96 protein-coding genes, 2 pseudogenes and 6 riboswitches are annotated in these 115,343 nt (G+C 72.0%); of the genes and pseudogenes, 60 read left to right on the top strand and 38 right to left on the bottom strand.

All coding sequences use genetic code 11. From position 1 onward, the window contains the following. The first annotated feature begins 3 nt into the window (after positions 1–3). The 5 genes from GGQ69_RS14230 (at position 4) to GGQ69_RS14210 (ending at position 5,238) form a co-directional block, all read left to right on the top strand. Positions 4–813 carry a response regulator transcription factor gene (locus GGQ69_RS14230; protein ID WP_298043509.1) on the top strand — a complete coding sequence of 270 codons (810 nt, stop codon included), beginning with the start codon at positions 4–6 and terminating at the stop codon, positions 811–813. A gap of 184 nt (positions 814–997) precedes the next feature. After that, positions 998–2,494: a cell wall metabolism sensor histidine kinase WalK gene (locus GGQ69_RS14225; RefSeq protein WP_183529698.1), complete on the top strand. Its 1,497-nt coding sequence runs from the start codon at positions 998–1,000 to the stop codon at positions 2,492–2,494. A 431-nt stretch (positions 2,495–2,925) separates the two neighbouring features. Next, positions 2,926–3,600, top strand: coding sequence for a hypothetical protein (locus GGQ69_RS14220; protein WP_183529696.1), 675 nt, complete (start codon positions 2,926–2,928; stop codon positions 3,598–3,600). Positions 3,601–3,683: 83 nt separating this feature from the next. Beyond that, positions 3,684–3,941: a DUF6480 family protein gene (locus GGQ69_RS14215; protein ID WP_010144004.1), complete on the top strand. Its 258-nt coding sequence runs from the start codon at positions 3,684–3,686 to the stop codon at positions 3,939–3,941. 268 nt (positions 3,942–4,209) lie between these two features. Next, on the top strand, positions 4,210–5,238 hold the full coding sequence (locus tag GGQ69_RS14210; protein ID WP_183529793.1) for an LLM class flavin-dependent oxidoreductase: 1,029 nt from the start codon (positions 4,210–4,212) through the stop codon (positions 5,236–5,238). 31 nt (positions 5,239–5,269) lie between these two features. Here GGQ69_RS14210 and GGQ69_RS14205 read toward each other — a convergent pair whose 3' ends face one another. After that, positions 5,270–6,241, bottom strand: a complete 972-nt coding sequence (locus GGQ69_RS14205) for an aspartate dehydrogenase domain-containing protein (RefSeq protein ID WP_183529694.1) — start codon at positions 6,239–6,241, stop codon at positions 5,270–5,272. Between the two features lie 60 nt (positions 6,242–6,301). Next, on the bottom strand, positions 6,302–7,195 hold the full coding sequence (locus tag GGQ69_RS14200; RefSeq protein ID WP_183529692.1) for an ArgP/LysG family DNA-binding transcriptional regulator: 894 nt from the start codon (positions 7,193–7,195) through the stop codon (positions 6,302–6,304). 70 nt (positions 7,196–7,265) lie between these two features. Between GGQ69_RS14200 and GGQ69_RS14195 the strand changes: the two genes are divergently transcribed. After that, positions 7,266–8,003 carry a LysE family transporter gene (locus tag GGQ69_RS14195; protein WP_183529690.1) on the top strand — a complete coding sequence of 246 codons (738 nt, stop codon included), beginning with the start codon at positions 7,266–7,268 and terminating at the stop codon, positions 8,001–8,003. Between the two features lie 12 nt (positions 8,004–8,015). On the opposite strand, the gene GGQ69_RS14190 is transcribed toward GGQ69_RS14195, so the two are convergent. After that, positions 8,016–8,657 carry a maleylpyruvate isomerase family mycothiol-dependent enzyme gene (locus tag GGQ69_RS14190; RefSeq protein WP_183529688.1) on the bottom strand — a complete coding sequence of 214 codons (642 nt, stop codon included), beginning with the start codon at positions 8,655–8,657 and terminating at the stop codon, positions 8,016–8,018. Positions 8,658–8,788: 131 nt separating this feature from the next. Here GGQ69_RS14190 and GGQ69_RS14185 point away from each other — a divergent pair, with 131 nt between their 5' ends. Beyond that, positions 8,789–9,241: an NUDIX domain-containing protein gene (locus GGQ69_RS14185; protein ID WP_183529686.1), complete on the top strand. Its 453-nt coding sequence runs from the start codon at positions 8,789–8,791 to the stop codon at positions 9,239–9,241. A 40-nt stretch (positions 9,242–9,281) separates the two neighbouring features. Here the strand turns inward: GGQ69_RS14185 and GGQ69_RS14180 are convergent, their stop codons facing one another. From GGQ69_RS14180 to GGQ69_RS14165, 4 genes are all read right to left on the bottom strand, one after another. Then, the gene (locus GGQ69_RS14180) at positions 9,282–10,121 is read right to left on the bottom strand and encodes a VOC family protein (RefSeq protein WP_183529684.1); all 840 of its coding nucleotides are present in this window, start codon (positions 10,119–10,121) and stop codon (positions 9,282–9,284) included. Next, positions 10,118–10,945 carry a helix-turn-helix transcriptional regulator gene (locus GGQ69_RS14175; RefSeq protein ID WP_183529682.1) on the bottom strand — a complete coding sequence of 276 codons (828 nt, stop codon included), beginning with the start codon at positions 10,943–10,945 and terminating at the stop codon, positions 10,118–10,120. Before GGQ69_RS14175 ends, GGQ69_RS14180 begins: the two co-directional genes overlap by 4 nt. A gap of 161 nt (positions 10,946–11,106) precedes the next feature. Next, positions 11,107–13,821: an FtsX-like permease family protein gene (locus tag GGQ69_RS14170; protein ID WP_183529680.1), complete on the bottom strand. Its 2,715-nt coding sequence runs from the start codon at positions 13,819–13,821 to the stop codon at positions 11,107–11,109. Positions 13,822–13,824: 3 nt separating this feature from the next. After that, positions 13,825–14,673, bottom strand: coding sequence for an ABC transporter ATP-binding protein (locus GGQ69_RS14165; protein WP_183529678.1), 849 nt, complete (start codon positions 14,671–14,673; stop codon positions 13,825–13,827). Between the two features lie 236 nt (positions 14,674–14,909). Here GGQ69_RS14165 and GGQ69_RS14160 point away from each other — a divergent pair, with 236 nt between their 5' ends. After that, positions 14,910–16,415, top strand: coding sequence for an L-lactate permease (locus GGQ69_RS14160; RefSeq protein ID WP_221243822.1), 1,506 nt, complete (start codon positions 14,910–14,912; stop codon positions 16,413–16,415). A gap of 27 nt (positions 16,416–16,442) precedes the next feature. On the opposite strand, the gene GGQ69_RS14155 is transcribed toward GGQ69_RS14160, so the two are convergent. The 9 genes from GGQ69_RS14155 to GGQ69_RS14115 all read right to left on the bottom strand — a co-directional run bounded on the left by GGQ69_RS14155 (position 16,443) and on the right by GGQ69_RS14115 (position 27,896). After that, positions 16,443–17,066, bottom strand: a complete 624-nt coding sequence (locus GGQ69_RS14155) for a hypothetical protein (protein WP_183529674.1) — start codon at positions 17,064–17,066, stop codon at positions 16,443–16,445. A 410-nt stretch (positions 17,067–17,476) separates the two neighbouring features. Further along, positions 17,477–18,196, bottom strand: coding sequence for a GAF and ANTAR domain-containing protein (locus GGQ69_RS14150; protein WP_183529672.1), 720 nt, complete (start codon positions 18,194–18,196; stop codon positions 17,477–17,479). Positions 18,197–18,301: 105 nt separating this feature from the next. After that, entirely contained in the window at positions 18,302–19,048 is a 747-nt protein-coding gene (locus tag GGQ69_RS14145; protein ID WP_183529669.1) for a response regulator transcription factor, read from the bottom strand. 92 nt (positions 19,049–19,140) lie between these two features. After that, positions 19,141–20,421, bottom strand: a complete 1,281-nt coding sequence (locus tag GGQ69_RS14140; RefSeq protein WP_370577196.1) for a sensor histidine kinase — start codon at positions 20,419–20,421, stop codon at positions 19,141–19,143. A gap of 110 nt (positions 20,422–20,531) precedes the next feature. After that, positions 20,532–21,668, bottom strand: a complete 1,137-nt coding sequence (locus GGQ69_RS14135; RefSeq protein WP_183529667.1) for a nitronate monooxygenase family protein — start codon at positions 21,666–21,668, stop codon at positions 20,532–20,534. Further along, positions 21,668–25,090: an HAD-IA family hydrolase gene (locus GGQ69_RS14130; RefSeq protein WP_183529665.1), complete on the bottom strand. Its 3,423-nt coding sequence runs from the start codon at positions 25,088–25,090 to the stop codon at positions 21,668–21,670. The genes GGQ69_RS14135 and GGQ69_RS14130 overlap by 1 nt, the downstream gene beginning before the upstream one ends. Before the next feature lie 193 nt (positions 25,091–25,283). Beyond that, on the bottom strand, positions 25,284–26,489 hold the full coding sequence (locus tag GGQ69_RS14125) for a methyltransferase domain-containing protein (protein ID WP_183529663.1): 1,206 nt from the start codon (positions 26,487–26,489) through the stop codon (positions 25,284–25,286). A 31-nt stretch (positions 26,490–26,520) separates the two neighbouring features. Next, a complete protein-coding gene (locus tag GGQ69_RS14120; RefSeq protein ID WP_183529661.1) occupies positions 26,521–26,901 on the bottom strand; it encodes a HEAT repeat domain-containing protein in 381 nt (126 codons plus the stop codon). Continuing rightward, positions 26,901–27,896 (bottom strand): acyl-CoA thioesterase, encoded by a 996-nt coding sequence (locus tag GGQ69_RS14115; protein ID WP_183529660.1) that lies wholly within the window; start codon positions 27,894–27,896, stop codon positions 26,901–26,903. The genes GGQ69_RS14120 and GGQ69_RS14115 overlap by 1 nt, the downstream gene beginning before the upstream one ends. 136 nt (positions 27,897–28,032) lie before the next feature. Here GGQ69_RS14115 and GGQ69_RS14110 point away from each other — a divergent pair, with 136 nt between their 5' ends. The 9 genes from GGQ69_RS14110 (at position 28,033) to GGQ69_RS14070 (ending at position 38,898) form a co-directional block, all read left to right on the top strand. Further along, on the top strand, positions 28,033–28,980 hold the full coding sequence (locus tag GGQ69_RS14110; RefSeq protein ID WP_183529659.1) for an acyl-CoA thioesterase: 948 nt from the start codon (positions 28,033–28,035) through the stop codon (positions 28,978–28,980). Between the two features lie 51 nt (positions 28,981–29,031). After that, on the top strand, positions 29,032–29,883 hold the full coding sequence (locus GGQ69_RS14105; protein WP_183529657.1) for a hydrolase: 852 nt from the start codon (positions 29,032–29,034) through the stop codon (positions 29,881–29,883). A 268-nt stretch (positions 29,884–30,151) separates the two neighbouring features. After that, positions 30,152–31,909, top strand: coding sequence for an ABC transporter ATP-binding protein (locus GGQ69_RS14100; RefSeq protein ID WP_183529655.1), 1,758 nt, complete (start codon positions 30,152–30,154; stop codon positions 31,907–31,909). Beyond that, complete coding sequence (locus GGQ69_RS14095) at positions 31,906–34,140, top strand: ABC transporter ATP-binding protein (RefSeq protein ID WP_183529653.1); 2,235 nt, start codon at positions 31,906–31,908, stop codon at positions 34,138–34,140. The genes GGQ69_RS14100 and GGQ69_RS14095 overlap by 4 nt, the downstream gene beginning before the upstream one ends. Beyond that, positions 34,137–35,264: a hypothetical protein gene (locus GGQ69_RS14090; protein WP_183529651.1), complete on the top strand. Its 1,128-nt coding sequence runs from the start codon at positions 34,137–34,139 to the stop codon at positions 35,262–35,264. Before GGQ69_RS14095 ends, GGQ69_RS14090 begins: the two co-directional genes overlap by 4 nt. 30 nt (positions 35,265–35,294) lie before the next feature. After that, on the top strand, positions 35,295–36,296 hold the full coding sequence (locus GGQ69_RS14085; protein ID WP_183529649.1) for a CPBP family intramembrane glutamic endopeptidase: 1,002 nt from the start codon (positions 35,295–35,297) through the stop codon (positions 36,294–36,296). Between the two features lie 26 nt (positions 36,297–36,322). After that, entirely contained in the window at positions 36,323–37,717 is a 1,395-nt protein-coding gene (locus GGQ69_RS14080) for an MATE family efflux transporter (RefSeq protein ID WP_183529647.1), read from the top strand. Between the two features lie 52 nt (positions 37,718–37,769). Beyond that, on the top strand, positions 37,770–38,360 hold the full coding sequence (locus tag GGQ69_RS14075) for a hypothetical protein (protein WP_141565995.1): 591 nt from the start codon (positions 37,770–37,772) through the stop codon (positions 38,358–38,360). A gap of 115 nt (positions 38,361–38,475) precedes the next feature. After that, positions 38,476–38,898: a hypothetical protein gene (locus tag GGQ69_RS14070; RefSeq protein WP_183529645.1), complete on the top strand. Its 423-nt coding sequence runs from the start codon at positions 38,476–38,478 to the stop codon at positions 38,896–38,898. Positions 38,899–38,985: 87 nt separating this feature from the next. Here GGQ69_RS14070 and GGQ69_RS14065 read toward each other — a convergent pair whose 3' ends face one another. Continuing rightward, on the bottom strand, positions 38,986–39,798 hold the full coding sequence (locus GGQ69_RS14065; protein ID WP_183529643.1) for a CGNR zinc finger domain-containing protein: 813 nt from the start codon (positions 39,796–39,798) through the stop codon (positions 38,986–38,988). 284 nt (positions 39,799–40,082) lie between these two features. On the opposite strand from GGQ69_RS14065, the gene GGQ69_RS14060 reads away from it, so the two are divergent. The 6 genes from GGQ69_RS14060 to adhP all read left to right on the top strand — a co-directional run bounded on the left by GGQ69_RS14060 (position 40,083) and on the right by adhP (position 47,203). Further along, entirely contained in the window at positions 40,083–41,738 is a 1,656-nt protein-coding gene (locus tag GGQ69_RS14060; protein ID WP_183529641.1) for a thiamine pyrophosphate-dependent enzyme, read from the top strand. Positions 41,739–41,841: 103 nt separating this feature from the next. Beyond that, positions 41,842–42,336, top strand: coding sequence for an SRPBCC family protein (locus GGQ69_RS14055; protein WP_183529639.1), 495 nt, complete (start codon positions 41,842–41,844; stop codon positions 42,334–42,336). A gap of 179 nt (positions 42,337–42,515) precedes the next feature. Continuing rightward, the gene (locus tag GGQ69_RS14050; protein ID WP_183529637.1) at positions 42,516–42,947 is read left to right on the top strand and encodes a DUF779 domain-containing protein; all 432 of its coding nucleotides are present in this window, start codon (positions 42,516–42,518) and stop codon (positions 42,945–42,947) included. Further along, entirely contained in the window at positions 42,944–44,455 is a 1,512-nt protein-coding gene (locus GGQ69_RS14045) for a GAF domain-containing protein (RefSeq protein WP_183529635.1), read from the top strand. The genes GGQ69_RS14050 and GGQ69_RS14045 overlap by 4 nt, the downstream gene beginning before the upstream one ends. Before the next feature lie 106 nt (positions 44,456–44,561). Beyond that, a complete protein-coding gene (locus GGQ69_RS14040) occupies positions 44,562–46,109 on the top strand; it encodes an aldehyde dehydrogenase family protein (RefSeq protein WP_183529633.1) in 1,548 nt (515 codons plus the stop codon). 65 nt (positions 46,110–46,174) lie between these two features. Continuing rightward, positions 46,175–47,203 carry an alcohol dehydrogenase AdhP gene (gene adhP / locus GGQ69_RS14035; protein WP_183529631.1) on the top strand — a complete coding sequence of 343 codons (1,029 nt, stop codon included), beginning with the start codon at positions 46,175–46,177 and terminating at the stop codon, positions 47,201–47,203. 42 nt (positions 47,204–47,245) lie between these two features. Here the strand turns inward: adhP and GGQ69_RS14030 are convergent, their stop codons facing one another. Beyond that, complete coding sequence (locus GGQ69_RS14030; RefSeq protein ID WP_183529628.1) at positions 47,246–48,190, bottom strand: alpha/beta fold hydrolase; 945 nt, start codon at positions 48,188–48,190, stop codon at positions 47,246–47,248. A gap of 11 nt (positions 48,191–48,201) precedes the next feature. After that, complete coding sequence (locus tag GGQ69_RS14025) at positions 48,202–48,738, bottom strand: SRPBCC family protein (RefSeq protein ID WP_183529626.1); 537 nt, start codon at positions 48,736–48,738, stop codon at positions 48,202–48,204. A gap of 154 nt (positions 48,739–48,892) precedes the next feature. On the opposite strand from GGQ69_RS14025, the gene GGQ69_RS14020 reads away from it, so the two are divergent. From GGQ69_RS14020 to GGQ69_RS13975, 10 genes are all read left to right on the top strand, one after another. Beyond that, on the top strand, positions 48,893–50,476 hold the full coding sequence (locus GGQ69_RS14020; protein ID WP_183529624.1) for a SulP family inorganic anion transporter: 1,584 nt from the start codon (positions 48,893–48,895) through the stop codon (positions 50,474–50,476). Between the two features lie 143 nt (positions 50,477–50,619). Further along, positions 50,620–51,216 carry a DedA family protein gene (locus GGQ69_RS14015; RefSeq protein WP_183529623.1) on the top strand — a complete coding sequence of 199 codons (597 nt, stop codon included), beginning with the start codon at positions 50,620–50,622 and terminating at the stop codon, positions 51,214–51,216. Between the two features lie 138 nt (positions 51,217–51,354). Beyond that, complete coding sequence (locus GGQ69_RS14010) at positions 51,355–52,947, top strand: fumarylacetoacetate hydrolase family protein (RefSeq protein ID WP_183529622.1); 1,593 nt, start codon at positions 51,355–51,357, stop codon at positions 52,945–52,947. Then, on the top strand, positions 52,944–53,657 hold the full coding sequence (locus GGQ69_RS14005; protein ID WP_298044544.1) for a GntR family transcriptional regulator: 714 nt from the start codon (positions 52,944–52,946) through the stop codon (positions 53,655–53,657). The genes GGQ69_RS14010 and GGQ69_RS14005 overlap by 4 nt, the downstream gene beginning before the upstream one ends. Positions 53,658–53,700: 43 nt before the next feature. After that, a complete protein-coding gene (gene hpaE / locus GGQ69_RS14000; protein WP_183529621.1) occupies positions 53,701–55,248 on the top strand; it encodes a 5-carboxymethyl-2-hydroxymuconate semialdehyde dehydrogenase in 1,548 nt (515 codons plus the stop codon). 59 nt (positions 55,249–55,307) lie between these two features. Next, on the top strand, positions 55,308–56,474 hold the full coding sequence (hpaD, locus tag GGQ69_RS13995) for a 3,4-dihydroxyphenylacetate 2,3-dioxygenase (protein WP_183529620.1): 1,167 nt from the start codon (positions 55,308–55,310) through the stop codon (positions 56,472–56,474). A gap of 155 nt (positions 56,475–56,629) precedes the next feature. Beyond that, complete coding sequence (locus GGQ69_RS13990) at positions 56,630–58,084, top strand: MFS transporter (protein WP_221243821.1); 1,455 nt, start codon at positions 56,630–56,632, stop codon at positions 58,082–58,084. A gap of 101 nt (positions 58,085–58,185) precedes the next feature. After that, a complete protein-coding gene (locus GGQ69_RS13985; RefSeq protein WP_183529619.1) occupies positions 58,186–59,037 on the top strand; it encodes a LuxR C-terminal-related transcriptional regulator in 852 nt (283 codons plus the stop codon). Positions 59,038–59,184: 147 nt separating this feature from the next. Then, complete coding sequence (locus GGQ69_RS13980) at positions 59,185–59,970, top strand: 2-keto-4-pentenoate hydratase (RefSeq protein WP_183529618.1); 786 nt, start codon at positions 59,185–59,187, stop codon at positions 59,968–59,970. Further along, positions 59,955–60,824 carry an HpcH/HpaI aldolase/citrate lyase family protein gene (locus GGQ69_RS13975; protein WP_183529617.1) on the top strand — a complete coding sequence of 290 codons (870 nt, stop codon included), beginning with the start codon at positions 59,955–59,957 and terminating at the stop codon, positions 60,822–60,824. The genes GGQ69_RS13980 and GGQ69_RS13975 overlap by 16 nt, the downstream gene beginning before the upstream one ends. 169 nt (positions 60,825–60,993) lie before the next feature. On the opposite strand, the gene GGQ69_RS13970 is transcribed toward GGQ69_RS13975, so the two are convergent. Further along, positions 60,994–61,779 (bottom strand): IclR family transcriptional regulator, encoded by a 786-nt coding sequence (locus tag GGQ69_RS13970; RefSeq protein WP_183529615.1) that lies wholly within the window; start codon positions 61,777–61,779, stop codon positions 60,994–60,996. Between the two features lie 160 nt (positions 61,780–61,939). On the opposite strand from GGQ69_RS13970, the gene GGQ69_RS13965 reads away from it, so the two are divergent. Further along, positions 61,940–63,835: an FAD-dependent monooxygenase gene (locus GGQ69_RS13965; RefSeq protein WP_183529613.1), complete on the top strand. Its 1,896-nt coding sequence runs from the start codon at positions 61,940–61,942 to the stop codon at positions 63,833–63,835. Positions 63,836–63,925: 90 nt separating this feature from the next. Here the strand turns inward: GGQ69_RS13965 and GGQ69_RS13960 are convergent, their stop codons facing one another. From GGQ69_RS13960 to GGQ69_RS13930, 7 genes are all read right to left on the bottom strand, one after another. Next, positions 63,926–66,385 (bottom strand): cation-translocating P-type ATPase, encoded by a 2,460-nt coding sequence (locus GGQ69_RS13960; RefSeq protein WP_183529611.1) that lies wholly within the window; start codon positions 66,383–66,385, stop codon positions 63,926–63,928. A 1-nt stretch (position 66,386) separates the two neighbouring features. Next, positions 66,387–66,623 carry a heavy-metal-associated domain-containing protein gene (locus GGQ69_RS13955; RefSeq protein ID WP_183529609.1) on the bottom strand — a complete coding sequence of 79 codons (237 nt, stop codon included), beginning with the start codon at positions 66,621–66,623 and terminating at the stop codon, positions 66,387–66,389. Positions 66,624–66,661: 38 nt separating this feature from the next. After that, positions 66,662–67,045, bottom strand: a complete 384-nt coding sequence (locus GGQ69_RS13950; RefSeq protein ID WP_183529607.1) for a metal-sensitive transcriptional regulator — start codon at positions 67,043–67,045, stop codon at positions 66,662–66,664. 103 nt (positions 67,046–67,148) lie between these two features. Continuing rightward, complete coding sequence (locus GGQ69_RS13945; RefSeq protein ID WP_183529605.1) at positions 67,149–68,075, bottom strand: cation diffusion facilitator family transporter; 927 nt, start codon at positions 68,073–68,075, stop codon at positions 67,149–67,151. Between the two features lie 37 nt (positions 68,076–68,112). Further along, positions 68,113–68,796 carry a three-helix bundle dimerization domain-containing protein gene (locus GGQ69_RS13940; protein WP_183529603.1) on the bottom strand — a complete coding sequence of 228 codons (684 nt, stop codon included), beginning with the start codon at positions 68,794–68,796 and terminating at the stop codon, positions 68,113–68,115. Between the two features lie 200 nt (positions 68,797–68,996). Continuing rightward, positions 68,997–69,722 carry a low molecular weight phosphatase family protein gene (locus GGQ69_RS13935; RefSeq protein WP_183529601.1) on the bottom strand — a complete coding sequence of 242 codons (726 nt, stop codon included), beginning with the start codon at positions 69,720–69,722 and terminating at the stop codon, positions 68,997–68,999. Positions 69,723–69,770: 48 nt separating this feature from the next. Beyond that, on the bottom strand, positions 69,771–70,175 hold the full coding sequence (locus GGQ69_RS13930) for a three-helix bundle dimerization domain-containing protein (RefSeq protein ID WP_183529599.1): 405 nt from the start codon (positions 70,173–70,175) through the stop codon (positions 69,771–69,773). A gap of 201 nt (positions 70,176–70,376) precedes the next feature. Between GGQ69_RS13930 and GGQ69_RS13925 the strand changes: the two genes are divergently transcribed. From GGQ69_RS13925 to rlmN, 4 genes are all read left to right on the top strand, one after another. Further along, entirely contained in the window at positions 70,377–71,675 is a 1,299-nt protein-coding gene (locus GGQ69_RS13925; RefSeq protein WP_183529597.1) for a hypothetical protein, read from the top strand. Beyond that, positions 71,672–72,490 carry an oxygenase MpaB family protein gene (locus GGQ69_RS13920; RefSeq protein ID WP_370577194.1) on the top strand — a complete coding sequence of 273 codons (819 nt, stop codon included), beginning with the start codon at positions 71,672–71,674 and terminating at the stop codon, positions 72,488–72,490. Before GGQ69_RS13925 ends, GGQ69_RS13920 begins: the two co-directional genes overlap by 4 nt. A gap of 12 nt (positions 72,491–72,502) precedes the next feature. Beyond that, entirely contained in the window at positions 72,503–73,717 is a 1,215-nt protein-coding gene (locus GGQ69_RS13915; RefSeq protein WP_370577200.1) for an MFS transporter, read from the top strand. Between the two features lie 434 nt (positions 73,718–74,151). After that, positions 74,152–75,453 carry a 23S rRNA (adenine(2503)-C(2))-methyltransferase RlmN gene (gene rlmN, locus GGQ69_RS13910; protein ID WP_255459761.1) on the top strand — a complete coding sequence of 434 codons (1,302 nt, stop codon included), beginning with the start codon at positions 74,152–74,154 and terminating at the stop codon, positions 75,451–75,453. Between the two features lie 91 nt (positions 75,454–75,544). Here rlmN and GGQ69_RS13905 read toward each other — a convergent pair whose 3' ends face one another. Continuing rightward, positions 75,545–77,068: an MDR family MFS transporter gene (locus tag GGQ69_RS13905; RefSeq protein ID WP_183529593.1), complete on the bottom strand. Its 1,524-nt coding sequence runs from the start codon at positions 77,066–77,068 to the stop codon at positions 75,545–75,547. A 220-nt stretch (positions 77,069–77,288) separates the two neighbouring features. Between GGQ69_RS13905 and GGQ69_RS13900 the strand changes: the two genes are divergently transcribed. The 7 genes from GGQ69_RS13900 to GGQ69_RS13870 all read left to right on the top strand — a co-directional run bounded on the left by GGQ69_RS13900 (position 77,289) and on the right by GGQ69_RS13870 (position 84,804). Continuing rightward, entirely contained in the window at positions 77,289–78,125 is an 837-nt protein-coding gene (locus GGQ69_RS13900) for a DUF4397 domain-containing protein (RefSeq protein WP_183529591.1), read from the top strand. After that, positions 78,118–78,870: a class F sortase gene (locus GGQ69_RS16915; RefSeq protein WP_183529589.1), complete on the top strand. Its 753-nt coding sequence runs from the start codon at positions 78,118–78,120 to the stop codon at positions 78,868–78,870. The genes GGQ69_RS13900 and GGQ69_RS16915 overlap by 8 nt, the downstream gene beginning before the upstream one ends. Positions 78,871–79,015: 145 nt before the next feature. Beyond that, complete coding sequence (locus GGQ69_RS13890) at positions 79,016–79,495, top strand: RNA polymerase sigma factor (protein WP_010143927.1); 480 nt, start codon at positions 79,016–79,018, stop codon at positions 79,493–79,495. Continuing rightward, positions 79,488–80,351 carry an anti-sigma factor domain-containing protein gene (locus GGQ69_RS13885; RefSeq protein WP_183529586.1) on the top strand — a complete coding sequence of 288 codons (864 nt, stop codon included), beginning with the start codon at positions 79,488–79,490 and terminating at the stop codon, positions 80,349–80,351. Before GGQ69_RS13890 ends, GGQ69_RS13885 begins: the two co-directional genes overlap by 8 nt. A gap of 65 nt (positions 80,352–80,416) precedes the next feature. Further along, positions 80,417–80,517, top strand: a riboswitch (SAM riboswitch). 104 nt (positions 80,518–80,621) lie between these two features. Then, positions 80,622–81,950: an acyl-CoA dehydrogenase family protein gene (locus GGQ69_RS13880; protein WP_183529584.1), complete on the top strand. Its 1,329-nt coding sequence runs from the start codon at positions 80,622–80,624 to the stop codon at positions 81,948–81,950. Further along, entirely contained in the window at positions 81,947–83,428 is a 1,482-nt protein-coding gene (locus GGQ69_RS13875; protein ID WP_255459751.1) for an MFS transporter, read from the top strand. The genes GGQ69_RS13880 and GGQ69_RS13875 overlap by 4 nt, the downstream gene beginning before the upstream one ends. Then, on the top strand, positions 83,425–84,804 hold the full coding sequence (locus GGQ69_RS13870) for an LLM class flavin-dependent oxidoreductase (protein WP_183529583.1): 1,380 nt from the start codon (positions 83,425–83,427) through the stop codon (positions 84,802–84,804). The genes GGQ69_RS13875 and GGQ69_RS13870 overlap by 4 nt, the downstream gene beginning before the upstream one ends. Positions 84,805–84,952: 148 nt before the next feature. On the opposite strand, the gene GGQ69_RS13865 is transcribed toward GGQ69_RS13870, so the two are convergent. Continuing rightward, positions 84,953–86,389: an MFS transporter gene (locus GGQ69_RS13865; RefSeq protein ID WP_183529581.1), complete on the bottom strand. Its 1,437-nt coding sequence runs from the start codon at positions 86,387–86,389 to the stop codon at positions 84,953–84,955. 256 nt (positions 86,390–86,645) lie between these two features. On the opposite strand from GGQ69_RS13865, the gene GGQ69_RS13860 reads away from it, so the two are divergent. The 3 genes from GGQ69_RS13860 (at position 86,646) to GGQ69_RS13850 (ending at position 89,314) form a co-directional block, all read left to right on the top strand. After that, positions 86,646–87,512 carry a siderophore-interacting protein gene (locus GGQ69_RS13860; protein WP_183529579.1) on the top strand — a complete coding sequence of 289 codons (867 nt, stop codon included), beginning with the start codon at positions 86,646–86,648 and terminating at the stop codon, positions 87,510–87,512. Positions 87,513–87,716: 204 nt separating this feature from the next. Next, positions 87,717–88,865: a siderophore-interacting protein gene (locus GGQ69_RS13855; protein ID WP_183529577.1), complete on the top strand. Its 1,149-nt coding sequence runs from the start codon at positions 87,717–87,719 to the stop codon at positions 88,863–88,865. Between the two features lie 224 nt (positions 88,866–89,089). After that, a complete protein-coding gene (locus tag GGQ69_RS13850; RefSeq protein ID WP_183529575.1) occupies positions 89,090–89,314 on the top strand; it encodes a hypothetical protein in 225 nt (74 codons plus the stop codon). A gap of 26 nt (positions 89,315–89,340) precedes the next feature. On the opposite strand, the gene GGQ69_RS13845 is transcribed toward GGQ69_RS13850, so the two are convergent. Then, positions 89,341–91,566, bottom strand: coding sequence for an AMP-binding protein (locus GGQ69_RS13845; protein WP_255459750.1), 2,226 nt, complete (start codon positions 91,564–91,566; stop codon positions 89,341–89,343). 12 nt (positions 91,567–91,578) lie between these two features. Next, positions 91,579–91,701, bottom strand: a riboswitch (SAM riboswitch). 113 nt (positions 91,702–91,814) lie between these two features. Here GGQ69_RS13845 and GGQ69_RS13840 point away from each other — a divergent pair. Then, positions 91,815–93,500: a sodium:proton antiporter gene (locus GGQ69_RS13840; RefSeq protein ID WP_183529573.1), complete on the top strand. Its 1,686-nt coding sequence runs from the start codon at positions 91,815–91,817 to the stop codon at positions 93,498–93,500. 390 nt (positions 93,501–93,890) lie between these two features. Here the strand turns inward: GGQ69_RS13840 and GGQ69_RS13835 are convergent. The 3 genes and pseudogenes from GGQ69_RS13835 to GGQ69_RS13825 form a co-directional block, all read right to left on the bottom strand. Next, positions 93,891–95,218, bottom strand: a pseudogene (locus tag GGQ69_RS13835) (FAD-binding oxidoreductase). A gap of 300 nt (positions 95,219–95,518) precedes the next feature. Then, positions 95,519–96,847, bottom strand: a complete 1,329-nt coding sequence (locus GGQ69_RS13830; RefSeq protein ID WP_183529571.1) for an MFS transporter — start codon at positions 96,845–96,847, stop codon at positions 95,519–95,521. Between the two features lie 26 nt (positions 96,848–96,873). Next, positions 96,874–97,926: an MBL fold metallo-hydrolase gene (locus GGQ69_RS13825; RefSeq protein WP_183529569.1), complete on the bottom strand. Its 1,053-nt coding sequence runs from the start codon at positions 97,924–97,926 to the stop codon at positions 96,874–96,876. 109 nt (positions 97,927–98,035) lie between these two features. Between GGQ69_RS13825 and GGQ69_RS13820 the strand changes: the two genes are divergently transcribed. Further along, positions 98,036–98,938, top strand: a complete 903-nt coding sequence (locus GGQ69_RS13820) for a LysR family transcriptional regulator (protein ID WP_183529567.1) — start codon at positions 98,036–98,038, stop codon at positions 98,936–98,938. Positions 98,939–98,945: 7 nt separating this feature from the next. Continuing rightward, positions 98,946–99,356, top strand: a pseudogene (locus GGQ69_RS16910) (DUF3237 family protein). Positions 99,357–99,445: 89 nt separating this feature from the next. Here GGQ69_RS16910 and GGQ69_RS13810 read toward each other — a convergent pair. The 3 genes from GGQ69_RS13810 to GGQ69_RS13800 all read right to left on the bottom strand — a co-directional run bounded on the left by GGQ69_RS13810 (position 99,446) and on the right by GGQ69_RS13800 (position 102,343). Further along, positions 99,446–100,330, bottom strand: a complete 885-nt coding sequence (locus tag GGQ69_RS13810; RefSeq protein ID WP_183529565.1) for an ABC transporter permease — start codon at positions 100,328–100,330, stop codon at positions 99,446–99,448. Next, the gene (locus tag GGQ69_RS13805) at positions 100,327–101,343 is read right to left on the bottom strand and encodes an aliphatic sulfonate ABC transporter substrate-binding protein (RefSeq protein WP_183529563.1); all 1,017 of its coding nucleotides are present in this window, start codon (positions 101,341–101,343) and stop codon (positions 100,327–100,329) included. Before GGQ69_RS13805 ends, GGQ69_RS13810 begins: the two co-directional genes overlap by 4 nt. A 145-nt stretch (positions 101,344–101,488) precedes the next feature. Beyond that, the gene (locus tag GGQ69_RS13800; RefSeq protein ID WP_221243819.1) at positions 101,489–102,343 is read right to left on the bottom strand and encodes an ABC transporter ATP-binding protein; all 855 of its coding nucleotides are present in this window, start codon (positions 102,341–102,343) and stop codon (positions 101,489–101,491) included. 9 nt (positions 102,344–102,352) lie between these two features. Then, positions 102,353–102,447: riboswitch (SAM riboswitch) on the bottom strand. Between the two features lie 227 nt (positions 102,448–102,674). After that, positions 102,675–102,767, top strand: a riboswitch (SAM riboswitch). On the opposite strand from GGQ69_RS13800, the gene GGQ69_RS13795 reads away from it, so the two are divergent. The 9 genes from GGQ69_RS13795 to GGQ69_RS13755 all read left to right on the top strand — a co-directional run bounded on the left by GGQ69_RS13795 (position 102,761) and on the right by GGQ69_RS13755 (position 113,120). Continuing rightward, entirely contained in the window at positions 102,761–103,717 is a 957-nt protein-coding gene (locus tag GGQ69_RS13795; protein WP_183529559.1) for a methionine ABC transporter ATP-binding protein, read from the top strand. It overlaps the preceding riboswitch by 7 nt. A 1-nt stretch (position 103,718) precedes the next feature. Further along, positions 103,719–104,384 carry a methionine ABC transporter permease gene (locus GGQ69_RS13790; protein ID WP_370577193.1) on the top strand — a complete coding sequence of 222 codons (666 nt, stop codon included), beginning with the start codon at positions 103,719–103,721 and terminating at the stop codon, positions 104,382–104,384. A gap of 189 nt (positions 104,385–104,573) precedes the next feature. Next, positions 104,574–105,509 (top strand): MetQ/NlpA family ABC transporter substrate-binding protein, encoded by a 936-nt coding sequence (locus tag GGQ69_RS13785; RefSeq protein ID WP_183529557.1) that lies wholly within the window; start codon positions 104,574–104,576, stop codon positions 105,507–105,509. Between the two features lie 66 nt (positions 105,510–105,575). Beyond that, a complete protein-coding gene (locus GGQ69_RS13780) occupies positions 105,576–107,033 on the top strand; it encodes an NtaA/DmoA family FMN-dependent monooxygenase (protein WP_183529555.1) in 1,458 nt (485 codons plus the stop codon). Between the two features lie 51 nt (positions 107,034–107,084). Further along, positions 107,085–107,179, top strand: a riboswitch (SAM riboswitch). Between the two features lie 5 nt (positions 107,180–107,184). Further along, complete coding sequence (locus tag GGQ69_RS13775) at positions 107,185–108,525, top strand: acyl-CoA dehydrogenase family protein (RefSeq protein ID WP_183529553.1); 1,341 nt, start codon at positions 107,185–107,187, stop codon at positions 108,523–108,525. A gap of 105 nt (positions 108,526–108,630) precedes the next feature. Beyond that, positions 108,631–109,959: a hypothetical protein gene (locus tag GGQ69_RS13770; RefSeq protein WP_183529551.1), complete on the top strand. Its 1,329-nt coding sequence runs from the start codon at positions 108,631–108,633 to the stop codon at positions 109,957–109,959. Positions 109,960–110,095: 136 nt separating this feature from the next. Then, entirely contained in the window at positions 110,096–110,701 is a 606-nt protein-coding gene (locus GGQ69_RS13765) for a sigma-70 family RNA polymerase sigma factor (RefSeq protein ID WP_183529549.1), read from the top strand. Continuing rightward, entirely contained in the window at positions 110,701–111,498 is a 798-nt protein-coding gene (locus GGQ69_RS13760; RefSeq protein WP_183529547.1) for an anti-sigma factor, read from the top strand. Before GGQ69_RS13765 ends, GGQ69_RS13760 begins: the two co-directional genes overlap by 1 nt. A gap of 58 nt (positions 111,499–111,556) precedes the next feature. Then, positions 111,557–111,658, top strand: a riboswitch (SAM riboswitch). Positions 111,659–111,668: 10 nt separating this feature from the next. Further along, on the top strand, positions 111,669–113,120 hold the full coding sequence (locus GGQ69_RS13755; RefSeq protein WP_255459749.1) for an LLM class flavin-dependent oxidoreductase: 1,452 nt from the start codon (positions 111,669–111,671) through the stop codon (positions 113,118–113,120). Between the two features lie 99 nt (positions 113,121–113,219). Here the strand turns inward: GGQ69_RS13755 and GGQ69_RS16600 are convergent, their stop codons facing one another. Together GGQ69_RS16600 and GGQ69_RS13745 are read right to left on the bottom strand one after the other, a co-directional pair. Continuing rightward, positions 113,220–113,708: a YtxH domain-containing protein gene (locus tag GGQ69_RS16600; protein WP_255459748.1), complete on the bottom strand. Its 489-nt coding sequence runs from the start codon at positions 113,706–113,708 to the stop codon at positions 113,220–113,222. Positions 113,709–113,914: 206 nt separating this feature from the next. Beyond that, a complete protein-coding gene (locus tag GGQ69_RS13745; RefSeq protein ID WP_183529545.1) occupies positions 113,915–115,303 on the bottom strand; it encodes an NAD-dependent malic enzyme in 1,389 nt (462 codons plus the stop codon). Between the last annotated feature and the right edge of the window lie 40 nt (positions 115,304–115,343).

The following is a 115,343-nucleotide window of genomic DNA, read 5'->3' as shown; positions in this document are numbered from 1 at the left end:
ACCATGAACTCGTCACTTCCTGGCCTGTCCTCCGGCTCCCCGGCCTCAGGCCCGTCAGCCGCCACCGGTTCGCCGACCTCCCTCGCGGCCCTGCACGAGATCCTGCCGAAGCTCTCCCATCCGGACGGCAGCGCCCTGCGGGCCCTCGTCGTGGACGACGAGCCGATGCTGGCGGACCTGGTGTCCATGGGCCTGACCCTGTGTGGCTGGGAGGTGCACGTCGCGCATGCCGGACACGCCGCCGTCGAGACCGCCCGCAACGCCCAGCCGGACGTGCTGGTCCTGGACTGGATGCTGCCCGAGCTGGACGGTCTGCAGGTGCTGGACCGGATCCGCTCCTTCCGTCCCGACGTGCCGGCGCTGTTCCTCACCGCCCGGGACTCGGTGGACGACCGCATCCGCGGCCTGGCCGCCGGTGGGGACGACTACGTCACCAAGCCGTTCTCGCTGGAGGAGGTGTTGATCCGCCTCCACCGGCTGGTCCAGCGCTCCGGGGTGGCCGCCCAGGACTCGGACGAGCTGGTGGTGGGGGACCTGGTGCTCAACGTCCGCACCCATGAGGTCACGCGCGGCGGGGATCCGGTGGACCTGACCGCCACCCAGTTCAACCTGCTGCGGTACCTCATGGAGAATCCCCGGGCCGTGCTGTCCAAGGCGCAGATCCTGGACCGGGTCTGGCAGTACGACTTCGGCGGGCAGGCCAACATCGTCGAGCTCTACATCTCGTACCTGCGCAAGAAGATCGACGCCGGCCGCGAACCGATGATCCACACCGTCCGGGGCGCCGGGTATGTCATTCGCCCGGCCGTCTGAGGCCGCCGCGGTGACCTCGTCGTCCGGCGGGCCTCCCGGCCCGTCCCCCGATCCGGAGCCGGCGGCGCCGCCGGCGTCCCCGGCTCCGGGCGCCTCACCCCCCTCGGCCGGCGATCGCGTCCGGAACCGTGCGGGTGCCCGGCCCCCGCGGCGGACGAGCCTGGCCGTCAGGACCGCGGCCGGCGTGGTGGCCCTGCTGGCCGTGGTCCTCAGCGCCTTCACCGTGGCCTCCCTGGCGCTGACGGGCAAGGCCGTGGACAACCAGCTGGAACAGAACCTGGCGCAGATCTGGTACCGCTCCTACACCTACATCACGCGCGGATCGAGCGACGAGACCCCGGACTTCCGCCGCGACCCGCTGGATGCCTCGGGCACGGCGGCGGGGATGGTCGCAGTGGTCACCGTCCACGGCAGGGTGGTCCAGGCCTCGGCAGAGAACGACAACTGGGACGAGGTGGAACTCTCCGCGGGTGACGTGGAGGCCCTGGCCGCACTGACCGAGGAGGCCAGGGTGGAGCAGGAGAGGCACGAGGCCAGACTGGGCGGCCAGACCGACGGGGTGCCGGACCCCCGCGTGAACCGCATCCTGGACCTGGACCGCGGCCGGTTCCTGCTGCACGCGGAGAGTGTCGGGGACGACGGTTTCGCGGTCCTCGGAGTGCCCACGGCGGCGATCGACAAGACGAAGGCGAACCTGGCGCGGGTGCAGGTGCTCGGGTCCCTGGCCGCCCTGCTGCTGGCCGGGCTGCTGTGCTGGTGGTGGATCCGCCGATCGCTGCGCCCGCTCGGCGAGGTGTCCCAGGCCGCGGCGGAGGTGGCCCACGTGCCGATGGGGTCCGGGGAGGTCTCGCTGGCGCCCTACCGCGTGCGCCGGGAGCTGGCCGAACCCGGGAACGAGGTGGGGGACGTGGGGTTCGCCCTGAACCAGTTGATCGGCTCCGTGGACGTGGCCATCGAGCAGCGCAACCGCTCCGAGCAGCGTCTGCGCACCTTCGTGGCCGACGCCTCGCACGAGCTGCGCACACCGCTGGCCGCCGTGCGCGGATACGCCGAGATGATCCGGCTGACCGAGCCCCTGACCGAGCGCGGCCAGGACGCGCTGGGACGGGTGCTGCAGCAGTCGGACCGGATGGGGTCCCTCGTCGAGGACCTGCTGCTGCTGGCCCGGCTCGACGCCGGGCGCGAGGTCCGGCGCGGCGAGGTCGACCTGGGCGAACTGGTGATGGACGCCGTCATGGACGCCTCGGCCGCCGGCCGGGACCACCACTGGACCGTGGACGTCCCCGAGGACCCCGTGACGGTGCTGGGCGACCGGCAGCAGCTCGCCCAGCTGGTGGCCAACCTGCTGGGCAACGCCCGGAAGCACACGCCGGAGGGGACCACCGTGCTGGTGCGTCTCCAGCAGGAGGCCGCGGACGGCGTCGGGACCGTGCGCCTGACCGTGCAGGACGACGGGCCCGGGATCGATCCGCACCTGATGCCCGGGCTGTTCGACCGCTTCGTGCGGGGGGATACCGCCCGCGCCGCGCGGGAGGGTTCCACGGGCCTGGGACTGTCGATCGTGCGCTCGGTGGCCCACGCGCACGGCGGGGAGGCCACCGTGGACTCCGCGCCCGGCCGGACCGTGTTCACCGTGGCGCTGCCCGCCTCGGGGTCGCCGGAGGGCCCGGAGGCCGCCTGACCTCGCCGTTTTCGGAAATCAGGGTGGTGCCCTGCCGGGGTCGCGGCATAGTCTGGGCGTGACGCAGGGATGGCGTCCACGGCACTCCCCCTGTGAGGACCGATGGTCCGCGCTCACGGGGCGCGGAGATCCGGAAACGGGGCCCCCGGACGCCGGCTCCGCAGACACAGGTTCGGCACAGGACCGGCATAGGGCGCACCGAGGGTGGGGTGGTGTCCTGTTCACAGGACCTCAGGTGACCGATCAGGAGAGAGGGAGACCCGATGACGAATCCAGGCTCCGACCACGCGCATCAGCTTCCCGGGCGGGCTCTCCCCGCCCCGTCTACCGCCCCGCGGTTCGGGGCCGGCGCGGACCGGTTGTGCGCGGGTGAGACGAGACGACCGGGCGCGGAGATGGAACGGGGCATGGAGATGGAGCGGGGTACGGACATGAGACAGGGCACGGAGATGGACACGATTCTCGAACTCACCGAGACGGTGACCCGCCACGACTGGGAGGAGGTGGATGACAGCCCGGACGGTTTCGGGACCCGGTTGTCCCTCAGCGCCAGTCTCGGCAGCAGGCTCGGCAGCACGGTCCGCGGCACGGTGTACCGGCCCACGGTGTTCCATCACCGGCTGCTCATTCGGGACTGGGAGCTGACCGGTCCACCGGAGCTTCCCGAGGCCTGGACCGATCGGGTACGGTTCGCCCTGGCCCAGTTGCGGCTGCGCGCGGCCGGTGAGCCCCACACCATCCCGGATCCCGGCGGACGCTGGGACGTCACGGTCCGGCAGCGCTGGAGCAGCGGCGGTGCCGGGGCGGTGCAGTCCGGGCTGACCCCGCAGTTGAGGTTCACCCCGACCCAGGTGTTCGTGGACGCGTCGACGGGCGGCGCCGGGCTGGTCTGCCTGTTCGGCGACGGGCCGGTGGAGACCCACTCGGCCCGGTTCGGATTCGTCGTGGGCGTCGGCGGCACCGTGGCGTTCGACCGTCTGGACCCGGCGACCCAGGTCCCGCAGTGGGCCCAGGATCCGGCGCGGGAGGCGGCCCGACTGGCCTTCGAACTGCTCCAGTCGGCCGACCGCCGGTTGAGCAACGGGATCACCACCGGTCCGGCCTGATCCCGGTCCGCGGCGGGCCGAGGGCTTGTTAGCCTGAGGGCGTGCGCGGGATGCGTACACCCCACCGTGGAAGGCAGGCCAGCATGGCAGACCTCAGCTCCGAAGACGCCCGGCACGACCGCGACGAGGCCGCCAAGGCCACGCGGGAGAGCACGGGGCACAGCATCGAGGGGGACACCCCGCCGGCCGAGGGCACCGGGGTGGGCCCCACGAACCCGGACATGGACGTCGAGAAGCCGGGCGAGGGTGCCAAGGGCAAGGCCTGGCTCGTCCTGGTCCTCGTCCTGGTGGCGGTCTTCGTGATCCTGGCGATCGTCGGACGCTTCGCCGGGTTCTTCTGATCCGCAGGTGCGCGCTGGCGCCGCGGCCGTGGGTTCCCGGCCACACCCGGACCGAGTGATTCAAAACTGAAGGAATGATCCGGTCGCCGCGCACGTTGTGCCTGACGTGACCGAGAATCCCCACCCTGAGACCGAGCCGAACCACCCCGCCCAGGCGCGCGCCGCCCGGCCCGACGACGGCCCCGCACCCGCCGCGGGTCCCATCGCCCACGCGGCCCCGCACCCGAACCCGGGCACCGAACGGGCCGGGTCCCTGCCGGAGGGCACGCTGGAGTTCGGCCTGCACACCTTCGGGGACGTGACACACTCCCTGGACGGCCGGCCGCTGGACCACCCCGAGGTGTTGCGCAACCTCGTGGCCGAGGGCGTCCTGGCGGACCAGTCCGGCGTGGACGTGCTGGGCATCGGCGAGCACCATCGTCCGGACTACTCCGTCTCCTCGCCCGAGACGGTGCTGTCCGCGATCGCGTCGAAGACCGGGCACCTCAAGCTGATCTCCGCCGTGACCGTGCTCTCCTCGGACGACCCGGTGCGCGTCTACCAGCGCTTCGCCACCCTCGACGCCGTCTCGGACGGTCGCGCCGAGGTCTCGCTGGGCCGGGGCTCCTTCATCGAGTCCTTCCCGCTGTTCGGCTACGACCTGCAGGACTACGAGCGGCTCTTCGAGGAGAAGCTGGACCTGTTCGCGCAGTTGCGCACGGAGGGTCCGGTCACGTGGCAGGGCACCACCCGGGCCGCGCTGCAGCGCCAGTCCGTGTTCCCGACGACGGCGCACGAGCACGGGCTGCCGACCTGGGTGGCGGTGGGCGGCACCCCGGCCTCGGTGGTGCGCGCGGCGAAGCACGGGATGGGCCTGGAACTGGCGATCATCGGCGGTGCACCCGAGCGCTTCGCCCCGTTCGCCCAGCTCTACCGCCGCTCGATCGACGAGTTCGGCCACGAGGCCCGCCGCGTGGCCGTCCACTCCCACGGTTTCGTGGCCGAGACGGACGAACGGGCCGCCGAGATGTACTACCCCCACTGGGAGGCCGCCATCCGCAAGCTCGGCGCCGAACGGGGCTGGCCGGCCCCCAGCCCCATCCAGTTCCGCCAGGAGATCGAGCACGGGGCCCTGCACCTGGGCTCCCCGGAGACCGTGGCGCGGAAGATCGCGCGCAGCGTGACGGCGCTCGGAGCGAGCCGCTTCGGCATGAAGTACGGCAACGGTTCGCTGCCGCACGAGTACATGATGGGCTCGATCGAGCTCTACGGCTCGAGGGTCAAGCCCCTCGTGCTGGACATGCTCGCCGGCTCCTGACCGCTCTCTCCGGCCTGCCTGCCCTTTCTGGTCACCGGAGGCGGCGCTCGAGGACCTCGCGGATCGTCCGGGCGACGGAGAGCGCGGTCAGACCGGAGGTCTTCGGGTTCTCCGGACTGGGTGCGGACTCGAAGGAGAGCTCGAAGCGGCCGGCCGGTCCCTCGGCCAGGATCTCGTGCCGGCTGCGCTCGACGGCGGGATCGGCGACCAGCTCCACCCGCACCCGGTCCAGGGAGCGCCGCAGCAACGCCGCGTCCTCCGCGCCCCGCACCGTCCCACCTGTCACGCTCCCACCCGTCTCGGCCCCACCCGTCTCGGTCCCGCCCGTCTCGGTCCCGCCGGCGGCCGGCCGGCCCCGCGTGGCCCAGGCCAGGCCGACCGCGACGTTGACGTTGGCCGGGAACCGATCGATGGCCTGCGCCGGGCCGCCGGAGAACACGGTCACCGGTTCGTCACCGGGGCGCAGGGCGGACAACGCGTCCCGGGCGGCCGGGGACATCCAGGGGCGCAGCAGGGAGGTGGGGAGCTTGGTGGTGCGGATGCGCACCCTGTCGAGCCCGCCGGCGTCCGCGGCGGCCCCCAGGACGTCGAAACCACCGATCGCCCCGGACGTCACCCAGAGCCGGCCGGGGCCGGCCAGCAACCGCCGCGCGATGTCCGAATCGGCGAGGGCGCCCACGCTGGTCAGGACCAGGTCGGTCCCCGCGGCGATGACGTCCGGCCCGTACTCACCGGCCGGTGCGACCCCGGCGCACTCCACCACCAGGTCCGCCCGGGTGAGGACGTCGGACCAGTTCAGGCAGTCCAGGTCCGCTCCGGTGGTGACGAGCTCGACCCCGGGCAGGGCGCGGTGCCGGCTGGCGGCCACGTCCCGCTCGGCTGCCCACATCCGGACGGTGCCGGCCTCACGTTCCGGGGCCAGCTGCAGGGCCACCTGCCGGCCGATGGCGCCGAAGCCCAGCAGGAGCACGTGGGCGGGGGCGGGGCGGGCTGTCGAGGTCATGCGGGTCCTTCGGGTGGGGCGGTCGCCGGGACCACCAGTCCACACCACCGGCCGCGGGAATCAGGTCATGTTGCGCGCGGCCAGCTGGACGGCGGCCGTGAGCCGGTCCAGCGCCGGGGTCCCGGCGGACCATCGCTGCCAGTGCAACGGCACCCGGGCCTGTTCGAGCTCGGGGATCACCACCAGGTCCGGGTGGCTGCCCTCCAGCACGCCCTCGGGCAACTGGCCGGCCGGGATCATGCCCCAGCCCAGGCCGGCCGCCACCGCCGCGTTGAACCCGTGGACCGTGGGGACCTGGTGCCGGGGCGGCAGGGCGCCGGTCCCGGGGCGGTCCTCGCGCCAGGCCGCCAGCCGGGATCGCTGCAGGTTGTCCCGGCTGCCGAAATCCTGCACCGGTACGGCCGTGAAGTCCACCGAGCCGTCCGGGCGGCGGTACCGGTCCAGCAGGGACGACGCCGCCACCGGGTGGTAGACCATCGTGCCCAGTTCCATGGTCACGCACCCGGAGACCGGCGCCGGGCTCTCGGTGACCGCGGCGATCACGGTGCCCTGGCGCAGCAGTTCGTGCGTGTGCTCCTGGTCCTCCAGGTGCAGCTGCAGCACGGCGTCGTCCCAGGTCGCCGCCTGCTGCAGCACCTCCACGAACCACGTGGCCAGTGAATCCGCGTTGACCGCCACGGACAGCACGGCCCGGCCTCCGGTGCCCTGCCCGAGCGAGCGCCGGGCCTCCTCCTCCAGGACCGCGACCTGGCGGGCCAGGCGCAGCATCCGGTCACCGGCCGCCGTCGTGCCGACCGGGACGGTGCGCGTCAGCAGCACCTGTCCGACGTCCTTCTCCAGGGAGCGGATCCGCTGGGAGAAGGCCGAGCCGGAGATCCGCAGGGACGCCGCGGCCGCGTCGAAGGTACCCTCGTCCACGGCGGCGGCCAGGGCCCGCAGGTGCTCGGTGTTCATGAAAGAAAGCTTAATACCCTGAAGGATATGCATGTGGAACGGAAGATGCCGGCCACCCTAGCGTGGCCGGGTGACGATCTTCCTGACCGGTCTGCTGACCTGCCTCGCCCTCATCGTGGCCATCGGTGCCCAGAGCCTGTTCATCATGCGCCAGGCGATCCGCCGCGACCGGCTGATGCTCACCCTGGCCGTCTGCCTGGCCGGGGACCTGGTGCTGATCTTCGCCGGCACCGCCGGGGTCGGCGTGGTCGCCGAGCGCGCCCCCTGGGTGCTGCAGGTGCTGACCTGGTCCGGGGTGGCGTACCTGCTCTGGTTCGCCTTCGGCTCGTTCCGCTCGGCGTTCGCCTCCCGCCGGACGGAACCGCCCCTGCCCGGCGCCGGCCCGGCAGGGGTCGACGAGGAACCGGAGGGCGAGGGGGCAACAGCGGTCCGGCCCCGGGACGAGGGCGGCGCGGGCGGCGTCGCGGTGGCCACGAGGCCCGCGCTCGCGGTCCGGCTCCGTGCTCGGGCGCGGGCCTCGACCCCCGTGCACGTCGTGGTCCTCACGGCACTGTCCGTCTCGATGCTCAACCCGCACGCCATCCTGGACACGGTGGTCATGCTGGGCACGCTGGCCAACTCCTACGGGGCGGACAAGTGGGTCTTCGCCGCCGGCGCCGTGACCGGTTCCGCCCTCTGGTTCCTCACCCTGGGACTGGGCGTGCGGGCCCTGGCCCCCGTGCTGGACACCCCCCGCACCTGGCGGATCGTGGACCTCGTGGTCGGCGTGGTGATGGTGGCCATCGCCGCGAAGCTGGCCCTGGGCTGAGGGAGGGGACGCTCAGCGTTTCTGGGACGGGCGCTGGCCCCGGGCGTCGAAGTCGAGGGCGCCCGGCCCGGAGAACCGCTCGAGCGGCACCGCTCGTCCGGCCATGGCCATGATCAGGTCCCTGGCGGTGCCCTGGACCTCGGGGCCGGACCCGACCCAGCGTCCCAGGTCCGTGGCGACCAGGGTCAATCCCCGGGCGCGCGCCTTGGAGGGCACCGTGAAGTTCGAGGACTCGAAGAACTCGAGCAGCACCACGAGCACCTCCCGCGGATAGGCCCGCTGCAGGCCCAGCGGCTCCCGGATGTCCTCGCCGTGGACGACCACCTCTCCCAGCCAGGCGGCCAGGTTGTTCGTCGGGACCGTGGTGGAACCGATGACCTGGCGGAAGTTCTCCAGCGTCCCGGCCGGGGTGGCGCCCAGATGCTCGGCCAGGCTGCGGTTGTTGTGCACCGCAGGGTTCAGGCCGGCCCCGATGATGCTCTTCAGCCACGCCCACCGGCCGGTGGTGGCCGCGGCGGACAGGTGCGCGACGACCTCCTCCACCGTCCACTCCGTGGCCAGCGTGGTCCGCTTCCACTGCTCGTCGGTCAGGGTGGCGAGGTCATCGGCCAGGGCTGCGCGCTCGGCGTGGATCAGGGGCCAGATGTCGGTCACGGTCCCCACCCTAGGACCGGCCCGCGCCCGGCCGCCATGCCCGGACGCGTGGTCCGCAGCGGCCCGGACCGCCAACACGCCAGGGTCCGTCATCTGCGCCGTTTCCCCCGCGAACGGGAGAAGATGGTCCCGTGAGCAATCCCCTGGGCGGTGTCGAGGCCGAGAACCGGATCCTGGTGTCCGCCGTGGTCCTGTACCGGCCGGACGGGCAGGTCCTGACCGTCCGCAAGACCGGCACCACGATGTTCATGTTCCCCGGCGGGAAGCACCGCGACGAGGAGTCCCCGCTCCAGACCGCCGTCCGGGAACTCGCCGAGGAGACCGGCCTGACCGTGCCGGCCGAGGACCTCGAGTACCTCGGCGGGTTCGACACCCCCGCGGCCAACGAGAACGGGCGCCTCCTGCACTCCGAGGTCTTCGCGCTGCTGCGGCCGCTGGCCCGCAACGAGGTGCCCGAGCCCAACGCGGAGATCGAGCAACTGGCCTGGATGGACCCGAAGGCACCCGCCGCCCCCGACGGCTGCGGGGTGGCGCCCCTGTTGTCCGCCGTGTTCCCCGAGATCCTGCGCCGCCGGCCGTTCTGAGCCGTGGCGGACGACGCCACCGTCCAGGCCGGTTGAGGCCCTACCGGCGGGCCTGGTCCTCCTCGGTCATCTGGGCGATCTGGAAGGTCGCCCCGGCGGGGTCGGCCACCGTGGCGAGACGGCCGAACGGGGTGTCCATGGGACCGTCGAGGACCGAGCCGCCGAGGCTGGTGATCGTCCGGGCGGCCTCGTCCGCGTTCTCCACGATGAAGTACGCCCGCCAGTAGGACGGCGTCCCCTCGGGGAACCAGGACGGATCGGCCTCGCACAACCCGGCCGTGGCCGCCTCCCCGGGACGGTTGTTCGCGTAGCGGGTGCGCTGGGCCCCGGACTCCGCCCCGTCCATGGCCAGCAGCGTCGGCTCCCAGCCCCAGACGGAGCGGTAGTACTCGGCGTCCGCGTCGAAGTCGAGGCTCATCACCTCGAACCACACGGGCGAGCCCACGGTCCGGGTCATCGTGAAGCCCCCGAACGTCCCGTTCTGCCAGATGCCCAGGACCTCGCCCCCAGGCGTGGTGACCACGCCCATCTGGCCGAGGTCACCCACCGGCATGGCCGGCACCAGCACGTTCCCGCCGGCCGCCGCGGTGTCTGCCAGGGACCGGGTGATGTCGTCGCTCTTGAGGTAGACGGACCAGGCGGCCGGCTGCCCCGAGCCGTCCCCGGACTGGGACATCGCCCCGCCCACGTGGGCGCCACCGTTGGTGATCATGTGATAGTGGCCGAACTCCTCACCGTAGTCATCGAAGCGCCACCCGAAGATGATCTCGTAGAAGGGCTTGACCTCGGCGAGGTCGGGGACGGTGAGGTCCACCCAGACGGGTGAACCGTGGCTGATGCCGATCGAGTCGGTGTTGGCGGTGGGCACGTGGTCGGTCATGACGTCCTCCTGAGGAAGTGGTGGTGCGCGGGCACGAGCGCCGGCAGGGCGGAGAGCACGGGGAACTGCCACGGGGCGGCGGGGGCCAGGGTGATCTGGACGGTGGCGGTGCGGCCGAGCGGGCGGGGATGGATCCCCACGGCGGGACGAGGGCTGGCCAGGTGGTCCCGGGGCTCCGCAGTGGCCGGCACGGCCGTGGCCAGCAGCCAGGGAGCCGAGGCCAGCAGGGGCAGCCGGAACGAGCCCTCGCCGAGGCGCAGGACGCCGGTCACGGGCAGTCCGGTGGGCGAGGGCGCGGGATAGAAGCCGATCCAGACCAGGGCGGCCAGTCCGGGGCCGCCGCGCAGCCCGGCCGGGAGGTGGACGGTGCCGTCCACCGTGCCGAGCAGGCCGGTGGCCGGGTCCGGCAGGCCCCCGGCGAGGTCCGCCTCGGTGACGCCGTCCGGGTAGAGGGTGAACGGGGCCGGTGTCGAGACGGACAGGTCCTCGGCCAGCTGGCGCAGGGCGGACGGTGCCACGCCCACCTCCTCGCGGAACCGGCGGGTGAACGTGCCGGGGGAGGAGAAGCCGACCTCGTGGCAGATGTCGATGACCGGGTCGTCCCCGGCCAGCAGCAGCTGCTTGGCGCGGTGGAACCGGACCCCGGCCAGGAACCGGTTCGGGGTGACGCGGACGCGGTCCGCGAACAGGCGGGTGAAGTGGAACGGGCTGTAACCGGCGGCGTCGGCCATGTCCGCCACCGTGATCGGCTCCGCGGCCCGTGCCGTGATGAAGCTGATGGCACGCCGGGCGGCGGCATCGTGCTCGAGGCGTTGGTCCCTCACCGCTCCAGTGTGGGCCGCGCCGTATCTCCTGTCACCCCGCGGCGGGCCCGGCCGCCCAGCCCGGAGGACATCGCGTCGGCCTGCGGGTCCGGTGCTCATGGAGCCGACCCTAGGACCGCGCGGGTCCCAGGGCCGACTCCGATCGTGCGCAGTGGCCGGGATCAGGCCGTGGCCAGCCCCTGCACCGGGGAGAGCCGGGTGGCCCGCCGCGAGGGTGCCACGGAGGCCAGCAGCCCGGCGGCCACCGAGACCAGCACGATCAGTCCGAGCTCGGGCCACGGCACGGCCGGCCAGACGACCGACTGGCCGATGCCGGCGGCCATCTCCCCGAACACCGTGTGGGCGCCGAAGCCGCCGTAGACGGTGCCCAGTGCGCTGCCGATGAGGGCCGCGACCCCGGAGATCAGCACCGCCTCCAGGGCGAGCATGCCGCGCAACCCGCCGCGGGTCAGGCCGAGGGCCCGCATCAGGGAGTTCTCCCGGGTGCGCTCGATGGCGGACAGGGACAGCGTGTTCGCCACGCCGATCAGGGCGATGAGCACCGAGACGGCCAGCAGGGCCGTGACGACCATGAGCATGCCGTCGATGATCACGGTGAACAGCAGCCGCATGGCCAGTTCGCCGCTGACCTGTTCCTGGGATACCCCGGCGGCCTGGGCCACCGCCGTGTTCAGCTCCTGCAACCCGTCGAGGGCGATGCCCTCCCCGGCCTGGAGCCACAGCTGCGGGGCGGTCTCCGCCTCCCCGGAGCCCGTGGCGGTCGTCCCCGCACCGGCCCCCGCACCGGCCCCCGCACCGGCCCCCGGGTCCAGGCCCAGGGCCCGGGCGTCCTCGAGGGAGATCACCGGCACCAGGGCGGAGGAGGCGCTCAGGACGGTGTCGAACTGCCGGGAGCCCTCCGGCCCGGTGACCGTCAGGGTCTCGGACTCCACGGTGTTCGGCACCAGGACGGTGCCGGGCTCGCCCAGGCGCTCGGCCTCGCCGACCGGCAGCCCGGCCACGACCTCGCGCAGCTGCGCGGAGTCGGCGGCGTACACGGCAGTGGAGCCGCCCTCGACCTCTGCGGTGCCGGTCGGCACGAGCAGCGCCGCGGCGTCCACGCCGTCCAGGGCGGCGACCCGATCGCGTTCGGCGGCACCGCCGTCGGCGGCCAGCCCGACCTGCATGTCGACCGGGAACTCGGCCCGGAAGATGGTGTCCATCTGCACCTGCGCGGTACGGCCGCCGGTCAGCATCATCGCGACCAGGGTGGTGCCGATCAGCAGCGCGGAGGCGGTGGCCGCGGTCCGCCCGGGATTGCGCACCGCGTTGAGCCGGGCCATCCGTCCGGGCACCCCGGCCGGGCGGGCCGCCCGGCCCATCACGGACACGACGGCGGGGACGAACAGCACCGCCAGCATCAGCACGCCCACGAAGGACACGGCCCCACCGGCGACGGCGACCCCCAGGTTGACGTTCGCGGCACCCCAGACCAGCCCCGCGGCGCCGGCCACGAGCAGCAGGGCACCGGCCACCAGGCGCACGACGCCGGCCCGGTTGCCCAGGGCGGCGTCCTCCCTCGGGCGCATCGCCTCGAGCGGGGAGACCCGGGTGGCGGCGACGGCGGCGGAGGAGGAGGCGATCACGGTCAGCAGCACGCCCACGGCGATCGAGACGATGAGGTCCCGGGAGGTGGCCTCGAAGGTCAGGAAGCCGAAGCCCTCGTTGGTGGCACCCCAGGCGACGAGCACGGCGACCAGGCCGCAGGCCACGGCGACGCCGAGCACGCCCCCGGCCAGGCCCACGATCCCGGCCTCGGCCAGCACGGAGCCGCGGACCTGGCGCCGGGAGGCGCCGAGGGCGCGTTGCAGGGCCAGGTCCCGGGACCGCTGGGCCACGAGCACCGAGAAGGTGTTGGCGATGACCAGCGCGGTGACCAGCAGGGCGATGGCGGCGAATGCCCCCAGTACCCAGACGAAGACGTCGGAGCCCGTCATCTGCGCCATCTGCCGCTGCGCCTGCACGTCCGGGGTGGCCACGGTGACGGCCAGCCCCTCGGTGTCGGCGGCGTCCTGCAGGGCGGCCGCGACCGCGTCACGGTCGGCCCCGGGCTCGAGGCGGACCAGCATGTGCTCGGCGTACCGCGCGGTCATGGCCTCGGCGATCTCCGCCTGAGCGGCCTGCTCCTCGGCGCTGAGCCCGCCGGCAGCGTCATCGGGCAGGGCTGCGGCCAGGGAGTCGGCCGTGAGCTGAACGGTCAGGGCCTCGTCGCCGCGGACCTGGATGGCACCGATGGCGTTCGGGTCCTGGGAGACCTCGGAGAGCCCGACAACGGTGACCTTGCGACCGGCGGCGTCGGCCGCCGTCCCGGACATCAGGAAGGTGCCGGAGCCCACGTCGAGCCCGAAGTCCCGGGCGGTGCGCTCGTCCAGGACGACCTCGGAGGCCGACCCGGCGGCCGGGTAGCGGCCCGCCACGAGGTCCTCGGGGATCAGGGACGGGTCCTGCGGGACGCTGGCCACCTGTGCGTAGTCCGTGGTCGGACCCCACGTGCCCGCGCCCTGCCGATCCGCCGGGCGCTTGACGCCCACGGACGTGACGACGTGCGCGTAGGCCTCCTGGACGCCCTCCACGTCCTGCAGCGGGCCCGGCTCCGCGGACGTGCCGGCCGCGCCGGCCAGCTCCTCCCGGGTCTCGAAACCGGCGTCGGGGGTGGGGGCGATGACGAGGTCGGCGCGGGAGTAGGTGGCGCCCAGGGAGTTGCGCAGGCTGGCGGTGGAGGAGGAGCCGACCAGCAGGGCCGAGGCCAGGAAGGTGACGCCGATGACGATGGCCAGCAGTACCGAGACGTACCGGCGGGGCTGGTGCCTGAGTTGCGAGAGTGCGAGGGTGAGCATGGCTCAGGCCACCCCCAGCTTCGCCAGGGCGGCCAGCACGTTCTCGGGGGTCGGATCGCTGATCTGCCCGGCCAGCCGCCCGTCCTCCAGCAGCACCACGCGGTCGGCGTAGGAGGCGGCGACCGGGTCGTGGGTGACCATGATGACGGTCTGGCCCATCTCCCGGGCCGAGCGGCGCAGCAGGGAGAGCACCTCGGCCCCGGTGGTGGAGTCCAGGTTGCCGGTGGGTTCGTCGCCGAACACCACGTCCGGGCGGGTGAGCAGGGCCCGGGCCACGGCCACGCGCTGCTGCTGGCCGCCGGAGAGCTCGTGCGGCTTGTGCCCGAGCCGGTCGCCCAGGCCCAGGATCCCCACGACCTCGGCGAGCCAGGCCCGGTCCACCGGCGTGCCGGCCAAATCCAGGGGCAGCACGATGTTCTGCTCGGCGGTCAGGGTGGGGACGAGGTTGAAGGCCTGGAAGACGAACCCGATCCGGTCCCGGCGCAACCGGGTCAGGGCGGTGTCGTTCAGTCCGGTGATCTGCTGGCCGCCCAGTTCGATCCGGCCGGCGTCGGCGGTGTCCAGTCCGGCCAGGCAGTGCATCAGGGTCGACTTGCCCGAGCCGGACGGGCCCATGATCGCGGTGAAGGCCCCGGCGGCGAAGTCGACGTCCACACCGGCCAGCGCGCGCACGGCGGCCTCGCCCCGCCCATAGGTCTTCACCAGCCCCCGGGCCGACACCGCCGGGGCGGCGGCCCCCTCCGACGGTGCAGTGGCACCGGCGGACCGGCCGGGGGCGGTGGCGGAGGAGGCGGTGGTGGGGGATCCGGAGGGGGCGGGCACGCTCGCGGTGAGGTCAGTCGTGGGGTTCATGCCATCCACTCTGGCCGCTGGACGGGGTAGGCGGATCGTTCTGGGGTGCCGTTCCGGGGTGGATCCGGGTCATCCTCCGGGATGACTCGGGGGTGTCCCGGACTCCGGGAGGACTACGGGGCACCCGGAGCCCGGGTGGACCGGTAGCATTCGCGGGGGCGGCGCTCGGCCCGCCCGCGACATGGACGGACCTGCAGGGACGGCAGGAGGGGACGGAGGCTGCGGTGGACGTGTTCATGGCCGCGCTTCCCATCGTGCTGACCCTGGCCCTGCTCGTGGTGCCGGCCCCGGCCTGGGTGGCCCCGGGGACCGGCCTGGTGACCGCCCTACTGGCCGGGTTGTTGTGGTTCCACACGGCCCCGACCGAGCTGGCCGGAGCGTTCGCCGCGGGGATGGGCACGCTGGTGGAGGTGCTGGGCATCATCGCCGGTGGCATCCTGCTCTCCCGGGTCATGGACCGCGGCGGCGCGCAGCAGCGCATCGCCGGCTGGCTCTCGGCCGGCGGCGGTCCCACGGTGGCCTCGGCCCTGCTGATGGTGTCCGGGGTGGTGCCGTTCCTGGAGTCGGTGACCGGTTTCGGGGTGTCCGTCATGATCGGCCTGCCCCTGTTGCTCTCCCTCGGCTTCACTCCCGTGCGCGCCGCGACACTGGCCCTGCTCGGACTGGCCGTGGCCCCCTGGGGCTCCATGGCGCCGGGCACCCTGCTCGGGTCGGGGATCGCCGGGGTGTCGTTGCTGGACCTCGGCCTGGCCTCCGGGGCGTTCAACGTCCTGGCCTTCGCCGGATCCGGGGCGGTGGCCGCCGTGGTGGCCGGTCGTGGTGCTGCCGAGCTGGCCCGCAGGGAGTCCGCGAGCGGGGCAGGAGAGAGCGGTCCGGCCCGGAGCGGCAGCGCCGGCCCGCCCCGCGCCGCCTATGCCGTGTGGATCGCCACCGGCCTGGTCTCCGGACTGGCCCTGGCCGGCCTCGTGCTCGGCGCGAACCTGCTGCTGGGCACCGCCGTGGCCGGTGCCGTCGGGTCCCTGCTGATGTCCGCCCTCTGGGCCCTGGTGATCAACCGGGGACGACTGGGACCCACGCCGTGGCGCGCCCTGACGCCCTACCTGGTGCTGCTGGTCGGGACCATCGCCGGCCAGATGGTGGAGCGGTTCCTCCTGCCGGGCGCCCTGGGCGCCGTCATCGGCTCACCGGCCCTGTGGTCCACGGTCGGGGCCCTCAGCGGCATCGTGGTGCTGTCCCTCGACCGCGACCACCGGGCGGGGCTTCCCCGGGAGACCTGGCGGATGTGGCGGGGCACCGCCGTGCCCACCGGGCTGTACCTGCTGCTGGGTTATGCGGTCTCCGGCGGCGGGCTGGCACAGTCCCTGGCCGGGGCGCTGACCGTCCTGGGCGCGGGCTACCTGTTCCTGGTGCCCTGGATCGGCGGGCTGGGCGGGTACATCACCGCCTCCAACACGGGCGCCAACTCGATGTTCGGCGGTACCCAGACGGCCTCCGCGCACGCGCTCGGCGTGGACCCGCTGTGGGTGATGGCCTCTCAGAACGCGGCGGCCGGACTCGGGACGCTGACGAGCCCGGCGCGCATCGAGCTGGCGTACCTGCTGGCCCTCTCGCACCAGCGCGCGGACACGCCGGGGCCGACCGTGACGCGGGGCAACATGCTGCGCGTCACCATGCCCTACGTGCTGGCGTGCATCCTGCTCTGGGCCGTCGCCACCATGCTCTGGGTGCCGGCCGCCGGCTGACCGCCGCCAGCACGGGCGGGCCGGCCGTCAGGCATCCACTCCCTGCGCGTCCTGATCCCCGAGCACCCTCGTGACGGAACGCCCCGAGGGCTCGAACAGGAGGACGGTGGCCGGCGGGACCGGGTGGACCCCGTTCGAGGGGTACGGCCCGCTGACGGCGTGCAGGGACTCGGTGGCGGAGGCGAAGCGCACGAGGCCCGGGCCCCGCGCGAGGTAGAGGGGCATGGTCCCGTCCGCGTCCCGGGTGAGCAGGACCTTCTCCCTGAACGCGTCCACGACCGCCAGGGCGAACGACCCCTCGAGCCGCGCCGCGAAGCGTTCCCCCCACCGGTGATAGGCGGCCAGGGCGACCTCGGGCCCCCCTGTGCCGCGGAAGGGGAAGTCCCCGTCCAGTTCCTCCCGCAGCGACTCGCGATTGGCGACCTCCCCGGCGAGCACGAGTCCGAGGCCGAGGCGGTCATCCGCGAGGGGCTGGGCCGCACCGTGGGGTGCGGGCGAGGCCCCGTGGCGCTGATGTCCCAGGGCGACCCACCCCCAGCTGCTCGTCCCGAATCCGTACGGGGCATGGGTCTGGGCCTCGGCCATGCTGCACACCGTGGCCAGGTCGGCCTGGTCCCCGTGGAAGGCGATCTCCCCGACAATTCCCGCCACGGTCAGGCCCCCTGCCGGCTCGGCGCCTGCGGCCCGGAGGATGGTTCCGTCGTGGACGGCGCACTGCCGGGTGCACCGTCCGCGGGGGCGCCGGCGGACGCGGCCCCGTCAGCCCCAGCGGCACCCTCGGGCGCAGCGGCACTGCCGGTCGCGGCACCGTCGGGCACGGCGGCGCTATCGGTCACCGGGGTGCGGGAGGAGTGGGGGGTCCCGTCAGCGGGTGGTTGCGGGGCAGCCCAGGGGGCAATGAAAGGGGCCATGGCGTCGTCCTCGAGGGTCGTCAAAGATCTTCACGGCCATGGCTCGACCTCGGGCCATTATAGGCATCCCCGTGGGGCGGGTCACAGTGAAGTCCCCCGTGACGTGGGACCGGACGATCCCGGTTGCGGGGGAAGAGGCCCCGGGGGAGGTCAGTCCACGAAGTGCGTGGCCGCCGCCCGGCCGTTGCCCACGGAGCGGACGAGCTCGTCCGCCAGGTCCCGCAGCTTGGTGTTCCGCCGGTTCGAGGCGTGCCGGAGCATCTCCACCGCCTCCTGCTGGGAGCAGTGGTTCCGGCCCATCAGGATCCCCACGGCCAGGTCGATCGAGGTCCGCGACGTCAGCGCCGCCCGCAGGTCGGTCTCGACGTCCCGGTGCCGGGCCATGCGGACCGCCAGGCGCATCGTGGTGGACAGGGCCACCGCCTGCCTCTGCACGATCTCCATGCTGTCCGCGTCGAAGGCGCGGGGACGGTCCGAGTAGACGTCCAGGGCGGCTACGGCCTCACCGCCCAGGTCCAGGGGAACACCCAGGGCGGACCGCACGCCGGCCTCGGCGGCCGCCGCGCGGTACCTGGGCCAGCGCGACTCCTCGAGGGTGTCCGTCAGGTACACCAGCCGGTCCTCGCGGGCGGCGGTGAGGCAGGGGCCCTCGCCGAAGTCGTACTGCACCTCGTCCAGGGCCCGGGCGCGCGGGTCGGAGGAGGCCACGGTGGCGGGCCGCTTCGGGCGGACCAGCAGGATCGCGCACCACACCTCGCCGGCCAGCCCGGTCAGGGACCGCGCGGTGGCCGCGACGAGCTCGTCCAGGAAGCCGCTGATGTCCTCCGCGCCCAGGAGCAACTCGTGCAGCCTCGTCGCCTGGTCGGTCATGGCCTGGTCTCCTCTCCTCTTCTCTTCTCTTCTCTCTTCCCCAATGATGCTGATCTGCACACCATGACAGGTCGTGGGCCCGGGGGCCGAGACCCGGCACGCCGGTCAGGGATGCGCCACGCCGGTGCGGTAGGCGGTGACCACGGCCTGCACCCGGTCCCGGGCCCCGAGCTTGGCCAGGACCCGCCCCACGTGGGTCTTCACCGTGGCCTCGGACAGGAACAGCCCGGTGGCGATCTCCTGGTTCGAGTCCCCGCGGGACATGAGCTCCAGCACCTCGCGCTCGCGCGGGGTCAGGGAGTCCACCGCGGCGGACTCCCGCTGCCGTTGCCGGTCGGCCGCGTGGTCCCGCCGCAGCGTGGGGGCCATGTGGTCGAGCAGCCGGCGGGTCGTCGAGGGGGCGATGACCGCATCCCCGCGGTGCACGGTGCGGATGGCCGCCAGCAGCTCCTCGGGCGGGGCGTCCTTGAGCAGGAACCCCGAGGCGCCGGCCTCGATCGCCTCCAGGGCGTACTCGTCCAGGTCGAAGGTCGTCAGCACCACCACGCGCGGGCCGTCCACCGCACCCACCCCGCCGGGTGCGCGGCCGCCGTCGTCCCCCTCACCGAGCAGGGCGCGGGTGGCGGCGATGCCATCCAGCTGGGGCATGCGGACGTCCATCAGGATGACGTCCGCGCCGCGGACGGAGGGCGAGGCCACGGCCTCCCGGCCCGTCGAGGCCTCGCCGACGACCTCCAGGTCCGGCTGGGAGTTGACGAGCATGCCCAGTCCGGAGCGGACCAGCTGCTGGTCGTCCACGAGGGCGACGCGGATCGGGGCGGGGTCTGGGATCACCCCTCCATCATCGGGCATCCGTCATGCCCGGGAGGACGTGTCCCCCCGGGAGCCCGCACGGACATGTCCTCCCGGCGATGACGGTCGGTCGACCGCCGTGCCTGACGGGCTCAGATCTCCTGGTACGGCACCGTGGCCTGCACGCTGAAGCCACCGCCCTGGCGCGGTGCCGCCGTCACGGAACCGCCGAACAGGCCGATCCGCTCGCGCAGTCCGGTCAGCCCCTGGCCCGAGCCGCGGGTCTGCACGGACGCGGCGGCGCCCCGGCCGTCGTCGTCCACGCTGATCTCCAGTCCCCGGGCCGTCCAGCCCAGCCGGGCCATCGCCCGGGCGCTCGGACCCCCGTGGCGGACCGTGTTGGTCAGCGCCTCCTGGAGCGCGCGGTACGCCGCGAGCTCCCCGCCAGCCGGCAGCTCGCGGCGCGGGGATCCCTCGACCGCGAAGTCCACCTCCAGCCCGGTCAGGCGGATCGTGTCGACCAGGTCGTCCACGTCCGCCAGTCCCGGTTGCGGGTGGAGCTCCACCGCCTCCGGCCCCCGGAGCACCCCCAGCAACCGGCGCATCTCGCCCAGGGCGCGGCGTCCGGTGTCCGAGATGGTCTGCAGGGTCCCGACGGCGACCGCCGGGTCCTGCGCCCCCGCGTACCGGCCGCCGTCGGCCTGGGTGATGATCACCTGGAGCGAGTGGGCGACGATGTCATGCATCTCGCGCGCGATGTGGTTGCGTTCGTCGGCGGCGGCCAGGGCCCGCTCCTGGGCGGCCTCGACCTCGAGCTGACGGGCCCGGTCCCGCAACTGCTCCATGGCCAGTCGCCGGGTCCGGGCCAGGTCCCCGAACGCCCAGGCCGCCAGCACGATCGCCGCGCAGGCGATCGCGATGGCCGAGGCGATGACGGCCAGTTCACCGGCGGGCTGTCCCTCGAAACCGGAACCGTTGTCCATGACGGCCGCCGCATCGGGGCTGTAGGGCGGAGCCGGCGCGTAGGCGACCTTGATGCCGTTGAGGACCGCCCCGGTCAGGGCCGTGCCGAGACCGGCGAAGGAGGCCCAGCGCGGCCCGTGGGCGGCGAGGTTGTGCACGGTCATCGGGACGGCGATGAGCGAGGGCAGCAGGTCCGCCCCGAGCACCAGCTGCAGCACGCAGAAGAACACCACGATCCCGGCGGACAGCACCGGCCTCCACCGCCGGATCGCCCACGGGGCCAACTGGCCCACGGCACAGAGGAAGGCGAAGAGCTGCCACGGCCAGAAGCGGTCCATGCCCCCGGAGACCGGGGCCACCGCCCCGACGGCCAGTGGGGGGATGAACAGCACCAGCAGGCACGCCACCAGCACGTCCATGAGGATCGGGTGGCTGCGGAACCAGGTGTCGAGGCGGCGCAGGGGATTCACGGTGTCCCACCCTAGGCCGGTCCGGGCGGCCGCCGCGTCATCCCCGGGTCTGGTCCTCAGGCCGGGACCCGGGTCCGGTGCCCGTGCGTCCTGGGGGCGTGAACCCCGGGTCAGGGCGTCAGGTGCCGGACGATCTCCGCGGCCGGGGCGGCGCGCACGGCCGCGGCCCCGACGCCGGCCCACAGGCTCACCGACTCCGCGTCCCCGGCCGCGGTGGCCGCCTGGCGCAGCGGCCCGGTGAGGACGTTGACCTCCGGGTAGGCGGCCGGGGCGTCCGTGTGCTCGCGCATGAACCGGTTGTCCAGTCCCCGGGCCCAGCGCCCGGAATAGGCGCGGGTCAGCGCGGTCCGCGCCGAGCCGTCCGGGTGCGCGAAGCCCGTTCCGGACGCCGTCCGCTCCAGGGCGGTGCGCTGCAGCGGGGAGGTCCCCGCCTCCTGGGCGAGCAGGAACGCGGTGCCGCACTGCGCCGCCGTCGCGCCCGCGTCCAGGACCCCGCCCACGCCGGCGGCATCCATGATCCCGCCGGCCGCCCACAGCGGGACGTCCCGTGCGGTCCCGGTCCCGACGGCGGCCCGCACCTCGGCGAGCAGGGTCATCAGGGGCGTGGTGCCGGGGGTGGCGGCGGGGTCGTGCACCGAACGGTGACCGCCGGCCTCCGGGCCCTGGACGCAGAGCACGTCCGCCCCGTGGTCGAGGGCGCGGACCGCCTCGGCGGCACTGGTCACGGTCACCCCCAGCACCGATCCGGCGGCGTGCAGGCGGTCGAACACGGACGCCGCGGGCAGGCCGAAGGTGAAGGTCACCAGCGGCCAGGCACCGGCCTCGGCCGCCTCGAGCTTGGCCTCCCAGCCGTCCATCGCGTCCGGGTCGAGGACCTCCGGGCCCGGCAGCTCCACGCCCAGGCGCCGGGCCTCGGCGAGCAGGCCGGAACGGTACCGGCGCACCGACTCCGCGCGCCGGCGCCGGGCCGGAGAACCGGGTGCCCTCCGGTCCCCGGGGACCGCCGTGTTCGCCGGTTCGGGGACGAAGAGGTTGACCCCGAAGACCGCGTGCTCCGTGCCCTCCAGGGCGCCACGGGTGCTGGCCACGTCCTGCACGAGCCGATCGACCGGACGCATCCCCGCCGCGAGGAAACCGATCCCGCCCGCCCGGGTCACGGCGGCGGCGAGCTGCCACGTGGACGGGCCGCCGGCCATGGGCGCGGCGACGACGGCCCGGTCGCCCACCAGGGAGCCGGCACCGCTCATCAGAGGATCCCGAGCCGGTTGGCGTCCGGGGAGACGCAGGCCATCGGGTCCACCGAGGCGGTCAGGGACGGGTGCCGGTTCAGCAGCGGCACGGTCCACTTCTCGCCCGGGTGCATGGTCTTCTCCCGGCCCTCCACGTTGAGGTTGATCGGCCGCGCCGACCCCTCCAGCAGCTCCAGCGTGATGCAGTACTGCGTGATGCGCACGCTCAACGGCTGCTTGCGGTAGCGGATGGTGAACTGCACGCCCGAGGCCTCCAGCGGCAGCAGGGGATGCAGCCAGAGGGTGTCCGAACGGGTCTCCACCCCGGCGTAGCACCGGATCACCATGTCAACGGTGCCGGCCATCGCGCCCAGGTGGATGCCCTCCCGGGTGGTGCCGCCCTGCGTGTCGGACAGGTCCGCCTCGAGGGCCTCCGCGAACAACCGCCAGGAACTGGAGCGGTCGGTGCGGGCGGCCACCCAGCCGTGCACCAGGCGGGAGAGCGTGGAACCGTGCGAGGTGCGGGCCAGGTAGTACTCGACCGTGGCGGAGAACTCCTCCGAGGTGAAGTGGTAGCCCATCCGGTGCAGGATGTCCTGGAGCTCCTCGGAGGAGAACAGGTAGGCGAGCATGAGCACGTCCGCCTGCTTGGAGAGCTTGTACCGGTTGGTCGAGTCACCCTCGGCCTGCAGGATCAGGTCCAGCCGGCCGATGTTGCCGTACGTGTCCCGGTAGTGGTCCCAGTCGAACTCCTCGAGGTCCTCGTAGCCGTCGAACTGGCTCATCACCCCGCCCTCCTGGAAGGGCACCCGCAGTCTCAGGCTGATCTGCTCCCACAGGTCCAGCTCGTCCTGGAACACGTCCAGCCACTCGGTCAGCGGGTCGTCCAGACCGTCCAACCACCGCACCAGGCGCACCGTCTCGGAGAGTACCCAGGACAGCAGCACGTTCGTGTAGGCGTTGTTCCGCAGTCCCGAGCCGGGGGTGCCCGGGTAGCCGTCGTGGTACTCGTCCGGGCCCATCACCCCGTGGAGCTCGTACTGCCCCCGTTCCTCGTTGTAGTGGGTCATGGAGACGAAGAAGCGGCTGATCTCCACCAGCATCTCCGCCCCGTAGTCGGAGATGAAGGTGTGGTCCCGCGTGGCCTCGATGTAGCGCAGGACCGAGTACGCCACCGCGAGGGAGACGTGGCGCTGGTTGTGCGAGTTGTCCGGCATCCACATCCTGGACCGCGGGTTCCACAGCTCGGTGGGCGTCTCCTCCCGCCCGTCCGAACCGGACTGCCAGGGGAACATGGCGCCCTGGAAACCCTCCGCGCGGGCGTTGGCCCGGGCCTCGCCCAGGCGCCGGTAGCGGTACATCAGCAGTCCGCGCGTCAGCTCGGGACGGCGCAGGGTGAGCATCGGGTAGACGAAGATCTCGTCCCAGAAGACGTGGCCCCGGTAGCCCTCGCCGTGCAGGCCCCGGGCGCCGAGCCCGGCGTCCAGGTCCCGGCGGGAGCCGAAGGAGGTCTGCAGCACGTGGAAGGTGTGCAGGTTCAGGGCCAGCTGGTGGCGCTGGTTGGCGCCCAGGAACCCGTACAGGCCGCTGAAGGCCTCGGGCATGATCTCGGGCTGCTCCTGGATCGGTTCCAGCTTCACGGCGAAGCGGTTCCAGTTGATGCCCCACATCTCCTCGTGGTAGGTCAGCAGCTGGCGGAACGAGCCGGTCCGCTCGATCCGCTTGGCCGCGTTGTGCCACACGGTGGAGACGGCGTGGTCATGCGTGTTGGACGCGGCCACGATCTTGTCGAACATCACCGGCACGCCCTCGGCCAGTTCGATCTCGATGTCGTGGCCGGCCACCATCGGGCCGAGCTCGACAGGGGTCCGGAGGGGCTCCGCGGCGTCCGCGGGGGACTGGAAGCGGGTGCGGGCGGCCATGGCCACGTGCACGCGGGACTGGGTGGTCACGGTCTCGAGCAGCACGGTCTCGCCGTCCAGCTCGCGGGACTGCACCGGCTCCCAGTGGTGGGCGGACAGCCCGCGGTCGTCGGGCACGTTCTGGTTGGCCACCCGGCCGTCGACCATCGACCGGACCGTGGCGTGGCCGGACCAGTCCTCCGCCTCCACCGTCAGCTCCAGGGCCGCCAGGTGGTGACCGGCGAAGGACTGGAACTGCCGGGTGGTCACGCGCGTGGTGCGTCCGTGCCGGTCCCGGAACCGGGAGGTGCGGGACAGCAGGCCCCGGCGCAGGTCCAGCTCCTGGCGGTAGGAGATCATGTCCGGGTTGCCCGGCAGCAGCTCGTCCCCGCCGGGCAGGGTCACCCGCATGTAGGTCCAGTCCGGGCTGTTGACCATGTGCTCGGTCTCCACCGTGCGGCCCTGGACCGTGGACTCCAGCCGGTTGAAGATCCCGGCCAGGTAGGTGCCGGGGTAGTGGAGGGCGTCGGCGGTGGTGCCGGGGACGGACCCGCGGGTGCCCCAGTAGCCGTTGGCCAGGGTGCACAGCGCCTCCCGGGTGCCCTCCTCGGCCGGGTCGTAGTCGTCGTAGGCGAGCACCCAGGCCGGGTCGAACGGGCGGGTGGTGCGCTGGTCCAGCTGCAGCTCGGTGAAGTCTTCCACCACGACGTCGGCCCCGGCCTGCTTGAGGCGCCCGGGATCCTGCGCCCGGTCCACGCCGACCACCAGCCCGAAGCCACCGTCACGTGCCGCCTGGACCCCGGAGGCGGCGTCCTCGAGCACGATCGCGTCAGCGGGCTCGACCCCGAGCTCCTGGGCCGCGAGGTGGAACATGGCCGGGTCCGGCTTGCCGGGCAGTCCCAGCTCGAGCGCCGTGTTGCCGTCCACCACCACGTCGAACAGCCGCTGGACGTGTCCGGCGCTGAGCACCGGCGTCGAGTTCCGGGAGGAGGTCACCAGCGCGGTGGGCACCGCCTCGTAGCGCAGTCGCGTGAGCAGCTCGAGGGCCTCGGGGAAGACCCGGACACCGTCCCGGGCCAGCACGGCCTCGAAGAAGCCCTGCTTCTTCGCCGCGAGGGCCTGGACGGTGAGGTGCCCGTCCCGGCCGGGCGCCGCCGTCGGGCCCGCCGCCGGTGCCACGGGGACCGGCTCACCGTCCGGGCCGAGGAGCCCGGCGGCCTCCGGGACGACCAGGCCGCGCGAGGCGAAGAACGAGCGGACCCCGTCCTCGCGGGGCCTGCCGTCCACGTGGGCGAGGTAGTCGCTCGCGGCGTCGAAGGGACGCAGGCAGGCCGGGTCGGCCTGCACCGCGGCGATGTTCTGCGGCAGCGCCCCGACCGCACTGATCGAGGAGTCGAACAGGTCCTTCCACGCCTGGGCATGCACCCCGGCGGTGTCCGTGACCACGCCGTCCATGTCGAAGATCACGGCCCGGAAGTGGCGGAGCGTGTGACGTCGGGCCGGCCCGGTCAGGGTGACGGGCTTGGTCAGGGGGTGCATGCGGTCTTCCTGTTCCTCGGATGGTCCTCGGACGGTCGTGTGGACGGATGGCCCGCGGGGGAGCCTTGCGGGTCATGCTAGCGACGGGACCTTGCGGCGCGGTGGGCTGCCGGTGAAAGGGTGGCCGGAATCACCGGGGCCGGTGGGTGCGATCACCGGATCCGGGGGGCGGCCGGGCGGGCGGCGCGGCGGGTCAGTCCCGCCGCCGCAACTGCACGAGCACCTCGTAGTGTCCGGTCTGCGGGAACATGTCCAGCAACCGGGCCCGGACCGGGACGTGTCCGGGCATCCGCGCCAGGTCCCGCGCGAGCGTGGTCGCGTTGCAGCTGGAGTACAGCACGTGGGGGACGCCCGAGGTCTCCAGCCAGCCGGCCAGGTCCTCGCCGATGCCGCGCCGCGGCGGATTGACCACCACGGCGTCCGGCAGCCCGTCCGGCCGGTGCGCCGGGTCCGTGGCGTCCCCGACGGCGAAGCGCACCCGGTCCTGGACCCCCAGTTCCCCGGCGGTCATCCGGGCGGCGGCGACGGCGTCCGCGCTGGTCTCCAGGCCCCACACCTGCCGCGGGGCGCCTACGGGCAGCGGGCCGTCGCCGTGCCGGACCTCGGCGAGCTGGAAGCCGAAACCGCCCACGCCGCAGTACAGGTCCCACACGCTGGCGGCGTCCGTGGTGTCCAGCCAGGCGGAGGCCTCGGCGTAGAGGCGGGCGGCCACGGCCGTGTTGGTCTGGAAGAAGCCCTGTGGGCGCAGGTGCAGCGGGACGCCGTTCAGGCGCATGGTCAGGGTCTGGTCCCCGGCCAGGTGGATCTCCTCCTCGCCCTCGAGCAGCGCCTGGTGCTGCGGGAGGATGTTGGCGGTGACCACCTCGGCGTGCGGCAGGGCCCTGAGCAGTGCGGGGACGGCGTGGCGCAGGGCCGGGAGCTGGTCCGTGGAGCGCAGCACGAAGCGGATCATCAGCCCGCCGTCCGGGGAGAGGGTGGTGATGACGTGCTTGAGCTCGCCGCTGCGGGACCCCACGTCGTAGGGGGTGAGCCCGGCGGCGGTGATGACGGCGGCCAGGTGCGGGAAGGCGGCGCCGAGGGCGGGTTCGTAGAGCCCGCAGTCGCGCAGGTCCACCCCCCGGCCGTCGTGGTGCTTCGGGTGCTGGCGGGGGTCCAGGATGCCCAGCCGTGGGCGGGCGGCGGTGCCCGTGACGACCATCTTGGCCTTGTTGCGGAAACCCGACTCGGCCGAGGCGACCGGGTCCAGCCAGAGGTCCGTGCCGTCCGGGGCCGTGGTCCCGGCCACCGGGTCCAGCAGGGCCCGCACCCCGGCCTGCTTGTCCGCCAGTTGCCGGGGGTAGGGAACGCCCATCAGCGGGCAGGACCGGCACTCGCCGGCGTCGAAGTGGGGGCATTGCATGGTGCCCCCAAGGGTACCGGGGTGGGAGGCCTCAGTACTCGGTGCGCGGGCGCAGGTCGGGACGGTCCAGGCGGTCCGCGATCTGCACCAGGGCGTCCTCCGCGGCGGAGGCCAGCACGGAGTCCGGGTCCATGAGCAGCCCGTTCAGGGCCCGGGCGGCGCTCTCCCGGCCCACCGCCCCGAGGGCCTGGGCGGCGGCGCTGCGCACGCGCGGGTCCGGGTCGGCGAGCAGCCGCTCGAGCGGGCCGGCGGCCTCGGTGATGCCCTGCGCGGCGGCCACCCGGCAGCTCGCCTCACGGACCTGCCGGTCGTCGCTGTCCAGTCCCGCCAGCACGGCGGCGGGCCGGGCCGGGGCGCGCGCGGGCAGGTCCCGTGCACCCGGCAGGTTCACGTCCCAGTCTCGGGTGTCCATCAGTCCTCCTCCAGGAGATGGTTGGGCAGCCGGTTGCCCGGGGCCCGGCCGCGGATGGCCAGCAGGTCGCGGGCGTGCTGCCACAGGCGACGGTCCTCCTCGGTGACGGGCACCCAGGGGGTCACGGGCACGGAGGTGCCCTCGTCGTCACGGGCCACCATCACGGTGATGCAATTGGTGGTCAGGTGCAGTTCGGTGCCCTTGGGATCCCCGGAGCGGACCTCCACGGCGATGTGCATGCCCTTGTTGCCCGTGTAGATCAGGCGGGCCTCCACCTCCACGAGGTCCCCGATGTGCAGGGGCTGCAGGAAGCGGATGCCCCCGGAGAACACGGCCACGGTGTCCCGCCCGCAGTACCGGGAGGAACACAGGTAGGCGGCCTGGTCGATCCACTCCATGACGATCCCGCCGTGGACCTTGCCGCCCCAGTTGACGTCCGTGGGCACGGCCAGGAAGCGCAGGACCACCTTCTCGGCCGTCCCGGCGTCCGTGTACGTCTGCTTCTTCAGCTCGGCGCCGATCTCGTCCCGGACCGGGATGCGGGAGACGGCGTAGTCCCGGGCGAGCTGCTGTTCCAGCGTGCGGGGCACGAACTCCGGGACCGGGGTGGAGTGTCCGGCGCCGTCCACCGCCACGAAGATCACCAGGCAGCGGGCGCGTTCCTCGAGGTGTCCGGTCTTCGGGTCACCGGAGCGGACCATGGTGTTGATGTGCATCGAGCTGCGGCCGGTGTAGAGCACGGTGGCGGTGATCTCGACCATCTCGCCGACCTGCACCGGATCGTGGAAATGGATGTTCCCCACGTAGGCCGTCACGCAGTAGGAACCGGACCACGCGGTGGCCGCGGCGAACGCGGCCTTGTCGATCCACTCCAGGACCCGTCCGGCGTCCACCGTCCCGGCGTGGCCCCGGTCCGTGGGGGCGGCCAGGAAGCGCAGGGTCATCTCGTGCCGGCGCTCGCCGACGGGTGCGGCCGGATGCGGGGCGGTCTCCATGACCTCTATTCTGCCGTGGAGCGCCGTGTCCGGCCGAACGTGAACGCCCGCCGGCCCGCCCCGCGCACCTGCCTCCGGTTCCGCTGGGTGAGAATGGCGGCAACGTGGCGTATGTCACGGGTGCTAGTTTCGTGTCATGCCCCGAAGTTCCGTCGCCCTCCAGTTCCGTGCCGAGGCCTATGACCACCCGGACGGCTCGGTCGACGCCGGAACCGTGATGACCTGGATCGACAAGACGGCCTACGCCGCGGCCGCCAGCTGGTCCGGCGGTGACGTGGTGGGCTCCTACGTGGGGAACATGCACTTCGCCAACCCGGTGCCCGTGGAGACCCGCGTGATCGTCGAGGCCCGCGTGGTGTACACGGGCCGGACCTCGGTGCACGTGCAGACCCGTGTGGTCCTGCCGGACACCCGGGACCAGCACGGCAAGGCCGTGGTGTGCACCGAGTGCGTCATGGTCTACGTGGCCGTGGACGACGCCGGTGGGCCGGTGCCCGTCCGTCCGTGGGAACCGAGCACCCCGGAGGAGCTGGAGCGCGCGCGGCTGGCCAGGGTCCGCGGCACCATCCGCCGTGAGGTGGAGGAGGCCATGGTCTCCGCCCCGCCCCCGGAGGGGGAGCTGACCGCCGAGACCGTGGTGTTGCGCTTCGTGGCCAACACCCGGGAGGTCTACCCCGGGGAGAAGGTCCAGGCCGGTGCCGTGATGCGCTGGATCGACGAGGCCGCCAACGTCTGCGCCTCCCGCTGGTCCGGACTGCCGGTCGTGGCGGTCTTCGCCGGCGGCGTCCGCTTCTACCAGCCGGTGCGGGTGGGGGACCTGGTGGAGATCGAGGCCCGCCTGGTGCACACCTCGGCACGCTCCATGCACGTCTCCATCCGTGCCCGGGCCGGGGACCGCCGCGAGCGCGAGCCCAAGCTGATCGCCCACGGGCTCACCGTGATGGTCTCGACCGGGACCAACGGCAAGGCCGTGCCGGTCAAGCAGTGGCGCGCGGTGACCGAACAGGACCAGTCCCTGGAGCGCAGGGCGCTGGAACTGGTCGGCCTGCGCAACAAGGCCTCCCACGAGTGGGCCGGGGGCTGACGCCCCGGGGCCTGTCCCGTCCCGCGGCGCGCTGCCTACACTGCACTGACCATGGACACCCAGCCGACACCTGACCAGCCGTGGGACCGGACCGTCCTGTGCACCACCTGCGGGGTGGAACACGACCCGGACGCCCTGCCCGGGACGTGCGCGATCTGCGCCGACGACCGCCAGTGGGTCCCGGCCGACGGCCAGCGCTGGACGACCGTGGGCGCCCTGCGCGCCGGCGGTGCCCGCGTGCAGCCGGCCCCGCTGGAGCCGGGCCTCTGGGCGCTGCCGGTGAGCGGCGGGGCCGGGATCGGCCAGCATGCCAAGCTGCTGACGACGCCGGCCGGGAACCTCCTGGTGGACGTCCCCGCCCACATCGACCGGGCGGCCGTGGAGGCGGTGGCCGGCCTCGGCGGGCTGGCCGGGATCATCGCCTCCCACCCGCACATGTACGGGGTCCAGTCGGACTGGTCCGAGGCGTTCGACGGCGTGCCGGTCTACGTCTCCGCGCCCGACGCCGCGTGGCTGGCCCGGCGGCCGGGGAACCTCGCGCTGTGGTCCGGGACGATCGAGCCCCTGCCCGGGGTCACGGCCTCCCAGCCCGGCGGGCACTTCCCGGGCAGCGTGGTGGTGCACTACACCGCCGAGGACGGGCGGGGGGTGCTGCTGGCCGGGGACACCGTGGGCGTGGCGCGGGACCGGGCCTGGACCACGTTCATGCGGTCCTTCCCGAACTACCTGCCCCTGTCCGGGCGGGTGGCGCTGCGGATCGCGGACCACCTGGACCGGTACGACTACGACCGGCTCTACGACAACTTCACCGGCTGCATCACCGCGGAGGCCCGCGCGGTGGTGCACCGCTCCGCGCAGCGCCACGCGGACTGGGCCGAGGGCCGCTGCGACCACCTGACCTGATCCCCTCCCCGCCCGGGGCCGCGGCGCGCACCCCCGGGCCCCTGCGGCCAGGTGATTCCGATCCTGCGGGATCCCTCCCGCCGGGCCCGCAACGGCCCCGGCGGCGAACCGGGTAGGGCATGATGGACCACGGACCATTCCGGTCCCCGACCTCCCGCCACCCCGTCACGGCCCTGGCGCGCGGTCACGGGGTCCCGTCACGGTCCCCGCCACCCTCGTCCGTCGAAGCGGATCCTTCGCGGACCCCACTATGACCCGGGAGTGAACCGTGCTCTGGAAACTCGTCCGGCACTACGGCAGGCCCTACTGGCGCTCCGTCGTAGCGGTCCTGGTGCTGCAACTGGCCGCCACCCTGGCCACGCTGTACCTGCCGAGCCTGAACGCCGACATCATCGACGACGGCATCGCCCGGGGCGATACCGGCTACATCTGGCGGACCGGGGCGGTGATGCTCGGCGTCGCCATCGTCCAGGTGGCCACGGCGATCGCCGCCGTCTGGTTCGGCGCCCGCGTGGCGATGGCCCTCGGCCGGGACGTCCGCAAGGCCGTGTACTCCCAGGTGGACGGGTTCTCCGCCGAAGAGGTCGGACGCTTCGGCGCGCCCACCCTCATCACCCGCGGCACGAACGACGTCCAGCAGGTGCAGATGGTCGTGCTCATGGCGCTGAACTTCATGGTCATGGTCCCGATCATGTCCATCGGCGGCATCATCATGGCGATCCAGGAGGATCCCGGCCTGTCCTGGCTCGTGTGGGTCTCGGTTCCCCTGCTGCTGGTCATCGTCGGCCTGCTCGTGCGCACCCTCATGCCCTTGTTCGAGCGGATGCAGGACAACATCGACGGCGTGAACGGCGTGATGCGCGAACAGATCATGGGCATCCGCGTGGTCCGCGCCTTCGTCCGGGAACGCCACGAGGCCCAGCGGTTCACGGACGCCAACGCCGCGCTGACGGACACCTCGGTCCGGATCGGCCGGCTGTTCGTCCTGATGGGCCCGGTCATCACCATGGTCCTGCACCTGGCCACCGCCGCCGTGCTCTGGTTCGGCGGCCTGCGCGTGGACCAGGGACTCGTGGAGGTCGGCGCCCTGACCGCGTTCATGCAGTACCTCCTGCAGATCCTCATGGCCGTCATGATGGGCACCTTCATGTTCATGATGCTCCCGCGGGCCGTCGTCTGTGCCCGGCGCATCGGTGAGGTGCTGTCCACCTCCGGCTCGCTCCGGGAACCGGTCGCCCCCAGGGTGCCCGAGCGCCAGGAGGGCCGGGTGGAACTGCGCGATGTCCGCTTCGCCTACCCGGGTGCGGAGTCTCCCGTGCTGGACGGCATCTCCTTCACCGCCGAGCCGGGCCGCACGACCGCGATCATCGGCTCCACCGGCTCGGGCAAGTCGACGCTGGTGAACCTCATCCCCCGGCTCTACGACGCCACCGGTGGAGAGGTCCTCATCGACGGGGTGCCGGTGACCGAGCAGGCCAGGGCCTCGCTCACCGCGGCCGTGGGGCTGGTCCCCCAGAAGCCGTTCCTGTTCTCCGGGTCCGTGGCGGACAACCTCCGGTTCGGCAACCCAGACGCCACGGACGCCGAGCTGTGGGCGGCCCTGGACACGGCCCAGGCCACGGAATTCGTCCGGGAACGCACGACGGGGGAGGGGGAGGCGGCCCGCACCGGACTGGACTCCGCCATCTCCCAGGGCGGCACCAACGTCTCCGGGGGCCAGCGCCAGCGCCTGTGCATCGCCCGGGCGCTCGTGGCCCGGCCCCGGGTCTACGTGTTCGACGACTCGTTCTCGGCGCTCGACGTCACGACCGACGCCCGGCTGCGCCAGGCCCTGACCGGGTACACCCGGGGGGCCACCACGATCATCGTGGCCCAGCGCGTCTCCACCATCACCGATGCCGACCAGATCCTGGTCCTGGACGAGGGCCGGATCGTCGGCCGCGGCACCCATGAGGAACTGCTCGCGACGTCGGAGACCTACCGGGAGATCGTGGACTCCCAGATCAGTGCGGAGGAAGTGGCATGAGCGCGGACCGAGCGAACCGGAAGAGGGGCCGGAGGGCCCTGCGCGCGACGGACCGCCGGGGGCAGGGTGCCGGCGACGCCGGCGCGATCACGGACGAGGAGATCGCCGAGCTGCAGGACAGCGTGGGACCCGACGAGTGGGGCGGCACCTCGGCTCCCCGCAGGGCCAAGGCGTTCTGGCCCTCGGCCAAGCGCCTGTTCGCCACCTTCGGGCCCGAGCGGACCGGCATGACGCTGGTCGTGGTGCTGGTCGTCGTGGCCGTGGTCTTCAACGTCTGGGCCCCCGCCATCCTCGGCGACGCGATGAACGTGATCTTCGGTGGCCTGGTCTCAGCCCAGATGCCGGCCGGCATGACCGCCGAGCAGGTCATCGACGGGCTGCGCGCCACTGGCCAGGCCCAGGCGGCGGACATGCTGTCCGGGATGGACTTCGTGCCCGGCCAGGGCATCGACTTCGCGGAACTGGCCCGGCTCATCCTCATCGTGCTCGGCATGTACGTGGTGGCCCAGCTGTTCATGTGGCTGCAGGGGCGGGTTCTGAACGACATCGTCATGCGCGTGGTCTACCGGTTGCGCCAGGACATCGAGGCCAAGGTCAACCGCCTGCCGCTGAGCTACTTCGACACCCGGCAGCGCGGTGACCTGCTGTCCCGGACGACCAATGACGTGGACAATGTCCAGCAGGCCATGCAGCAGGCGTTCGCCACCCTGGTCTACTCGGCGCTGACGATCATCGGCATCGTCATCATGATGTTCTGGCTGTCCTGGCAGCTGGCGCTCATCGCGTTGATCGCGCTCCCGTTGTCCGGCGTGGTGGTGGGGATCATCGGGTCGAAGTCGCAGAAGCTGTTCACCGCGCAGTGGAAGAACACCGGCCGGCTCAACGGCCACATCGAGGAGTCCTTCACGGGGCACGAGCTGGTGACGGCGTTCGGCCGCCAGCAGGACATGGGCGCCCGCTTCGACGAGCGCAACGAGGAGCTCTACGAGGCCTCGTTCCGGGCGCAGTTCTACTCCGGGATGATCATGCCGATCATGCAGTGGGTGAACTACCTCGGCTACGTGGGCATCGCCGTGGTGGGCGGTCTGCGGGTGGCCACGGGCCAGATGACCCTCGGCGCCGTCACGGCGTTCATCCAGTACTCGCGGGAGTTCAACCAGCCGCTGGGCCAGGTGGCGGGCATGTCCAACATGCTCATCTCCGGCGTGGCCTCCGCCGAGCGGATCTTCGAGCTGCTCGACGCCGAGGAACAGGACCCGGACCTGGCCGACCAGGAACGCGCGGGCACCCTGGACCCGGCCGGGCGCCGGCCGGCGGACCTGGCCCGGCCGGTGCTCGGGCGGATCGAGTTCGACCACGTGGCCTTCTCCTACACCCCGGAGAAGCCGCTCATCACGGACCTGTCCCTGACCGCCGAGCCCGGCCACACCATCGCCATCGTCGGGCCCACCGGTGCCGGGAAGACCACGCTGGTGAACCTCATCATGCGGTTCTACGAGATCGACGCCGGCGCGATCCGCCTCGACGGCGTGGACATCCGCTCCCTGCAGCGGAGCGTGCTGCGCGGCCAGGTGGGCATGGTGCTGCAGGATGCCGTCCTGTTCGGCGGGACCATCCGGGAGAACATCCGGTACGGGCGGCTGGACGCCACGGACGAGGAGGTCGTGGCCGCGGCGCGGGCCACGTTCGTGGACCGCTTCGTGCACACCCTGCCGGACGGCTACGACACGGTCATCGAGGACGAGGGCGCCAACGTCTCCGCCGGGGAGCGCCAGCTCATCACGATCGCCCGCGCCTTCCTGGCCGATCCCGCCCTGCTGATCCTGGACGAGGCCACCTCGTCCGTGGACACCCGGACCGAGGTACTGGTCCAGGAGGCCATGGCGGCGCTGCGTACCGACCGGACCTCGTTCGTCATCGCCCACCGGCTGTCCACCATCCGCGACGCGGACGTGATCCTGGTGATGGAGCACGGGGACATCGTGGAGCAGGGCTCCCACGATCAGCTGCTCGCCGCCGGGGGCGCCTACCACCGGCTGTACATGTCCCAGTTCACCGCGGGCGTGGACCTCGATGCCGAGACGGAGGCGCTCTCGCCGGGCACCGGCGCCCTCCCGGTCAGCGGCGAGGGGACGGTCCCGGCCGGCACCGGGCCGGTTCCCGTGGTGACCGGTCCGGTTCCCGTGGTGACGGACCCCGAGCCGGACGAGTCCGGGATCCGCGACCGGTGAGGGCACCGGACGGGGAAGCGGCCTCGGCGGACCGGGCCCCGGACGCCCCGGGCGCCCCGGACGCGGACTCGGCCCGTCCCGGGACCACCGTCCGGTTGGGCGTGCTGATCCGGGCGGACGTGTCCGCTCCGGCGCAGGAGGGAACCCTGGCCGCGGAACTCGAGGACGGGCTGGCAGCCGCCTACCCGGGGTTGTCGTGGCAGGTCCAGGTGGAGCGGGGACACCTCGGGGATTCCGAGGACGAGGACTCGCTGGACCTTCTCGAGTCCACGCGGGACCGCATGCTCGACCGGGACTGGGACCTGGCGGTCGGCGTGTGCCAGGAGCCGTTGCGGCAGGGCCGGCACTCGCTGACCGCGCAGGTCTCCCCCGCACACTCAGCCGGGGTCGTGTCCCTGGACCTGGCGGGGGTGGGTGTCGCGGACGCCGTGCGTGACGTCGTCGCACGGATCCTCGGCCTGGACCCGGACGAGGGTGGTCCCTCGCCGCAGCAGCTGCGGTCCGCCGTGGACGCGGCGCGCCAGCTGGCCACGGACGTCGAGGACCGCGGCGCCGAGAACGGTGGACTGTTCGCCTGGCGGGTGGGGTCCTCGAACGCCCGGCTGCTCCTCGGCACCATCCGGGCCAACCGGCCGTGGCTGCTCGCCGCGAGCCTGTCCCGCTCGCTGTCCGCGGCCCTGGCGACCGGCGCGCTGACCCTCATCACCACCGACCTGTGGCTGCTCTCGGCGGAGTACGACGGGCTGCAGATGGCGCTCGTGGGCGCCGTGGCCGTCCTGTCCGTGACGGTGTCCCTCGTGGTGGGCGCGAACCTGTGGGAGAGGCCGCGGCGCCGCGCCGAACGTGAGCAGGTCGCCGTGTTCAACATCGCCACGGTCTCCTCCGTGCTGATCGGGGTGGTGGTGCTGCACGTGGGTCTGTTCGCGGCGGCCCTGGCCGGCGCCCTGCTGCTGGTGGACCCCGACGTGTTCGCGGAGGTCACGGGAGACCCCGCGCACTTCCCCCAGTACCTCAAGCTCGCCTGGTTCGTGGGCGGGCTGGCCACGATCGGCTCGGCGCTCGGGGCCGGGCTCGAGGAGGACGACGACGTCCGTGCCGCGATCTTCACCCGCGGCAGCGCCTGACCTCCCGGGGCCCGCCGATAGCATGGCCTCATGACCCAGGACCCGCGGCAGGCACCGCAGTACCAGCATTCCGCCCCGCCGCCGGGCCCGCAGTCCGCCGCGCAGGACATCCCGCCCGGGTGGCCGAAGCGGGGACAACGGTACGGTCACCCCGGATCCGGCCCCCGCACCGCCGGGATGCCGGGCGCTCCGTCCGCCCCCGGTGCCCTCTCCGTCCCGGGTGCCCCGTCCGGTGTCCAGCCGGCCCACGGCGGACCGGGCGGCATCCCCCCGGGCTGGCCGGGACGGGCGCGGCGCGAGCGGATCGTGCTGGACCCGGGACCCTTCACGTGGATGGACCTGGCCACGGTCCTGGCGTACGTGCTGATCTTCATCCTGGGCGGCGCGGCGGTCGTGGCCCTGGTCCCGGGGTTCATGGACCGGTTCACGGACGCGGACGGCACCGTCAACACGGCCTCGTTCACCTTCGCCGTGAACCTCATCTCCTACGCGGTGCTCTCCGCGCTGGTGCTCATCGCCTGCTGGCGGCCGTTCGTGCGGTCCTTCCAGACCTTCCGGGACCGGGGCTGGCTGAAGGCGGGCCTCATCCCGGGCGTCTGGCTCGCGTGCATCATGGTCAACGCCCTCGTGGTGTTCGCGGCCGGCGAGCCGATCAAGAGCGCCAACCAGCTGGCCATCGAGGAGATGACCACCCAGGTCGACTTCCTGCCCATGCTCCTGGTGACCGTGCTGATGGCACCCCTCGTGGAGGAGTACATCTTCCGGCACCTGATGATCGGCAAGCTCTCCCGGTACATCAACGTCTGGGTCTGCGTGGCGATCTCCATGGTGCTGTTCGCGATGATCCACTTCATCAGCACGGGCTTCCAGTTCAACCCCGTGGAGGTCATCCCCTACCTGACCCTGGCGGCGGCCATCTGCGTGACCTACGTCCTCACGGGCAGGTCACTGGCCTTCGTGGTGATCCTTCACGTGTTCAACAACCTCGTCTCGATCGTGGTGGCCTACACGCTGCTGCCGCTCGTCAGCTGAGCGACCATGACCACCGCCGAGGGCCCATGACCACCCGGGACACCGAGCGCCCCGGACTCCGGGCGGCCCCGCGCGACCCCCGTCCGGTCTCCCGGCAGATCCTCGCCCTGGCCGTCCCTGCCTTCGGGGCCCTGCTGGCCGAGCCGCTGTTCCTGCTCGCCGACACCGCGATCATCGGCCACCTCGGCGTGGCGCAACTGGCCGGCGTGGGGGTGGGGACCACCATCCTGCACACCGTGACCGGGCTGATGATCTTCCTGGCCTACTCGACCACCCCGGCGGTGTCCCGCTTCATGGGCGCGGGCAACCGGCGAGCGGCCATGGACCGCGGGCGCGACGGCGTCTGGCTGGCCCTGCTGCTCGGCCTCGCCCTGGCGGTGGCCGGCTGGGTCACCGCCGCGCCGCTGGCCGGGCTGATCGGCGCGGACGGGGCGGTCCAGGAGCACGCGGTGGCCTACCTGCAGTGGTCCATGCCGGGCATCCCGGCCATGCTCGGCGTGCTCGCCGCCACCGGCATCCTGCGCGGACTGCTGGACACCCGGACGCCCCTGATCGTGGCCGGGGTGGGCTTCGGCCTCAACATCGGGCTGAACTTCCTCATGGTCTACGGCCTCGGACTGGGCGTGGCGGGGTCCGCGGCGGGCACCTCGATCGTGCAGTGGGGGATGTTCGCCGTCTACCTGGCCGTCCTGCTGCCCAGGTTCCGTGCCGCCGGGACCGGCCTGGCGCCGTCGTGGGCGGGCATGCGGGCGACCGCGCAGGTGGGCTCCTGGCTGCTGTTGCGCACCGCGAGCCTGCGGGTGGCCATCCTGGCCACCGTCATGGCCGCCACGGGACTGGGCGTGGCCACGCTGGCCGCGCACCAGCTCGTGTTCACCGTCTACTCCACCCTGGCCTTCGCCCTCGACGCCCTGGCGATCGCCGCCCAGGCGCTCATCGGCCGGGAGCTGGGCGCCGGCCGCAGGGACGAGGCGCGCGCCCTGACCGGCACCATGGTCCGGTGGAGCCTGTGGTTCGGGCTGGTCACCGGCCTGCTGCTGGCGGTGCTGGCCTGGGCGCTGCCGCCGTTGTTCACGCCGGATCCGGCGGTGCGGGCCGCGGCCACCGCGGGCCTGCTGGTGCTCGCGGCGTCGCAGCCGGTCAGCGGGTTCGTGTTCGTCCTGGACGGCGTGCTCATCGGGGCCGGCGACGCCCGCTACCTGGCCCTGGCCGGCGTCGTGAACCTGGTGGTGTACCTGCCCGCGCTCGCCGGACTGGCGTGGCTCGCCTCGGGTGCGGCGCAGGGTGGCCAGGCCCCCGGTGCCGGCGTCCAGCTCGCGCTGCTGTGGGCCGGTTTCGCGGGGGTCTTCATGGGAGCCCGCGCCGTGACGCTCGGGCTGCGGGCGCGTTCCGACGCGTGGATGCGCACCGGCGAGCACTGAGGGCGGACCGGCCACGGCCGGCCCGTTCCGGCACCCGGCCTAGAATGGACGGGTGCCTGCCGCAAAAGCCCCCGTCGAGACCGCCGCGATCATGTGGAAGCCGATCCTCGTGCGCGCCCTCATCGCCGCGATCTTCGGCCTGACCACCATCTTCCTGCAGGAGCCGGGGCTGGGCGTACTGAAGTACGGCCTGGCCGCGTACTTCGTGTTCTCCGGCTCGGGGCTGTGGGAGTACCTGCGCCGCGAGCCCGTACCCGAGGGCATGCGCGGTCCGCTGTCCATCGCCGCGGCCGTGTTCATGGTCGGCGCGATCGCCCTGCTCTTCGCCGGCACGGCGTTCGTCGCCGGCCTGATCGCCGCGGTCGCGCTCATCGGGTCCGGCCTCGCCGAGGTGGTGGCCTGGGCGCGGTACCGCAGGGAGTTCGTGCCCGCGCGCGACCAGCTCTACACGGGCGGCGTCGGCATCCTGTCCGGCATCGGCCTGCTGATCTTCCTGCACCTGGACCCGCACGGGATGCTCGGCATCGTCGGCGGCGGGGCCATCGTCATCGCCGTGCTCCTGGCCATCTCCGGCTTCGGCTTCCGGCACGACGCCGGCCCGGCCGCCCGCGAGGCCGCCGAGCCCCGGGCCCCGCGCAGGTAGGGGCCGGTTTCCCGGTCCTGGGTCGAGAGGTTTCTCTACACCCCGTAGAATGGACGGGTGCGCCGCGGCCCCGCACGGCCGCCGTACCGGAACCCGTAGACCAGGAGAACAGTTCGTGAGCACGCCCAGCACCGGCCCGCAGTCCCGGGACCCCCGTCAGTCCGGGGCCCGGAAGGACGAGGGCAAGCCCGGGTTCCTGGCCTCGATCAAGGGACCGCTCGTCTTCTCCTTCGCCCTGGCCGTCATCGGCGGCGCGGTCGCCATGTTCACCGCCTCCGGGGGCTCGGACAACCCGGTGCGCGTGGACATCGGGTTGATCGCCTTCGGCGTCTTCTTCATCGTGTCCCTCGTGGTGGTGGCCATGCTGCAGCTGGCCGCCAAGGACAACCCGGAGCACCTGTCCCAGGGTTCCGGGGTGCACCGATCCTCGGAGGAACTGCACCAGCAGGCCGTGGCCCGGCGCAAGGCCGAGGCGCGCCGCAGGCGCGAGGAGGCGGCCGGTCGCGCCGCCTCCGACGAGGGCCCCGGGGCCGGTTAGGCCCTCCGCGCCTGCGCGCCGAGACCGACGCCGGCCGGCGTCGACGCCGCGGACATCACCCGGCGGTGTGCCCGCGGCGTCCCCGCACTACTTCTTGTGCTTCTTGGACTTCTTCTTGCCCTTGTCCTTCTTCGCCTTCTTGCCGGGCTTCGTCCCCTCCCCGTCCGGGGCCCTGTCGCGGACCGCGTCCTGCTGCACGGCCCGGTCCGCGGACACCGCACCGGTCTCCTCGTCCCCCGCCTCGGCCGCCCGGCGCGCCCGGTAGGCACGGACATGGGCCCGGTTGGCGCAGTTGGCCTCATCGCAGAACTGCTTGGAGCGATTGCGGGTCAGGTCCACGAAGGCGTTGTCGCACGCCTCCCCGGAACAGGTCCGCAGCCGGGTGAGCTCCCCGGCCAGCGCCACGTCGGTCAGCGCCAGTGCGAAGGCGGTGGACAGCTCCTTCTCCGCGGGATCGCCCTCGCGTCCGGCGTCCAGGACCGCCGGGGTCCGGGCCGGGGAACCCGCCGCCGGCCCGCCCGCCGCGTGCGGCGCCGTGGCCGCGGTGCCCGGCCTCTCGCCGTCGGGCCCTCCGGGCAGGATCAGCTGCACGGGGCCGGCGGCGGAGAGCAGGTGGTTGATGCCCGCCAGGGCGGCCCCGGCGTCCTCGGCGGCGGCATCGTGCCAGATGCCGGCGATGGCGGCCCGCAATTTGCGCACCGAGCGCAGGGTGGCGCTGGAGGAGGGCTCGGCGCCGGCGGGGCGGGCCTCGCCGGCGTGGGGGGACACGTCGGCGAGGATGTCGGCCAGGTGCTGTTCGTCGAGTCGTTCGGGAAGGGTCTGGCCGCCGTGGTCACCGGCGGCGGTATTGGCAAGGGCTGCGGCCTGAGTGAGACGGCGCGTGGTGTTGGGGGAGAACATTTCAGCACTGTACTTTCGGTTGATCCTGTAGGACAGAATTCGTCCCCGCCGGTGGCCGGCGGGGTGCGGAGGGTGCCCGCCCGGGACCGTCCGGAGGGGCTGTCGGGGCGGGTCGGGGCCGGGTCCGGGAGATCATCAGCCCACTGACGACATATCCCGCCACAGGTGACGGGCGGTACGGTGCGCTGGGGTATCTTTGCTCGGAGTCCACCCCGGCCCGCCCGTGGGAACACCCGGGTCGCGGTGCGGCAGTGCCGCCGCCGCACACAGTCCAAGGAGCCTTGATGAGCACTGAGCAGAACACGTCCGAGACCAAGTCCGCCGGCCACGTCATCGTGGACACGCTGGAGGCCCACGGCGTGAAGCGCGTCTATTCGGTGCCCGGGGAGAGTTACCTGGACGTGCTGGACGGCCTGCACAACTCCTCCATCGAGAACGTGATCTGCCGCCACGAGGGCGGGGCCGCCTACATGGCCGAGGCCGACGGCAAGATGAACCCGGTCCCGGGCATCGCCATGGTCACCCGCGGCCCCGGTGCCGCGAACGCCCACGTGGGCCTGCACACCGCCTGGCAGGACTCCACCGCGATGGTGCTGTTCGTGGGCCTGATCCCCTTCGAGCACCGCGGCAAGGAGGCGTTCCAGGAGTTCGACCCGCAGATGTGGTTCGAGTCCGGCGCCAAGCGCGTGATGACCCTCGACCACGCCAGCCGCGCCTCCGAGATCGTCGCCGAGGCCATGTTCGCCGCCAGCTCCGGCCGTCCCGGCCCGGTCATCGTCGGCCTGCACGAGGACGTCATCAAGGAGCAGGTCGACGCCACGCTGCACCCCTGCATCCCGGTGGCCCCCGGCGGCATGACCGTCGAGGACTGGAAGTCGCTCCACGACGCGCTGCAGGAGGCGGACAAGCCGCTGTTCATCACCGGCGGCAACGACTGGACCACCGAGGGCGCGGAGATGCTCACCACGTGGCTGGAGGAGCACCACATCCCGGCCGCCGCCGAGTGGCGCACCGAGGGCACCGTGCCCTTCAACTCGCCGTCCTACGTGGGCCCGATCGGCTACGGCCGCCCGAAGCCCACCTATGACCTGCTCGAGGAGACCGACCTCATCGTCTTCGTCGGCACCGTCCCGGGCGACGTCGTCACCGACGGCTTCACCATCCGCCAGCACTGGGACAAGAAGAACTTCCTGGTCACCATCGACCCGTCCCTGCGCGGCCGCTCCGGCCCCGTCTCCCACCAGATCGTGGCCAAGCCGGACGTGTTCGTGCGCGACCTGGTCCGCATGGACCTCAAGGTGAAGGACTCCTGGAAGGAGTGGACCGCCCGGATGCGCTGCGAGCAGGAGGCGTTCGCCGCACTGCCGCCGGCCGAGCCCTCCGAGGGCCAGGCCCGCATGGACACCCTCATGGCCAACCTGGTGCAGTCCCTGCCCGAGGACGCCATGATCACCCTGGGCGCCGGTGAGCACACCAACTGGGCGCACCGCTACTTCCCGACCAACTCCTACGCGGCCATGATCTCGGCCCGCAACGGCTCGATGGGCTACTCGGTGCCGTCCGCCGTGGCGGCGTCCCTGAACTACCCGGGCCGCCGAGTGGTGACCATCGCCGGGGACGGCGAGTTCCTGATGAACGGCCAGGAGATGGCCACCGCCGCCCAGTACGGTGCCACCCCGCTGATCATCGTCATGGACAACCAGGAGTACGGCACGATCCGCACCCACCAGGAGCGGGACTACCCGGGCCGCGTCTCCGGCACCCAGCTGAAGAACCCCGATTTCGCCAAGGCCGCGGAGGCCTTCGGCGGTTTCGGCGTGCGGGTGGAGCAGGACTCCGAGGTGCCCGGCGCCCTGGAGGCCGCGCTCAAGGCCATCGACGACGAGGGCCGGTTCGCCCTCATCCACCTGATCGTCGAGCAGCGCGTCAAGGCGTACTGAACCCGAACGGTTCAGTCCTGGGCCGGAACGGTTCAGCGCACGGCAGGCGGAGCGGTACGGTGATCCCATCCGCTCCGCCTGTCGTCCACCGAGGTCCGTCCCCATGAAGCCACTGTCCGTCGTCGTCCACGTCAACGCCCCCGCCGCCGCCGTCTGGGAGGTGCTGACCGACCTCGAGGGCACCGCGCAGGTGCTCGGCGGGGTACGCGGGGTGGAACGGCTCTCCGGGGACACCGGTTACCAGGTCGGCACCCGCTGGCGGGAGACCCGGGTGATGTTCGGCCAGGAGGCCACCGAGGACATGACCGTCACGGCCGTCGAGCCCGGTCGGCGGACCGAGCTGCGGGCCGAGTCCCACGGCATGCGCTACCGCACCGAGTTCGAACTGCGGCCGGTCACCGGAGGCGCCGATGCCTCCCCGAGGACCCAGCTCGTGATGCGCTTCCAGGGCGAGCACGCGCACGGCGGTCGTGCGCGGAAGCTGCTGGGCGCCCTCACGGCGCCCCTGGGGGTGGCCGTCTCCCGGACGGCGATGCGCCAGGACCTGGCGGACATCGCCGCCGCGGCCGAGCGCCGCGCCCGGGCCCGGACCGCCTGAGCGGCCCCGTCCCGGTCGTCCCGGGTCAGGCCCGGGATACCGGTGCGGGGACGCGGTGGGTCGCGGCCGTCCCGCCGGTCCTCCGGTGGTGGCCCCGTGCGCACCCGCGGGCTACTGATCGTGACGCGGGTCACGTTTAAGGATACGGTGAGGGGATCCCCTACCCCCAGGAGACCGCGATGACGTCCGCGTCCCCGGAGGCTCCGAGTGGAGCCGGCCATCCCTCCGTGCTCGACGCCCGCCCCCAGGTGCCCGGTGAGCAGGTCTCGCGCGTCGGGATGACCCGGGCCGCGCTGGAGCTGGTGCAGGCCCTCCAGCGGGTCCACGGGCCGTTGATGTTCCACCAGTCCGGCGGGTGTTGCGACGGCTCCTCGCCGATGTGCTTCCCGGACGGTGACTTCCGCACCGGTGACGCCGACATCCTGCTGGGCACCTTCGACCTGCCCGACGGCACCGAACTGCCCTTCTGGATGAGCCGCGAGCAGTTCGAGTACTGGAAGCACACCCACCTGACCCTGGACGTGGTCGACGGCCGGGGGTCCGGGTTCTCGGTGGAGGCCCCCGAGGGCAAGCGCTTCCTCATCCGCTCGCGACTGATGGATCCTCGGTGATCCCCAGGCTCGCGGCGCCCTCCTACCAGCGGCACGTGGAGCGGGCGCACCACGAGCTCGCGGCCCTGGCCGCCGGTGCCACGGCGGTGGGCGCCGGGTCCGCGCCCGGGCTCCCCGCCCTGCCGCTGCCGGACGGCGGACCGCTGCGGGAGGACGTGGTCCAGTCCTGGAGGCGGTCCCTGGCCGTCCGGGCCCGGATCGACGCCTCGGCGGCGCCCGCGGTGCTCGCCGACGACGACCTGCGCCACGCCCGCAGCGAGCACCCCCTGGCGGGGGTCCTGGCCGTCGTGCGCCGCCTGCTGGTGCAGCCGGCGACGGACGCCGGACTGATCGTGGCCCTGGGCAACGCCGCGGGCCAGCTGCTCTGGGTGGAGGGTGACCCGGCCGCGGCCCGGCGCGCCGAGGTGATGGGCTTCGTGCCGGGAGCGGACTGGTCCGAGACGTCCGTGGGCACCTCCGCCCCCGGGGCCGCCCTGGCCACCGGGCGTCCCATGCAGGTCAGCCGCGCCGAGCACTTCCACCCGGTGGTCCACCCCTGGAGCTGCTCGGCGGTGCCGTTGCGGGACCCCTCGGACGGGTCGATCCTCGGCGTGCTGGACCTGACCGGCGGGGACGAGGCCGTCTCCCCGCTGGCCCTGCCGCTGCTGGCCGCCGCGGCCTCAGCGGTCGAACTGACGTGGCAGCGGACGGGAGCCGGCCGGGCGGCCGGATCCACCGTCGTCGTGCCCGGCCGTGCGGCGCGCGAAGCGGGCCCGACGGCGCGAACCGCCGCGTCCGGCGGGACTGCCTCCACCGGCGGCGTGGACCCCGGTCCGGGTGCTCCCGCGCACGGGGACGCGGGCCGGGACCTGCTGCTGCGGGTCACCGGGGTGCTGCCGGCCCGGTTGGGGCGGGACGGCGCCGCCCTGCGTGAGGTGTCCGGCCGGCACGCGGAGATCCTCACCCTGCTGGACTGGCACGCCCCCGGGCTGGACGGGGCCGCGCTCGAGGACATGCTCTACGGCCGGCGCGGCCAGGACGTGACCCTGCGGGCCGAGCTGCACCGGTTGCGCCGGATGCTGGCCGGATGCGCGGAGGGCGGCACGGGCCCGTCCACCCCGGGCCCGGCCCCCGGGACCGGTCCGGCCGGGGATGCACCGGACGCCGGTCGCATCGGGCTCGACTCGCGCCCGTACCGCATCAGCGGGCCGTTGCGCACGGACGCCGGCCTGGCCCGGGACGCGCTGCGCCGCGGCGACCTGGACGCGGCCCTGCGCTGCGCCGTCGGGATGGTGCTGCCGCGCTCCGAGGCCCCCGGCATCGTGGAGATCCGGCGGGAACTGCACGCGGACCTGCGCGAGGCCGTGCTGCAGGACGCCGGCCTCGAGCAGTTGTGGGCGTACCTGGGGCGTCCGGAGGCCGCCGGGGACCTGGACCTGTGGTCGACGGCGTTGCGCATGCTGCCGGCCGACTCACCGCGCCGTGCGCTCGCCGTGAGCACGATCGAGCGGATCACCGCAGGCGGCTGACCGGCCGGGGGGCGCGCCCCCGCGGATGCAACGTGGATGCAACCTCACTGTGAGTACCGTCACAGTCAGCGCAGGGTAGCGCCCGTTCCATCCCCGAGGAGTCGACATGACCGTCTACGCAGATCCCGAGACCACCGTCTACGCGAACCCCGGCACCGAGGGTGCCAAGGTCAGCTTCAGGCCCCGCTACGACCACTACATCGGCGGCGAGTGGGTCCCGCCCGTGAAGGGCCAGTACTTCGAGAACCCCACCCCGGTGACCGGACAGGTGTTCACGGAGGTCGGCCGGGGCACGCCCGAGGACATCGAGGCGGCACTGGACGCCGCCCACGCCGCCGCGCCGGCCTGGGGCCGGACATCGCCGGCCGAACGGGCGCTGATCCTGAACCGGATCGCGGACCGCATGGAGCAGAACCTGGAGATGCTCGCGGTGGCCGAGACCTGGGACAACGGCAAGGCCGTCCGCGAGACGCTCAACGCCGACCTGCCCTTGGCGATCGACCACTTCCGCTACTTCGCCAGCGCCATCCGCACGCAGGAGGGCAGCCTGTCCCAGCTGGACGAGAACACCACCGCCTACCACTACCACGAGCCGCTCGGGGTGGTCGGGCAGATCATCCCGTGGAACTTCCCGATCCTCATGGCCGTCTGGAAGCTCGCACCGGCGCTGGCCGCGGGCAACGCGGTGGTGCTCAAGCCGGCCGAGCAGACCCCGGCCTCCATCCTCGTGCTCGCCGAGCTGATCGGGGACCTGCTGCCTCCCGGCGTGCTGAACATCGTCAACGGGTTCGGCCTGGAGGCCGGCAAGCCGCTGGCCGCCAGCAAGCGCATCCGCAAGATCGCGTTCACGGGTGAGACCACCACGGGCCGGCTCATCATGCAGTACGCCTCCGAGAACCTCATCCCGGTGACCCTCGAGCTGGGCGGCAAGTCCCCCAACGTCTTCTTCGAGGACGTCATGTCCGCCGACGACGCCTACTGGGACAAGGCCCAGGAGGGCTTCACCATGTTCGCCCTCAACCAGGGCGAGGTCTGCACCTGCCCGTCCCGCGCGCTGGTCCAGGAGTCCATCGCCGACCGCTTCCTGGACGCCGTGGTCGAGCGCACGAGGCGCATCAAGCAGGGCAACCCGCTGGACCCGGAGACCATGATGGGCGCCCAGGCCTCCAACGACCAGCTCGAGAAGATCAAGTCCTACCTGGACATCGGCCGCCAGGAGGGCGCCGAGGTGCTGATCGGCGGGTCGCCGGCCGAGCTCGACGGGGACCTGGCGGGCGGCTACTACGTGCAGCCGACCATCTTCCGCGGCACCAACGACATGCGCATCTTCCAGGAGGAGATCTTCGGCCCGGTGGTCTCGCTGACCACCTTCCGGGACTTCGACGACGCCATGGCCATCGCCAACGACACCCTCTACGGCCTGGGCGCCGGGGTCTGGTCCCGCAACGGGAACACCGCCTACCGGGCCGGGCGGGCCATCCAGGCCGGCCGGGTCTGGGTGAACAACTACCACGCGTATCCGGCGCACTCCGCCTTCGGCGGGTACAAGTCCTCCGGCATCGGCCGGGAGAACCACCTGATGATGCTGGACCACTACCAGCAGACCAAGAACCTGCTGGTGTCGTACGCCGAGGGCAAGCAGGGCTTCTTCTAGACCCGGCCCGGCCCCCGACCCCCCTCAGAGGAACACCCCGCTTTTCCCGCATCTAGGAGGATGCCATGAACATGATGAAGGCCGCCGTCGTCGAGTCGTTCGGCAAGGACCTCACCGTCAAGGACCTGCCCATCCCGGAACCCGGGCCCGGCCAGGCGCTGGTGAAGCTGATCTCCACCGGCGTGTGCCACACCGACCTGCATGCCCGGGACGGTGACTGGCCCGTGCAGCCCACCCCGCCCTTCGTCCCGGGGCACGAGGGCGTCGGCATCGTCGAGAAGGTCGGCGAGGGGGTGACCGACGTGTCCGTGGGACAGATGGTCGGCAACGCCTGGCTGTCGAGTGCGTGCGGCAGTTGTGAGTACTGCCGGACCGGCTGGGAGACCCTGTGCGAGAGCCAGACCAACGGCGGCTACTCCGTCGACGGCTCCTTCGGGGAGTACATGCTGGTGGACGCGAGGTTCGCGGCGATCATCCCTGAGGGTGCGGATCCGTACGAGGTCGGTCCCGTACTGTGCGCCGGGGTGACCGTCTACAAGGGCCTGAAGCAGACCGAGGTCCGTCCCGGCCAGTGGGTGGTCATCTCCGGCATCGGCGGGCTGGGGCACATCGCCGTCCAGTACGCCGTGGCCATGGGGATGCGCGTGGTCGCCGTGGACGTCGCCGACGACAAGCTGGCGCTGGCCCAGGAGCACGGTGCGGAGGTCCTGGTCAACGCCAACGTGGCCGAACCGGCCGAGGAGATCCTGAAGAGGACCGGAGGGGCCCACGGCGTGCTCGTGACCGCGGTCCACCCGAAGGCCTTCGGCCAGGCGATCGCCATGGCCCGCCGCGGCGGCACGATCGTGTTCAACGGGCTGCCGCCGGGAGACTTCCCGGCGCCGATCTTCGACATCGTCCTGAAGGGCCTGACGATCCGCGGCTCGATCGTCGGGACCCGCCAGGACATGGTCGAGGCGCTGGACTTCTACGCGCGCGGGCTGATCCACCCCACCTACACGCGGCGTCCGCTGTCCGAGGTGAACGCGGTGCTGGACGAGATGCACCACGGCAAGATCGCCGGCCGCGTCGTCATCGACTACACGGAGGACTGAGCCGTCCCGTTGACCCGCACCTGACCCGGACGGGCCCCGGCGCTATCGCCGGGGCCCGTCCCGGTGCGGGCCGTCAGGACTGGCGGCGGGGCTCCGCCTCAGGCGGGGCCGGTCCGTGAGTCGATCGACGCGTGGGCCGGGGACGCCCTGCGCCACCCAGGGGTCCACGAGCCCGCGGAACGCCTCGGGTTGCTCCACCCAGGGATAGTGGCCGCAGTCCCCGATCATCTCCAGCCGGGCACCCAGGACGCGGGCGCCGGCACGGACCGGGGCATCGCCGACGAGGATGTCCTCCGTGCCGCCGATGACGAGCGTGGGAGGCAGGTCAGCCTGCCGGACGCGGTCCGCGGCGTCCTCCGGGATGTCCCGGGACCAGGCACCGGAGGCCGCGAGCGAGGTCGACCCGAGGGGTGAATGCTCCTGCTCCCGCAGGGTCCACCGCGCGTAGCCGGCGGGGCGCTGGACCGGTGAGTCCGCCTGGAACCGCGCCTCGTCCCGCGGGGCGGGTCCGGCCAGCGAGGCCATCGCCCGGCCGATCACCGGTTCCGTGCGCCGGGCCGCGATCGCGGCGCCGTCGTGCTCGGTGTCGGTGAGCCAGGTCAGCGACGGGGTGACGAGCAGGAGGGAACGCACGCGGCCCGGGTACCGGGTGGCCGCGGCCAGCGCGAGCTGCGCCCCCGCGGAGTGGGCGATCAGGTCGGCCCGGTCCAGGCCCAGGGCGTCGAGCGCGGACACCACGTCGGCCGCGTCCGTCCACCAGCCCCGGGACAGGCTTCCGGTGGCCGGCGTCCCGCGCGGGTGCAGGACGGCCAGCGTCCGGGTCCCGGCCAGGCCGGCCAGGTCCTCGAGGTACTCCGGCGAGCGGCACGGCCCGCCCGGCAGGACGAGGACCGGTGGGCCGGAACCGGCGCCCAGGACCTGGACGGCGAGGGGAGTGCCGTCGTCGGCGACGGCGGAGATCAGGGAACCGGTCTGCGTGGACTCCACGGCCGGCGTCCCTACAGGTACAGGCCGGCCAGCCGGGTCAGCGAGGACCGGATGCCGTTCGCGTTGTCCGCCGGCCGCCGGCTCAGTTCGTAGGCCCTGGCCACGAGCGGCCTCGTCCAGGAGTAGTCGAAGGTCTCGGTGACCAGGGTGGTGCCGTCGCCCCGGTCCTCGAACTGCCAGCGCCAGCGGTGACCGCCCGGGTGCTGCCACTCCACCACGCGGTCCTGGTCCGACGCGGTGGTCACCAGCCTCATCGTGTAGGGCAGGCCGAACTTGCGCATCGCCATCGTGAACTCGTCACCCACCGCCAGCCGGGTCGGCCCGGTCCTGGTGTACTGCACCGACTCCGAGCCGTCCACCTCGTGGTGCCGGTGGGGATTGGCCAGCAGGGCCCACAGCTCGGTGGCGGGGGCGTTCACGGTGATCCGGTAGCTGACCTGACGGGGACCGGTGCCCACCCGTTCCGGCCAGGCGGCCTGGGGCGCGGACACCGGAAGGCCGGTCTCCGGGTTGGTCCGTCCTGATGCACTCTCGGGCTGATCGCTCATGGCCCCAGTCTAGGGACGGCCGAGCTGTCGTCACCCGCGGTGTTCGCACGCCGCCCTCACCCGCCGACGGCGCGCGCACGCCGCCGGTGACGGGACCACCCCGGCTAGGGTGGGGCCGTCACCTCCACCGCCGCACCGTCCCCGAGGCACCGCCATGTCATCCAAGAAGCCCACGTCCCCCGGACAGCCCGCCGCACCGAACCATCCGGAGGTCCGGCAGAACCTGGCGCTGGGGCCCTCCGGGGCCCGCCCGGGGGACCGGATGTCGGTGTGGGCCACGCTGCGGCGGCCGGGATGGCTGAAGACCGAGGTGCTCGCCGGGCTGGTGGTCGCGCTCGCCCTCATCCCGGAGGCCATCGCGTTCTCGCTCATCGCCGGCGTCGACCCGACGGTAGGGCTGTACGCCACCGCCGTCATGGCCATCTCCATCGCCTTCCTCGGCGGGCGCCCGGCGATGATCTCCGCCGCCACGGCGGCCACGGCCCTCGTGATCGCCCCGGTGGTGGCCAGCCACGGTGTCCAGTACCTGCTGGCCACGGCCGTCCTGGCCGGGGTCATCCAGGTCCTGCTGGGCCTGCTCGGCGTCGCGCGGCTGATGCGGTTCATCCCGCGCAGCGTGATGACCGGTTTCGTGAACGCCCTGGCCATCCTCGTCTTCATCTCCCAGCTGCCGGACCTGATCGGGGTGCCGTGGGTCGTCTACGTGCTGGTGGCGATCGGGCTGGCCCTCATCTTCGTCCTGCCCCGGCTCACCACCGCCGTCCCGGCCCCGCTGGTCTCGATCGTCGTCGTGACCGTGCTGGTGATCGCCACGCAGCTGGCGGTGCCGACCGTTGGGGACAAGGGCGAACTCCCGGACGCCCTGCCCTCCCTGGTCATCCCGGACGTCCCCCTCACCCTGGAGACGCTCGAGGTGATCGCCCCCTACGCGCTGGCCATGGCCGTCGTGGGGCTGCTCGAGTCGCTCATGACCGCCAAGCTGGTGGACGACATCACGGACACCCGCTCGGACAAGACCCGCGAGGCCCTGGGGCAGGGCGGGGCCAACGTCCTCGCCGGGCTCTTCGGGGGCATGGGCGGCTGCGCGGTGATCGGGCAGACGATGATGAACGTCAAGGTCGCCGGGGCGCGGACGCGGTTGTCCACCCTCACGGCCGGCGTGATGGTCCTGGTGCTGTCGGTGCTGCTGGAGGAGGCCGTGGCGGTGGTGCCCATGGCCGCGCTCGTGGCCGTGATGGTCTTCGTGGCCTGGTCGGCCTTCGACTGGCACTCGATCCGGCCCTCCACCCTGCGGGCCATGCCGAAGTCCGAGACCACGGTCATGCTCGTCACCGTGGTCTCGACCGTGGCCACGGGGAACCTGGCCGTCGGGGTGGGCCTGGGGGTACTGGCGGCCATGGTGCTCTTCGCCCGCCGGGTGGCCCACGTGGTCACCGTGCACCGGGCGGTCCAGGACGGTCCCGACGGCGGCGCGACCGCCACCTACACGGTCGACGGGGCCTTGTTCTGGGCCTCCTCGAACGACCTCTACACCCAGTTCGAGTATCTCGAGGACCCGGAGCGGGTCGTGATCGACCTGTCCCGCTCCCACATCTGGGACGCCTCCACCGTGGCCAGCCTGGACGCGATCACGGACAAGTACGCGCGGTACGGCAAGGCCGTGGAGGTCAACGGGCTGAACCGGGCGAGCGCGGCCATGCGCGAACGCCTGCGCGGTCGGCTGGCCGCCGGGGACTGACCCGCCGGCCAGATTCCTTCCCTCCGGGTCTTGGTCCGCACCGGTGGCCGGCGGCATGCTGGTGGTGACCGGGTGGCCCGGGCCACCCGGTCGGGACCGGCGTGCCGTCAGGCACCCGAGCGACGACGGAGGCCGGTGGACCGATGGACGCGGTGCGGGAGGTGCTCGGAGCTGCGGACTCCGCCTGGGTCTATCCGCTCGGGATGATGCTGGTCGCCGTCTCGGCGCTGTTCCCGCCCGTCCCGAGCACCTCCGTCTTCGTCGCGCTCGGGGCGCTGTCGGCCACGGAGAACGTGCCCAACGGCTTCCTGCTGGTGGTGTCCATGCTGGCCGGCGCCCTGATCGGGGACGCGGCGACCTACGGGCTGGTGCGGCAACGGGACGTGGCGAACTGGCGCATGCTCCGCGGGGACCGGGCACGGAAGGCGCTGGACGCCTCCCGGAACCGCCTCGACCACGGCGCGGTCTCCTGGGTGCTGACCTCGCGCTTCATCCCCCTGGGCCGGCTGACCATGAACGTGGCCTGCGCCATCACCCCCATCCCCTGGGGTGCCTTCATGCTCTACTCGCTGGGGGCGGGCATCCTCTGGTCCGCCTACTCCGTGGGCATCGGCGCGCTGTCCGGACTGCTGCCCGGGCTCTCCACGGAATTCACCGTCCTCGTGGCGATCGTGCTCTCGCTGCTCCTGGGCCGCGCGATCGGCGCCGCGGCGGCCTGGTACCTCCAGCCGGAGGCCTGACCGCCCGGCAGGACCCACCGGTCCGGGCCCCGGCCCGGCCCGAGGGTTGCACTCCGCGCAAAATCGTATACGATCTGTGGTGAGCGACGCAGATCACACGACGCAGACCACCCCCTGACCGCGGAGGCGCAACACACCATGGCAGACAACGCAGAGGGCACGGCGGTGCCGACCACCGGCCCCGTGGACTTCACCACCCGTGGGCACCGCCCGGGCAAGGTCATCGCACTGCACCTGAACTACCCCTCGCGCATCGCCCAGCGCGGGCGCTCGCCGCAGTTCCCCGGTTACTTCCTCAAGGCCGGCACCTCCATCGCCACCACGGGTGCCGAGATCGAACGCCCCGCCGGCACCGAGCTGCTGGCCTACGAGGGCGAGATCGCCCTGGTCATCGGCGAGGACTGCCGCCGGGTCTCCCCGGAGGAGGGCTGGTCCAAGGTCTCCGGGATCACCGCCGCGAACGACTGGGGACTGTACGACCTGCGCCACGCGGACAAGGGCTCCAACATCAAGAACAAGTCCGGAGACGGCTACACCCCGTTGGGCCCGGAGGTCATCCCCGCCGCCGCCGTCGATCCGGCCGGGCTGCGCGTGCGCACGTGGGTCAACGGCGAGCTGGTGCAGGACGACACCACCGCCGACCTGGTCTTCCCCTTCGGCCAGCTGGTGGCGGACCTGTCCCAGCTGATGACCCTGGAGGCCGGGGACGTCATCCTGACCGGCACCCCGGCCGGTTCCTCGGTCGCCCAGCCGGGTGACGTCGTCGAGGTGGAGGTGGACGCCCCCGGTGCGCCCGGTGCGCCCTCCACCGGACGGCTCGTCTCCCGCGTGGTGGCCGGGGAACACCCGATGGCGCCCTACGGACACGGACCGAAGGTCGACGACACCCAGCGGGAGGAGGCCTGGGGCTCCCGCGAGGCCGCCGGCCTGCCACCGGTCCCGGCGGCGGAGGGCGCCACCGGGGCCGGATCGGAGGGCTTCCACTACGTGCCCTCCGCGCCCACGGCGGACCGCTCACTGCTCACCGAGGAGCTGAAGGCCACGATCAACGCCACCGCGGTGGCCACCATCACCGCCCAGTTGCGCAAGCGCGGCATCGACAACGCCACGATCGACGGCGTGCGCCCCATGCACCCCGGGCAGCGCATCCTGGGCTACGCCAAGACCCTGCGCTACGTCCCCAACCGCGAGGACCTGTTCAAGGCCTTCGGCGGCGGCTTCAACGCCCAGAAGCGGGCCATGGACACCGTGGAGCAGGACGACGTCGTCGTCATGGAGGCCCGCGGGGAGACCGGCACCGGCACCCTCGGGGACGTGCTGGCCCTGCGCGCCAAGGTGCGCGGCGCCAACGCCGTGATCACCGACGGCGGCGTGCGGGACAGCGCGGCCGTCGCCGAGGTGGACATCCCGGTCTACTCCAGTGGCGTCCACCCGGCCGTGCTCGGCCGCCGGCACGTGCCCTGGGAGGTGGGCGGCACCATCGCCTGCGGCGGCACCACCGTGCAGTCCGGGGACATCATCGTCGGCGACGACGACGGCGTGGTGGTCATCCCGCCGGCACTTCTGCATGAGGTCGTCGAGGACGCCTACGCGCAGGAGCTGCAGGACGCCTGGGTGTTCGACCGCGTGGCCGAGGGCCACCCGGTGGACGGGCTGTTCCCGCCGAACGCCGAGTGGAAGCAGCGCTACGCCGAGTACCGGGCCGCGCAGGACGCGGAGCGGTCCCGGTGAGCACCCTCCGGGGCGCCGCGCCGGCGGGGGCGCCGGACACCGTGCCCCCCGCGGAGAGCCACTCCAAGGCGGACCGGGCCTACCAGGCGCTGATCGAGGGCATCCAGCAGGGCCGCTTCGCCCCGGGCAGCCGGCTCGTGCTGGCCCAACTGGCCGAGGAGCTCGGGATGTCCGTGGTGCCGGTGCGGGAGGCGATCCGCCGTCTCCAGCACGACGACCTCGTCTCCTACGAGCGCAACGTGGGCGCGACCGTCGTCGGCGTCGACCCCGAGGAGTACAGGTACACCATGGAGACGCTGGCGCTGGTGGAGGGCTTCTCCACGGCCCAGTGCGCCCCGCTGGTCACCGCCGGGGAACTGGAGCGGGCCCGGGACATCAACGCCCGGATGCGCGCCCTGCTGGACGACTTCGACCCGGTCGAGTTCACCGCCCTGAACAAGGAGTTCCACTCCACCCTGTTCGAGCACCACCAGAACCCGCACATCCTCGACCTCGTGCACCGCGGCTGGAACCGCCTGACCGCGTTGCGCTCCTCGACCTTCGCCCACGTGCCCGGCAGGGCACCCCAGTCCGTGGCCGAGCACGACCAGCTGCTCGACCTCATCGCCGCCGGTGCCCCGTTCCAGGACATCGAGACGGCCGCCCGGCAACACCGCGCCAACACCCTGGCGGCGTACATGGACACCATGGCGTCCGCCGGCCAGCACTGAACCCACCCCAGCCGTCCACCTGTCCGACCGAGAGGACCCCACGATGACGACCCAGGCCATCCCGAACACCGACTTCGCCCCGGCGAACCTGCCGGAGAAGATCCAGCACTACATCAACGGCAAGCACGTCGACTCGATCGACGGCGACACCTTCGAGGTGCTCAACCCCGTCACCAACCAGCCCTACCTGAAGGCCGCCTCGGGCAAGGTCGCGGACGTGGACGCCGCCGTCGCCGCCGCCAAGGAGGCCTTCGAGAACGGCCCGTGGCCCACGATGCTGCCGCGCGAGCGCTCCCGCATCCTCCACAAGGTCGCGGACATCGTGGAGTCCCGCGGCCAGGACCTGGCCGAGATGGAGTGCTTCGACACCGGCCTGCCGATCAAGCAGGCCCTGGGCCAGGCCCGGCGCGCGGCCGAGAACTTCCGGTTCTTCGCGGACCTGATCGTCGCCCAGCACGACGACGCCTTCAAGGTCCCGGGCCGCCAGGCCAACTACGTCAACCGCAAGCCGATCGGCGTGGCCGGGCTCATCACCCCGTGGAACACCCCGTTCATGCTCGAGTCCTGGAAGCTGGGCCCGGCCCTGGCCACCGGCAACACCGTGGTGCTCAAGCCCGCCGAGTTCACCCCGCTGTCCGCCTCCCTGTGGCCGGGCATCTTCGAGGAGGCCGGGGTCCCGGCCGGCGTGTTCAACATCGTCCACGGCTACGGCGAGGAGGGCTTCGCCGGTGACTCCCTGGTCAAGCACCCGGACGTGCCGCTGATCTCCTTCACCGGCGAGTCCCGCACCGGGCAGATCATCTTCGGCAACGCCGCCCCCCACCTCAAGGCGCTCTCCATGGAGCTCGGCGGCAAGTCCCCGGCCGTCGTCTTCGCGGACGCGGACCTGGACGCCGCCATCGACGCGACCATCTTCGGCGTCTTCTCCCTCAACGGTGAGCGCTGCACCGCCGGCTCCCGCATCCTGGTCGAGCGGAGCATCTACGACGAGTTCGTCGAGCGCTACTCCGCCCAGGCCCGGCGCGTGAAGGTCGGCCTGCCGCACGACGAGTACACCGAGGTGGGCGCCCTGGTGCACCCGGAGCACTTCGAGAAGGTCATGTCCTACGTGGAGATCGGCAAGTCCGAGGCCCGGCTGACGGCCGGTGGCGGGCGTCCGGAGGCGTTCCCCGAAGGCAACTTCATCCAGCCCACGGTGTTCGCGGACGTGGCCCCGGACGCCCGGATCTTCCAGGAGGAGATCTTCGGCCCGGTCGTGGCCATCACCCCGTTCGACACGGACGAGGAGGCCCTGGCCCTGGCCAACAACACCAGGTACGGGCTGGCCGCCTACATCTGGACCAACGACCTCAAGCGCGCCCACAACTTCGCCCAGGACGTGGAGGCCGGGATGGTGTGGCTGAACTCCAACAACGTGCGTGACCTGCGCACCCCCTTCGGCGGCGTCAAGGCCTCCGGTCTGGGCCATGAGGGCGGTTACCGGTCCATCGACTTCTACACGGACCAGCAGGCCGTGCACATCAACCTCGGTGAGGTCCACAACCCCGTCTTCGGCCGCCAGGAAGAGGCCGCCGAGGACCTCCAGGCCTGACCGCCCCCACCCCCCTCCCGCATTCCTTCCAGCATTCCCTTCCACAGCAAGGACCAGTCATGACCCACCTCGACGACCGGACGATGACGTCCTCGGGCTTCTACGTCTCCCAGGAGGCCCCCATCCACTCCGACAACCCGATCCCCACCCCGAAGGCCCCGGCGCCGGACATCCTGCGCTGCGCCTACATGGAGCTGGTGGTCACCGACCTGGCCAGGTCCCGTGAGTTCTACGTGGACGTGCTCGGGTTGACCGTGACCGAGGAGGACGAGGAGACCATCTACCTGCGCTCCCTCGAGGAGTTCATCCACCACAACCTGGTGCTGCGCAAGGGCCCGGTGGCCGCCGTCGCCGCCTTCTCCTACCGGGTGCGCAGCCCCGAGGAGCTGGACAAGGCCGTGGCCTTCTACGAGGAGCTCGGCTGCCGCGTGGAGCGCCGCCCGGAGGGCTTCACCAAGGGCATCGGCGACTCGGTGCGCGTGGAGGACCCGCTGGGCTTCCCGTACGAGTTCTTCTACGACGTCGAGCACGTCGAGCGCCTGGCCTGGCGCTACGACCTCTACACCCCGGGGGCGCTGGTGCGCCTGGACCACTTCAACCAGGTCACCCCGGACGTGCCGCGCGCCACGAAGTTCATGCAGGACCTGGGCTTCCGCGTCACCGAGGACATCCAGGACGAGGCCGGCACCGTGTACGCGGCCTGGATGCGGCGCAAGCCCACCGTCCATGACACCGCCATGACCGGCGGCGACGGCCCGCGCATGCACCACGTGGCGTTCTCAACCCATGAGAAGCACAACATCCTGGCGATCTGCGACAAGATGGGCGCCCTGCGCATCTCCGACCGGATCGAGCGCGGCCCCGGCCGCCACGGCGTCTCCAACGCCTTCTACCTCTACATCCTGGACCCGGACGGCCACCGGATCGAGATCTACACCCAGGACTACTACACCGGCGACCCGGACAACCCGGTCGTCACCTGGGACGTGCACGACAACCAGCGCCGCGACTTCTGGGGCAACCCGGTCGTGCCGTCCTGGTACACCAACGCCTCCCTCGTGCTCGACCTGGACGGGAACCCGAAGGAGGTCGTGGCCCGCACCGACGACTCCGAGATGGACGTGACCATCGGCGCGGACGGGTTCTCCTACACCCGCGAGGGTGACGAGTCCGGCACCTGGAAGGGCGAGGCCGCCAAGGGCTTCAAGCTCGGCAACCAGCTCTGACCCGTCGTCTCCCGACGCCGGCCGGCACCTCACGCGGTGGGGGACCGGCCGGCGTCGTGGCCTGGGCCCGTTACCTCCTTCGGGAGGTAACGGGCGGTCCTTTCGGCTCATAGTGTGGCGCGCATCACATTGATCGTCCGCACTGAGGAGAGGCCATGACCCTGATGAGCCATGACCGGCAGCAGCCGTTGACCGAGGCCGCCGCGCCGGCCAAGAAGCCGCCGATGGGCCGTGTAGCCGTCGCCACCACGGTGGGCACCACCATCGAGTACTACGACTTCTTCATCTACGGCACCGCGGCGGCGCTGGTGTTCCCCACCCTCTTCTTCGGCACCCTGGGCGAGGCCGGCGGCCTGGTGGCCTCCTTCGCCACCTTCGCGGTCGCCTTCTTCGCGCGGCCCGTGGGCGCGGTCATCTTCGGGCACTTCGGGGACCGGATCGGCCGCAAGAAGGCCCTCGTGGCCACCCTGCTGATCATGGGCGTGGCCACCGTGCTGATCGGCCTGCTGCCGACGCCGGCGAGCCTCGGGGCCTTCGCGGTCGTCGCCCCCATCCTGCTGGTGACCCTGCGCTTCCTGCAGGGGTTCGCCGTGGGCGGCGAGTGGGCCGGTGCCGCGCTGATGGCCGCCGAGTACGCCCCGCCGAAGCTGCGCGGCTACTTCGCCTCCCTGCCGATGCTCGGCCCGGCGATCGCGTTCGGCCTGGCCAGTGGCACCTTCCTCGTCACCAACATCACCCTCGGGGACTCCTCCGGGGCGTTCATGGAGATCGGCTGGCGCGTGCCGTTCGTCCTCAGCGCCGCCCTGGTGATCGTCGGCCTGTGGATCCGCCTGAGCATCGAGGAGACCCCGGTGTTCCTGGCGGCCAAGGCCAAGGCCGTTGCGGAGGCCAGGGCCCGGGCGGAGGACGTGCGGACCGGCGGCCCGGACGCGGCGCCCGCGTCCCCCCGCACCCTGCCGATCTGGGAGTCCGTGCGCCGGCAGTGGAAGGAGATGCTGTTGGGCGGGCTGGCCTTCAGCTCCCTGTTCGCCTTCTTCTACATCGGGACCTCGTTCCTCACCAGCTACGGCACGACCGTGCTGCAGCTGGAGCGCAACGAGGTGCTGACCACCGGCGTCATCACCTCCGTGTTCTTCGCGATCGCCACCGTGGGCTCGGGAATCCTCTCCGACCGCATCGGACGCCGGGGCACCCTGCTGCTGGCGGGCGTGGCCGGCCTGGTCTGGTCCTTCGTGATGTTCCCGATACTGAACACGGGGATGACCGAGGAGGGGGGCAGCTTCCTGTTCTTCACCCTCGGCGTGATCGGAACGCTCGTCGTGGCCGGGCTGAGCTTCGGCGCCGCCGGGTCCTTCCTGCCCGAGCTGTTCCAGACCGAGTACCGCTACACCGGTGCCGGGCTGGCCTACAGCCTGGCGGGGATCTTCGGCGGGGCCCTGCCGCCGCTGGCCGCGGCCACCCTGATGGCGACCTTCGGGGGTGGGGCCGTGGGCCTGATGCTCTCCGGCATCGCGGTGATCAGCGTGGTGGTCCTGGCCATGCTGCGCGAGACCAAGGGGTCCGACCTCGGCGCCCAGGAGGCGACCGCGGAGCCGGTGAACGCCGCCTGATCCGCGTCAGCCCCAGGAAGCCACGGCCCGGCAGCACGGGCCGTGGCTTCCTTGTTTTGCTAAAGTGTTGTGGATCACACACGAGGGGAGAGCCGCCTGTGTTGAGCCCGTCCGTCGAACTGCTGCGCCCTGATGACCGGGAGCTCATCCGGGCGTGGCTGCGCAGGATGCGCCAGGAGACGCTCACGGACGTGTGCTTCGGCGGGATCGTGCACGACGGCCGCCTGGAGATCTCCGAGCTGCGGGGCGCCAGGACCAGGGTCCTGGCCGGGCAGCAGGTGCCCGTGGGCCAGGGGCTGGGTGGCGAGGCGATGGCCCGGGACCGGCCGCTGACCGTCGAGGACTACGTCACCGCCCCGTCCATCACGCACCAGTTCGACGAGGTGGTCAGCGCCGAGGGGCTCTCGTCCATGGCGGCCATCCCCGTGGTGGTGGGCCAGCGGCCGCGCGCCGTGCTGTACGCCGCCACGCGGCAGGCGGGCACCGTGGGGGACCGGGTGATCCACGGCATGGTGTCCACCGGCCGCGCGATCGCCCAGGAACTGCGCGTGCGGGACGAGGTCGACCGCAGGGTGTCCATGATCGGGCTGGCGGACAGCGCCGGGGCCGGTGACGCCCGGGACCTCGAGGAGGCCGTGCGCACCGCGCACTCCGAGCTCATCGCGATCGCCCACTCCAGCCACGATCCCACCCTGGTCGCCGCCGTGCGCGCGGTGGCGGAGCGCCTCGAGCGCCGGGGGACGGTGCCCGCCGAGGTGCCCGCGCTGACCCGCCGGGAGATGGACGTGATGTCCCAGGTGGCCCTCGGCTGCAGCTACGCCGAGATCGGGGAGCGGCTCTCCCTCAGCCCGGTGACCGTCAAGAGCTACATGCGCTCGGTGATGATGAAGCTGCACTGCAACAACCGGGTGGAGGCGGTCGCCACCGCGCGCCGGTTGCGCATCCTGCCCTGAGCCTGCCGGCGCCACCCCGGCCTCGTCCCGGCCTGGTCCCGGAAGGGGCCGCGACCTGTGACGCAGATCGCGCCGTTATCGTATACGATCGAGGCACAACGCCCACCCCGTGGCGGCACGCCACGGGCCCCCCTGGGAGGAGCCAGCTTGCTCGACCATGAGACCCATGTGAAGATCGCCGACGAACTGCACCGGGCCGGCATCGACCGCCAGCCCGTCCCGCTGCTCACCGCGCGCTACCCCGAGATGCAGATCGAGGACTCGTACGCCGTCCAGCGCATCTGGGCCGAGCGGCAGGCCGAGGCCGGCCGCACCAAGGTGGGCCACAAGATCGGCCTGACCTCCAAGGCCATGCAGGAGGCCACCGGCATCGACGAGCCGGACTACGGGGTCATCTTCGATGACCAGGTGGTCGAGTCCGGCCACGTGTACGAGTGGGCGAGGTACACCCACCCGCGCATCGAGATGGAGCTGGCCTTCGTGCTCAAGGACGAGCTGCGCGGCCCCGGGCTGAACCTGATGGACGTGCTGCGCGCCACCGAGTACGTGGTGCCCGCCCTGGAGGTGCTGGACTCCCGCATCGAGATGAAGGGCCGCACCATCACGGACACCATCTCGGACAACGCCGCCCTGGGTTCCATGGTGCTCGGCGGGCGCCCGGTCGGCGTGGGGGACGTGGACCTGCGCTGGGTCGCCGGCATCCTGTCCCGCAACGAGGAGATCATCGAGACCGGCGTGGCCGCCGGGGTGCTGAACCACCCGGCCAACGGGGTGCACTGGCTGGCCAACCGGATCGCCGGGCACGGGGACGTGCTCGAGGCCGGGGAGATCATCCTGGCCGGGTCCTTCACCCGGCCCATGTGGGTCTACGCCGGGGACACCGTGTACGCAGACTACGGACCGCTGGGAACGGTGACATGCCGATTCGCGTGACCACTGAACCGAGCCTGAGGGACCTGTTCACCGCCGAGGCTGTCCGGGACCGCGGCGGGCGCCCCGTGGCCGGGATGTTCCTGTCCTCGGGGGATGCCACCGCCGCCGAGATCTGCGCGGGCGCCGGGCTGGACTACCTCCTCATCGACGCCGAGCACGCCCCGCTGTCCCTGGAGTCCATCCAGTCCCAGCTGCGGGTGATCGCCGGCACGGGCACGCTCGCGCTGGTGCGGGTCCCCGCCCTGGACGAGGTGGTCATCAAGCAGGTCCTGGACCTGGGCGCCCAGAACGTGCTGGTGCCCATGGTCCACACGGTCCAGGACGCGCAGGCGGCCGTGCGGGCCATGCACTACCCGCCGCGCGGGGTGCGCGGGGTCGGTTCGGCCCTGGCCCGGTCCGGCCGGTGGAACCGGACCACCGGATACCTCCAGGACGCCGGGGCGCAGGTGACCCTCCTCGTCCAGGTCGAGTCGGCCACCGCCGTGGAGAACGCGGCGGAGATCGCCGCCGTGGACGGCGTCGACGGGGTCTTCATCGGCCCCTCCGACCTGTCCGCCACCATGGGACTGATCGGGCAGCAGGCGCATCCCGACGTCGTGGCGGCCGTCAAGACGGTCATCGCGGAGGTGAAGGCCGCGGGGAAGATCGTGGGCGTCAACGCCTTCGTCGAGGCCCACGCCCGGGACTACGTGGAGGCCGGGGCCGACTTCGTGAACGTCGGCGCCGACGTCGCGCTCCTGGCCCGCGGCTCCGAGGCCCTCGCGGACACGTGGTGCCCGGACCCGGGCCAGGAGTCCGGTCCGGGCGGCGCTGCGGCCGGGCCGAGGGCCTCGACGCCGCGCGGATCCTACTGACAGGCCCTCATCGGCTCGCCCGGCCCGACCGGTACCCCGGGCGGGCCGGTGGCCGTGCGCCGGGCCCGGTGGGCCGTCCGGCGGGCCCGGTGGGCCGTCCGGCTGGGCTCCCCTCACCCGTGCCGGGCACCGCGGTCGTCCCCGGCGAGGACCGCGGTGGCCGCAGGATTCAGTGGCCGGTGGCCAGGCGCTGTCCGAGCCGGCCGGCGACCCGCTCCGCGCTGAGCGCGAGCTTCCTGCCCAGGGCCTCGACGTCCAGCTGGCGGGTCGCGTACACCACCGCGACGGCGGCCGGCAGGTGCCCGTCCACGCGCAGGGGGACGGCGACGGAGGAGACGCCGTCCAGGACCTCGTCGTTGCTGACGGCATAACCGCGCTGCCGGGCCTGCTCCACCTCCACGCGCGGGGGCAGGCCCCCGGTCAGTCCGGCGAGCTCCTCGGGCCCCATGCCCGCCTGCACGGCCAGACCCGGGGCTCCTCGGTCGAGGGGGTGGCGGGTGCCGGGGCGCTGGGTGACGGCGTGACCGTGGGAGGGCTCCACCGTCACCAGGGTGATGCACTCGCCCTGTCCCCAGACCGCCACGAAGGCGCTCATCTGCAGTTCGTTGGCCAGCGTGGTCAGCTCCGGCAGCGCGGCGGACTGCAGGTCCTGCTGCACCCCGCGCGCCAGGACGGCGAGCCCCGGTGCGCCGATCAGCCGTCCGGAGGCATCCCGCGTGATCAGCCCGTGGTCCTCCAGCGTGCGCAGGATCCGGTAGGCGATCGAGCGGTGGACACCGAGCTGGGCGGAGACCTCGGCGATCGTGGGCGGTTCCGGGGCGGAGACCACCAGTTCCAGCATGCGCAGCCCACGGGACAGGGTCTGGGAGTGCGGGGCGCCGCCGGACGCGTCCTCGCCCTTTCTCGGACGCGTCGCGGACGGGGTGTCGGGGGATCCGTGGGCAGCTGCGGTCACCGGGGGCCCTTTCATGGTGAGTCCTGAGGAGCAGGTCACGCCGCCTTGTGAGGGGTGTCACCTACCGTATATGATCTCGCATAGTTGTTCGCTATAAGAACTGTATGTTCGATTATAGAACACCCCTTCTCTCCCCGCATTCACGACCGCAGGAGTCACCATGCTGTTCCACCACCACGGATACGTCTCCACCGATCCGCGCGTGCAGCCCGCCGCCGGCGTGGGCATCGAACGCTCACCCGAACTGCCCGAGACCATGGACGTCCTCGTGGTCGGTTCCGGCCCGGCCGGCATGACCGCCACCGCACAGCTCGCCAGCTTCCCCGAGGTCATGACCTGTCTCATCGACCGCCGCCCCAACCGCCTCGAGATCGGCCAGGCGGACGGCATCCAGGCCCGCAGCGTCGAGACCTTCCAGGCCTTCGGCTTCGCCGACGAGATCGTCGCGGAGGCCTACCACCTCACCGAGATGAACTTCTGGAAGCCGGACCCGGCCAACCCGGAGAACATCATCCGGACGGCCCGCGAGCTCGACGACCCGGCCGGCGTCAGCGAGTTCCCCCACCTGATCGTCAACCAGGCCCGCGTGCTGGACTACTTCGCGCGCTTCGCCAGGCACGCCCCCTCCCGCACCGAGCCGTACTTCGGCTGGGAGTTCGTGAAGCTGGAGGTCGGCGAGGGTGAGTACCCCGTGACGGCGACCCTGAAGCGCACCGGTGAGACCCCCGAGGCCGGGGTGGCCCCGGGCGAGGAGCGCGTGGTGCGCGCCAAGTACGTCCTCGGCGCCGACGGGGCCCACTCCAAGGTCCGCCGGGACATCGGTGCCCAGCACGTCGGGGCGGTGTCCTACCACGCCTGGGGCGTCATGGACGTGCTGGCTGAGACGGACTTCCCGGACATCCGCACCAAGTGCGCCATCCAGTCCAAGCACGGCTCGATCCTGCACATCCCGCGCGAGGGCGGTTTCCTGTTCCGCATGTACGTGGACCTGGGCGAGGTGGACCAGAGCGACGCCGGCGCGGTGCGCAAGACCCCGCTGGACGAGATCATCCGCCGCGCCAACGAGATCGTCACGCCGTACACCGTGGACGTGAAGGACGTGGCCTGGTGGAGCGTCTACGAGGTCGGGCACCGGGTGACCGACCGTTTCGACGACGTGCCGACCGAGGAGGCCGGCACGCGCACCCCGCGGGTCTTCATCGCCGGGGACGCCTGCCACACCCACTCGGCCAAGGCCGGCCAGGGGATGAACGTCTCCATCCAGGACGCCTTCAACCTGGGCTGGAAGCTGGGCCAGGTCGTCTCCGGGATCGCGCCGGAGAAGCTGCTGACCACCTACACGGCGGAGCGGCAGCAGATCGCCCAGAACCTCATCGACTTCGACCGCGAGTGGTCCTCGATGATGGCGGCCAAGCCGGAGGAACTGGAGAACCCCAACGCCCTGGAGGAGTTCTACCAGAAGACCTTCGAGTTCCCGGCCGGGTTCATGACGGAGTACCCGCAGGGCCTGATCACCGGTGCCGCCACCCACCAGGACCTGGCCACCGGCTACACGCTGGGCAAGCGCTTCAAGGCCCATCCGGTCAAGCGCGTGTGCGACACCAACCCCACGTTCCTGGGGCACCAGCACGTGGCGGACGGCCGGTGGCGGATCTACGCCTTCGCCGACGCCGCCGTGTCCTCGGCCCAGGACTCGGCGCTGCGCGCCTTCGCCGAGTGGCTGGAGTCCGCCGAGTCCCCGGTGCACCGGTTCACCCCGGCGGGCAAGGACCTCGACGCGCTGTTCGACGTCTACGCCGTCTACCAGCAGCCGCACCAGGAGGTGGACCTGATGCAGGCCCCGGGGATCTTCCGCCCCAAGGTAGGCACGTTCCAGGTCTCCAACCTCAACAAGGTGTTCGGCGTGGACCCGGAGGACGACATCTTCGAGGCCCGCGGCCTGAGCCGTGACGGCGTCGTCGTGGTCGTCCGCCCGGACCAGTACGTCGCCCAGGTGCTCCCGCTGTCCGCCACGGAGGAGCTGGCGGCGTTCTTCGAGGGCATCTACGGCGTCTGACCGCCCCCCTGGTGCCGTGCGGGCGGTGACGACCGGTCGTCACCGCCCGCACGGCACCGGTCGTCCTCGCCCGCGGGGCGCGGCAGGCCCCTACCGGGCGAAGCGGGTCAGGCGCAGCGAGTTCGCCACCACCAGCACGGAGCTGGCGGCCATCGCCGCCCCGGCGAGCATCGGGTTGAGCAGCCCGAACGCCGCCACCGGGATGCCCAGGGTGTTGTAGGCGAACGCCCAGAACAGGTTCGACTTGATGATGCCCAGGGTCCTGCGGCTGAGCTGGACCGACTGCACCACCTGGTGCAGGGACGAGCCCATCACGGTGATGTCCGCCGCCTCCCGGGCCACGTCGGTGCCGGAGCCCATGGCGATCCCCAGGTCGGCCTGCGCCAGGGCGGGGGCGTCGTTGACGCCGTCGCCGACCATGGCGACCACCCGGCCGGCCTCCTGCAGCTGCCGCACCCGGGCGACCTTGTCCTCGGGGCGCACCCCGGCGAACACGTCCCGGGCCGGGATCCCGACGGCGACCGCCACCCGGGCGGCGACCTGCGCGTTGTCCCCGGTGAGCAGGATCGGCCGCAGTCCCAGTTCCGTGAGCTCGGCGATGGCCTGCGCCGAGGACTCCTTGAGGGTGTCCTGCAGCGAGACGATCCCGGCGACGCCACCGTCGACGGTCACCCAGATCGCGGTGGCGCCGGCTCCCTCGGCCGCGTCGAGGGCGGCGGTCTCCGCCTCGGTGAGCGTGCCGGAGTCCAGCAGGGTGCTGATGTACCCGGACCGGCCCGCCGCGACGGTGCGCGGCTGCGCACGGCCGGGCTGTGCGGTGTCACCCCCGGTGGCACTGGTGGTGGTGACGGCGCCCGGGGCGGCCGGTGAGCCGACGTCGTGCACGAGGCCGCGCACCCCGCCGCCGGCGGAGGAGGCGAAGCCGGTCACCTCGGGGATGCCGCCGGCCTCGCGGGCGGCGTCCACGATGGCCCGGGCGATCGGGTGCTCGGAGTGCGACTCCACCGCGCCGGCCAGCCGCAACACGGTGTCCGCCTCGAAGCCGTTCAGGGGGGTGACACCGGTGACGGCGAGGGTGCCCTCGGTGACCGTGCCGGTCTTGTCCAGCACGATCGTGTCCACGGTGCGGGTGTCCTCGAGGGCCTCGGGGCCGCGGATGAGGATGCCCAGTTGCGAGGCGCGTCCCGTGCCGGCCAGCAGTCCCACCGGGGTGGCCAGGCCGAGGGCGCAGGGGCAGGCGATCACCAGCACGGCGACGGCGGCGCGGAAGGCGGAGTGCGGGTCACCGGACAGGGCCAGCCACGCCAGGAACGTCACCACGGCGATGACGAGCACGATCGGGACGAACACCGCGGAGATGCGGTCGGCCAGCCGGGCGATCGGTGCCTTGCCGGTCTGGGCCTCGGACACCAGGCGGCCCATCTGGGCCAGGGTGGTGTCGCTGCCCACGCGGGTGGCGCGCACCAGCAGCCGGCCGGAGGTGTTGACGGTGGCACCCGTGACGGTGTCCTGCGGGCCGACCTCCTCGGGGACGGACTCACCGGTGATCAGGGAGGTGTCCACGGCGGAGTGGCCGCTGACCACGAAGCCGTCCGTGGCGACCTTCTCGCCCGGGCGCACCACGAACTCGTCGCCGGGCACCAGTGCGGCCGCGGGGATGGTGGTCTCCACGCCGTCCCGCAGCACGGTGGCGGTCTTGGCGCCCAGGTCCAGCAGGGACCTCAGGGCCTCGCCCGCCCGGCGCTTGGCCCGGGCCTCGAGCCAGCGGCCCAGCAGCAGGAAGGTGGTCACCACGCCGGCGGTCTCGAAGTAGAGCTGGTGGTCCGCCATGGAGGTCATGCCCGCCATGCCGGCGTGTTCGGTCCCCGCCAGCGCTGTCATGCCCGGGTCCAGGAGTAGCTCGACCGTGGAGAAGGCCCAGGCGGCGAGCACGCCGATCGAGACCAGGGTGTCCATGGTGGAGGAACCGTGGCGGGCGGCCTTGAACGCGGCGGCGTGGAACGGCCAGGCGGACCAGAAGGTCACGGGGGTGGCCAGGGCGAGGGCGACCCAGCCCCAGTGCGGGAACTGCAGGGCGGGGACCATGGAGATCAGGAACAGCGGCACCGTGAGGGCGGCCGCCCCGATCAGCCGGGGCCGGATCACCTCACCGGAGGGCCCGTGGTCCATGTGGTCCCCGTGCTCGGCGTGATCCGGGTGCTCACCCTGCTCGGGCCCCTCGGCCCCGGGCCGGATGTCGTGGCGCCGGACGTCCCCGCCCGCGTGATCCGCCGGACGGGCGCCCCGGACGCCGGCGGGATGGCGGACGGTGGCCGAGTACCCGGCGCGGTCCACGGCGGCGACGAGCTCCGCGTCGGTGACGGAGGCCGGTGCCGTGACGGCGGCCGTCTCCAGGGGGAGGTTGACCGAGGCGCTCACGCCCTCCAGCTTGCCCAGCTTCCGTTCGACGCGCTGGACGCAGGAGGCACAGGACATCCCGCTGATGTCCAGGTCCACCCTGCGGGTTCCCGTGTCCTGGTCCGGGGCGGTCGTGGCGTGGTCAGCGCTCATCTCAGGCCGACTCCAGCCCCGGGGTGGCCACGGCGTACCCGGCCTCCTCGACCGCGGCCTGCAGGTCCTCGGGTGCCGGCGGCCGCCCCTCGCTGGTCACGGTCGCCACCGAGGTGCCCCCGGACACCAGGTCCACCTCGACGCCCGTCACCCCGGGCAGCACGGAGAGTTCCTCGGTGACGCTGCGGACGCAGTGGCCGCAGGTCATGCCGGTGATCTTGATGTCGGTGGTGGTCATGGGAGTCCTCCTGGACGTCGGAATGATGTCGGTGGTGGTCAGCGGACGAGCCGGGCGATCGCCGCGGTGGCCTCGGCGATCTTCTCCTGCACGAGGGTGTCGTCCCCGGCGTCCCGGGACTGGCGCGCCGCCTCGGCGACGCAGTGCCCGAGATGGTCCTCCAGCAGGCCCAGGCTCACGGCGTGCAGTGCCTTGGTCGCGGCGGCCACCTGGGTCAGCACGTCGATGCAGTACTGGTCCTCGTCCACCATGCGGCTGATGCCGCGGACCTGTCCCTCGACCCGGCGCAGGCGCTTCAGGTACTCGTCCTTGCGCGGGCTGTATCCGTGGCCCGGGGCGCCGTCGGCCGCGTCGGCCGGCCGGGCCTCCCGGCCCGCCGTGGGGGCGATGGGGCCGGCAGTGAGGTGCGCTTCGCTGCTCATGCCCCGACCATATACCCCCTAGGGGTATCATCGCAAGTACCCCCAGGGGGTATGTGTCCACGGGTGCGGCGGGGCTCCACTCCCTCCGGGGCCTCCGGGGCGCTCACGAGTGGACGTGGCCCTCCCCGTCCCGGTGTCCGGGCGGTTCCAGCTGGAAGGTGCTGTGCTCCACGGGCAGGGGGAAGTGCTCCGTGACGCAGTCCTGCAGCTCCTGCAGGATCTGGGTGGCATGGCCGTCGTCGAAGCAACCGCGCTCCACCACCACGTGGGCGGTCAGGACGGGTGTGCCCGTGTCGATCCGGGACACGTGCAGGTCGTGGACCTCCAGGACGTGGGGCATGCTGAGCAGGTGACGCCGGATGTCCGTCAGGTCCAGCTCGGCGGGCACCGACTCCAGCAGCACGCTGCCGGCCTCGCGCATGATCACCACCGCCCGGGGGATGATGAGCAGGCTGATGAGCATGCCGGCCACGGCGTCGGCGCGCATCCAGCCGGTGGTCGCCACCACCACCGCGCTGACGATGACCGCCACCGAGCCCAGGGCGTCGTTGACCACCTCCAGGAACGCCGCCCGCAGGTTCAGGGAGTGCTTCCTGCCGCCGACGAGGACCACCAGGGAGGCGACGTTCCCCAGCAGTCCCACCGCGCCGAAGACCAGCAGACCCTGCGCGTGGACCTCGGGCGGGTCCGCCAGCCGGAACGCGCCGTTGACCAGGGCGAACGCCCCCACCAGGAGCAGGATGGTGGCCTGGGCGCCGGCGGCCAGCACCTCCAGCCGGAGCAGGCCCCAGGTGCGGCGGCGTGAGGGCGGCCGGAGCACCAGCTGCGCCGCGACCAGCGCCACGAGCAGGCCGCCGGCGTCCGTGAGCATGTGCCCGGCGTCGACCAGCAGGGCCAGGCTGTCGGTCAGCACCGCGCCGACCACCTCGACGACGAGGATCGCGGAGGTGATGCCGAAGGCGATCGCGAGTCGCCCGCGAGCCGCGGTGGCGCCGTGCCGGTGGCCGGGGGCGCCTCGGTCAACCGTCATGCGGCGATCATAGGCCCAGGCCCCCCGGGGCCCGGCCTCAGGACCCCGCGTCGTGGCCCAGCTCGGCGATCAGCTCCCGCACCCGCGCGTCGATGTCATCCCGTACCCGCCGCACGTCCTCGATGTCGCTGCCCTCCAGCGTGGGGATGTCCCAGTCGCGGTACTCGACGCCGTCGACCCTCTCGACGCGATCGGCGCAGGCGAGGGTGACGACCAGCTGGGCGGCCCGGTGGATGTCGTCGGCCAGCGGCTTGGGGTAGGCGTGCTCGAGGTGGACACCGGCCTCCGCCATGACCTGGACGGCCGCGCCGTGGACCGACCCGGCCGGTGCCAGCCCGGCGGAGCGGGCGGCGATCCTGCCCTCGGTGTGCTTGAGGACCAGGGAGGCCGCCATCTGGGACCGGCCGGCGTTCTCGTCGTCCACGAACAGCACGCGCGGGTTCCTCGCCTCGATGGCACCCCGGGCGATGGACAGGGCGCGCAGCCTGCTGTCCGCGAAATTGCCGGCCGAGGCGGTCAGGTAGGTCCTCACGGCGGCGGTGCGCTCCAGCTCCTCGTAGGACTCCTGGACCACCCGCTCCACCGTCTCCCGGTCCACCACATGGGCGTACCGCTCGTAGAGGTGGGCGGCGGTTCGCGCCAGGACGTTGCGGTCGAGCGCGCGAGAGGCGTGGCTGTCGTCGTGGGCGGTGTCCTGGGGCGTGGCGTTCCGGTCCATCATCACTCCAACGGTGGCGGCCCCGTGCAGGGCCGGTGACGGCCACGGACGGGGCCCGGGACCGGACGGCCCTGTCCGGGGCCGCCGGGCACCATGCTGGCCAGCGGGAGGGTGCCGGTCAAGACCCTGTCCGGGCCCGCCCGGTGGTCGACGCCGGGTGGAGGCGCGAGCGGTCGCTGGGCCGTCGGCAGGGGTGTCAGCACTCAGGCCGTCGTGGACGCTGACGGCGCCGGCCCGGACGCTGCCCACCGGGACTCCGGCCCCAGCTCCCGGACCAGGTCCAGGACGCGGGACTCGATCTCCGCGCGGGCCCGGCGCACGTCCTCCAGGGGGCGGCCGACGAGGTTGGGGATGCCCCAGTCGCGATAGTCCTTCCCCTCCAGCCGGTCGACCCGGTCCGCGCAGTCGAAGGTGATGACCACCTGGGCCGCCTCGAGGACGTCGGCCGTCAACGGCTTCGGGAAGGCGTAGTGCAACGCGATGCCGACCTCGTCCATCGCGGTCAGGGCGTCCTCGTAGATCGAGCCGGCAGGCTCCAGTCCCGCCGATCGGGCGGTGATCCGGCCGTCCGAGTGCTTGAGCGTCAGGGACGCGGCCATCTGCGAGCGGCCGGCGTTGGCGTCGTCGATGAAGAGCACGCGCGGCAACGGCGACTCGATGGCTCCGCGGGCCACCGCCAGTGCGCGGATCCGGCTCTCCGCGAACCGTCCGGCGGTGGTGGCGAGGAAGGACTTGACGGTCGCCCGACGGTCGAACTCCGCATAGGTCTCCGCCACCAGGCGGTCCACCGTGGCCCGGTCCACGGCCGGGGCGTACCGCTCGTACAGGTGTGCCGCCAGGCGGGCCAGCACCTGCTGGTCGCGCTCGCGGTAGTCCTGACCGGCCCGTCCGGCCAGGACCCGGGTGTCTGGATCCTGGTGCATGGTCATCACTCCCGTGCTGACGCCCCGCGCCTGAGCGCCCGGGGCCTCGGATGGTCAGGCGGCGGCGCGCTCCCGGGACCGCGTGATGCCCGCGGGGCTGCCCCCGGCGAGCACGCGCGGCGCAGGGGTGGCGTCGGCGCGTCCGTCCCGGGCTGTCCTGGCCAGCTCCCGCAGGCGGTTCTCGGCGAGATGGACTGCGGTGGCGGGGAGGAACGTCTTCACCCGGGCAGACGCCTCCAGCTCCCGGTAGGTCCTCTGGACGGTCCGGCGGATGAGGCCGGGCTCCAGGTCACTTCCGTACGTGACGGTCAGGCGCTGTACCGCCCGGTCCAGCACGCGGGAGTGGACGATGTCGTTGGCGCCGGTGGGAAGTCCGCCGCCCATCCCGTTGCGCGCGGCAACGGTGGTGGTGAGATGACGGCCGATCGGCCGGTCATCGGTCATGACGTGGGTGGTCATGGCATCTCCTTGCTTCTCTCGGCGACGTCCTCGTCGCCCTCCGTCACCCCGCTCAAAGTGAACACCAGGTGAACAGAACATGAATCACTATAAGACATCCTGTGAGGAACGCAACACTCTTCCCCCCATCGGACGGCCGGCGGCGGGTCCCGGTGGACGACGGTTCACCCGGTCGTGCCAGAATCGGCCACCGTGACGGACGTGAGCCCACCCCCTGCACCCGCCACCGCCGGCCCGGGCGGCCCCCGAAGCCACCACGAGCCGACGGTGGAGCGACGCCCTGCCGCCCGCCGGGTGACGAACCCGGTGGTGCGGGAGTCGCTGGCCATCTGGGTGGCCATCGCCTCCGCGGCGGGGGGAGCCGCCGTCGGGCTGGTGTTGTTCCAGGACCGGCGGCCGTTGTCCGGGGACGGGTCCGTGGGCCTGATCGCGGCCGTCACGGCCGGGGCCTGCGCCGGCGTGGCCTGCCTGGTGGGTCTCGCCCGGTCCACCCGCACCACCCACCAGTGGATGACCCGCCGACACTGGGGCTGGTTCGTGGCCGACGCGGTCGGGCTGCTGGTGGTCCATGCCGCGATCGCCGTCATGGCCTGCCTGGCCCTGTTCCGCCTCTTCCAGGAGGCGTTCACGGGGCTGACCGTGGACCGGGTGGCGGCCACGGTGATGATGACCGTCATCAGTGCGGTGGCCGGGTACCTGGGGTTCAACTCCGCGGCCCGGATCTCCACGCGCTCGCTGTCCTCGCTGCTGGCGGTGTTCATGGCGTCCGGGATGATCGTGTCCATGCTGCTGGCCGAGAACCCGTTCTGGTGGCACGCGTTCTTCTCCGAGCTGGGCACCGGCCAGGCCGGGATCCTGTCCTTCTGGACCTTCAACACCACCCTGACCGTCTCCGGGTTGGTCCTGACCACGCTGGCCTCCTTCATCACCCAGGACCTCTACGCCTGGGCCCGGGCCCGCGAGTCGGCGGGCGGGCGACGGGCCAGGATCACCGTGCTGCGCGGGGGCCTGGTGGTCATCGGGCTGTGCATGGTGGGTGCCGGGATCGTGCCGATCAACCTCTCGGACCCCGTCCACTCCACGTTCATCCGCGTCCTCGGGGCGGTGTTCATGCTCATGCTGGCCTCCATCCAGTGGTGGCTGCCCGGTTTCCCGGCCGCGGTGTACGTGGCCAGTTACCTGATGGTCGCCCTGGGGATGGTCGCCACCCTGCTGTGGTTCCCGTTGCGCTACTACAACCTCACCGGGTTCGAGCTGGCGATGGCCGGGATCGTCTACGCCTGGCTGGTGGTCTTCATCCGCAACCTCGACGCCGTCCTCACCGTGGCCGGCCTCGGCGACGCCGAGCGCGACGAGCAGATGGAGGCACTCGAGACCGCGCGGGAGGCCCAGGCGGAACCGGTGAGGACCGGGACCCCGGAACCGGTCCCCGCCGCGGCGCCGGCCGCGTTCCCCCCGCCGTACCGCGGCTGGCGGGTGGACCCGGGGGAGTGGCGGTGACCGGACCGGTGGCCCCCGCAGATCCCGCCCCGCGCGGCCACCGGGACGCGCCGCTGACCACGGTCGGCCTGGCCCGGGAGGCGATCGTGCTGGCTGGTGCCGGGGCGGCGATCCTCCTCCAGGTCGCCCACCGGCCGGTCGGAGCCGGCGTCGCCCGTCACTCGGACTTCGCCGCGGACCCGCTGAGGCGGCTGCGGCACACCCTGCAGTACGTCTACGCCGCGGTCCTGCCGGAGGCCTCCGGCATGCGGGACGCGGTCACCGGCTGGGTGCGGGCGGCCCATGGTCCGGTGAGCGGGACCGACGGTGGCGGCCGGTCGTACTCGGCGGCCGACCCGCAGGCCCAGCTGTGGGTCACGGCCACCCTCTACCGTGCCGCCGAGGAGGCGCGCTGGCGGCTGTGGGGCACGCTCGACGACGCCCGGTCCGAGGAGATCTACCGCGACTACGCCGTCCTGGGCACCCTGCTCGGCATGCCCGCGGGCCTCTGGCCGCGGGACCGCGAGGGTTTCGAGCGGTACTGGAGCACTGCCGTCGGGACCCTGGAGGTGACCGAGGAGGCCCGGGTGATCTGCCGGGACCTGTTCGCCGTCGAGTCCGCCCCCTGGTGGCTGCGCCGCCTCATGCCGCTGGTGCGCTTCACCGCCGCCGGGATGCTGCCGCACCCGGTCCGCACCGGTCTGGGGCTGGACTGGGACGGTGCGGACTCGGTGCGCGAGGACCGGATGTGGCGGGTGGTACGCGGCGTCTATCCGAGGCTGCCCCGGCGCCTGCGCCAGCTGCCGTCCGCCCTCGTGCTGCGCACCCTGTCCTGAACGGGTGGCATGATGCCCCTTGTGAGATCGAGAACACCCCCGTCGCCGTCACCGGTCTCCTGGCTGTACCTGGCGGTGTGCGTGGTGCTGGTCTCGCTGAACCTGCGGACCCTGTTCTCCTCGTTCTCCGCGATCCTGCCGGAGATCACCGCGGCCACCGGACTGCCGGGGTGGGGAGCCACCGTGCTGACCACCGTGCCGGCCACCCTGCTGGGCGTCTTCGCCCCGCTGGCCCCCGTCCTCGCGCGCCGCTTCGGGTCCTGGCGGGTGCTCTTCGGCGCCCTGCTGCTGCTCACGCTCGGCCTGGTGGTGCGCTCGGTCCCCGTTCCCGACGGCGGCGCGATGGTCACGCTGCTGGTCGGCACCGTGTTCTCCGGGGCGGCGATCGCGCTGGCCAACGTGGTGCTGCCCAGCATCGTCAAGCAGGACTTCGTCAACCACCTGGGGCTGATGAGCGGGCTGTACACCACCGCGATCTGCGGGTCGGCAGCCCTCGGCGCGGGGCTCACGTTCCCCGTGTACGAGGCGGTGGGGGACTGGCGGCTGGCCCTGGGGATCTGGGCGGTGCCCGTACTGGTGACCGCCGGCCTGCTCGTGCCCGTGCTCCGGAGGCACCGGTCCGGTGCCCGGCCGGTCACGTCCACCACGGGGCGGAGCCCGCTGACGTCCCCGGTGGCCTGGCACATCACCCTGATGATGGTCTTCCAGGCGATGACGTCCTTCACCGCCTTCGCCTGGCTGGCCCCGATCCTGCGCGAGCGCGGCCTCGACGGCGGGCTGGCCGGGCTGATCGTGGCGGTGTCGATCGTGCTGCAGATGGCCGGTTCCCTGGCCGCCCCCGTGCTGGCGGCCCGGATGCGCAGTCAGTCGGCACTGAACGTGGCCGCGGCCGTGCTGACCGCCGCCGGGTTCATCCTGTCCATCCACGGCCCCATGGCCGGGATCTGGGTGTGGACCGGCGTGCTCGGCGTGGGCCAGGGGGCGCTGACGGCGTTGGCCCTGACCATGATCACCCTGCGCAGTGAATCCGCCCACATGGCGATCCGGGTCTCCGGCATGATGCAGGGCCTCGGGTACGGGCTGGGGTCCTCGGGGACGTTCATCACGGGGCAGGTCTTCGCCGTCACGGGCTCCTTCGGTCCCGCGGCCTGGCTGTTCGCGGCCTCCGGGCTCGGTGCGGCCGTGTTCGGCTGGCTGGCCGGGCGGGACCGGGCCGTCGAGGAGTGACCGAGGGGCATCCGTCCGCCGTATCCGCATCAGGTCCGCAGCCACCGCATCAGGTGTGGGGAATGACGCCATCCCTGCCCCGGGATGGCGACGAAGCCCGTTCCTGATGGCGAGGGGCCGTGGTGCCCCCCTGACCCTGGCCGGCGTCGGCCCCCCTGCCGGGGCTGGACAACCGTGGGAGAATGGGGGCGATGGCTGACCAGAACCGTTCCCGCACCCCGGACCGCCCGTCCCGCACCGCACCGGTGCAGCAGGGCCGGCAGTCCCACCGCGCCGCCGACCCCGCGGACGCGCACCTCGAGCACGCCCGGGACGGCAAGCTCAAGCTGAACCGTCCCCAGCGCGGACTCATCGACGAGACCGAGGCCCGGCAGCTCTCCGAGGACCGCGAGCGGCTCCAGCGCCAGGGCATCGGCGGACCCCTGGACGGGCGGATGCTCTCCAACCCGGCCGCCGCGGCCACGGGCCCTGACGCCAACCGCCCCCAGGTCCGGCCGCAGGCGGAGGGCTGGACGCAGCAGACCACGGAGGACGGGCGGCCGCTGCTGCAGTTCAAGCAGCCGCGCGTGGCCCAGCCGAAGATGCACCTGGCCGACCTGACCCTGGCCGAACGCCAGGAGAGGGTCAAGGCACTGGGGCTGCCGGCCTTCCGCGCCAAGCAGCTCTCCACCCACTACTTCGTGCACCACACCTCGGACCCCGAGCGCATGACGGACCTGCCCGCGGCCCAGCGCGAGACGCTCGTGGCCGAGATGTTCCCGCCGCTGCTCACCGAGGTCCGCCGGCTGACCACGGACAACGGGGACACCGTCAAGTTCCTGTGGCGCCTGTTCGACGGCGCCCTGGTGGAGTCGGTGCTGATGCGCTATCCGGGCCGGGTGACGCTGTGCGTGTCCAGCCAGGCCGGCTGCGGGATGAACTGTCCGTTCTGCGCCACCGGCCAGAACGGGCTGACACGGAACATGTCCACCGCGGAGATCGTGGAACAGGTGGTCCGGGCCAACCAGGTGATCGCCGAGGGCGGGCTGGGGGGACTGCGGCGCGACGGCGGCCACGACGCCGAGCGCGTCACGAACATCGTGTTCATGGGCATGGGCGAACCGCTGGCCAACTACAAGCGCGTCATCGCCGCGGTCCGGCGGATGGTGGACCCCGCCCCCGAGGGCCTGGGCATGTCCGCCCGCCACATCACGGTCTCCACCGTGGGGCTGGTCCCGGCCATCAACCGGCTCGCGGACGAGGGCATCCCGGTCACCTTCGCCCTGTCCCTGCACGCCCCGGACGACGAGCTGCGTGATGAGCTGATCCCCGTGAACTCCCGGTGGAAGGCCGATGAGGCGATCGACGCCGCCTACAACTACTTCGTGAAGACCGGGCGGCGCGTGTCGATCGAGTACGCGCTGATCAAGGACATGAACGACCACGCCTGGCGGGCCGACCTGCTGGCGAAGAAGCTCAACGCCCGCGGCCGGGGCTGGGTGCACGTCAACCCCATCCCGCTGAACCCGACCCCGGGCTCGATCTGGACCTCCTCCGAGCCGGACGTCACGCAGGAGTTCATCGACCGCCTGAACGACGCCGGCATCCCCACCACCCTGCGCGACACCCGCGGCAAGGAGATCGACGGCGCCTGCGGGCAGCTCGCCGCGGAGGGCGACGAGGAGGCCGACGGCCCCGTCACCCCGCCCGCCGCCGGGCGCGCCGGGACCTCGGCGTCCATCGACCTGCGCGGTTGAGCCCCCGGGCTCCGGCGGTCGACGGATGACGTCCCCGCCCGGGACCCGGGGGTCTGACGTCACCCCCTGACCGCCAGGTGCGGTCAGGGGATCAGGCGTCGACGCCGGCCCGGACCGGGGCGGGCGCCGGCCGGACCTCCTCCTCGGCGGGGGTGGAACGGACGGCGAAGGAGCCCGCGAGGGCCACCAGCGAGATGACCGCGCCCCAGACCATCGCGTTGTGGATGCCGTTCATCAGGGCGACCGTCGGCTCGGTGCCGCTGGCGGCCCCGGCGATGGTCGCCGTCGTCATGACGGTGATGAACACGGCGGTGCCCGCGGCCCCGGCCACCTGCTGGAGGGTGGACAGGATGGCGCTGCCGTGCGAGTACAGGCGGCGCGGCAGGGCGCCCAGGGCCGAGGTCATCAGCGGGCCGAACATCAGGGACAGCCCCGCGTTGAGGAGCATGTGCCAGGCGATGACCGTGCCCAGGGACGTCTCGGCGGTCAACGTGGTCAGGCCCCACAGGGCCCCGGAGACGACCGCGGTCCCGGGGATCACGAGCGGACGGGCGCCCACGCGGTCGAACAGGCGGCCGACGATCAACCCGAGCACGCCCATCACCAGTCCACCCGGCAGCAGCGCCAGGCCGGTGTCCATCGTGGACTCGCCCAGGACGTTCTGCAGGTAGATGGGCAGCACGATCAGGGTGCCGAACATCGCCATCATGCCGATGATCATCATGCCCAGCGAGATGGTGAAGGCCGGGGCCGTGAAGGCACGCACGTCCAGCAGGGCGTGGTCGCGCAGTCCGAGCTGGCGCCACGTGAAGACGGCGAGGGCGAGGACACCGACCACGAGCGGGATCCACGGCGGCATCAGGGCGTCCCCCTCGGCCGCGGCCCCGATGCTGCTGAGCCCGAACACCAGGCCGGCGAAGCCGATACCGGACAGTGCCACGGAGAGCACGTCCAGCGGGATCCGCTGGGTGTCGGTGACGTTGCGGATCATGGCCACGCCCAGGGCCAGGGCCAGCGTGGCGATCGGCAGCATCAGCAGGAACATCCAGCGCCACTCCAGCAGGTCCAGGATGATCCCGCCGATGGTCGGCCCGGTGGCCGGGGCCACCGCGATGACGATGGAGATGACCCCCATGGTGCGGCCGCGGCGGCTGGCCGGGACCACGTTGAGCACCGTGGTGAACAGCAGCGGCATCATGATGGCCGTGCCCACCGCCTGGACCACGCGTCCCAGCACCAGGACGAGGAACGTGGGGGCCAGGGCGGCCAGCAGGGTGCCGAGCAGGAAACTGACCATGGCGATCGTGAAGACCGTCCGCAGCGGCAACCGGGTCAGCAGGTACCCGGTGACGGGGATGACCACCGCCATGGTGAGCATGAACGCGGTGGTCATCCACTGTGCGGTGGCGGCCCCCACGCTGAACTCCCGCATCAGTTCCGGCAGCGCGACGCTCATGATCGTCTCGTTGAGGATCACCACGAAGGCCGAGACCACCAGCAACCAGATGACGCGCATCGCGCCCTCGGGGACCCCGGACGCGGTGGATGTCCCGGCCGGCGGTGCGGTGGCGGTGACGGTGCCCCGCTGGGGGCCTTCGGCGGGGGCAGGCGACACTGTGGGTTCTCCTCGGGATGCGTGGGGAGCCGGGATGACTCCGGTGGTCCAACGGTGGATCCGCCCTTGCTATTCCCCGGATTCCCCCGGCCGGAACATCATCCGGACCAACGTCGTCCCTCGTGCAACCTTTCGGCGCCTCCTCCGGTAGTAGGCGGTGTGAGGACAAACGTGCTCATGTGGACGGCCCCGACTGTGGGTCCCGTGAAAGGACGACACCATGCGTAAGGCACTTCCCCTGGCAGTCACCGCAGCATGCGGCGTGGCGATGCTCGGCACGGCACTGCCGGCCACGGCCGGCGAGACGGAGGGATCCGGCGGTGACACCGCGATGCTCTCCGTGCTCCACGGCGTCCCGGACACCACCGTGGACGTGTTCGTCAACGGCGAGCGCACCCTGGACGACTTCGCACCGGGTGACCTGGCCGGCCCCCTGGAACTTCCCGCCGGTGACTACGAGATCGCGGTGACCGCCGCGGACGCGCAGGACGACTCGGAGCCCGTCATCGGCCCGGTGAACGTCACCCTGGACGGCGGGGTCGACTACACCGCGGCGGCCCACCTCGATGCCGAGGGCCAGCCCACCGCCACCGCCTTCGTGAACGACACCTCCGCCCTGGAGGCCGGGAACGGGCGCCTCGTGGTCCGACACGTCGCCGCGGCCCCGGCCGTGGACGTCTGGGCGAACGGTGAGGTGGCCGTCCCCGGCCTGGCCAACCCGGACGAGCAGTCCCTGGACCTGCCGGCCGGCACCCTGGAGGCCGCGGTCTCCGTGGCGGGTGAGTCCGACCCGGTGCTCGGCCCCGCGGACGTGGAGGTCACCGAGGGCGCCGCGACGATCGTCTACGCCTGGGGCTCGGCGGAGGACGGTTCGCTCGCCCTGGCCACCCAGACGGTGGAGGGGATGCACTCCGCCCCCGGCGGCGTCCCCACGGGCAACACCCAGGTGCCCGCCGAGGGTCAGGGCCTGTGGTGGGCCGCGGGCGGCGGCGCGCTGCTCCTGGCAGCGGCCGGTGCGGTGACGGCGTTGCGGCGCCGGTCCTCCGTCCGTGCCTGAGACGACCCGCCGGGGCAAGTCCTCGCCCCGCGGGTCCAGGGCGGCGGGGCCGGTCCTCGCCGCCCTGGCGGTCGCAGTCGCCCTCGCGGGCACCGGTTGCGCACCTGCCGGCGTGGTGGAGCCCCCTTCCTCCGACCCGGCTGCGGCCGCACCATCCTCCTCCGTCTCCCGGGCACCGGCGGCCTCGTCCCCGGCGCCCGGGGACCCGGGTGGCACCGGTGCCGGCGTCCCCGCCTCCCGTGCGGGAGCCGCGGAGGTCCCGGTGGCCTCCGCGGCCCTGCGGCCCGCGGCCCCGGTGCCCGCACCGGTGCGGCTGGACTACGAGGCCATCGGGGCGGAGATGACGGTGGTGCCCACGGGGGTGGCCGAGGACGGGCAGATGGAGATCCCCGAGGACGCGTCCATCGCCGCCTGGTACCGGTTCGGCCCGGCACCGGCAGACGGCGAGGGCAACACGGTGATCGCCGCCCACGCCGGTTCGGAGCACACGCCCGAGGGGCCGCTGTACGCGCTGCGCACGGCGCGGACGGGGGACACGGTCCGGGTCGGGGACGAGTCCGGGCGGTGGCACGCCTACCGGGTCACCCAGGTGGAGCGCCTGGGCAAGGACGGGCTGGACTTCACCCCCTACTTCACCCGCTCCGGACCGGAACGGCTGGTCCTCGTGACCTGTGGTGGACAGTGGTTGCCGGAGAGGCAGAGCTATGCGGACAACATCATCGTGGTGGCAGAGTCACTGGACTGACCCGTATCCTCGGAGGACGTCCGTGCCACGGGTACGCCCCGGGGTGACGTGATGGACCACCGCCGCCCGCCGGGGCCACGACCGAGGAGGGACGCTGGACAGCGACGACCTCTCCCGACGCTTCGCCGCGGGGAGCGCGGACGCCATGCGTGAGGCCTATGACCAGCATGGCCGTCTCGTCTTCTCCCTGTGCATGGCGGCGCTGTCCAACCGGCAGGACGCGGAGGACGCCACGCAGCAGGTGTTCACGCGGGCCTGGCGCTCGCGGGAGACCTACGACCCCACCCGTCCGCTGGGCGGCTGGCTGACCGGGATCACCCGTCGGGTCGTGGCGGACACGTTCGCGGCCCGGGACCGCCAGCGGCAGCTCGTGGACGCGACGTCCGGCCAGCATCAGCGGGAGGACCGGCAACTGTCCGAGCAGGTCGTGGACCGGGTGCTGGTCCATGAGGCCCTGGAGAGGCTCGGTCCGCCCCAGGATGAGATCCTGAGGATGGCCTTCGTCCAGGACCTCCCGCAGGGGCAGATCGCCGAACGGCTGGGAATGCCCCTGGGAACGGTCAAGTCGCATGTCCACCGGGGACTGGCCCGGCTTCGAGCAGCACTGGAGGTGAACGATGGCTGAGACCGCTGAACGGCACCTGACCGAGGAGGACCTGGCCTCGATCGCCGCCGGCCAGGCGCCCGGCCCCGGGGCCGCCGCCCACCTGCGCTCCTGCCCCGACTGCCGCCTGGACCTCGACCGGACCGAGCGCGTGGTGTCCGCGCTCGCGGCACCGGTCAGCCTCCACGAGCCGTCCGCCGACGTGTGGGCGGGCATCGAACGGGAGTTGGGCCTCCGGCAGGATCCCCACGCCGGACCCGGTCTCGCCGCGGTCCCGGGCGCCCCGGAGCCGGCCGGCACGTCCGGCACGTCTGCGGAGACCGCGCCCGGAGGGCACGGTGGCGGGGGGACGCTCGGTGCCGACGACGCCGGCACGGTGAGCTTCCTGCCCCGGACCCAGCGACGCCGGTGGCCCGTCATCACGGCCGCCGCGGCCGCCGGGCTGGTCGTCGGCGCCGTCGGTGCCGCCGTCGTGGCCGGCCTGGTGGGCCAGGGGGACAGCGGGCAGGACACGCCGCCCCAGCCGGTCGCCGTCGGCGAGGCGGTCCTCGCGCCGGTGACGGAGCGGGACGTGGAGGGGCGCGCCGAGATGGTCGCCGAGCCCGACGGCGCCCTGCGCCTGACCGTCGACGTCTCCGAGGGGCCCCAGGAGGGGTACTACGAGGTGTGGCTGCGCGACGAACAGGCCAGCCGGCTGATCTCGCTGGGCACGGTGTCCGGCCAGACCACCACGCTGCCGGTGCCGGACGGCGTCGACCTCGACCGGTTCCCGGTGGTGGACGTCTCCCAGGAGGAATTCGACGGCGACCCCTCGCACAGCGGCGTGACGCTGGCGGCGGGGGCCATGACCCGGTCCGGGGACGCCACCGCGGGGTGACTGTGTGTCCTGACGTGACGTGGGCGACATCCACGCCCCGGGGATCCATTGCTAGGGTGAACCCGTAACCATCCAGAGCGGCTGAGAGACCTGGCTCGACGACGCCGCAGCAACCCGAGGGGATCATCTCCCCAACGACGGGTGCTAAGGCCAGGACCGATGGAGATCCCGGATCTGCAGTCGGTCTGTGCGTCGGCGTCCGCTGCCTGCGCCGGACCAGCCGTTGGCGTGACTGCCGGTAATCCTCGGTGTGACCGGAAGGACCGCCGAATGTCGCAGAGCACGGCCGAGAAGGCCGCCACCACCGAACACCTCTCCCGGCCGGGACCGGAGGCCGGGGCCGCGAACCTCGCCGACGGCCTGCCCGCCTCCTACGCGGGGTTGCGCGAGCACTTCGCCCCGGTCTTCGCCTCGATCGCGGCCGGTGCCCTGGAACGGGACCTGGAGCGCCGGCTGCCCCGGGAGGAGGTCCGCACGCTGGATCGTGCCGGGTTCGGCACCCTGCGGGTCCCGGCCGCCCACGGAGGGCCGGGGGTGAGCATCGAGGACTTCACCCGGCTGCTCATCGACCTGGCCGAGGCCGACTCGAACATCGCCCACCTGTACCGGTCCCACTACGGCTTCGTGGAATCCCTGCGTTTCCTGCCCGGCCGCCTCCAGGACGCCTGGTACCCCCGGGTGCTGGCGGGGGCGACGGTGGGCAACGCGTCCACCGAGAAGGGCGGCAACGCCCTGGGCACCCTGAACACCGTGCTGACCCGGAGCGGGGAGGGCTGGGTGCTCAACGGCCGGAAGTTCTACGCGACCGGATCGATCTTCTCGGACTACACGCGGGTCTCCGCCTCCCTGGACGGCGAGGACGGACGGCGCTTCGCGGTGGTGGCCACGGACGCCCCCGGTGTCACGCTGGAGGACGACTGGGACGGTTTCGGGCAGAAGCTCACCGGCACCGGCACGGCCCTCTTCGAGGACGTCACCGTCCCCGAGGACGCCGTGCTGGACCGTACCGCGGGCAGCGCCGAGGCCGTCCACGAGGCCGCCTTCTTCCAGCTCGTGCTGCTGGCCGTGCTGGCCGGCATCGCCCGGGCCGCCCGCCGGGACACCGTCGCCACCATCGCCACCCGCAAGCGCACCTTCAACACCGGGCTGGGCCTGCCGTTCCGCGAGGACCCGCTGATCCAGGAGGCCACCGGGCGGATCTCCGCCCAGGCCTTCACCGCCGAGGCCACCGTGCTGCACGCCGCGCGGGCCCTCGACGCCGGCATCCAGGCCGCCATCGATGCCGGGGCGAATGTCCCGGAGTTCACCGGCACCCTGCCGGGAGCCCTGTACGAGTCCGAGATCGCCGTCGAGCACGCCCAGGTCACGGTGCCCGAACTGGCACTGGGCGCCGCCCAGGACCTGTTCCTGACCGTGGGTGCCTCCGCGACCTCCACGTCCAAGGGGCTGGACCGGCACTGGCGCAACGCCCAGACCGTGGCCACCCACAACCCGATCGCCTTCCGGGCCCGCGCCCTCGGCGACTACCACATCAACGGCATCCTGCCGGAGGGCCTGAACGCCATCGGCGACGCGAAGACGGCGGGGCCTGCCGCATGAGCGCCCCGACCATCATGACCACCACCTCCACCGGCGAACCCCGGCAGGGACCCGCGCGGGTCTTCGACGGCAAGAAGCGCGTCCTCGCCTCGGCCTTCGCCGGAACCACCATCGAGTGGTACGACTTCTACCTCTACGGCACGGCCGCGGCGCTGGTCTTCAACGTCCAGTTCTTCCCGATGGCCACCGAGCTCGGCGGCATCGTCGCCTCGTTCGCCACGCTCGCCGTCGGCGTGATCGCCCGGCCGCTGGGCGGCATCGTGGCCGGACACCTGGGGGACCGGATCGGCCGCAAGGCCCTGCTGGTGGCCTCGCTGCTGCTGATGGGCGTGGCCTCGACCCTGATCGGGCTGCTGCCCACCTTCGAGGCGATCGGCTGGTGGGCCGTCGTCGGGCTGGTGGTGCTGCGCGTCCTGCAGGGCCTGTCCGCCGGTGCGGAATGGGGCGGTTCGGCTCTGCTGAGCGTGGAGCACGCCCCGGCCCGGCACCGCGGCTTCTTCGGGTCCTTCACGCAGATCGGCTCGTCCGCGGGGATGCTGCTGGCCACCGGCGCGTTCTTCATCGTGCAGAACGTGCTGAGCGCCGAGCAGTTCGCCGCCTTCGGGTGGCGGATCCCGTTCCTGCTCTCCGCGCTGCTGGTGGCCCTGGGACTGTGGATCCGGCTCGGCGTCTCCGATGCCCCGGAGTTCCTCGAGCACCAGGCCTCCGGGAGGGTCGAGAAGGCGCCGCTGAAGGTGCTGCTGACGCACCACCGCCGCCCGCTGCTGGTGACGATCGGTCTGCGGCTGGCCCAGAACGCCGTGTACTACCTGGTCACGGTATACATGCTGACCTACCTGCGCGACGAGCGGGGGGACTCCTCCTCGGGTGTCACGGCGGTGATGATCGCCTCGGCCGTCGGCCTGGTCTCGACCCCGTTCTGGGGCTGGCTGTCCGACCGGGTGGGACGCAGGGTGGTCTCCGTGACGGCCTATGCGGCGATCGGCGTGTTCGGCTGGGTGCTGTTCGCTTACCTGGGGGCCGGGCCGCTGGCCCTGCTGCCCCTCGTCATCATCCTGGGCATCAACCTCATCCACGACGCGGTCTACGGACCGCAGGCCGCCTGGTTCGCCGAGCAGTTCCCGGTGCACGTGCGCTACTCGGGCGTGAGCCTGGGCTACCAGGTCGGCACGGTGCTGGGCGGGGGACTGATGCCCCTGATCGCGGCGCTACTCTTCGCCGCCGGCGGTGACACCCCGTGGCTGATCGCCGGCTACCTCTCCGGGCTGGCCGTGCTGTCCGTCGTCACCGGGCTGGCCGCGAAGGATCCTGCCCGGGACCAGCACGGCACGGAGCTCACCGAGCTGCACGGTCCCGGGCAGGATCCGGTGCCCGACGCCGGCCCTGCCGGTCCCGCGCCCGGCTCCGGCACCCCGCGCACCACCGAGGACACCGCTGAGAACGCCATTGAGGGCGCCCCCGAGAGGACGATCGTATGACCCGCCCCATGCTGCTGAACGCCTTCGACATGATGGTCCCGGTGCACCAGTCCCCGGGGCTCTGGCGGCACCCGGAGTCCGGGGTGTCCCGCTTCGACACCCTGGCGTACTGGACCTCGCTGGCCCGGACGCTGGAGGAGGGCGGGTTCGCCTCCCTGTTCCTGGCGGACATCCCCGGTGTCTACGACGTCTACGGCGCAGGGACCGGGGCCACGGCACGCGGCGGGGTGCAGTACCCGGTGCTCGACCCGCTGGTGATGGTGCCCGCGATGGCCGCCGTGACCGAGCGGCTCGGCTTCGGCGTCACCGCCTCGGTCACCTACGAGGCGCCCTACCTGCTGGCCCGCACCCTCGCCACGCTGGACCACGTCACCGGCGGGCGGGTGGCCTGGAACGTGGTCACCTCCTACCAGGACTCTGCCGCGCGCAACCTGGGCATGGACCGGCAGCTGCCGCACGACGAGCGGTATGACCGGGCCGACGAGTACATGGAGGTCATGTACAAGCTCTTCGAGGGATCGTTCGATCCCGGCGCGGTGCGCGCCGACGCCCAGACGGGCGTGTTCGTGGACCCGGACCGGGTGCACCCGATCGGCCACCACGGGACGTACTTCTCCGTGCCGGGCCAGGCGCTGACACACCCCGGGCCGCAGGGCACCCCGTTCCTGTTCCAGGCCGGGGCGTCCACCCGCGGCCAGGAGTTCGCCCTGGACCACGCCGAGGCGATCTTCTTCATCGGCAACACCCCGGAGCTGGTCCGGCGCTGGACGGACGGCGTGCGGGCCGGGCTGGCCGGACGCGGCCGCGCGGAGGATGCCGTCAAGGTGTTCACCATGGCCACGGTGGTCGTGGCCGACTCGGACGAGGAGGCCCGGGCCCGGCTGGAGGGTTACCGCCGGCACGTGGACGTCGAGGGCGCACTGGCCCTGTTCGGGGGCTGGACCGGCGTGGACCTGGCCGGGGCCGATCCGGACTCCCCGCTCGAGTACGTCGCCACCGAGGCCAACCAGTCCGCCCTGGCGTCCTTCACCTCGCTGTCACCGGACAGGACGTGGACGGTGCGGGACCTGGCCGAGTTCATCGCGATCGGGGGCCGCGGACCGGTCATCGCCGGCTCCCCGGCCACCGTGGCGGACGAACTCGAACGCTGGCAGGAGGCGGCCGGCGTCGACGGTTTCAACATCTCCGCGGCGGTCCGTCCCGCGGACCTGGAGCGGTTCACCGCCCTGGTCTCCCCGGAACTGCGGCGCCGGGGCATCCTCGCGGAGGGGACCGGGGGCACCCTGCGCGAGGCCCTGACCGGTGCCGGACCGCGCCTGGCCGCGGACCACCAGGGCGCTGCGTACCGGCGTGCGGTGGGGGCCGCCCGGCGCTGAACCGGGCCCGTCGGGACGGCCCCGGGCAGTCCCGCGGAAGCCGGGCAGTCCCGCGGAACACGACGGGATGAGACGGAACGAGACGGAACGAGACCGGGCCCCGCCGCACCAGTGGTGCGACGGGGCCCGGTTCCGTGAGGGGGCAGGGTCAGTGCCGGCCACCCCGGTCGGTCGGCGTGCCCGCCTCACCGTGGGCCTGGGCGGCCTGCTGCACGATGGCGGCGTCCTCCGGGTGCTCGGAGAGGTACTGCTCGTGCACCTCGTCGACGTGCAGGTCCGTGCCCTCGATGGACTTGGGCACCATGGACACCGCGATGAAGGAGATGATGGCCAGCACGGCGATGTACACGCCGATGGTCCAGCCCATACCGGTCTGGTTCAGCAGCAGCTGGGCGATCATGGGGGCGAACGCACCGCCGATGATGGAGCCGAAGGCGTAGCCGATCGAGACGCCCGAGTAGCGCACGTGGGCGGGGAACATCTCGGCGTACAGGGCGGACTGCGGGCCGTAGGACGGGCCGAGGCCCATGGTGAGGATCACGATCGCCAGGGCGAACAGCGGCAGGGACGCCGTGTCCAGCATGAACCACATGGGGATCGCCCACACGATGATGATGGCGTAGCCGATCTGGAAGGTGCGGATCTTGCCGATCTTGTCCCCGATGTACCCGCCGAACATCGTGAACACCAGCCAGCCCAGGCCGCCGACGAAGGTGGCGATCAGGGTGGCCTCACGGCTCATGCCGAGCACGTTGGCCCCATAGGAGGCGAAGAAGGCGATCACCAGGTAGCCGGCGGCGTTGTTGGCCATGAAGATCAGGGCCGCCAGGGTGACGTTCTTCTTGTGGGACTTCAGCAGCACGCCCAGGGGGGCGGCGGACTCCTTCTTACGGAGCTGCATCTCCTTGAACACCGGGGACTCGTCCACGGCCTTGCGGATGAGGTAGCCGACCACGATCAGCACCACGGAGGACAGGAACGGGATGCGCCAGCCCCAGGCCTGGAAGTCCTCGGGCGACATCGAGCTGGTCAGGATCCACATGAAGGCGGTGGCCAGCAGCATGCCCAGCGGCACGCCGATCTGCGGGTAGGAGCCGAAGGCGCTGCGCTTGTTCTTCGGGGCGTGCTCCACGGACATCAGGGCGGCGCCACCCCACTCACCACCGGCGGAGAAGCCCTGGATGATGCGCATCAGCAGCAGGAGGATCGGGGCCCAGATGCCGATCTGGGCGTACGTCGGCAGGACGCCGATCAGCGCGGTGGCGCCGCCCATGCCGATCAGGGTGATCACCAGCACGAGCTTGCGGCCGTGCTTGTCACCGAGGTGTCCGGCGACCACGGCGCCGAGCGGGCGGAACAGGAAGCTGATGCCCAGGGTCGCCCACGTGACGACCTGCGCGAGGCCGGGATTGTCGGCGGACAGCGGGGCGAAGAACAGCGGGGCCAGCACGAAGGCGGCGGCCTGGGCGTAGATGAAGAAGTCGTACCACTCGATGGTGGTGCCGACGAGGGTTCCGGCCAGGACTCTCTTCTCTTCGGGGGTGCGACCCCGGGGAGAGGCCACTGCGGCGTCGTGATGTGCCATGGTGTGCTCCAGGTGATGGTGCGGATGCTTCGCGGGGATGAGGTTACGGATTAGTGACCGACCGTTCGGTTACTTCGAAGATCATAGAGGATTCCGGTGAGGTGTGTCACACGTTCCGTGCGGCCCGGTGTGAAGATCCCGGACGGGGCATTATTGGGTCACGGGTTAATGACGTAATGTCGGATGAGTGGGCGGTGTGTCGACCCGCCCCGTGCCCGCCGGCCGCCAGCCGGTGACCCGACGAAGAGGTGTCCCCATGACCGAGCAGAAGTCCGTGCCGCAGCCCCCGGCCGCCCGGCCGCGGCGCCAGCCCAAGCCCCCCGTGGTCCTGGAGGTGACGGCCACCGAACGACTGGGCCCCCACATGGTCCGGCTGACCCTGGGCGGACCGGGCTTCGGCGTCTACCAGGACAAGGACGCCACGGACAAGTACGTCAAGCTGATGTTCGCCGATCCGGCGCTGGGCCTGGAGATGCCGTACGACCTGGAGGTCCTGCGCGAGCGCCTGGCCCCCGAGCAGATGCCCGTGCGCCGTACCTACACGGTGCGCTCGGTGGACCCCGGGGCCGGCACCCTCACCATCGACTTCGTGGTCCACGGCAGCGACGGCCTGGCCGGCCCCTGGGCCGACTCCGCCCGGCCCGGGGACCGGGTGTGCCTCACCGGCCCCGGGGGGATGTACCTGCCCGACCCCGCGGCGGACTGGCACCTGCTGGCCGGGGACGAGTCCGCCCTGCCCGCGATCGGCGCGGCCCTCGAGGCCATGCCGGCCGACGCCGCCGGGCAGGCCATCATCGAGGTGAACGGCCCCGAGGACGAGATCGGGCTGTCCGTGCCCCAGGGGATCACCGTCACCTGGCTGCACCGCGGGACGGAGTTCACGCCCGAGACCACGAAGCTGGCCCAGGCGGTCATCGATGCCGAGTGGAGGGAGGGCGCCGTGCAGGTGTTCGCCCACGGGGAACGGGAGATGATCAAGGACCTGCGCCGGTACCTGGCCGACGTGCGCGGGGTGGACCGCCGGCAGATGTCACTGTCCGCCTACTGGGCCTATGGCCGGGCCGAGGAGGCCTTCCAGGCGGAGAAGCGCGAACCGATCGGGCAGATCTTCCCGGAGGCCTGAGCGTCCCGGCCCAGACGGCCGGGCCCGTCGGCCTGCCGCTGTGAGGGGCCGCCCGGCCCCGAGGTCCTCCACACGGACCGTGGGCCGGCCGGTTTCGCTGTCCCCGCGCGCGCCGTACGCTGATCGGCACAGCACGAGTCCGTACGAGTCCGCACGAGTCAGCCTGGTGCGACGCAGGACAGAACGCAGTCGAGGAGACATGGCATGGGCAGCGACCACGGCACGCCGCACGGGCACGACGGCGGCCGGGTGCCCGCGGACGCCGCTACCGGCACCGGTGCCGGTGACGGAACCGGCACCCCTGGTGCCGCGGAGGCGGACCTCGCGTCTGCGGTGGAACGCCACCGCGTCGCAGCGGAGCGGTACTCCGTGGCCAAGTACGAGTACAAGGCGGCCAAGTACGCGCTGAAGGCGGCACGCCTCCGGGCGGGCCAGGACCCCCAGGGGCGCCGTGCGCACGGCCATCACCACGGGCATCGCGAACACCATGGGACGTACGGCCGCCACCGGTATGACGACCGCCTCCCGGAGACCAGGTCGCGGCGCGAGGGTGAACCGCTTGCGGACGGGGTGGACCACGGCCGGGAACGGCGAGGCCGCCGGCAGGTCGTCCTGGAGGTGGTGGCCACGGAGCGGATTAGCGAGCACATCCAGCGCCTGACCCTGGGTGGTGACGGCTTCGAGGAGTTCCGGGACAACGCCTACACGGACAAGTACGTCAAGATCCTGTTCGTGGACCCCGCGCTCGGCCTTCAACCGCCCTATGACATCCAGGCCCTGCGCAAGACCCTGCCGAAACACCAGCGCCCGGTCCGGCGGACCTACACGGTGCACTCCGTGGACCCCGACGCCCGGACCCTCGTCATCGACTTCGTGGTCCACGGGGACGCGGGCGTCGCCGGGCCCTGGGCCGCGGCGGCCCGGGTGGGGGACAGGGTCGCGTTCTCGGGCCCGGGCGGCAAGTACGCCCCGGACCCGCGGGCCGACTGGCACCTCCTCGTGGGGGACGCCGCGGCCCTGCCGGCGATCTCCGCGGCCCTAGCCGCCCTGCCGGCCGATGCCGTCGGGGCGGCCTTCATCGAGGTCCCCGGCCCGGCCGACGAGTGGGAGCTCGAGGCGCCCCCGGGGGTGACGGTGAGCTGGTTGCACCGGGGACTGGCAGAGCGCGTCCCGTCACCGTTGCCGGGCGCCGTCCAGTCCATGGAGTGGCCTCCGGGACGGGTACAGGCCTTCGTGCACGGGGAGAAGGCCGCGGTGAAGTCCCTGCGGCGGCACCTGCTGGAGGACCGGGGCGTGGACCGACGGATGCTCTCGCTGTCCTCGTACTGGAGCCGGGGCTCGTCGGGGGACTGAAACTCTGGGCCCGTGGCTGCCCGTGGCTGCCCGGGCGCCGCGGCCCGCGCCCGGACCTGTCCGATGGTGCCGCCCGGAAGGCCCTCTACCGGAAAGTAGTGGACGATCGTCCACTACCAGCGGGGTGCCCCGATTTCTAGTCTGTGAGGACCCCCGGGCCGCCACGGTCGATGACAGCACCGGTCTCACCCAGCCCATTGACTGCACACCCTGGAGCCGCTGCCATGCTTGATGCCAAGACCATCACCATGAAGTGCCGGACGAGCACCCCGCACCGGGACTACTTCTGCCTGTGCAAGACCCTCGCCCCGCTCCGCCCCTACGGCGCCGAGGGCAACCTGGAGACCACGTCGACGGACCCCTGCGGGTGCATCCGGCTCATCGTGAACCCCGTCCAGGTGGCCGTGGTGGACCCGGCCTGTGACCGGCACGGGGCCGCATCGTCCTGAGCCGTGACCATCTCGACGGTCCGGGGTCAGCCGTCCTGCGCGGCGGCCGGGCGGTGCGATGGCCGACGGCCCATGACCTCGGCGATCTGGCCGACGCAGGGCTCGTTCTGCAGGGAGGTGGTGTCGCCCAGGGCGGTGCCCTCGTAGAGCTGGGTCAGCAGGCGGCGCATGATCTTACCGGAGCGGGTCTTGGGGACGTCGGGCACGAAGACGACCTCGCGTGGCTTGGCCACCGGCCCGATGACCCGGCCGACGTGCCGGCGCAGCTCCTCGGCGGCGTCGGCGGCGGGCCCGGCCCCGGTGCCGGCCGGCGCGGGGGCGTCCCCGAAGCCCGCCCGGGCCACCACGAAGGCCACGGCGGCGTGCCCGGTCTTCGCGTCCGGAACGGGGCAGACCCCGGCCTCGACCACTTCGGGGTGGGACACGAGCGCTGACTCGATCTCGATGGTGGACAGGCGGTGTCCGGAGATGTTGATGACGTCGTCGATGCGGCCGAGGATCCAGGTGTCCCCGTCCTCGTCGACCTTGGCACCGTCGCCGGCCAGGAACCAGCCCTGCCCGGCGTAGTCCTTCCAGTACGAGGTGAAGTAGCGCCTCGGGTTGCCCCACACGGTGCGGGCCATGGCCGGGCCGGTGCGGGTGACCACGACCTTGCCCTGCAGCCCGGCGGCCACGGGCGCCCCGGCGTCGTCCACCACGGCCACGTCCACCCCGGGCAGCGGGCGGGAGCCGCACCCGGGCTTGAACCGCTCGTCCGCCTGGCGCGGGGAGAGCACGGTGGCGCCGGTCTCGGACTGCCACCAGGTGTCCACCATCGGCACGCCCACGGAACCGTCGCGGGGGACCCGCGCGTCGTCGTCGCCGGTCTCGGCCTGGAGCCGGGCGTCCAGCGCGTCCAGGTGCGAGCGGCCGATCTGGGTGCGGGCCCAGGTCCATGCCTCCGGGTTGACGGCCTCTCCCACGGTGCCCACCAGGCGGATCGAGGAGAGGTCGTGCCCCGCGGGGATGCCCTCGGGGAACCAGCCCATCAGCGACCGGACCAGGGTGGGAGCGGTGTAGTAGGAGGTGACGCCGTAGCGCTCGATGACCTCGAAGTGCCGGCCCGGGTGCGGGGCGTTCGGCACGCCCTCGTAGATGACCTCGGTGACGCCGTTGGACAGCGGTCCGTAGATCTCGTAGGTGTGCGCGGTGACCCAGGCGAGATCGGCGGTGCACCAGTGCACGTCCTTCTCCCGCTCGGACACGTCCGGATGGGAGAACAGGTAGTCGTAGGACCAGGAGGCCTGGGTGAGGTAGCCGCCCGAGGTGTGCACGAGGCCCTTGGGCTGTCCGGTGGTGCCCGAGGTGTACATGATGAACAGCGGGGTCTCGGCGTCGAAGTACTCCGGGGTGTGGGTCTCCGGCTGGCGGTCCACGATCTCGTGCCACCACACGTCCCGGCCCTCGGTCCAGCTGATCTGGCCCGGGCCGTCCCCGACCTCGGTGTGGCCGGTGCGGTTGAGCACCAGCACGTGCTCGATCTGGTTCTGGCCGGAGACGGCCTCGTCCGCGTTGTCCTTGACGGGCACGGCCTGGCCGCGGCGGTACTGGCCCTCTGAGGTGACCAGCAGCTTCGCGCCGGTGTCCTCCACGCGGAAGCGCAGCGCCTCGGCGGAGAAGCCGCCGAACACCAGCGAGTGCACCGCGCCGATCCGCGCGCAGGCCAGGGTGATGACGATCGTCTCCACGAGCACCGGCAGGTAGACCACCACGCGGTCGCCCTTGCCGATGCCCAGTTCGAGCAGGGCGTTGGCGGCCTGGCTGACCTTGCGCTGGAGCTGGGCGTAGGTCACGGCGCGGCGGTCACCGGGTTCGCCCTCGAAGTACAGGGCCACCTTCTCCCCGCGGCCGGCGGCCACATGCCGGTCCACGCAGTTCACCGCGACGTTCAACCGGCCGCCCTCGAACCAGCGGATCTCCGGGCCGCGCTCGGCGGCCGGGTCGGCAGGGGTCCAGGAGTGGGTGGTGTGCCAGGGCGTCTCCCACTCGAGGCGCCGCGCGGCGGCATCCCAGAACGCGAGCCGGTCCTCCTCGCGCACGGGCCGGCCGTCCCCGAGCCCGCCGTGCAACAGGCCCGCGGGCCGGCCCGGGTGGACGGAAGGATCGGCGGCGTCCACGACGTCGGCCGGCAGCGGGCCGGGCAGGGCACCGGGGGCGTGGGCGGGGGTGTCGCGCGCGGTGGCGGTGGGAGCGGCGTGCGGGGCAACAGACAAGACAGAACCTTCTTTCCATCGAATCTGGCAGTAGCACCTGGTCCGGTCCTTGCAGTGCCGGGAGGGCACCCCAGGACCATGGACGGGTTGCTGCGGCGTCACGGAGCCAGATCTCTCAGCCGCTCGGGATGGTCGCCTCCACTCTACGACCGGTCCTGTCCGCGGAGCGAAACGGGTGAAGCAGTGCTACGCACCGGCCTGATGCCCTAGTTTTGACGTGCACCGACGCCGACGGACAGGGACTGCACATGGAGGACATCGCACTGCTGGCCGTGGCCGGTGTCCTGATCATCGTGCTGGTCTCGCTGTTCGCGCCCCGGTTAGGCGTCGCGGCGCCGATCCTGCTCGTCCTGGTGGGCATCGGCTGCAGCATGATCCCCGGGGCGCCCCAGATCCTGCTGGACCCGGAATGGATCCTCATGATCGCGCTGCCGCCGATCCTCTACTCGGCGGCGGTCAACGTCCCCATCACGGACTTCCGCCGGGACCTCGGCACCATCAGCGCCCTGTCCGTGTTCCTGGTGATCGCCTCCGCCTTCGCCACGGGGTGGCTGATCTGGTGGCTGCTGCCGGACATCGATCTCGCGGCCGCAGTGGCCCTGGGGGCGGTCATCAGCCCGCCGGATGCCGTCGCGGCCACCTCGATCGGCAAGAGACTGGGCCTGCCGCCCCGGCTGGTGATGATCCTGGAGGGGGAGGGCCTGGTCAACGACGCCACCGCGCTGGTCATGCTCCGCACCGCCATCGCGGCCACCGCCGGCGCCGTGACCTTCTGGGGTGCCATCGGTGACTTCGCCTACGCCGTCAGCGCCGGGATCGTCCTCGGTCTCCTCGTGGGCGCCGGGACCGTCTGGTTCCGGTCCAGGATCCGGCAGCAGCCCGTCCTCACCACGGCGATCTCCCTGACCGTGCCGTTCCTGGCGTACATGCCCGCGGAGAACCTGCACGCCTCGGGCGTCATCGCCGTGGTCACTGCCGGCCTCCTCACCGGTCACCAGGCGCCCCAGCGCCTCAGCGCGGCGGACCGGCTCACCGACCGCACCAACTGGCGCACCATCCAGCTGCTCCTGGAGAACGGCGTGTTCCTGCTTATGGGCTTCGAGATCACCTCGATCGTCGCGGACGCGGAGGCCTCGGGGCGGGGGCTGTGGTTCGCCGTCGGGATCGCCGTGCTGTGCACCGCGGTCCTCGTCGTGGTGCGCATCGCCTTCGTGGTGCCGCTCATCGCCGTGCTCCGGGCGCGGCAGAGGCGGGTCCCCCAGCTCGCGCGGCACCTCGATGCCGCGCTCGAGTCCACGGCGTCCGGGGAGCCGCCCCACCCGCGGACGGTGGCCCGGTTGCGGCGGTGGCGTGCCGATGCGCACTTCCTGGCCACGCAGGGCCTCGGCTGGCGGGGCGGGGCCGTGCTGGCGTGGTCCGGGATGCGCGGCGTCATCACCCTGGCCGCGGCCCAGTCCCTCCCGGCTGACATCCCGTACCGTCCCGAACTGATCCTGATCGCCTTCTCCGTGGCCATCCTCACGCTCGTGGTCCAGGGTGGCACCCTTCCGCTGCTGATCCGGGTGCTCGGCATCAAGGGGACCGACGAGGAGGCGCAGCGCCGGGAGATCGGCCGCCTGGCCGATGAGATCATCGCCGCGCGCCAGGCCTACCTGCAGAACAGGACGCTGCTCCGTGAGGACGGCAGTCCCTTCGACCCCGCCGTGGTGGAGCGGGCCCGACGGGAGGGCCGGGCGGCCACGCAGGCACTGGCGGCGATGGTGGCCGAGGTGGACCCGGACAGCCAGCGGCAACAGTACCGGGAGCTGCGCCGGCAGCTGGTCGAGGTGGAACAGGCCGCGCTGCTGGACGCCCGCTCCGGGGGCACGTACTCCTCGCACACCCTGCAACGCGCGCAGCACTTCATCGACACGGAGGCCACCCGCCCGGGTTAGGGCGTGTCTCCTCATGTCTCTCGTCTGAGACTGAAGCGCTGGGCACATGACCCCGCGCCGCACATGTCAACGCAACCAGCCACCCACGAGGAGACACGCCCTGGTCGTGACCCTCCGCGTTCCGGGAATCGAGTTCTAATCAGAGGCCCGCACTCTTCAAGTCGGGTATTGGCACGACGGGCCCCTCGGCCGAGCCCTGGCGGGCGAGTGGGGCAATCAGTGGATCCTGGCAGCTACGTGTACGCCGCCAACGGCCTGGCGGTCATCTCTACAGCACCCTCACTGCAGGCTGACTGGAACGCCAACTGGGGCTTCAGATAACGTCGCAGCCACTCCCCGAAGCTCAGGCTGACCGGTGCCTGCTTCCCCGGGATGTCGGAGTGATGCCGGTCAGATGGCTCGCCCGGGGTTCAGGATGCCATGAGGATCGAAGAAGGCTTTCAGCTCGTGCTGCAGGGCCAGGGTGTCCGGGTCGAACTGCTGGGTGAGCATCCCAGTCTTGAGCGAACCGATGCCGTGCTCCCCAGAGATCACGCCGCCCATCTCCAAGGCGGCCTCGGTGATGAGGGTCAGCACGTGCTCGGCCGCGGCCACGTCCTCGGGGAATCGCTGGGGGCCAGCACGGCGGGGTGCATGTTGCCGTCGCCGGCATGGGCGCAGGTGTTTACCGAGTAACCGGTGTGGGCGGAGATGCTCTCGATGCGCCCGAACATCTGCGCCAATCGGCTGGGCGGAACGGCAACGTCGCAGGACAGGGCCAAACCCGCGGCGCTGAGCGCGGGGTTCACCATCCGTCGGGTCCGGAGCACATCGTCGCCGTCGCCCGCCTCGGCCAGAACGGCCCCGGCGGCCCGGCATGCTGAGACGATCTCCTCTGCCTGCCGGTGGGCATCGGTGCCCACGGTCTGGCCCACCAGCAGGGCTTGCCCATCGGTCGTGATGGTGGAGGGGAAGTGCCGCTGGACGATGTCGATGCAGTTCCGGTCCATCAGTTCCAGGATCTCCGGGGTCGTCGAGGAGGCCATGATCGCCGCGACCGCCTCTCCTGCGGCAGTCATGGTCGGGAAATGCGCCTGGAACGTGACCGGGGTGCCGGTGGGGCGGGGCTTGAGACGGGCGAGGACCTTGGTGACCACGCCGAGGGTCCCCTCGGAGCCGATGAACAACCCCGTCAGGTCATAGCCTGTGCTGTTCTTCCGGGTCCGGGAGCCGGTGTGGAGCAACCGGCCGTCGGGCAGGACGACCTCGAGCCCGGCGATGGCGTCGCGGGTGACACCGTGGGCCAGGCAGCGCAAGCCGCCTGCGTTGGTGGCCACCGTGCCACCGATGGTCGCGGTCTGGTAGCTGACGGGGTCCGGGGCGTACATCAGCCCGTGTTCGGCGGCCGCCTGGTCCAACTTCTCTACGACGACGCCCGGATCTGCCACGGCGATCCGATTGGCGGCATCGATCTCCAGCAGCCGGTTCAAGGTCCGCAGGGAGATGACCAGCCCCCCGGCGTAGGCCAGGGCGCCGCCGCTGACGCCAGTGCCGGCTCCGCGCACGGACACGGGCACCCGATGGGCATTTGCCCAGCGCAGTGCCGCCCGGACGTCTTCGGCCGAACGGGCTTGGACCACCGCCGCGGGCAGACCCACCGGTTCGGCCCGGGAGGCGTCCCGACTGTGCTCGGCCAGCACGGCAGGCTCAACGCTCACCGTGTCCCCGAGCTCCTGCATCAGTTCGTGGAGGGCCTGCGGTGAGGCCGCCTGCACATGGCCCCGAAGGCCGGTGTCTCCCTGATCTCGTTCATAGCTCGTGCGCATGGATGATCTCCTCGTGACCAATTGGCGCTCTACACCAGCGCCGGAATGTGAACTGACTCAGATACGAAACGTGGAAGCCGCCTCGAAGCACGGGACCCGTGTCCTACCGGGTGTGTCTGCTCGGACACCCTATGCGCCGCGTGGATCAAGGCACGGGTCGGTGGTCGCTCTCGGATACGCACTGGGAGCGACCACCGGTGAATATGATCCCGGTCAGGTGAGTGTGAGGCGGGATCCTTCTTTGGTGAGCAGGACGGCGATGAGTCCTGCGGCCAGGACGGCGATCCAGAAGCCGGCGACGAGGCCGGTGCCGCCGGCGACCATCAGGCCGGTGGCGATCATTGGGCTGAGCCCGGCGCCCAGCACGGAGGCACCCTGGTAGGACAGCGACGCCCCGGTGTAGCGGACGTGGGTGGGGAACTGCTCGGCGATGAAGGCGCCGATCGGTCCGTACAGCAGGCCCTGGATGACCCCGTTGCCCACGACGATAGCCACGGCGAAGCCCCAGATCGTTCCGTTGTTGAGCAACAGCATCAGCGGGTAGGCGGCAACGATCCCGGCGACGCCGCCGATGGCGAGCATCCGTCGGCGCCCGATGCGGTCACTCATGCGGGCGGCCCAGAAGGTCACCACGAGGGTGAGGACCGCCCCGGTGGCCTTCCAGTTCAACACCGCCTCGCGGTCGACGCCTTCGGAGGCGGCGATGGAGACGCCCCAGACGGTGAGCAGTCCCTGGCAGCAGTAGAAGCTCACGGCGGCCACGAGACTGAGCACGACGGCGCGCGGGTGGTTGCGCAACACCTCCATCAGCGGTAGGCGCCGCTTGTCCCCGGCCTCGGCCAGTTGGGCGAACATCGGCGTCTCGGTGACCTTCAGGCGGATGACCATGCCGACGGCGATCAGTGCGGCGGAGAGCAGGAAGGGGATGCGCCAACCCCATTCCAGGAAGGCGTCTCCCGTCAGGGCGGAGGTGGCGGAGACGACCAGGGTGGCGAGGATGCCGCCGGCCGGGCCGCCGCCGTTGGCGAAGGCGGTCGCGAAGCCGCGCCGGCGCTGCGGTGCATGCTCCATGGCCATCAGCGCGGCCCCTCCCCATTCTCCGCCGACGGCGACGCCCTGGACCAGACGCAGCAGCACCAGGATGATCGGGGCGGCGATGCCGATCTGTGCGGTCGTGGGTAGCACGCCCATGAGCATGGTGGCCCCGCCCATCATCAGCATGGACAGCACCAGCATCTTCTTCCTGCCGATCCGGTCGCCGTAGTGGCCGAAGACGATGCCGCCCAGGGGGCGGGCGAAGTAACCCGCCGCGAGTGTGGCGAAAGAGGCGAACAGCGCGAAACTCGGCCCGAGGTCGGCGAAGAACACGTGGTTGAACACCAGGGACGCTGCCGTGGCGTAGAGGATGAAGTCGTAGTACTCGATGGCGCTGCCGATGAAGCTCGAGGACAGGATGCGACGCATGTCCTTGGTGTTCATCGATTCCTGCACCTGCGGGGCCTCCGGCGGCAGGTCGGACTGGATGGTGGGTGTGTTGTGCATGATGGTTCCTCGCTGGCGTTTGAGGGTCAGAGGGCGAGACGGTCGAGGGCGGGCTGCAGTTCGATCACGTCGAGGTCATCGGGGACGTGGAAGATCCCCTCGAAGTGCTGTCCGGCCTCACGCCACACCGAGTCCGGCGCGGTACCGGGGACGAGGTGGTGCAACGCCAGCTGGCGTGCCCCGGCCTGCTGGGCCACGCGTGCGGCGTCCGAGACGGAGGTGTGGGACTTGTAGTGGTGGTCGCGGGCCGCGCGCGAACCCGCGTCGGTCTTGCCGGCGTAGGTTGCCTCCACGAAGCCGGTGAAGTCTATGGCCTCGTGCAGCAGCAGGTCCGTGTCGCGGGCCAGGCGGACCATGTTCGGCGTGTAGGCCGTGTCGCCCGAGAAGGTCACCGACCCCTCTGCGGTGTCGAAGCGCAGTCCGAAGGCCGGGGCGACCGGGGGGTGTTCGACGAGGATCGCGGTGACGGTGACTAGGTCGTCGCGGTAGATCTCGAATGGCTCCATCCCCGGGGTGGGGTTGTCGTTGGGGTGGTAACCGATACCGGCCGGGATCTCGATGTCCCGGGCGTCGAACAAATCCAGGGGCGAGGGCCGCAGGGAGTCGATGATGCGGTCATTGAGGTCAGTCGCATGGGCGCGCATCAGCGTCTGGAACATCTCGCGGGTGCCGGGGGTGGGGCAGTCCGGGGCCAGCGGAACCGGCGGCACCGTGGCCCGCGGAGAGGCCGGGGGGAGTACCCCGCGGTTGCCCGGCCCGATGATCCGCACGGGGTCGTGTTCGCGGCCAATCAGCTCGAACAGGCCGAAGATGGCCAGGCTGGCCAGATCCACGGTGTGATCGGAGTGCAGGTGGGTGAGGAAGACCGCGCGCAGGTCGCTGATCTCCAGGCCGGCCTCGGACATCCGCCGCCCGACACCGTGACCGCAGTCGACCAGGTAGACCGCGTCGCCGACCACCACGGCCGTGGCGATACCGGTGCGTCGGCTCGCCTGCTCGGCGCGCCACCATCGCGGGCCACCGGCGGTTCCCAGGGTGACGATCCGCGGGCGAAGGCTGGGAGGGGCAGAGAGGCTCACGAGTGTTCTCCAGAAGTTTGATGGTGGATAACCGGGGTACCCACTAGTGTGATCCGGGTTACAGGATGTGAATAGTCAATAGATCAGATGCCATTGATTAGGAGAACTGATGCCTGAAGTCACACTGCGGCAGATGCGGTACTTCGTGGCCATCGTCGACCTGGGTTCAGTCACGGCGGCCGCGGCCGCCTGCCATGTCTCCCAGGGGGCCGCGTCTATGGCCGTGGCGGATCTGGAAAAGGCCGTCGGGGTCACCCTGTTGGTGCGCAGCCGTTCCAGAAAAGTGGCCCCCACTGCGGCAGGGGTGGAGTTCGCCGCCCACGCACGAACCGTCCTGGAACAGGTCGAGGAGGCCCAGGAAGCCGTGCGCGACCAGGGCGGCGCCATCCGGGGCCTGTTGCGGGTGGGGGTGAGCCTGACCATGTCGCCGCGTGTGGTGCCCCCGCTGATCGAGCACTTCACCACGGAACATCCCCTCGTGGAGCTGAGCTTCGTCGAAGGCGCGCCGGACGCGCTGCAGGAACAGTTGCGGGCTGGCCGCCTGGACCTGGCCCTGCTCTACTCCTGGCAGACGGACCCGGACCTGGAACAAATCCAGATCGCCTCGGTACGTCTGCATGTGATGTTGCCGGCGGGCCATCGCCTCGCGGACCAGGACTCGGTGTGGCTGCGTGACATTGTGGACGAGCCGGCCGTGTTGCTGGACGTCCCACCCACCGCAGAACGGATGATCACCACCGTGGAATCGGCAGGACTGGCCATCAAAGTGGGATGGCGCAGCGCGAACATGGACACCATCCGCACCATTGTGGGCCGAGGCCTGGGGTATTCCTTCGCCAACAGCATCCCCGCCACCGGTGCCACCTTCGACGGACACAAGGTCGTCTACAAGCCGGTCGCCGACAAGACCCCCGCCAACGCCATCATGGCCGTGGTGCCAGCCGGGCAGAAACTACCCCGGCGGGTCAAGGTCGCCATCAACGCCCTCAAGACCACCGAACCACAACGCTGAATGGACCATCACGACGACTCATCCGCCTCGAGACCCCGCCGCAACCGCGGCTGGGGCGCCGGCGCCATCACCCCTGAAGCACGTTCTCAGCACCGACGTGGACGTTGATCCGCCCATCGGCATCAGAAGGACCGTGGACGGTGTGCGCCGCGTCGTCCCCATCCGGGGCGGACGCGCCCACGGTCCCCATATCACCGGCAGCGTGCTCAATGCGGGAGCCGATTTCCAGTAGTACCCCACCGGCGACCCTGAAGACCTGCGGAGGTTGGTGGCCGGAGAAGCCGTCGGTCCGGCCGGCATCTACTTCCGCTGTGTACCCCGGCTGACCGCCGAGGGGGACGGCCCGTACGGATGGATGAACCGCACCTTGTTCACCAGGGGTTCTTCAGGGAAACGGGATGCACGGGGGGCATCCTAGGGCCCGCGGGCGAACGCCAGGTGACCGGTTGAGGGACCAGCCCGGTGACCAGTCAGGCGGGCCGGTGACCCCGGACGCCCCGGGCCGGCCTAGGACCAGCGCCGCACCGCCCACTTCTCCACCAGGCCCAGGACGGCGTCCGTGACCTTGCCGATCACGGCCAGCAGCACGATCGCCAGGATCAGCCGGTCGGTGCGCCCGTTGTTCTGCGAGTCGGTGAGCAGGAAGCCCAGGCCCATGGAGGAGGCGATGAGCTCGGCGGCCACCAGGAACAGCCATGCCTGGGCCAGGGCCAGGCGCAGTCCCGAGAACACCGAGGGGATCACGGCCGGCAGCTGGACGGTGCGCAGCAGGCGCAGGCCGTGATAGCCGAAGGCCCGGCCGGCCTCCACCAGGTGCGGGTCCACGTGCTTCAGTGCCGAGTAGACGTTCGTGAAGATGGGGAAGAACGCCCCGATCGCGATGAGCGTGATCTTCGAGTCCTCGCCGATCCCCATCCACAGGATCAGCAGCGGCACCCACGCCAGGGACGGCACGGCGCGGATGGCCCCGGTGAGCGGGGAGAACAGGGCATCCGCCCACCGGGACAGTCCCAGCACGGAACCGACGAGCAGGCCCAGCACGCCGCCGATCGCGAAGCCGATCAGCACCCGCTGCACGGAGATGGCGATGTGGTGCCACAGGGGGCCGTCCGCCGCCAGCTGGACGCCCGCCTGCACCACGGAGGCCGGCGAGGGCAGCTGCACCGGGGAGAACAGTCCGGCCTCGGTCACCGCCCACCACAACGCCACGAGCAGTACCGGCACCAGGAGGCCGACGGCGGCGCGGCCGGCCGCGGTGCCCAGGGCTCCGCGGGCGCGCGGCGTCCCGGGGCCGGAACCGGCCGGTGCCGCACGCCGGTTCCGTTCGCCCGCGGCCAGGTCCGCCGGGGCCGAGGCCGGGGTGACGGTGTTCGGGGACGCGGGGGTACTCACTGCGTGGCCTTCTCGGCGTAGGAGGGCTCGAGCAGCTCGGCCAGCGCGGCGTCCACGTTCTCCTGGCTGGCGACGTCACCGGTCTCCACCAGGATGGGGCCGACCCTCTCGAGCACGTCGAGCTGGGCCTGCCCGGGGACCGGGTCCACGTCCAGGTTGGAGCGCTCCTGGATGACGGTGGTGGCCACGTCCTCCTCGAGGCCGGCGACCTCGGCGAGGATCGCGGCGGTCTCCTCGGGGTTCTCCAGCGCCCAGGCGCGCGCCTTCTCGTAGACGTCCAGCACGGCCTGGGCCAGCTCGGGGGACTCCTCGAGGAAGGACTCGGTGGCGTTGAGGAAGCCGTACGTGTTGAAGTCCACGTTGCGGTAGAACAGCTCGGCGCCCTCGGCCTCGGCGCCGGCCATGATCGGGTCCAGTCCGGACCAGGCGTCCACGGAGCCGTTGGCCAGGGCGGAGTTGCCGTCGGCGTGCTGCAGGTTCTGCACGGTGACCTCGGACGGGTCCACTCCGGCCTCCTCGAGGGCCTGGATGAGGAAGAAGTACGGGTCCGTGCCCTTGGTGGCGGCCACGTTCTTGCCCACCAGGTCGGTGACCTCCGTGATGCCCGAGTCGGCGGTGGTGACCAGGGCCGCCCACTCCGGCTGGGAGTAGAGGCCGATCGTCTTGATCTCGGTGCCGTTGGCGCGGGCCAGCAGGGCCGCGGAGCCGGCGGTGGAGCCGACGTCGACGGCCTCTGCGCGCAGCGCCTCGTTGGCCTTGTTGGACCCCGCGGACTGGACCCAGTTGACGGTGACGCCCTCGTCGGAGAGCTCCTCCTCCAGCCAGCCCTTCTCCTTGATGACCAGGGAGAGCGGGTTGTAGGTGGCGAAGTCGATGTCCAGGGTGTCGGCACCGCCAGCCGGGGCACCGGCCTCGGCGGCGTCACCGCCCGAACCCTCCCCGGCCACGCACCCGGTGAGGGCGAGGGCGGAGACGGCGAGGACCGCGGCGGAGAGCGTGAGTCGGGAGCGCATGGTGGTGCCTTTCAGGACAGGGGATCGCACGGGGGCGGGGAGGGTGGAACAAGAGGGGCGGAAGGGTCGAGCAGGGGGCGGTCCGGGGACCGTGGGTGCCGGTCAGAGTCGGCGGGGCGGTGCCGCCGGTGCGGCACCGGAGCGGTCAGTGCCGGTGGGCATCGACGCCGAGGCCGTCGAGCAGCTCCGAGCGCAGCGCGGCCAGCTCGGCTGAGCCGCGGGGGCGCGGACGTGTCCCGGGCACGGTGAGGACCTTGCGGGCGGTGGCCCCGGCAGCGGCGCCGGGATCCTTGCCGAGCAGCAGGATGCGGTCGGCCAGCTGCAGTGCCTCGTCCACGTCGTGGGTGACCAGCAGGATGGTGGTGGCCGTGCGGGCATGGATGTCCAGGAGCAGGTCCTGCATCTTCAGCCGGGTCAGCGCGTCGAGGGCGCCGAACGGTTCGTCCAGCAGCAGCACGCCGGGGCGCCGGGCCAGTGCCCGGGCCAGCGAGGTCCGCTGGGCCATGCCGCCGGAGACCTCGCGGGGCCGGTGATCGGCGTGGGCGCCCAGCCCGACGAGATCGAGCAGCTCGTCCACGCGCTTCCGGCCCTCGCTGCGGCCCGTGCCGTGCGGCAGGCCCAGGGCCACGTTCTGGTGCAGGGTGCGCCAGGGCATCAGGCGCGGTTCCTGGAAGCCGACGGCGGTGCGTGGGTCATGGGCGGTGACCGGCTCGCCGCCGATGAGGATGTCCCCGGAGTTGCCGGTGTCCAGTCCGCCGGCGGCCCGCAGCAGGGTGGACTTGCCGCAACCGGAGGCGCCGAGGATGGCCAGCACCTCGCCGGGTTCCACGGTCAGGGTGATGTCCCGCAACACGGCCCGGGGGCCCTCGGCGGTGGGGAACGCGCGGCCGACGCCGCGGAACTCCACCGCAAGGCTCTCCGGTGCGTCCGGGGCGGTGGCGGCGCCCCGGGCCCGCGCGGGGGCGCGGCCGGCAGGGCTCAGTTCGGCAAGGGCAGTCATGGTGATCACTCTCCATCGCTTCTGGCATGAGCACCCTTGCCCGGTGAAGCGGAGGGTTGCTGCGGCGTCACGGAGCCAGATCTCTCGGCCGCTCTGGATGGTTGCGCGTCCAGTCAATCAGCCACCGGTGCCCTGCCGCAAACACGGTGGTCAGCGGATGGGTTCCGGCGTGACCTGCTGCGGGCTCCCGTGACGTGAGATGACGTCATGCGGTGTCACACAAGCGCTTCGTGAGGCGCAGACGGTCGCCGACCGCATTCCTGGACGGGCAGGCGTCGGTTTATGACGTCCGGTTGGCGTGCCTCGTCCAGCCACCCCCACAGTGGATCCGTAACCATCCAGAGCGGCCGAGAGATCTGGCTCGACGACGCCGCAGCAACCCGCCCGACAGGGGACAGGGTGCTACTGCCAGGACCGATGGAGGTATTCCTCGTGATTTCCCTGCGCCATGTCACCACCACGTTCCCGGTGGGCCGCGACACGTCCGTCCCGGGCCGGCCGCGTTCCTGGTGGCCCCGGCATCGTCCGGCTGCGGAACCCGGGTCGGTGCCCCGGCGCCGGTCCCTCACGGCGGTGGACGACGTCAGCCTCGAGGTCGAGCGCGGCTCCATCCACGGCATCATCGGGTTCTCGGGTGCCGGGAAGTCGACCCTGCTGCGGAACATCAACCTCCTGGAACGTCCGAGCGCGGGCGAGGTCTGGGTGGACGGTGACGAACTGACCGCGCTGTCGGCCGAGGCCCTGCGCGAGCGCCGCCATCAGATCGGCATGATCTTCCAGGGCTTCAACCTGGTCAACAACCACACGGCGCTGGGCAACGTCGAACTGAGCCTGAAGTTCGCCGGACTGTCCGACGGGCGGCAACGCCGGCGCCGGGCGGTGGAAGCGCTCGACCTGGTCGACCTGGCCGACAAGGCGGATTCCTATCCGGCACAGCTCTCCGGAGGCCAGAAGCAGCGGGTCGCCATCGCGCGAGCCCTGGCGACCGAACCGAACCTCCTGCTGTGCGACGAGCCGACCTCCGCGCTTGACCCCTTCACCACTGCCACCGTGCTTCAGTACCTGGCGGACATCAATCACCGGCTCGGCATCACGGTGGTCATCGTGACCCATGAGATGGAGGTCATCAAGGCCCTCGCCGACGACGTCTCCGTGATGGAGGACGGCCGGATCGTGGAACGTTTCACCGTCCCCGACCTGACCTCGGGCCGTTTCGTCCCGACCACGTCGATCGGGCGCTACCTGGTGTCGGAGGGGATCAGCGTGGACCGCCACCGGTCGGCGGAGGTGCCCGAGGCCCTGGAGCTCCGCGAGCCCTCCCGGGAACGGCGTCAGCACTCCGTTCACGCTGTCACCGCAGGGGCGGTGAACTGACGTGGAGCGCGTCACCGAACTCCTGCCGGAACTCACGTTCGCCCTCGGCCAGACCTTCGTCATGATCGCCGTGGCGATCCCCGTGGCCGTCGTCCTCGGAACGCCGCTGGGCATCTGGCTCTTCACCCGGGCACCGGCAGGCATCGCGCCGTCGCCCCGGGCGCACCGGATCGTCTCGGGACTGGTCAACGCCGTGCGTTCGTTCCCGTTCCTGATCCTGCTGATCGCCATCATCCCCCTCACCCGGTTGCTCGTCGGCACCACGGTGGGGACGGCAGCGGCGATCGTCCCCCTCACCGTCAACGCCATTCCGTACTTCGCCCGGCTCGTGGAGCAGAACATGACCCAGCTCGGCGGGGGTGCCATCGAGGCTGCCCGTGCCATGGGGGCCACGCGCGGGCAGATCATCCGCAACATCCTGCTGGTCGACGCCCGGCCGGCGATCATCGGATCGATCACCATCACCACGGTCAGCTTCATCTCGTACTCCGCCATGGTCGGGCTCGTCGGCGGCGGTGGCATCGGCGACTTCGCCATCCGTTACGGCTACTACCGGTACGAGACCGAGGTGATGATGGCGGCCATCGTCATCATGCTGGCGCTCGTGTCCCTGGTGCAGTTCAGCGGAGCACGCCTGGTGCACGCGACCGACAAACGCATCACCTGACCGTCCGCGTCCGACTCACCCCGGTCCAGCCGCAGCGGTCTGTGCCGTTCGCCTCTCCGCTTCCCTCTCCCTCTCCCTAACCCTCTCCGTCGCCGGTGACGGACCTCCCCTGCCGTGGCCCGGCCCCGTCGCGCTCGTCGCGCGACGCTGCTCCGCCGTGCCCGCCCCCCGCTGTTGAAAGGAACTCCCATGACCATCCACGCCTCACCCCTCACCCGCTTCGGCGCCGCATGCCGGGTTGCGGGAACCCGGGCCGTCCGATTGCTCGCCCTCGCCTCCGTGGCGGGCCTCGCCCTGACATCGTGCGGACTGTCCCAGGCAGCCGGCGGTCCCGACGAGGACCGGACCATCTCGATGATCGTCACGGAGTCGGCTCCGTACCAGGAGCCCACGGAGCTGGTAAAGGAGAGGCTCGCCGAGGACGGATGGACGTTGGAGACCACGTACGTCACGGACATCATCCAGCCGAACCAGACGGTGGAGCAGGGGGAGTACGACGTGAACTTCTTCCAGCACCTGGCCTACCTCGAACAGTTCAACCGGGACAACAACACCGCCGTGGAACCGGTGTTCTCCGTCTACTACGGGCGCAGCGGCGTCTTCTCGCTCAAGCACGACTCCTTCGACGACCTCCCGGACGGTGCCAAGGTCTCCATCCCGGTGGACACCAGCAACAACGGCCGTGCGCTCAAGCTGATCGAGGAAGCCGGCCTGATCGAGCTGGATGCCTCGAAGCCGGTGACGCAGCTGTCCCAGCGTGACATCACGGCCAACCCGAAGAACCTCGAATTCATCGAGGTGGACCAGCAGTCGCTGGCGCAGACGCTTCCCGACGTCGACGCGGGCTTCGGCTTCATCCGCCTGATCGCCGAGGCCGGCCACGACGTGGACGAGACCGGGCTGATCCTCGAGGACGACCCCGAGGTGGAGCTGCCGTTCTCCGTGGTCGTCGCCGCCAAGCCCGAGTTCCGTGACACGGAGGCGGCACGCGTCCTCCAGGAGGCGTACCAGTCGGACGAGGTCGAGCAGTGGTACCAGGACTACCAGGGCGGAGTCGTGGAGTACACCGACGAGATCACCGTGGACAACTCACAGCAGATCTGGTCGGAATTCGCCACGCAGTGAACGACGCAGTGAACCGTCGCTTCCCCGCAGGTGTCCCGTTCCGTCCCGCCCACTGAGGAGCACACGATGACCCAGCCTTCCGGGGCCTCCCCAGGACGCCGAGGCGGCCGGCCCCGACTGATCGTCAACGCCTTCCTGATGAACACCACCAGCCACATCATGGGTGGGCAGTGGCGTCGACCGGAGGCGGAACAGCACCGTTTCAACGAGCTGTCACTGTGGACCGACCTTGCCCGCCGGTTGGAGGACGCGCGTTTCGACGCCCTGTTCTTCGCGGATGTCGTGGGTCTGTACGGGGACTACGACGGGGGATGGGACGGCCATGTCCGACGAGGCCTGCAAGTGCCGTCGAACGACCCGCTGGTCCTGCTGTCCGCGCTGGCGGGGGCGACGAGTGATATCGGCCTGGCCGCGACCTCATCCATCATCCAGTCCCATCCGTTCCAATTCGCCCGTCAACTCTCCACGCTGGATCACCTGTCCGATGGCCGCGCCGGGTGGAACATCGTCACCAGCGTGCTCGAGAACTCTCATCGCAACTTCGGCGCCACCGAGCTCGCCCGTCATGACGAGCGGTACGACTGGGCTGAGGAATACCTCGAGGCCGTCTACAAGCTCTGGGAGGGTTCCTGGGACGAGGGGGCGTTCCTGGCGGACAAGGACCAAGGGATGCTGGCGGACCCCGAGGGTGTTCACAAGATCCATCACCGCGGCGAGCGATACTCCATCGAGGGGCCGCACCTGAGTGCGCCCTCGAGCCAGCGGACGCCAGTGCTCTTCCAGGCTGGCGCCTCACCCCGCGGCCAGCAGTTCTGCGCCCGTCATGCCGAGGCCACGTTCACCCTGCTGCCCCACCCCAGGGCTGCAGGGGAGTACACCGCCCACGTGCGGAGACAGGCCGTGAGCCAGGGGCGCAAGGAACGGGACGTCGTGTTCATCCAGGGGTTCCACGTGGTGACGGGGAGTACCGAGGGAGAAGTCGCGCGCAGGCTGGCGGACCTCGATTCCACGATGGACGTGGACGCCTTGCTGGCGCACACCGGAGGCGGGCTCGGCATCGACTTCGGGGGGCGAGACCCGGACGAACCGCTGGCGGGCCTGGTGACCGAGGGCGGTCGTGGACAGCTGGAAGCCGTTCGGCGATTCGCCGATACGGACACGCCGACCGTCCGCGACTTCGCGCTGTTCCGGACGCGGGCCAACCTTCTGGCGGGCACACCGGAGCAGATCGCGGATGCCCTGGAGGACTGGCAGGACGCCGGCGTCGACGGCATCAACCTGGTCAACCACACCATTCCCGGCAGCTACGTGGAGTTCATCGAGGGCGTGTTGCCCGAGCTTCGGCGCCGGGGGCTGACGCAGGGGGAGTACACGCCCGGCACGCTGCGCCAGAAGCTCTACGGCCAGGGAGACCGCCTGCCCGAGCGCCACCCGGCCGCTCGTTACCGCGGTGCCTTCCGCGAGCATTCCGCCGCCGCGACAACACGTTCCCGGGCCCGGGCCACAGCCACAGGTGACGCCTGAGGGAGGTGTCCGACTTGGCCACCAAGGCACGCCAGTGGTCTGATGGAGACGCAACCATCCAGAGCGGCCGAGAGACCCGGATCGACGACGCCGCAGCAACCCGCCCTTGACAGGGGACCGGGTGCTACCGCCGGGACCGATGGGAGATTCCATGACCTCGACCGTGCACGTCACCACCTACCAGGACCTGGCCGGGCGGTTCGCCCCCGCCCTCCAGGACATCGCCCGCGGGGAACCGGCCCGGGAGGCCGGCCGTCACCTGCCCTTCGCCGCTCTCGAGCAGCTCCGTGCGGTGGGGATCGGCACGCTCACCGTCCCGGTGGAGGCCGGGGGCCCCGGTGCCGGGCAGGAGGACATGCTGCGCCTGCTGATGGACCTCGCCGCGGTGGACGCGAACACGGCGCACCTGGTCCGCAGCCACCTCAGCTTCGTCGAGCACGTCCTCGCCCAGCCGGACGAGGCCCTGCGCACGAGGTGGCTGGAACGGGTGGCGGACGGCGAACTGGCCGGCAGCGCGCTGTCCGAGGCCCGCGGGCCGGCGCTGGGCGAGATGGACACGACCGTCTCCCGGGACGAGGGCGGCCAGCTGCGGATCAGCGGCCGCAAGTACTACACCACCGGCAGCATCTTCGCCACGTGGACCCTGGCGACGGCCCGCCTCGACGACGCCGTTCCCCTGCCCGGGCGCCGTCGCGGCGGTTCCCGGCAGAACCTGGCGTCCGGCGCCTCCGGAGGCTCCCCGGGCTCCGCGCGGCTGGCGCTCGCCGTCGTGAGGGTCCGTCAACCGCGGACGCTCGTCAAGGACGACTGGGACGGGTTCGGCCAGCGGCTGACCGGTACCGGCACGGTCGAGTTCGACCGGGCCGGCGTCGAGGAGCTGCTGGCGCTGCCACCGGCCGACGGGCACGTGCCGCTGCACCACGAGGCCACCCTGATGGCCCTGCTCGCCGGGGTCGGGCGGGCCGCGCTGAGGGACGGGGTCGACCAGACGAAGCGCCGGCGCCGGTCACCGAACACCGCGGGCGGGCTCACCCCGCGGGAGGACGACCAGCTCCTGGGGATCATCGGCGAGCTGTCCGCCCAGCAGGCCACCGCCGAGGAACTGGTCCGTGCCGCCGGACGTGACCTGGACGCGGCACTGGCGCTCGCGGCCGCGGGGCGCGACACCCAGGGCGGGCGAGCCGCCGTCGGGGCGGACGCGGGCGATGACGGCGGCGACGACGGTGCTGCCGCCGAGGCCCTGCAACGCGCCGCCCTGACGGCCCATCGGGCGCACGTGATGGTGCCCCGGCTCGTCCTGGACACCTGCACGCGCATCTTCGACACCCTCGGCGCCTCCGCCACGAGCACCGAGCTGCAGCTGGACCGGCACTGGCGCAACGCACGGACCCTGGCCAGCCACGACCCGGCGGTCTTCATGGCCCGCATGGTGGGCGACTGGGAGGTCAACGGCACCGCGCCGGTGCCCTACCTGTCCACAGGCACGGCCTGAGGGGGCTTTCCGGACCTCGCGACGAGAATTTCCACGCCGGACCCATCCGGCCCGGCACCTGCTCCGAACACCAGACGTCAACGCTGGATCGACCAAGGAGCAGTCATGACCACGAACACCACGAAGAAGTCCGCGGCCGTCCTCGGCACCATTGCCCTCGCCCTGTCCCTCGCCGCCTGCGGCGCCGGAGGGGACGCAGGCGCGCAACCGGACCAGTCCACCGCCTCGGCGTCGATGTCCGCCTCGCCCTCGGCCTCCGCGAACACGTCCGGGGGCATGGAGGGCGGTGCGTCGGAGGACATGCCGATGCCGGCCTCCACCGGTGACCCGTTCGCCGACGCCCGGACCGCCGCGGCCCACATGCCCAAGACCGCCGAGACCCTGGCCACCGGATTCGCCACCGCGGCAGACGTGGGGGGAGACCCCTCCTCCGACGCGGCGACCGTGCGAGCCACCTTGACGGCACAACTGCAGGAGCACGTCTACCTGGCCGGGATGACGGTGGCCACGGCCTACGCCACCGAACTCGACAGCCCGGAGACCGAACTGGCCTCCGCCGCCCTGGACGAGAACTCCCAGGAGCTGGCAGCCACCATCGAGGCCGCCTCGGACGCGGAGACCTCGGAGGCGTTCCTGCAGCTGTGGCGCGAGCACATCGGCTACTTCGTGGACTACGCCGCGGCCGCCAAGGGTGGGGACGCGGCCGCCAAGGAGCAGGCGATGGCGGACCTCGAGGGGTACACGCAGGAAGCCGGCTCGTTCTTCGAGGAACTCACGGGCGGCGAGCTGCCGGCCGGGGCCGTCACGGAGTCCCTGCACGGCCATGTGGACACCCTCACCATGGCCATCGACGGCCTCGCAGCCGGCGACCCGGCCGCCTACGACGACCTGCGGATGGCCGCGCACCACGTCGGCGAGGCGGCGGCCACCATCTCCGGTGGCGTCGTCACGGCCACCGGGATGGAAGGCGACCCGATGGACGACGCCGCCACGCTGCGGGCTCAGCTCACCTACGACCTGCAGGAGCACGTCTACCTCGCCGGGATCGCCGTGTTCACCGCCTACACCGCACAGGGTGGCACCGACTCGGAGGCCTTCACCGCGGCGGCCGCCACCCTGGACACCAATTCGAAGGCCCTCGCCGAGAAGATCGGCTCGCTGGCCGGCGAGGAGCAGGGCACGGCGTTCCTGGAACTGTGGCGTGAGCACATCGGGTTCTTCGTGGACTATGCGCAGGCCCGGGCCGGTGGGGACACCGAGGCCGCCGAGCAGGCCCTGATGGACCTGGACGGATACCGCCCGCAGGCCGGGGAGTTCTTCGAGGAGATCAGCGGTGGAGAACTGCCGGCCGCGGACATCGCCGAGGGGCTGGGCATGCACGTGGAGACGCTCTCCGGGGCCATCGACTCGATGGCGGAGGCCCTCGTCCCGTGACCGGTCCGGGCCGGTGACCGGCGCACGGCGTCCCGGTTGCCCCCAGGGGCATCCCGGGACGCCGCGGTCGAACCAGCGCCACGCCGATCCTGGCCTCGCCTCGCACGGGGGAGCAGGGCGCGGATACGCTGGCCGGATGACGCGCGACGCCGGACCGGGGACCACGCCCCCAGGCCCGCGCCCGCGGACCGGGGCCGGTGAGGACCAGTTGGTGGACCACCTCCGGCGCAGCGCCCAGGGGGATCAGCAGGCCTTCGCCGCCTTCTACGACGCCGTCGCCCCGCGTGCGTATGGCCTGGCCCTGCGCGTGGTGCGGGACCGGGACCTGGCGGCTGACGTCACCCAGGAGGCCCTGCTGGACGCCTGGCGTGGCGCCGGGGGGTACCGCCGCGAGCGGGGATCGGTGATCGGCTGGGTCTGCTCGATCACCCACCGGCGGGCCGTGGACCTGGTGCGATCCACCCAGTCCCGACGCGACCGGGAGCTCCGGGCAGGCGCGGCATCCTTTGGCCGGGACCACGACGACGTCTCCGAGGCGGTGACCGACGCCGAGGACCGGGGCCGGGTGGCCGACTGCCTGGGTGCGCTGACGGCCCTGGAACACGAGGCCGTCACGGCCGCATACTACGGCGGGCTCTCGTACCGAGAGGTCGCCGACCGGCTCGGGGCCAAGCTCGCCACCGTGAAATCACGGATGCGCACCGGCCTGCACCGACTACTGGACTGCCTGGGGGTGGAGTGATGGCCGACGAACGGGAACTGCTCGCCGCCTGGGCCCTTAATGCCGTGGACGAGGCCGAGCGGCGCCGGATCGAGGAGCGATTGCGCGTCGACCCCGTCCTGCGGGCCGAGGCCGACGCCCTGCTGCGGGCCACGGACGGTCTGGGCACCCGCGAGAACGCGGCGCCGCCTGCCGGGCTGAGGGACCGCGTCCTGGGCGCCGTCGACGCCGAGGCCAGGTCCCTCCGGTCCGCACACACCGGGGTGCGTCCCGAGGCGACGTCCGCCGGTGCCGCCACCGCGGGATCGCAGGATCCGGACGCGCCCACCAGCCTGCGGGACCAGCGGGAACGACGCTGGCCCGGCCGCCGTCGGGCCTGGACCGCGGTGGCCGCCACTGCGGCGGCGGCCGCGACCGCCGCAGTGCTGCTCCTCGCCCAGCCGTGGCAGGACGGGGGCCTGACGCAGCAGGACCAGGTGGTGGCCATCGAACAGGTACTCGGACAGGACGGAGCCCGTCAGGAGACGGCACCCGTGGCGGGCGGCGGCACAGTCGAGGTCGCGCGGGCCCCCTCGGGCGAGACCGTGGTGGCCGCCCGGGGCCTTGCTGCCCCGGAGGGTGACCGCGTCTACCAGTTGTGGACCCTCGAGGGCGATCAGTCGCCCCGGTCCGCGGGGCTCCTGGAACTCGACGACGGTCTGGCCCTCGTCCGGCTGCCCGAGGTGCCGGCCAGGGCGGCGCTGGCCCTCACCCTCGAGCCCGCCGGGGGATCGCCGGCCCCCACCACGGATCCTGTCGTGGTGGTGGCCGCGGGCTGACGTCACCGGAGGACACCGGATTCGTCCCGGCCCCGGACGGTGTGCTCCAATTGCCCGGTAACCATCCAGAGCGGCCGAGAGACCTGGCTCGTCGACGCCGCAGCAACCACCACGCGCCCCCGGGGCGCGGGACCGGTGCTACCGCCAGGACCGATGGAAGGAGCATCACCATGACGTCATCGAATGCCCAGAACACCACCGCCGGACTGCCCGCAGGGGTGCCGACCACCCCCGCCGGCCGGCGCGAGATCCTCTTCAACGCCTTCGACATGAACTGCGTGGCCCACCAGTCCCCCGGCCTGTGGCGCCACCCGGACGACCACGCCCGCGACTACAACACCCTGGGCTACTGGACGGGGCTGGCCCAGACGCTGGAGAAGGGCCTGTTCGACGGCATCTTCATCGCCGACGTCCTGGGTCCCTACGACGTCTACGGCAGCTCGGACGAGGCCACCCTGAAGGCCGGCACCCAGGTGCCCACCAACGACCCGATCCTTGTGGTCCCGCCGATGGCCGCCGTGACCAAGCACCTCACCTTCGGCGTCACCGCGGGCACCGCCTACGAGCACCCGTACGCCTTCGCACGCCGCCTGGCCACGCTGGACCACCTCACCGAGGGCCGCGTGGGCTGGAACGTCGTGACGGGCTACCTGCCCTCGGCCGCCCGGAACTTCGGGCACGAGGACCAGATGGAGCACGACGAGCGCTACAACCACGCCGACGAGTACCTCGACGTGGTCTACAAGCTGCTCGAGGGCTCGTGGGAGGACGACGCGGTCGTCAACGACAAGGAGTCGGGCGTCTTCATCGACCCGTCCAAGGTCCACCGCATCGAGCACGAGGGCACGTATTTCAAGACCCCCGGCATCGCCTTCACCGAGCCGTCCAAGCAGCGCACCCCCGTGATCTACCAGGCCGGCGCCTCCACGCGCGGCCGGGCCTTCGCCGGCAAGCACGCCGAGGCCGTGTTCATCAACTCGCCCACGGCCGAACTGATCAAGGGCACCGCGGCGAAGCTCCGCCGGGCCGCCGTCGAGGCCGGCCGCGATCCGTACGACCTCCGCATCATGTCCATGCAGACCATCGTCACGGGTGCCACCGACGAGGAGGCACAGGCCAAGTACGAGGAGCTCACGAAGTACATCGACGTCGAGGGCGGCCTCGTGCTGATGAGCGGCTGGATGGGCATCGACCTGTCCCAGTTCGACCTCGACGAGCCGCTGGGCGACGTGGAGTCCAACGCCATCCAGTCCACCATCGAGACCTTCAAGAAGGCCTCGGGGGACGACGGCAACCCGTGGACGGTGCGGCGCATCGCCGAGTGGTGCGGCGTGGGCGGGTTCGGCCCGGTCATCATCGGCTCCGGCGAGACCGTGGCGAGGGAACTGGTCCGCATCCAGGACGAGACCGACGTGGACGGGTTCAACCTCGCCTACCACATCACCCCGGGCACCTTCGAGGACATCGTGCAGTACGTGGTCCCGGAACTGCAGAAGCTGGGCCGCTACAAGACCGAGTACACCGAGGGCACCATGCGCCACAAGCTGTTCGGCCGGGGTGACCACCTGCCCCAGAACCACTACGGGGCCTCCTTCGCACTGCGCAACCGCGTGCAGGCCTGACCACCGGGCCCCCGGATCATCCAGGGCCCGACGACGAGAAGACCCCGGTTCCCTGGGCGGGAACCGGGGTCTTCTCCTGTCATGCGGGAGGCGGGACGCTCAGTAGCGGTCCGGTCCGCTGCCTCCGGAGGTCTGGGACGGGCCGGGGGTGGGAGTACCGCCCTGCTGGCCGGTGCCGGATGACCCCTCGGACTCCTTGACCGCGGTGTCGTAGGACGTGCCGGGCGAGGCGTGCTTGCCGCCGGAGTCCTGGGAGGTGGTGCCCGCCCTGTCGGCCAGGCCCTGGGTGGCGGCGGTCGCCTTGTCCGCGACGGCGTGGGCCGCGGCACTGGCCTTGTCCGCCACGCCGGGAGCGCGGTCCCGGATCGAGTCAGCGGCCTTGTCGGCCAGTCCGGTGGCCTTGTCCGCCACGCCCGGGGCCTTGTCCTTCACGGTGGAGGCAGCCTTGTGGACCTGCTCCTGGGTCTTGGGGTCGTTCCAGAGCTTCTGCGCGTTCTTCGCGAACTTGTCGAGGTTCTGGCGGCCTTCGCGGCTCCCCAGCAGATAGCCGATCGCCGCGCCGACGCCCAGGGTGATCAATCGCTTCATCGTGTCTCCTTCGTGGCGGGTCCCGCCGGTTGGGTGATGCCTCGAGTCTTCACCCGCGCCGCCGGACGGTCAAACACTTCCCAGCCAGTTCCCAGACTCCGGTGCCCGCAGACGCCGGCGGCCGGCGCCCCGACCAGGATCGGTGGCGCCGGCCGCCAGGACCCGGGCCGGGGGATCCGGGGATCCCAGCGGTCCCGGGAAAGGGATCAGCTACGCGGTGTGGCGGCAGCCGCCACGGCCTGGGCCACGCGCTCGGAGACCTCGGGGTCGAAGACCGAGGGGATGATGAAGCCGGGGTTGAGCTCCTCGTCGGAGATGCAGGAGGCGATGGCCTCGGCGGCCACGACCAGCATCTCGTCGGTGATATCGGAGGCTCCGGCGTCCAGCAGCCCGCGGAAGAACCCGGGGAAGGCCAGCACGTTGTTGATCTGGTTCGGGAAGTCCGACCGGCCGGTGGCCACCACGGCGGCGTGCTTGGAGGCCGCGGCGGGGTCGACCTCGGGGTCCGGGTTGGACATGGCGAAGACCATGGCCCCGTCGTTCATGGCGGCGATGTCCGCCTCGTCCAGCAGGTTCGGGGCGGAGACGCCGATGAACACGTCGGCCCCGACCACGGCCTCCTTGAGCGTGCCCGAGAAGGAGCCGGCGTTGGTGTTGTCGGCCAGCCACTGGCGGTTGGAGTCCGTGTGCGTGGAGCCGCGCTCGATCACCCCGGCCCGGCCGGCGGCCACGATGTGGCGGGCGCCCGAGGCCATCAGCAGGCGGATGATCGCGGTGCCGGCGGCGCCGACGCCGGAGACGACGATGCGCACGTCCTCGATCTTCTTGCCGGTCAGCTTCAGGGCGTTGGTCAGCGCGGCCTGTACCACGATGGCGGTGCCGTGCTGGTCGTCGTGGAACACCGGGATGTCCAGTTCCTCGCGCAGGCGGGCCTCGATCTCGAAGCAGCGCGGGGCGGAGATGTCCTCGAGGTTGATGCCGCCGTAGGCCGGGGCGATGGCCTTGACGATGGAGATGATCTCCTCGGTGTCCTTGGTGTCCAGGGCCACCGGCCAGGCGTCGACGCCGGCGAACTGCTTGAACAGGGCGGCCTTGCCCTCCATCACGGGCATCGCGGCCTCGGGGCCGATGTCCCCCAGGCCCAGCACCGCGGTGCCGTCGGTGACCACGGCGACCGTGTTCTTCTTGACGGTGTACTGACGGGCCAGGTCCTTGTCCTTCGCGATGGCCTGGCAGACCCGGGCCACGCCCGGGGTGTAGGCCCGGGAGAGGTCGTCGCGGGTGCGCAGCGGCACCCGCAGGGTGGTCTCGATCTTCCCGCCCTCGTGCAGCTGGAACGTCTGGTCCGAGAGTTCCAGGACCTCGGTCCCGTCCAGGGCGTCCAGGGCCTGGCGCACGCGCTCGGCGTGACCGGCGTCGATGGTGTTGCAGCTGACGGCGACGATCATGTACTCGTGGTGGGACTCCACCACGTCCAGGCCGGTGATGGCAGCACCGGAGGCGGCCACCTCTGCGGTCAGGTCGGAGGTCGCGGTGAAGGACGCGGGGGCCTTGACCTGCAGGGTGATGGAATAACCGGGGCTGGGTGCTGCCATGAGAGCTCCTTCGTAGGAGAGGGCCGAATGGTCGTCTGCT

The sequence above is a fragment of the Micrococcus sp. TA1 genome, assembly GCF_014199555.1.
Lineage (GTDB): Bacteria > Actinomycetota > Actinomycetes > Actinomycetales > Micrococcaceae > Citricoccus.
The sequence above is the reverse complement of the archived record's forward strand: the minus strand, read 5'-3'. Positions and strand labels throughout refer to the sequence as shown.

Coding starts and splice junctions, on each gene's coding strand:
- GGQ69_RS14170 (WP_183529680.1), bottom strand. CDS start 13,821: ATGCTCACCCTCGCACTCTCGCAACTCAGGCACCAGCCCCGCCGGTAC.
- GGQ69_RS14200 (WP_183529692.1), bottom strand. CDS start 7,195: ATGAACACCGAGCACCTGCGGGCCCTGGCCGCCGCCGTGGACGAGGGT.
- GGQ69_RS13885 (WP_183529586.1), top strand. CDS start 79,488: ATGGCTGAGACCGCTGAACGGCACCTGACCGAGGAGGACCTGGCCTCG.
- GGQ69_RS14010 (WP_183529622.1), top strand. CDS start 51,355: ATGGCAGACAACGCAGAGGGCACGGCGGTGCCGACCACCGGCCCCGTG.
- GGQ69_RS14145 (WP_183529669.1), bottom strand. CDS start 19,048: ATGCCCGATGATGGAGGGGTGATCCCAGACCCCGCCCCGATCCGCGTC.
- GGQ69_RS14160 (WP_221243822.1), top strand. CDS start 14,910: ATGGCCGCGCTTCCCATCGTGCTGACCCTGGCCCTGCTCGTGGTGCCG.
- GGQ69_RS13875 (WP_255459751.1), top strand. CDS start 81,947: ATGAGCGCCCCGACCATCATGACCACCACCTCCACCGGCGAACCCCGG.
- GGQ69_RS14015 (WP_183529623.1), top strand. CDS start 50,620: ATGGACGCGGTGCGGGAGGTGCTCGGAGCTGCGGACTCCGCCTGGGTC.
- GGQ69_RS13915 (WP_370577200.1), top strand. CDS start 72,503: ATGCCCCTTGTGAGATCGAGAACACCCCCGTCGCCGTCACCGGTCTCC.
- GGQ69_RS14110 (WP_183529659.1), top strand. CDS start 28,033: ATGCCCCGAAGTTCCGTCGCCCTCCAGTTCCGTGCCGAGGCCTATGAC.
- GGQ69_RS13850 (WP_183529575.1), top strand. CDS start 89,090: ATGCTTGATGCCAAGACCATCACCATGAAGTGCCGGACGAGCACCCCG.
- GGQ69_RS14150 (WP_183529672.1), bottom strand. CDS start 18,196: ATGACCGACCAGGCGACGAGGCTGCACGAGTTGCTCCTGGGCGCGGAG.
- GGQ69_RS13775 (WP_183529553.1), top strand. CDS start 107,185: ATGACCTCGACCGTGCACGTCACCACCTACCAGGACCTGGCCGGGCGG.
- GGQ69_RS16600 (WP_255459748.1), bottom strand. CDS start 113,708: ATGAAGCGATTGATCACCCTGGGCGTCGGCGCGGCGATCGGCTATCTG.
- GGQ69_RS13795 (WP_183529559.1), top strand. CDS start 102,761: ATGGAGGTATTCCTCGTGATTTCCCTGCGCCATGTCACCACCACGTTC.
- GGQ69_RS13940 (WP_183529603.1), bottom strand. CDS start 68,796: ATGATGGACCGGAACGCCACGCCCCAGGACACCGCCCACGACGACAGC.
- GGQ69_RS14055 (WP_183529639.1), top strand. CDS start 41,842: ATGAAGCCACTGTCCGTCGTCGTCCACGTCAACGCCCCCGCCGCCGCC.
- GGQ69_RS13955 (WP_183529609.1), bottom strand. CDS start 66,623: ATGACCACCACCGACATCAAGATCACCGGCATGACCTGCGGCCACTGC.
- GGQ69_RS13865 (WP_183529581.1), bottom strand. CDS start 86,389: ATGGCACATCACGACGCCGCAGTGGCCTCTCCCCGGGGTCGCACCCCC.
- GGQ69_RS14120 (WP_183529661.1), bottom strand. CDS start 26,901: ATGGACACCCGAGACTGGGACGTGAACCTGCCGGGTGCACGGGACCTG.
- GGQ69_RS14230 (WP_298043509.1), top strand. CDS start 4: ATGAACTCGTCACTTCCTGGCCTGTCCTCCGGCTCCCCGGCCTCAGGC.
- GGQ69_RS14050 (WP_183529637.1), top strand. CDS start 42,516: ATGACGTCCGCGTCCCCGGAGGCTCCGAGTGGAGCCGGCCATCCCTCC.
- GGQ69_RS13765 (WP_183529549.1), top strand. CDS start 110,096: ATGACGCGCGACGCCGGACCGGGGACCACGCCCCCAGGCCCGCGCCCG.
- GGQ69_RS13785 (WP_183529557.1), top strand. CDS start 104,574: ATGACCATCCACGCCTCACCCCTCACCCGCTTCGGCGCCGCATGCCGG.
- GGQ69_RS13840 (WP_183529573.1), top strand. CDS start 91,815: ATGGAGGACATCGCACTGCTGGCCGTGGCCGGTGTCCTGATCATCGTG.
- GGQ69_RS14130 (WP_183529665.1), bottom strand. CDS start 25,090: ATGCACCCCCTGACCAAGCCCGTCACCCTGACCGGGCCGGCCCGACGT.
- adhP (WP_183529631.1), top strand. CDS start 46,175: ATGAACATGATGAAGGCCGCCGTCGTCGAGTCGTTCGGCAAGGACCTC.
- GGQ69_RS14220 (WP_183529696.1), top strand. CDS start 2,926: ATGAGACAGGGCACGGAGATGGACACGATTCTCGAACTCACCGAGACG.
- GGQ69_RS13780 (WP_183529555.1), top strand. CDS start 105,576: ATGACCCAGCCTTCCGGGGCCTCCCCAGGACGCCGAGGCGGCCGGCCC.
- GGQ69_RS13870 (WP_183529583.1), top strand. CDS start 83,425: ATGACCCGCCCCATGCTGCTGAACGCCTTCGACATGATGGTCCCGGTG.
- GGQ69_RS14205 (WP_183529694.1), bottom strand. CDS start 6,241: ATGACCTCGACAGCCCGCCCCGCCCCCGCCCACGTGCTCCTGCTGGGC.
- GGQ69_RS13830 (WP_183529571.1), bottom strand. CDS start 96,847: ATGCACAACACACCCACCATCCAGTCCGACCTGCCGCCGGAGGCCCCG.
- rlmN (WP_255459761.1), top strand. CDS start 74,152: ATGCTCTCCAACCCGGCCGCCGCGGCCACGGGCCCTGACGCCAACCGC.
- GGQ69_RS13945 (WP_183529605.1), bottom strand. CDS start 68,075: ATGACGGTTGACCGAGGCGCCCCCGGCCACCGGCACGGCGCCACCGCG.
- hpaD (WP_183529620.1), top strand. CDS start 55,308: ATGACCCACCTCGACGACCGGACGATGACGTCCTCGGGCTTCTACGTC.
- GGQ69_RS13800 (WP_221243819.1), bottom strand. CDS start 102,343: ATGACTGCCCTTGCCGAACTGAGCCCTGCCGGCCGCGCCCCCGCGCGG.
- GGQ69_RS13755 (WP_255459749.1), top strand. CDS start 111,669: ATGACGTCATCGAATGCCCAGAACACCACCGCCGGACTGCCCGCAGGG.
- GGQ69_RS14125 (WP_183529663.1), bottom strand. CDS start 26,489: ATGCAATGCCCCCACTTCGACGCCGGCGAGTGCCGGTCCTGCCCGCTG.
- GGQ69_RS14020 (WP_183529624.1), top strand. CDS start 48,893: ATGTCATCCAAGAAGCCCACGTCCCCCGGACAGCCCGCCGCACCGAAC.
- GGQ69_RS13805 (WP_183529563.1), bottom strand. CDS start 101,343: ATGCGCTCCCGACTCACGCTCTCCGCCGCGGTCCTCGCCGTCTCCGCC.
- GGQ69_RS13880 (WP_183529584.1), top strand. CDS start 80,622: ATGTCGCAGAGCACGGCCGAGAAGGCCGCCACCACCGAACACCTCTCC.
- GGQ69_RS13890 (WP_010143927.1), top strand. CDS start 79,016: ATGCGTGAGGCCTATGACCAGCATGGCCGTCTCGTCTTCTCCCTGTGC.
- GGQ69_RS13950 (WP_183529607.1), bottom strand. CDS start 67,045: ATGAGCAGCGAAGCGCACCTCACTGCCGGCCCCATCGCCCCCACGGCG.
- GGQ69_RS14040 (WP_183529633.1), top strand. CDS start 44,562: ATGACCGTCTACGCAGATCCCGAGACCACCGTCTACGCGAACCCCGGC.
- GGQ69_RS14065 (WP_183529643.1), bottom strand. CDS start 39,798: ATGTTCTCCCCCAACACCACGCGCCGTCTCACTCAGGCCGCAGCCCTT.
- GGQ69_RS13900 (WP_183529591.1), top strand. CDS start 77,289: ATGCGTAAGGCACTTCCCCTGGCAGTCACCGCAGCATGCGGCGTGGCG.
- GGQ69_RS13745 (WP_183529545.1), bottom strand. CDS start 115,303: ATGGCAGCACCCAGCCCCGGTTATTCCATCACCCTGCAGGTCAAGGCC.
- GGQ69_RS14105 (WP_183529657.1), top strand. CDS start 29,032: ATGGACACCCAGCCGACACCTGACCAGCCGTGGGACCGGACCGTCCTG.
- GGQ69_RS14025 (WP_183529626.1), bottom strand. CDS start 48,738: ATGAGCGATCAGCCCGAGAGTGCATCAGGACGGACCAACCCGGAGACC.
- GGQ69_RS13935 (WP_183529601.1), bottom strand. CDS start 69,722: ATGACCATGCACCAGGATCCAGACACCCGGGTCCTGGCCGGACGGGCC.
- GGQ69_RS13860 (WP_183529579.1), top strand. CDS start 86,646: ATGACCGAGCAGAAGTCCGTGCCGCAGCCCCCGGCCGCCCGGCCGCGG.
- GGQ69_RS13820 (WP_183529567.1), top strand. CDS start 98,036: ATGCCTGAAGTCACACTGCGGCAGATGCGGTACTTCGTGGCCATCGTC.
- GGQ69_RS14115 (WP_183529660.1), bottom strand. CDS start 27,896: ATGGAGACCGCCCCGCATCCGGCCGCACCCGTCGGCGAGCGCCGGCAC.
- GGQ69_RS13965 (WP_183529613.1), top strand. CDS start 61,940: ATGCTGTTCCACCACCACGGATACGTCTCCACCGATCCGCGCGTGCAG.
- GGQ69_RS14180 (WP_183529684.1), bottom strand. CDS start 10,121: ATGACCGACCACGTGCCCACCGCCAACACCGACTCGATCGGCATCAGC.
- GGQ69_RS13975 (WP_183529617.1), top strand. CDS start 59,955: ATGCCGATTCGCGTGACCACTGAACCGAGCCTGAGGGACCTGTTCACC.
- GGQ69_RS14135 (WP_183529667.1), bottom strand. CDS start 21,668: ATGAGCGGTGCCGGCTCCCTGGTGGGCGACCGGGCCGTCGTCGCCGCG.
- GGQ69_RS13770 (WP_183529551.1), top strand. CDS start 108,631: ATGACCACGAACACCACGAAGAAGTCCGCGGCCGTCCTCGGCACCATT.
- GGQ69_RS13760 (WP_183529547.1), top strand. CDS start 110,701: ATGGCCGACGAACGGGAACTGCTCGCCGCCTGGGCCCTTAATGCCGTG.
- GGQ69_RS14085 (WP_183529649.1), top strand. CDS start 35,295: ATGACCCAGGACCCGCGGCAGGCACCGCAGTACCAGCATTCCGCCCCG.
- GGQ69_RS14095 (WP_183529653.1), top strand. CDS start 31,906: ATGAGCGCGGACCGAGCGAACCGGAAGAGGGGCCGGAGGGCCCTGCGC.
- GGQ69_RS13930 (WP_183529599.1), bottom strand. CDS start 70,175: ATGACCACCCACGTCATGACCGATGACCGGCCGATCGGCCGTCATCTC.
- GGQ69_RS14080 (WP_183529647.1), top strand. CDS start 36,323: ATGACCACCCGGGACACCGAGCGCCCCGGACTCCGGGCGGCCCCGCGC.
- hpaE (WP_183529621.1), top strand. CDS start 53,701: ATGACGACCCAGGCCATCCCGAACACCGACTTCGCCCCGGCGAACCTG.
- GGQ69_RS13990 (WP_221243821.1), top strand. CDS start 56,630: ATGACCCTGATGAGCCATGACCGGCAGCAGCCGTTGACCGAGGCCGCC.
- GGQ69_RS13855 (WP_183529577.1), top strand. CDS start 87,717: ATGGGCAGCGACCACGGCACGCCGCACGGGCACGACGGCGGCCGGGTG.
- GGQ69_RS13960 (WP_183529611.1), bottom strand. CDS start 66,385: ATGAGCGCTGACCACGCCACGACCGCCCCGGACCAGGACACGGGAACC.
- GGQ69_RS14165 (WP_183529678.1), bottom strand. CDS start 14,673: ATGAACCCCACGACTGACCTCACCGCGAGCGTGCCCGCCCCCTCCGGA.
- GGQ69_RS14060 (WP_183529641.1), top strand. CDS start 40,083: ATGAGCACTGAGCAGAACACGTCCGAGACCAAGTCCGCCGGCCACGTC.
- GGQ69_RS14215 (WP_010144004.1), top strand. CDS start 3,684: ATGGCAGACCTCAGCTCCGAAGACGCCCGGCACGACCGCGACGAGGCC.